Origin of the sequence: Afipia sp. 1NLS2, assembly GCF_000178995.1 — a bacterium.
Lineage (GTDB): Bacteria > Pseudomonadota > Alphaproteobacteria > Rhizobiales > Xanthobacteraceae > Afipia.
Genome location: NZ_ADVZ01000001.1, coordinates 699919 through 811835 on the forward strand (window position 1 = coordinate 699919; position 111917 = coordinate 811835).

Here is a 111917-nt window from a genome sequence, read left to right on the forward strand (position 1 = left end):
CTGCGCGCTGGTTTTCGAGGCAGAACCGGGGGCACCAAACAGCATGAACCAACCGCCGCGCGACACCAAAATCACGCTGTTCGGCCGCAGCGAGCTGCTCCTGAGTGCGGTTCAGGGCAGCGTAATTTTATTTGGGACCCTCGCGATCTACGTTTTAATGCTCCGCAGCGATTTCTCGCCTGCTGAAGCCCGCGCCGCAGCCTTTATCACCCTTATTTTCAGCAATTGTACGCTCGCTTTTGCGGAATCCGCAGAGGCAGGAACACAGTTCTTCGATCGCCGCCGAATGGTGTTCTGGGCAATTCTGGGACTAGTTTTACTCGCAATCCTCATCATCCTTATGGTGCCCAGTATAAGCCAAATAATGCAGACCTCGGCGCCGTCTCTTCCTATTTTGGCTTTAGTTAGCGCAAGTTCAATCATACTGGGCGGGTGGTTCGGAATGACCAAATATATTTTCTGGATAACCCGCAAACCGGTCCCAATCGACGACAAGCCATAGCTTCGACTTGAATACGAACGGTGGCCTCGTTACCCGAGCAGGCTGCTTAAAGCGCGCATGATGAGCCGCATCAAATAAGCCGCGATACAAACTCCGAAACTACGACATTATCGGATCGGCAATCACACGGTGAAAGAGGAAAACCGCTGTGCGCGCCGATGCTCGTGATGTTGATCTAGGTCAAACCGAACTCGCTGCGGACGAGCATCGTTGTTGCTTCATATCGAGGTCGGAGAAATTCCATGCAACGCTTAGCTATTTTCACGGCGCTTCTGTTCACTGCCTTGACTTATCCCGCGCATGCTCAATCGCCAGCCGATCACAATGGCCATCATGGGCGCCAGGACCAAGTGGAAGGCCCCGCGCAAACGACCTGTCCTGGCGATCAATCAGGAGAGCGAGATGGCATGATGGAAATGATGAAGCATAGCATGAAGGAGCGCACTAAAATGGGCGGCCACATGGCAGGCTCACCCATTATGTTTCGTATGATTTTTGCACTAATGGATGCCGATGGCGACGGAGCCATCTCATTATCAGAGTTTCAGGCCGCTCACGAACGACTCTTCAAGGCAATGGATAGCAACAAGGACAGCAAGCTTACTCCGGAAGAAATAGGAGCATTCATGCACTCGAGCATGGATGGGGGCTCGCTGCGATAGCTATCCAGAAATAAGAGCCACTACATGAATCGGAGGAACAAATGATGATGTATGGGTGGTCCGATACGATGGGATTTTCTGAACCGACCCACTTGCTCTTTTTCTTAGCGTTGATAGCGCTGGTGATTTATCCAATTGGCCGTATCCTTAACAGAATCGGGCTATCGCCGCTTTGGTCCGTGCTCGCGTTCATACCCATCCTCAATCTATTAGCACTTTGGATCGTGGCATTTAGCGATTGGTCAAATCAAAAAAATCACGCCTGAGCTGACCTGGCTTTTTTGGACCAAGCTTTATGGTGCGGAGATGACAGCTAATATCGTACGCAACTGGTTCGCAAAGCTGGGGGCAAAACGCTCTACATTGCGCCGGGCAGCCCATGGGAAAACGGCTATTGCGAGTCCTTCAACGGCAAGCTGCGTGACGAATGCCTAAACGGTGAAATCTTTTCTGCCTGCCGACTTGTCGTGCATGTTTGAAAAAGATCGATACTGAAACTGACGGCCCTGTTGCGCAGCGCAAAGACGGATCGCCTTGGCCAGACAGGCAGTCGTTCAGTAGGGATTGGCGCGAAACTGCACGCGCGGCGGGAATTCCCGACAACGTCAAAAACATGGACAGCCGCGCCTCGGGCGTAACCGAAGCGTCCGAAGCTGGCGTCTCCGACGATGACATCATCAAGCAGACTGGCCACGTGGACAAAGTGATGGTGCAGGAAGTTTATACGCGCGACGGTCCGGAGGTCTCACGAAGGTCACACGAACAGCGGCATCGCGAAGCCAAGCGGCAAATTCACACGCCTCAGCAAGTGATGTGGGCGATAAGCCTTATCGTAAGGCGTATTTCCACGCTATCGTAACACGGCGCTGAAAACTGACGTAAGTCTTTGATTTAATGGCGCGCCATTCGGAATAAAACTGCGAACTCCTACATCATTGAAATATCGATATAATTTAGCAGCCGACCAGAACGGCATAGCAAAACAATAGCTGCTCCCGATCCGGCCGCCTGCTTCAAGACGAAGGCAAGGTCAGTTGGGTGGCTGAAGAAGAGCCGGATGACCTGCTCGACTAGTAACCACGGCGTTACTCGCAAGGAGACACCGAGCGTCAGACCCACTCAGGATCCGCAGTTAAATCAACAGTGAGCCAAGCTTGTGGCCATGACACGCCTAGGCGGGCAGCCACTTCCCGTCGAATGGCGTCGACTGCGTGAACGGTCTCAACGCGAAAATCAGCACCCACGAGGATGTGAATCTCGATGAACCTTACACGTCCCACCTGAGCAACGTGGCTTGAATAACGCAAGAATCCTCGCTCAACCATCAGAGCGTCCAGAACCGATCGCACGCTCTGGTCGAGATCTTTTGGTGCCACCTCCAACACATCACGAATGGCGGAGACTAAGGTTTTAAGAGGGATCGGAAAAAGGACCAACGACATGCAAAGCAGTGCAATGGGGTCAACAAAAGGAATCAATCGGCTGTAAGCCGACCCATCCAGAACTACCGCAATTCCATAGGCGACGAGAAGCGCGAAGCTCAGCAGCGCACTTAGAAGCCAACCACGCGCGTCGACAGTAAGCAATATCGACCTTTGCAGCCGCGCCAACCGACCCATGTAGATGGCCATGGCCATTCCTGAAACAAACATCGTGGCGGCCCAGACGACGCCAATCTCATACGAGACGGTCTGTCCGCCGCTCGTCAATCCCTGGAGGCCATTGATGGCCGCGTAAACGCAGACAGTGACGAGAATTGCACTTTCGATCACTCCGACTAAAGGCTCCAGGTGCCAATAGCCAAACTGAAATCGCAGTGTTGGCTCCTGCATTAAGAGCTTCGATACGGTGAGAGCCCCAAACGTCAGCATCACATCAATGAAGCTATACATTCCATCGAACAAGATGGCTCGGGAGCCAATTGCCAGGCCGGCAGCGACACCCGTCAAGCCGGTCAACGCTGTCACCAGTATGGAGAGTTTCAGCGCCGCTTGTTCCGAAGTCGGCTTCAGCTTTTCATGCATCGTCGACCACCTAGGTATTCGACTTCCAAATCGAAGCACGATCCGTACCGGCGCGCCGCTCATTAGTAGAATGGCATAATAGGCATAAGTCGCTGCGACGGACACAGCGAAGAGGCTGCGCTTCCAATGGGTTACTGATCGTAGACCCCAGCCGGCGGCGTAGTGACCGCATCGATTTTGAGCGAAAATTTCCGAATACATTCCACGATATAAAGAGGCTGGCCGATCGGCGTCGACCGCGACAGGTGCGACGCCGAAACCGATTTGTTGAACGTGCTGGAAAATCAACGCCGAATGCAGATGAACAATCGGAAGGACGACGTGGGCGGCCTGGCCACGCTAATGACTATTGCGCGCGACGGCGTGGAGCAGAGCGTGGTGCATCATTAGTTCGAATATCTTCCCGGCGAATTATAATTAGGCCGCGAGCGACAGATTGGCAGGCGTGGCGGGCGGATGTGTGGCTACTCCACGAACCGCCAACCCTGCGTCACCTCAAGCTCCCTGGTTAGCACCAACAAGGAGCGAGGTCGATCCTCCGTTATATTGGCTCGCTTCCGTGCCCCAAATGGTTTGAGAACGGGATATGGGAAATGCCCGCGGAATCAGGCGGCTCCTAGTTTCACCAAATATGAGGAGACGATGATGGCGGGATTATTGGGCCCCCAGAAATTGGGGCCGCTGACGCCGCTGGTCGGCGAATGGGAAGGCGATGCGGGGATCGATTTATCGTACCACAACAAAGATGACGAAACATCCGAAACCACCTACTTCGAAAAGGCTTGGTTCAAGCCCATCCCGATCCAGGAGAATGGGCGTCAGGAATTGTGGGGCCTTCACTACGGCATGACCGCGTGGCGCCACGGCGAAGAGTCGATGGACCCGTTCCACGACGAGGTTGGTTTCCTATTGTGGGATAAGGCTCACGGCGAAGTCATGCGCACCGTCGTGTTCGGGCGCGGCATCGCGATCCTCGCTGGCAGCAGCGCTAAACCGCGTGACAGGATCCTGACGTTCAACGCTAGGCCCGGTGAGGCGCATTACGGCGTGCTGCAGAACAAGTATCTGCTGGAGCGCGCTGAAATCCGCGACTTCAAGAGCACCTTCACGATCAATGACGACGGCACCTTCAGCTACGCGTCCGATCTGCTCTTGAAACTCGCCGCCACCCGCGCGGAAATGCATCACACCGACAACAACACTCTACATCGCGTCAAGCATTATCACCCCCGCGCCGAATATGCCTGATTGATAAGCGCATCCATCTCGACGCCTTTATCGAGGCTTGTGCCTGCGATCTTGTGAGGGTCGGTGCCGAGTGCTTCGCCTCGGTGCGCTGCGGCTTGGACAGCGTTGGCCGCCGCTGACGCAAACGCAAATCCTGCGTTTGCGTCTACTTTACGTCCCATAACCGCGTTCGCCGCCTTTACGCTTATTGCTTTTGCCGGCACGCGATATGTGCGGCGGCAGGTGCTTGACAACTTCTGCGCCGAAGACGGAGAGAAGCCATACAAACTTCTCCTGCCGAAGCACATTCGTAAGCGCCGTGACGCGCGTGCGGATAGACCAGAGTCGGCAAACGCTTTTATAAAGGCGCTAAGGCAAGTTTTCAAATACGCTGTCGATAACGACTATGTCGTCTCTAATCTGGCGCAAGCCGTCCCATATCTGAAGGCAAAAGGTGACGGCCATCACACGTGGATGCTGGAAGAGGTGGAGCGTTTCGAACGCACGCATCCCATCGGCAGTACGGCCCGCCTCGCTCTTGCATTGATGATCTACACCGGCCAGCGGCGATCCGATGCCGTTTTGCTCGGGCCAAACCACTTCAAGGATGGCTGGCTGCATTTCACGCAGTTCAAAGGACGCGAACGCAAACCCATCACACTCGACGTTCCGATCCTCCCTGAGCTTCAGCGCATTATTGATGCCACCGCATGCGGGACGGACACTTCCCTGTTGAATGGCTGACCTGCCACTGAACTTTCATCCAGCGGCGATTAGAGTCTCGGCGGATTTTACGCCGTCGGGCGCGGGTAGAGCAACGTGCGATCGGCGGAGCTGGTCTGGGGTGCGCAGCCGATCGCATGTTGCGGTGAGATTGGCGGCATAGGCCGCCGGGGTGAGATAGCCCAGCGCCGAGTGCGGGCGCTGCTCGTTGTAATCATCGGCCCAATCCGCGATCTTTGTCCGGGCATGATCGAGGCCGAAGAACAGGCTCTCATTGAGCAGCTCGTCCCGCATCCGGCCGTTGAAGCTCTCGCAGAATCCGTTCTGCATGGGCTTGCCCGGTGCGATGAAGTGCCAGAGGATCTTGTTCTCCTGCGCCCAGGCGAGCATGGCGTTCGACGTAAACTCGGTGCCATGATCGGAGACGATCATTCCCGGCTTGCCACGCTTGTCGATCAACGCCGTCAGTTCGCGCGCCACACGTCGTCCCGAGATCGATGTGTCGGGGATTGCAGCCAGACATTCCCGGGTGACATCATCGACGATGTTCAGGATACGGAAGCGCCGGCCACAGGCGAATTGGTCGTGCACAAAATCAACCGACCAGCGAGCATTCGGCGTGGGCTCGACAAGGATCGGCGCTCGTGTTCCCACGGCGCGGCGGCGGGCGCGCCGCTTGCGCACGGTGAGGCCTTCCTCCCGATAGAGCCGGTAGATGCGGTTGATCCCGGACGGTTCGCCGTCCTGGCGCAGCAGGACGAACAGCCGGCGGTAGCCGAAACGCTTCCGCTCGTTGGCGGGCTCACGCAGCCGCAATCGCAACTCCGTGTCCGGTGGCCGACATGATCGGTAGCGGATCGTTTTGCGATCGGCATTGACGATGTTGCAGGCCCGACGTTCTGAGAGGCCCAGTGCGGCCTGCAGATGCGCGACAGCTTCGCGCTTGGCGGCGGGCCCTACCATTTTTTTACCAGAAGCTCGCGAAGTGCGGCTGCATCCAGCATTTGCTCCGCCAAAAGCTTCTTCAGCTTGGCATTCTCGTCCTCGAGCTGCCGCAGCCGCTTGGCCTCGCTGACATCCATGCCGCCGTATTTGGCCTTCCAATTATACAGTGTCGCTTCCGAGACGCCGTGCTTGCGCGCGAGATCCGCAGTCTTCGCGCCCGCCTCATGTTCTCGCAAAACCCCGATAATCTGCTCTTCCGTAAACCTGGCTCGCTTCATTGGTCCGTCCTTCACAAGGCCAGACTCTAACTCTCCGTGGAGGAAATCGGCAGTGGCAGGTCACGCCGGGTATTGAATGATTGTACTCGGGAATGACGAATAGCACGGCATCGACAGCCGCGATGGCATCCTTAAAAGCCTTGCTGGCCAACGGCCTGCTCGTTTGGTGCGCAGCGAATCAAGAGCCTCTCAAAGAGGTAAAGATGATGGGATGGCATCCAAGCTGCCCAAGTCTGGTTGAAGGCTCGGCGAGGATCAGCACATCAGCAGAATTCTCGAGATTTCCCCTGGAGGCACCGGCTTGCTGAAAAAATATCCCTGCGCTTCAGTACAACCTTCTTGCCTCAAATAATCGAGCTCTATTTGAGTTTCCACCCCTTCACCTGTGATTGTCATTCCCAAGCTGTTTCCCAGGGTGGTGACCGCTCTAATGATCGCCATCGAATCTTCATTGTGGGAGAGATCGCGTACAAACGATTGGTCGATTTTAATTTTATCAAATGGGAAGCTCCGCAGATAACTTAGCGAAGAATATCCAGTCCCAAAATCATCCATTGAAATTCGCACGCCTAGTTCTCGCAATTGGTGTAGGATCGAAAGTGTCCTCTCATTTTCCAAGAGTAGAGCTGACTCGGTTATTTCTAATTCGAGGCGCTTTGATTTTAAGTCCGATTGCGTCAGGGCCCCAAAAACGACTTGGTGAAGATCGGAAGTTTTGAACTGGACGGGAGATAGATTGACGGCAACGCGAATTTCATTCGGCCACTTCGCTGCCTCTATGCACGCTTTACGAAGAACCCATTCTCCGATTGGAATAATTAGCCCTGTTTCCTCAGCAATCGGAATAAATTCAGCAGGCGATATCACCCCGCGCTTAGGGTGCTTCCAGCGCAGAAGTGCCTCAAAGGCACAAATCTGTTCGGACCTGATACTAACGATCGGCTGATAATAAAGCTCGAATTCACCATTCGAAAGCGCCGAGCGTAGATCCATTTCTATGGATCGCCTCGAACGCATCATGTCGTCCATCTCTGCCTCGAAAAAGCGACATGTATTCCCACCGTCCTCTTTAGCTCGGTGGAGTGCAATGTTGGCCTTCTTTAGAAGTTCATCAGTCCCATCAGCATCGGTTGACGCCATGGCAATACCGACACTCGCGCCAACGATCGCCTGGTGGTCGCCGAGCTCGAATGGAGCGCTGATGCAGTCAACAAGTTTAGACGCTAGCTTCGACGGATTTGTTGGATTATCAGCTTCGCATTGAAGAACGACAAATTCGTCATCGCCCAAACGCGCAACAGTGTCGCCCTTCTGAAGGCGTCCTCGCAAGCGATCGCCCACCTGACGTAGCAATTCATCGCCGTATTCGTGCCCCAAGGTATCATTCACACTCCTAAACCGGTCAAGGTCGAGAAAAAGAATGGCAAATCGCTCGCCGTGTCGTAAATTCCGGAAGCAGCTTTCGATTTGCTCGCGAATAGCGGCTCGGTTGAACAAGCCCGTTAAGGCGTCGTGCATCGCCATATGAGAGAGCTTGGCTTCTGCCTTCCGTTGCTCAGTAATGTCGTCGTGCGTTATTACCCATCCGCCATCGCGCATTGGCTGGTTAGAAATCGAGATTTCTCGATCATCGGTTGTTTCAATGATCCGTATTGTATTCTTAGCGGTCGCCAGTCGTGACAATAAGTCCGCTCGATATTGTTTAAGCTCTTTTGGAGCCCCCCCCGGTAGCACCGCGATGCTCCAACAATTCGTTCAGCGTACATCCCGGCTGAACAACCTCTCGTGGAAGCCCATACATCTCGACATAGCGATCGTTACAAAGAACGAGTCGCTCGTTGGCGTCGAGCATGACTAATCCCTGAGGCATATTGTTTATAGCCGCATCCAACTGCAGCTTTTGTTTTTCTAATGCTCTAGATGATCGTCTATACACCTGTAATTGCTGCCGCCCGATGAGAAGCAGGGTAATTCCAATCACTAAGGCGCACAAACTTGCGCTACCTATCAAAACCTTTGTCTGTTTGATCCACTGAGCAAGCGCGCTGGATAACGTTGTAGTTGCAACAACGGCAAGGGGATAATCGGACACCGCGTGGGCGGCGATAATACGTTCGACGCCGTCAACGACCCCGATTTGACGACCAGCACCATGATCGGAATCTTCTAGCAATTTTCTGAATAGCGCGTCCTTAAAGGAACCACCGATGAGAGAATCTACACGAGGGTAGCGGGCAAGCAGAATTCCGTCGCGTCTAAAGAGAGAAATTTAACTCCCAGGGTCTAGGGCAATCCGGCTAAAGAACGCCTCGAAATACCTCAATTCCATGGCTCCGAGAATCATCCCGAGGAATTCACCGCTCGGAGCAACGATCTTTTGCGCGCGGTAAATGGTCCATGTTCCGGTACCACGGTTACGCACAGGCTCGCTGATGAAGGAATTCAGTTCGGGGCTCGATTTAAGAGCCTTGAAATAGTCTCGGTCGCTAACGTTGACAGCCGGAATCGGCCAGTAACGAGAGAAGTTGATTAGCCTTCCGGTCGGATCGATTATTGTGATGGCATCAATATTAGGCAGTCCGCTTATCTTATCCCTGAGCGCCAAGTAAATATCTCGGCCAGACATTCGATACGCGAGCTCATTTTTTGACGAGACGCCTAGCGCCTTGATTTGCTCAAGGACACTCATTTGCACAAGTTCGAGTGCGTCGAACGCTCGGCTTGTCTCCTCGGCTAAAATTAAAGCCGTGTTTTTAAGTTCGCGCTGACTGTTAGCGATTGCCTGTTTACGAAAATCGAGGATGGTTTTGCCTGTGGCGATCACGATCGCGGCAATTAGAGCGAGGCCACACATCGCGAGCAGTTGAATCAGACGCGAGCGTGGCGCGTCATTTATCTGCGACCGAGTAGGTGGGGTTGTTTCGAAGTGCGGTTTTACGTCGCTCAACATGATACGCTCGGAAGAATAATTTCGAGCATAGCAAAAGCATTGGTAATCGCTTCTTTCGACTTAGGAGGAGGCGTCGAATTAGCTGTCCCAGTAGTCAACACGCGGTAAAAAGTCGTGAAAATTGTCGCAATTACTGTAGCAATCACGATCGCGCTTATAGTGAAGCGACGTAGTTAATCATCTGTCTTCGCCATGTAGGAAGCAACTTTGGCGCGGCCATGTATCTGATGAGTTGACGCAGCCAGCGACAGTGGGCGCCTATTTCTCATTCGTGAAAAATCGTAACTGTTGAATTAAACTGTTCAGTAACCGTGATCACTATCACAACCCTCAAGGAGTATTTCGTACGGCATTTCATGGCGAGCGAGGAACAGAGATGGGTGGTGTTCGGCTATTGCTCCTGGGAGCGGTGCTTCTATCGGCCGGTTGTGATCGCGATAGCGTGTCCGCGAGTGGAGTAGTTGTGAAGCAGTGCTCAAGCGGGTTGAAGATCGTTCAATGGAGGAAGGAACTATACGTTAAAACACTCACATCCTATGTGAAGTTGCAGAACGCGAGCGTTAATGGCGCCTGCGAGGCAATCAAGAATGTCGCAGGAGGTGATCGTGGATGATGAGATCATCGAAAGGTCACGTCGTGTGCAGTTTGAACCCAGTTATCCTGCTCGGATAGTAAGTATCGACGGTACGCGTTGTCTCAATTGTGAGATCATTGACATATCTCAGACTGATGCGCAGCTATCGGTTCAAGGGGCTATGAACGAGCTCAAGGAATTCTTCCTTGTCTTATCTACAGTTGGGAAACCGGCTCATCGACGCTGTCGGTTGGCCTGGGTGCGAGGCGATCGAGTTGGCGTCTTATTTCTGTTCGGCTCTTCCAAGAAACGCGCGGGTAGAGATGACACTGAGAATTTGCAGTCCAGCTCGAGCGATCCCGGACCGCGCGAAACTTGGATTTCCTAGCTCAGCACAAGACAATCATCCTCTCTGTTTGGTTGGCGAGTATTCGTCATGTAGGCAGGGAGCGACGTTGAACCAGATTCTCTGTCATACAATTCTGACTCCGCTATCGCGATAACACGCGTGTGCCGGACGACCATTGACGATCGCCGTCCACTGGACTGGCACCGATTTCCCATCCTGCCCCACCCCAGGTGGCATCGACAGCGCTCAGAACACCAGCACTGTCACGCACATAAAAAACATTCGGAGCGTTGAGAAAGAGAATTCCCACTTCACCGCTCGCCTGCGCCTTCAGGAGACACCAGAGGTCGGCGAGCCGCGTCTCATGACTGTCTCCAAGCTCTTCTATGATTTTGCTATCGCGGGACGATCTGAACAATGTGTAAAATCGGATTGCGGTAGAATCGGCAACATCCTCGGTCTTGCTGGCATAGCGGCGCAAGAAGGTCGCGCCGATCCATTGGATCCTGACTTCGGCGCTCGATGTGATATTTTTCTTAAAGTGCTCGCGAGCGTGGAATTGCCTCATGCCGACAAACGCGGATGTTGTCGGAGGGTCTAGCGGCTCTGCAGAAGTCGGAGGCAAAGAACAGGTCATTCGCACTCCCCAAATCAAGTTGAGGTGGTTCGACTCGCTGCTCGCACTATCCGGCGTTTGAGTACGGATAGTCTCTGTGTCCGCCACAGGGGTGATGACGGTGCGAACCACTAGCAATGTCAGAATGGTCACGAGAGCGAGGGAATAAAGATGTAGGCGAGCCATTTGTTGTCCTTGATCTTCGGCAAGCGCGATCAAGGTAAACAGGAGCTCTTGTAAGTAAATCGACTGGTTAATTCTTAGTTAATGGTAATATATTAGGAAAAATTTATCGTATTAAAGCATGCTTATTGAAAATAATATTATTCGATATTTTGATGGATATTTGATTTATTTTATAGATCTTCAGCTAACCAATTAAATTGCTGCGCTTTTTCTTTGGGTTTTGAGTGCGTTTGTAGGAGTGTCGGCACGATAAATGGCTGAGATTAGAAGTAACGACCCGCCATTTTTTTTCACTTATTTCTGCCCTCCCAAGAATTCCCGTCGCGCCCTGGAGGGCGAGGGAGCAATGGTTCGGCAATTATCCCCACTATTAGTCGAACCAAATCTGCTTGAGCCTCCTGAAAGAGCTTCGATTATGCACGGCTCCAAAGAATCCATGCCACAGGAGTAGCATGGCGGAACACAGCCTCCCTGATGCCCAGCTTACGGAGACGTGCTGCGATCTGGGCAGTCAGCGTGGCGAGACGCTCGAAGAACCTGCGGGAACCAAGTATCTGGTCTTCCGGCTCATCACCGGTCGTCTGTCGCCCAAAAAAGCCAGTGGGCCCAATTCGCTTTTCCGGCGACGGCCAGAGATTGCATTTTGACTATCTCCTTTGGCGCTGGTCATACGAGGGCTTCGGGTGCTGGCGGTCGATACCCCAGTGATGAGTGTGGACGCATCGTATTGTAGTGGCCGCGCCAGTGTTCGATCACGATCTGCGTCTCCCTCCGTGTGTAGAAGATCTCGCCGTTAAGAGCTCATCGCGCAGCTTTTCGTTGAAGCTCTCGCAATAGCCATACCCCCATGGACAGAATTGCGCCCGAAGCGCTTAACCGAGGACATTTCTCAGCGTCGGGCAGAGATTGTAACCTGGGGGCTGAGATCGCTCGTAGGCTGCGCCAAGACGAACCACATCATATTCCCCTAGTGCCCGGCCCACGATCTGCAGGCCTACGGGCATGCCATCCGCCGCAATTCCCGCGCAAACCGATCCTGCCGCCTGACCTGTGAGATTGAACGGATAGGTATAGTAGACCCATGACACGAGGTTGCGGTCGGACAAGTGCGCGGGAATGTTCACGCCGACATCCAGCGACGTGACCGGCACCACCGGCGAGACGATCGCATCATAAGTCTCGAACAGCGTTCGCACTTCATCGCGGAAGGCGTAACGCTCGAACACCTTGGTGTAGTAACTGCGCATGTCCTGCGACAGGGCCCCCTCCAGAACATCAGCAACTGCGGGATCGAGCATGTCGCGCTTGTTCTCGACGAAATCGCGCAGCCGGATGCCAACACCGGCATAGAATTCGGCGGTCCACAGATCGATCGGATCCTTGGCGAACGGACGGTCAATCTGTTCGACTTCGCAACCCAGATCTTCCAGCGTCCGTACAGCCCGTTCGATCACTTCGAGAACTTTAGGCGTCGGCTTGGCGTAACCGAAGGTCGGGCTGTAAGCGATGCGCATTCCCTTCACGCTCGCCTGCGCGGCTCCGAGCACATCCGGCACCGGGCCTGCAACGCTGAACGGATCGCGCGCATCATAGCCTGCGATGGCGGAAAACAGCAGCGCCGCGTCCTGCATCGAGCGCGCGATCGGCCCGACATGCGCGAGCGTCGGTGTGGCCGAGACGGGCCAGATCGGCACGCGGCCGAAATGCCCCTTGATGCCGGCAAGGCCGGAAAAGCTGCATGGAATGCGTATCGAACCACCGCCATCGGTGCCGAGACCGAACGGCGTAATACCGGCCGCAATCGAGGCCGCCGCACCGGCGCTGGAGCCGCCCGGCGTCTTGCTCTCATTCCACGGATTGCGCGTGATACCAGTGAGCAGATTGTCGCCGACCGGCTTGCAGCCGAATTCGCTGGTTGTCGTCTTGCCGATGATGATCGCGCCGGCCTGTCGTAACCGCTCCACTGCCGGTGCGTCTGCCGCGGCAATGTTGTTGGCCATCGTTTTCGACCCGGAGGCATAAGTCACGCCGCCAACGGCTATGAGATCCTTGACGCTGACCGGAATACCGTGGAGGAGCCCGAGCGGCTGACCGCGCATCACCGCGTCCTCCGCTGCCATCGCTGCGGCAAGTGCAGCCTCCGGCATCAGCGTGCTAAATGCATTAAGCGTCGATTGCGTCTCCTGCGCGGCCTCTAACGCGCGCAGTGTAACTTCAACCGGCGAGATTTCCTTGGCCGCGATCAGGCGCTTCAGCTTAACGGCGGATAAGGCATCGAATTTGGCCGACATCAATCACCTCCGACAACAATCGTAAAAATTGGGGCGGCGATCTCCACCGCCCCAGGCTATGACATCATTGTTGGAGCGATGGCACCTTGCAGCACCATCGCTCCGTTTTGATTATCCGATGACAGCGAAGGCACGTACCGGCGACCCAGATCCGCCTTTGAACTTCAGCGGCACTCCAAAGAACTGTACTTCGCCCTTGCCTATCAGCTCTTCCAGATTGACCAGCCATTCCCAGTGGCTGATACCAAGGTCGCGGCAAAGCCGGTGTTGCGCAAAAATATTATCCGTCGGCTTGTCCGTAGATGGGCCTTCAACGCCGTGCATTTTCGATCCGCGTTCATGAAGCCACTTTGTTGCTTCGACCGTTAACAGCGGATTCTTCCAAACCGAGTCGAGAGTTGGGTAGTTGCGCTTGTGAAAACCAGTGCACAACAGAACGATATGACCATCGACTTTCACGCCGCTTTTCTTTTCAGCAGCCTCCATATCAGCCGCGGTGATGTCACCAAGGTCTGGAATATGCTGCAGGTCGAAGCAGACCGCTTTGCCCATGAACATCTCAAGCGGCATCTCATCTACCGCCTTGCCCTTCGGATTGACGTGGCGGAATGCATCGACATGCGTGCCAACATGGTCGAGCATTGCAATGAAGTTGGTTTGGAAGGTCATTGCATCGCCCGGCACGCCGAGATTGAAAGCCTTCGCCGATTCGTGAGACATATGGGTCGTGATCACCGGGCGTTGAAACATCTTATGTGCCGGCATGTTGTCTTCGATGAGCAGGCTAAGATCGACAATACGTTTACTCATTACTTTCTCCTTCGGCTTATTTGTCCGGTTGACGTTTCTTTCCGAGAAATGCTTCCATCACCGCCGGTGAGTCCGCCAGTTCGTCCGCATGCCCTTCAAGTTCTATTTTTCCGTGACCCACGACATAGGCGCGATGTGAGATCGCCAGCGCCTGCGCCGCTAGTTGTTCTACCAGTAGGATTGTCTGCCCCGCGGAATTCAGGTCACGCAGCACGCCCATCATCTGTTCGACGATCTTCGGCGCGAGGCCGAGCGACATCTCGTCGATCATTAAAAGGTCCGGTTTTGAAACAAGACCTCGGGCAACCGCCAGCATTTGCTGTTCGCCGCCGGACAGACTGCCGGCCCGTTGATGAAGACGCTCTTTCAGACGTGGAAACAAATCGAACATCGTGGCGAAATCGCGCAACGCCGCGTCGCGCTCGCAACTCCAGCGGCCATAAGCACCAAGGATCAAATTGTCTTCCACCGTCTGGTCCGCGAAGATCAAGCGTCCTTCGGGCACCATTGCAAGTCCGCGGCTGACCTTGCGATACGCTGGGAAATTTGCGGTCTCTTCGCCCTTGAACAGGACGCTGCCAGCGCGCGGCCGCACCAAGCCACTGATGCCACGCAGGATTGATGTTTTGCCTGCACCGTTGTTACCGATGACGGAAACGAATTCACCGCGACGTACGATAAGATCGACGCCTCGCACGGCAATTGCCGCGCCGTATTGGATTTCGAGGTTACGAACCTCAAGCAGCACATCGTTTGCGGTTGCGCCCATGGTCATGCCTCCGTCGCATGAGTCGCCGGAGCGACGCCGAAATACGCTTCAATCACGCGTGGATCGCTTTGAATGATGGCAGGCTTGTCACTGGCAATGACTACACCGTAGTCAAGCACGGTCACGCGATCCGCCACTGACATGATGAGATCGACATGGTGTTCAATCAGCAGCACTGAGATACCGAGCGACGCCATCCGACGGATCATCCGGTCAAGCTCGTCGATTTCCTGCGTGGTTAGACCGGCAGCGGGCTCGTCGAGTAGCAAGAGGCGCGGCGCGGAAGCGAGCGCACGAGCGATTTCTAGGCGACGCTGCAAGCCAAACGCCAAGAAGCGCGCTTTTTCATTGGTGAAGTTGGTCAAGCCGACAAATGCTAGTAGCGCTTCCGCCACATGACGGCATTCGGCCTCTTCCTTGTGGAACCGCCCGACACGCAACGCCGCTTCGAAAAGGCCATAGGAGAGCCGCTTCTGATAGCCGACCATCACATTCTCAATCACCGTAAGATCACCAAACAACTCGGTGTTCTGGAAAGTACGTGCGACCCCATTGCGGGCCACGAGATGCGGCGGTGAACCAGCAAGATTGATACCGTCCAGCGTGACGCGACCTTCATTTGGCCGGTAGAACCCGGTGACAATATTGACCATAGTCGATTTGCCAGCACCGTTCGGACCGATCAGGGCATGGATCTCTCCAGCCGCCACATGCATCGACGCCTTGTTAAGGGCGGTAAGACCGCCGAAGCGGATAGTGAGGCCTTCTGCCGAAAAGGATGCCGGCGCCTGCCCCGCTTTCGCATCCATCAGGACTTTCTCGATCCCACCCACTGGCATTGGGGGTCGCGTCGTGGCTCGCCCGAAGAAACGCGTAAAGAGGTTTGACAGCGTTCCGAAAATGCCGTGCGGCAGAACGAACATAACGAGCGCCAACAACAAGCCATAGGCGAACTGTTGCCAGTACTGCAGCTGCTGCAAGTATTCCGGCAGATAAGTCAGAACCAACGCACCAAGCAGCGCCCCGACGGTCGAGCCTGCGCCGCCCAGGACGACCATGAGCAGGAAGCGGATTGAATCGTTGAAGGTGAAGCTGTCTGGCGAAATATAGAGATTGAGAAATGCGTACAGTACACCGCCGAGACCCGCGGTCGCGGCGGCGATGACGAAAGCCAACGTGCGCACGCTGACAACATTGAGTCCTGTCCCGCGCGCTGCCGTCTCACTCTGCGACACCGCGAGCATGGCGCGGCCGTATCGGGATTGCTTGATATTGTGGGTCACTAACACGACAAGGAATAGCAATACAGCGAGTACGCTGTAATAGCGGAAACCACCAAGTGGCCACCCGAATAGTGTCGGCTTGGGGATGCTGCTGATGCCGGTGGTGCCGCCGGTGAGATGATGCCATTCGATAATGACGTTCTCAACGATCAGACCGAAGGCGATAGTGATAACGGCGAGATAGACGCCACGCACTCGTACGGTGGGATAGGCCAGCAGCGCGCCGAACGCCCCAGCGACCACAGTTCCGGCAACCGCTGCTAGAACGAAGTCTAACCCTAGACGAGTGGCGAGAATTGCGCCTGTGTAGGCGCCAAGCGCGAAGAGCCCAGCTTGACCAAGTGAGATCAGCCCTGCGAGCCCGACCAGTACGTTGAGACCGAGCGCCACGATCGCGTAGATCGTGAACAACATGAAAAGTCGCAGCGAGTACTCGTTCTCTGCCGTGAACGGCAACGCGACAAGGAAAATCGCCAGCGCAATGAAGGCGAGAGGTGTTAAAAGACGTTGGTTCATACCTTGAACACCTCGCGTTTGCCGAACAATCCTTGCGGGAAAACGAGGAGAACCAAGATGGTGAGGCCGAAGCCAACAATCTCTCGCGCTGCGGTGGAGATATAACCCTCGACGAATTTTTCCACGATGCCGAACCCAAGCCCCGCGATGACAACGCCGGGACCACTGGTGATGCCACCGATGATAGCAACGGCAAAACCCTTAAGGCCGAGCGTCAGCCCCATCGATGCAGATGCCTGGGTAATGGGCGCGATCAAAATGCCCGCCGCGCCACCGAGCGCGGCAGCGAGGCCAAACGAAAATGCGAACATCCAGTTGACGTTTATTCCCATAAGCGAAGCGGCGTGACGGTCGAACGAAACCGCATGCATCGCGCGACCGATCAACGTACGACGCTGCATCCAACTGAGACCAAGCATTGCCAGCACCGCAAACACCGGGATGACCAGCTCCTGCGGATAAACCCCAGCGCCTCCTATAGAGATCGCGCGCTCGACACCCGGCGAAGGCAACGCGCGCGAGAAGCCGCCAAATTGCATTGTCACTAAAGCTTCCAACATGATGCCGATTGCAATCGTCGTAAGCATCCAACCGATTGAACTGGCCGATTTAGCGAAAGGCCGCACGGCAAAACGCTCAAGCAGAACACCGAACAGGCACGACACTGCGATCGCAGCAAGAATAGCGAGAGGCAGCGGAATGCCCCGATCGATGGCCATGATCGTGAGCACCGCTCCAAGCATGAGCGTGTCGCCATGGGCAAAGTTTACCGCTTTTGCTGCTGACCACATGATGTGGAAACCTAGCGCTACCAGCGCATAGCAGCCGCCAATCGCGAGCCCCGATAGAACATATTGGATAATCGATTGCATCTGGCCCACCGCGCGCACGGCTATTCCACTGAGAGCCGCACTGACTCTCACGAAATGTCCGGTGTGGAGGCTGCCCGCCTAATGCGGACAGCCAAGTTTCAGATTAGTTGTTGGCTTTGCCGTAAACGGTCTGCTCAATCGGCAGCAACTTGCCGTCCGACCACACCGTCAGCTTGTAATACTGCGGCAGAATTGCATCCTGACGTTCAGGGTTCGACGCATCGAACGCCGGATCGTATTTCGCGACCAAACCGTCATACTTCACGGTGTAGAGTGCGTCGTGCACCTTCTTCCAATCGTAAGAGCCAGCCTTCTCGATCGCTTTGGCGAGAATGTAAACCGCATCATAAGAGTTTGCGGTCGCCGATCCCATCTTCAGTTCCGATGGATCCTTAAGACCGAACTTCTTCTTGATCTTTTCCCAAACCGCTTTGGTGCGCGGATTCATCTCGCCCATCCACGTGAAGGTCTGCATTACACGCACGCCATTCGCGAGCGGGCCAGCAAGATCGCCGAGATTGCCGGCGATACCCCACGCGCCGACAATGGTCGGCTTGTAACCGATCTTGTCGAAGCTGCGGACGATCTGATTGCCTTCGCGATCAAGCGCAAAGGTGACGACGGTATCGGCGCCGGAGTCGCGAATTCGGATGGCCTGGGCCGACATGTCCTGATCGTTCCAGTTAAACGTTTCGACTGCGGCAACTGTTTTGCCCTTGGCTTCCATTGCCGCCTTAAAGTCAGGCAGAGCGCCGTTTCCCCATCCCGTGTTCTCATACATGATGGCGACCTTGCCGGTCTTGGAAGCCTTGAGAGCCTCAGACGCGAGAAACTGGGAAACCCATTTATCCTTGGCGGAAACGCGGAACATATAGTTCGGCGAAGCGCCATTCTCGGTGATCTTGGTGCCGGCGCCGGTCGTACCGATCCACGGAATGCCGATTTCGTTCACGGGGCCAACCTGAGCGAGACCAACGGTCGAATGATAGCCACCGAAAATACCGATGCACTTATCCGACAATGCGATACGGCGGACGTTATCCACGCCACGCGGCGGAGCGCCGGCATCGTCATACTGAATCAACGATAGCTTCTGGCCGAGCACCCCACCCGCTTCGTTGATTTCATCGATCGCAACCTCCGCGCCGTATTTCACCGCGGCGCCACCGAAAGCAGCCGGACCGGTCAGCGGCCCGCTGTTGCCGATACAAGGCTTCTGATCAGCCATCGCGGGCGCAGCCATGACAGCCAAAGCACCCGCAGCGAGAAGTGATATCGACCATTGTGAACGATACATTTTGCCGTCTCCCCTTTGTCAGCTCGCTTGAGAACATCCGAGCCATTGCGCAAATTGAAGACTAGGCCGTCCGCATGCACAAAGATGAAATCATTATCTTAGGTATAGGCGCTTCCTATGGTATAGTGTATCTGCTTAGTGAATAATCAAAAAGTGCGCAATATCAATGCATCTGCTGGTATACGCAAAGGCTAGAGGTAGTTCTGAAGGGGCCAAGACGAAGCTCCACTGCGTAATATAGCCGCTACTCGCAACGCCCTCGCATATGTCGATGGGAACAACTCGCACCGTTCCCTTGGTGGTCGCAGCGCTTGGAGAATTCAGAGTCCATGGACCTTAGACAATTGCGATCATTGGTCTACATCGCCGATTCAGGCAGCTTATCGCGCGCTGCTGAAATCCTGCGCATTGCACAACCTTCGCTTAGCCAGCAGATCAAAGACCTCGAAGCCGAACTTGGCGTCGAGCTATTTCACCGTCACGCGCGCGGCGTCCTTCTCACCGAAGCTGGACATACACTCTATGCTCATGCTCGCTCGATACTGAAGGATGTAGCCTTCGCAAAAGAGACGGTTGCAACACAGTTGCGCAACCCGAGCGGCAAAGTGTCAGTCGGCTTCCCCACGTCAGTGTGCCGCGGCCTCTCGTCAGCTTTGATCAAGAAAGTGAATGAGAAGTATCCGAATATCTCGATCTACCTGATCGAAGCAATGACCGGCACGCTCGACGAGTGGATGCAGATCGCAAGGCTCGACATAGCAGTCCTTTACGATCCTCGCGTGTTCGCAAACATTTCACTGTACCCTGTCGCAATTGAAAATCTCATGTTGATCGCCGACAGCAAGAACCAAATTCTGCATCGCAATTCGATCGGATTTGCCGAATTGGAAAACATTCCGGTCGTGCTACCCGCAAAGCAGCACGTCCTGCGTAACTACATTGAGCATCTCGCTACACGAAATGGTATTACGCCGCGCGTCGTGATCGAGAGCGATTCATTTAACGCGATCCTCGAAATGGTGAAGGCCGGTTACATGACTATCATGCCGCATTTCGGCATGTTGCAGGAAATCAACGCCGGCCTTTTCGGTGCAATCCCCATTGTAGACCCGACACCAAGTTGGAATATCTCGGTTGTGGTCTCGCAAAGGACTATCAACATGCACTCCACCGACGCTGTAGCAAAGACCTTGATCGAGCTAATGCGGGACATGATCCAAAGCGGCACGTGGAGAGCGCAAATTCTTTCCGATTGAATGATCAGCGTTTAGGTTAACATCGGAGTCACAAACCCATTTTCTTTGCAAGAGATGCTCGAGCAGGCTCGCGATTTCCAGACGCTCGAGCACTGTCCAAGGCCCTGACCGCGCCTCTGCTGGCATGCTTCGCCACCACTGCAACGGTGACACGTCGTTCGGATAGCTCTCGGGCGGCTATATCGTCGCTCCGGAAGGTCAATGGGTGAGCGTTGTGGCGTTCCATGGCCGGGCCGGAAATGATCGTCACATAGCTTTCGATCTTCGCGAAATGGTTCGGAAAACCATCGGGACCGGGCTTGTTCGAGAACGAGCGTTCAATCACAACGTCCGGGTTGGCCAGCGTCATCTGGTGCGGCCTGTCGCCAAGATTGCTGATCGGCCTTCCATCAAGGCCATGCGGATGCGACCCAGCAAAGTAGACTTGGTGATTGTGCTGGACGAACCGCTGCTTCGTCGCGGGAACGAGTTTATTGACGATCGCGTCCCAGCAGAGTTAGCCCTTGTCGTCGAGGTAGGGAATATCCCTCACCACAAGATGGTTGCTATCGAGCGCGATCGCGTAGCCCTTGAGGGGGATCGGTTGCTGGCCGCCCGCGCCAGCATGCGCATTCCGACATCGCGCGCGCGATCCGGTCGAATCGTTGTCTTCCTGATCATTTTCGCAATCGCTGCCGCAACGATGGCATGGCATTTCTATGGTGACCAAGCAAAGCAGCCGTTTTCAAGCCTGGTGCCGCAATTTCTTGGAACTGCGCCAGCTCCAACGCCAAACACCAGCGCCGCTGAGCCGCAGAACGTAGCCTCCCGAACCGCGGCGCCTCAACCGGCTGTCGCTCCGGCACCTACGCAAGAGAGCAGCAACGCGGCATCCGGGACGCCACCGCTACCTGAGTCGGCTCCTGCTATGCCGACGGCGGAAGCTCATCCGACGCAAGTAGCGCTGCCGCCTGAAATTACGCAGTCTCTTGAAGCTATGGCGCAAGAAATTGCTTCGTTGAAGCAAGCAGTAGAACAGTTGCGGGCCGGTCAGCAGCAATTGAGCAACGATGTCGCAAAAACCAGCGAGCACGTGGCACGCCATAAGCTTGCCGAGCAAGCATCCAAGCCAGTGTCACGGCAACGACCACCGGCATGCGCCGACACCAGCAGTGGCTTCGCGTCCTCTCGCACCCTATTCGTCGCGACAAACACAGCCGAAACGACAAATCTATCCGCAAGGCATCGCACAACACGAAGGTTACACCCCACCCTCCGCGCCCGCGCAACTTCCGTCACAGCACCGCGCCTCGACCGCCAATGCCGCTACAATAATCGCTTATTGCCGGCGAGCCCGCCGCGGCCTTTACGGCCCAGCCTCCTCGGCCCCAACAATTTGATCTGCTTTGCGCAGAAAGTCCTCGAAACCGGATAAGAAGCGCGGTCAGGACAACTAGCCTGTTGTCCTGACCGCGCTTGTTGTCCCCGCCTCAGGCGACCGCTGACTTTATTTTCTGACGATTGCTCTCGAGCCGGCGGTCCACCAGCGCGACGATCTGATCGACCACGGGGTGGCTCATGCCCTTCTGCCGCGCCAGTAACTGCACCAGCTTGTCGGCCCGCTCGACGTTCGGAGCACCGTTGATCAGCGCCCGCGCCACCGACGCCGGACGCGCGAGGCTTTTGGCCGCCGCTGCGTATTTGTCGAACGGCACGAGATCCTCGCGCTTTGCGCCGAGCGCGATGCAAACATCCGATACGAACTCATACACCGCGCGCGACTGCTCAAGATCGGAATGCACCGCCTCCTGCGCCGTGCGCATGCCGTCCGCCGTGACGCAGCGGTAATTGCCGGCCATCAACATCGGCCATTTTGCCAGCGGCACGAACAACGAATCGTGGAAGCGCAGTTTCACCGGCACTTCGGTCTCGCCGTCCACCATGCGGATCGCATCGATGTCCCGCTCAAGCTGGAGCAGAATGGCATTGCTGCTTTCACTGTCGAAGCGCGCGACCTTGAAGTTGGTCGGCAGCGTGACGTGCAGGAAGTTGACCTTTTCCTCCGGCGGACGGATCGCCTGCGGATCGGGGCTGCACAGCGTCAGCGTGCCGGGATCGAACGCGCTCCAGACCGACGGATCGGTGTAGGCAGCCTTCACCGCGCTCGCGTCGACGCCCGGAAGACGCGCTATGTAAGGCAACGGCGGCATGTTCATGATCGACATGCAGGGGACACGCGACTTGGCGATGCGCTCGAGCAGCTCACGCACGCCCGGCGAACCATATTGCGGCTCCTGCATCGCAAGCCCGATCAGATCGTAGTTCGCCGGATTCGCATCCGCCGCACTCACAGCGGACACCTTGCCGGGCAGATCGCGCGAATCGATCAGGACCGGTTGCTCGCGACCGCGAATCGGCATCCGCACGCGGAAGCCTTCGCTGTTGATGAGATCGGCCTCGGCAGGAAGGCAGACCAGCGTGACGGAGTGACCGCCGAACAGGAGTTTGGAAGCAAGTAGCGATCCATAGGAGGCGCCGAGGATGAGAATTTTATAGTGCGACATTGTGGTTCTCTTTGCAGACGGAGATGCTGCGGCCGGCGTTACAGCTGAAGCCTGTCTCCGTATTTCCCAAGGTGTTTTGTTTGAGCGCTTGTTGCGCCTGGCGTGCGCGCACGATCATGATCGTGCGAACGTCTGTACGAATAGTCGGTAGAGCTGAGCCGGCCTCAATGAGGCCGACTCATTATACGCTGCATATCCTCGAAGGCGGTTTCTCGCGACACCAGCGTCGCAATCAGCGTGATAGCGCCGAGTGCAACGAGGTACCAGGAGATCGCATGGATGGTGCCGAAGTAAGCCAGAAGACCCGTCGCGATCATCGGAGCGAAGCCGCCGCTGATCGCTCGGCGCCACATATGCAGAAACTGCAACATCCGGTCGATGATTCCGAAGACTGAAGACGGCCATTCTCGGCACCCCATCATCAGGCAACGGGGCTTTCTGTGACCCCGCCGAGCTTTGGCTTGCACAGCGATCCCTTAGCGCAGTTGCATATGTTAAAAGCGAGCCCCCCCCTAGCATCACGACGGATCAAACAGCACACCTGGATTGAGGATGGCTTTCGGGTCGAAGATGTTCTTCGCCGCCTTCATAGCGGAGCAGAATAACTCAGGACGCTCCTTGTCGTACCATGGGCGATGATCTCGACCGAGCGCATGGTGATGGGTGGTCGTCCCCCCGGCATCAACCATCGCCGTTTCAGCGATCTTTTTAATCGCCATGTATTGTTCCGGAATACGAGCTTTGTCACCATAGGCGTACCAGGTGAAGTACGGTGCCGGACCGTCTGGATAGATATGGGTAAACCGGCAGGTGACAGAACCAGGCCGTCCCGTGACCTCCCGAATCGCACGAAGAGTTTCCGCTCTCACATGTTCACGCATCTGAGCGAAGCGACCCCAGGTGACGCACGTTTCCATCGTCTCACGCATAACGCCGCGCGCAATCGCATACTCACGCAAGTAAGGTCCGCGCAGGAATTTGTCACGCCAGCTCTTGGCGCTGGAATCCGCATTTGCATCACCCTTTAGAACCGAAACGTCCCAAGTCCCGCCATGATCGCCGCAGATTTCAAGCGCACGATTCATCCAGACATCGACCGGATGGTCCGCAGATTCAAAGCCGAGCACCAGAATGTCGTATGTACCGTCGCTCGAGCCGGTGTAGGCAGCCTCCTCGCGCTCAACCAGCCGAGCACTTGCTGGATAAAGGCCCGACTGCGAGATGACGCGCGTTGCCTCGACCGCTTTGTCGTAGTCGCCGAACCGGACGCTGACCATCTGCCGGAAGGTCGGCCGCTTGTGCAAACGCACCCATGCTTCGGTGATGATGCCCAAAGCCCCCTCAGACCCGAGGAACAGACGATCGGGATTCGGGCCGGAGCCGGATGCAGGAAAGCGGCGCGACTCGATATTTCCCGAAGGCGTAACAACCTTCAGGCTTTGAACGTGATCGTCGATCTGCGTGTAGACCGTCGCAAAATGACCTGCCGCGCGCGTCGCAATCCAGCCGCCAAGCGAGGAGAACTCCCAAGCCTGCAGGAAGAAGCGCATGGTGAGGCCGCTCGACTTGAGCTGCCGCTCAAGGCTCGGGCCAAGAACACCCGCCTGAATTCGTGCGGACTGAGATGCATGATCAATTTCAAGCACCTTGTCGAAATACTTCATGTCGATCGATACGACGCCACGATAGCGGTCATGCGTCGGAGGATTGACGCCACCGACGACGCTCGTTCCCCCACCGTAGGGAATAGCGGCAAGACTATCGTTCTCGCACCAGCGGTAGAGTTGAACGATATCATCCTCTGTGCGCGGATAGGCAACCGCGTCCGGCGGATTGCGGAACTCTCCACGCACGGCGTAAGCAACGTCAACAGTCCCCGCTCCATAGGTGTGATAGAGCCGGTCATATTTGTCGGTCGTGCAGATATCCTGCAGCACCGCAGGAACCTTCACGCGCGAATCTCTGATCGTGACCGACTCAAGGGTCGGGAACGGCACTGCACTGAAGTCTGTGACGCCGAGAAGCCCAGTCCAGGCCTTTTCAAATTCAACCACTTCCGCGGGCGAAACCTTGTCGCCTTCGTGACCCCACCCGTAAAATTTTCTTCGCTGCTCCTGTTTGCCACCGTGCATGTGACATTCCTCCCTTTTGACGCTTTAATGACAACGATTGCTATAATTGCTATTAATATATGACTTTTTGATTTATAATCAATGGCTTGATATTATTGCAAACGTTGTCATTCGCTATTTTGGTGAAAAATCGTAGCGAGTCAATGGCCCGGCAGACAATTTTGAGTCGAGCCAGCAACTATCGACGGATCTGCTCGTGAAGGAGATGCGATGAGATTTTGAAGTGCAATCCTGGGAAGGAGACATCCAGTGCTTGCAAATGCGAAGCGCCTCAGGTCAGAACTACTTTAAGTGATGGGATGAAAACGTCGTGGCCAAGACAACTGTCAGTTTGAAACAGGTCGCTGCTTTGGCGGGCGTTTCATCTTCCACGGCATCACGCGCTATTGCGAAACCCGAGAGTCTGCATCCAGATACTCTCAAACGAGTTCGCGAAGCTATTGAATCTCTGGATTATGTTCCCTTCGCGCCAGCTCGTGTTCTCCGCTCGGGTCGAACTCAAACTATCGGAATCGTTGCACCGACGATTTTGAATGAGCTTTACGCACTGGCCATCGACACACTTGAAAGCCGGTTGGATCAACTCGGCTATACCGTGCTGCTCACTTGCCCCCACGGCAATCACGAAGCAGATATCCGCAGCATGCGTGCGCTCGTCGAGCGTGGCGTCGATGGCGTTGCAGCTATCGGATCCAACCACCATCACGACGTCTTTTCGCTACTGCAGCGCCAGAAGGTCCCCTACGTGCTAATGTGGGCGACCGATCGTGATCGAGTCCACCCCACAGTTGGGTACGATCAGAAGCTAGCGATGACTAAAATCACTGAACACCTCGGAAACCTGGGCCATAAAGATTTTGCAATTCTTCCAGGTCCGCTCCACGGCCATAAACTCTCAGAGGAGAGACTTGCTGGCGCCCGCGAAGGATTGAACAATCTTGGACTTACCCTTCCCGCCCAGAAAATTCTAGCAACACCCTACGACCCCGATGAAGTTCGTAAAGCGATCCACGAAATCATAACTTGCAGACCGGGCGTGACCGCAATTATCGGTGGCAATGACATGATTGCCGCCGCAGCCATTGCCGAATGCAGACGCCTCGGCATCGACTGCCCAAGACAGCTATCGATTACCGGCTTTGGCGACTGGGGCCTAGCCCGTCTGATGTCGCCATCATTAACCACCATACATTCCGACGCTGCGCGCATCGGAAACTTGACTGCGGACAATCTGCTTTCGCAAATTCAAGGAAAGAACGTCGAACACTGGCAATTGGAGTATGAGCCTGAGCTGGTAGTTCGTGAAAGTACGGCTACAGTTTAGGTTCGATCAACTCGATTGAACTGCTCAGATATGTTAGGTGTACCAATATGGCGGGCGCAATAATATCCTGCTAGCCGATACTACTATATGATCATGAGTTGCGCCCGCCGCTCCTTTTGCAAAGCGGGATCGGGCACCGGGCTCGAATCCACCAACCGGCGCGTGTAGGGGTGAGAGGGGTTTGCGAACACAGTCTCCGAGTCGCCCTCCTCCAGCACCTCGCCGTTCTTCATCACCACCACGCGGTCGGCGAATTTCCGAACCAGCGTCAGGTCGTGGGCGATGAACAGATAGGAGAGCTTGAGCCTGGTGCGCAATTGCGCGAGCAGCGCGACCACCTGCGCCTGGATCGTCATGTCGAGCGCGGAGACCGCCTCGTCGCACACGATCAACTCAGGTTCGAGCGCGAGCGCCCGTGCAATCGCGATGCGTTGGCGCTGACCGCCGGAGAACTCGTTGGGGTATTTCACGAGATCGGTGCGCGCGAGTCCGACCATCTCGAGAAGCTCGCCCGCCCGCTCGGCCTGCTTCGCCTTCGGCACGACGCCGGGATGCAACTCCCACGGCTCGGACAAGATCGCGAGCACGGTCATGCGCGGATTGAGCGAACTATACGGGTCCTGAAACACCGCCTGTACCGAGCGGTTGTAATCCTTCAGTTCGCCCTTACCGAGTTTGCGGATATCCTTGCCGTAAAATTCGACGGAGCCGTTGGTGATGTCACGCAAGCCGAGCACCCCGCCTGCGAGCGAGGACTTGCCGGAGCCGGATTCGCCCACGACACCGACGATCTCGCCTTTGCCGACAATCAGATTGACGTTCCTGACGGCGCGGAACGGGCCGTAGCTGATGTCGAGATTGCTGACCTTGAGAAGCGGCGCTGGCGCAACCGGCTTTGCCGAGCGATATTCCTCGGAGCGGTCAGCCAGAAGCTGCCGCGTATAGGGATGCTGCGGGGCCGCAAAGACATCCGCCGTGGTGCCACGCTCGACGATTTCGCCCCTCTTCATCACCAGCACGCGGTCGGCGATGTCGGCCGCGACTCCAAGGTCATGGGTGATCATCATCAGCGACATTTCCGTCTCGGCTCGCAGATCACGCAGCAGTTCGAGAACCTGCGCCTGCACAGTAACGTCGAGTGCTGTGGTCGGCTCGTCAGCAATCAGAAGATCTGGCGCAAATGCCATCGCCATCGCGATCATGATGCGCTGGCGCTGGCCGCCAGAAAACTGGTGCGGATATTGAAATACCCGGCTCTGCGGGTCAGGAATATCGACGCGCTTGAGGAGTTCGAGCGTCCGCGCATCGGCATCGACCTTCGACATGCCATGAATGCGGCATACTTCGGAAATCTGCCAGCCGATCGGGTAGACCGGGTTGAGGTGGATTAGCGGGTCCTGAAACACCATTGCGAGGCGACGGCCGTAAAGCTTGCGCCGCTTCTCGATCGGCATCGTCAGCAGGTCTTCGCCGTTGAAGCGGATGTTGCCTTTAGTGATGCGGCCCGGCGGGCAATCGAGTAGCCCAAGAACGGCACTGGCGGTGACGCTCTTGCCTGAACCGCTTTCCCCAATCACTGCCACAGATTCATTGCGGCCGATCGAGAAGCTGATATCGCGCACGGCCTTGAACCAGCCATGCTCGGTTGCGAAATCGATGGTGAGATTCTCAACCTCGAGCAGTGGTTTCGATTCATCACGCATTGATAACCGCCTTCGTCTTGAGACTCGCGCGCAGCGCCGGATCGTTAGCGATGCGGAACCATCCTGCAAGAAGATTGGCGCACAGCGCGGTTATCATGATCGCAAGACCCGGCCAGAACGCGAGCCACCACGCCACATTGAGGTAGCTGCGACCTTCCGCAACCATTAGGCCCCAGGTAATCGCCGGCGGTTGCACGCCCATGCCAAGGAATGAGAGCGCAGACTCGGCGAGCATCAGATAGGCGAAGTCGAGAGCTCCAATCACGAGAAGCGTCGGCAGAACGAGCGGAGCGATGTGACGGATCGCAAGGTGCATGCGCCCTGCTCCCATCACCCGCGCGGCCAAGACGAACGCCCGCTGGCGAATCTCAAGCGCCTCCGCGCGCGCAGTACGCACATAGACCGGCAGGCGGGTGATCCCGAGCACGATCACGATATTGATGGGATCAGGACCGAGGACGTAGAGAACGATTAGCGCCATCAGGAGCGATGGAAAACTCATGACAATATCCATCGCGCGCATGATGACCTGCCCAAGCGCGCCTCGGCTCAAACCCGCCACAATCCCGACGCAGCCGCCGACCAGCATCGAGACAAGCAGCGATCCGGCTGCGATGCCAATCGTGTTGCGCGACGCAACGATGATGCGCGCAAGGATGCTGCGGCCGAGCGAATCCGAGCCAAGCACATAGAGCCAGCCGGATTCGATATGGAACGGATGAGCGTTACGCGCGCGCAGGTTGATGGAGACCGCGGCCTTGCCGAGCAGCTCGGGGCCGACAAGCGCGACCAGGCAGATGAACACCATGTAGATGGCGGCGGCCAAAGCGAGCTTGTCCTGAAGGAGAAGCTTGAACATGCCTCGTGCTTTCATGGCTAACCTCAGCTTGCCCGAACACGCGGATCGATCCGCGTGTAGGCAAAATCGATCAGGATATTCATCACAAAGATCGCGAAGGCGGTCAGCAGGATACAGGCCTGCACCACGGCGAAGTCGCGCTGCTTGATGGCGCTGATCATCAGATTGCCAATACCCGGCCAGCCGAATACTGTCTCGACCACGACCGCGCCGTTGATGAGGGCGGCGGCCTGGTCGCCTGCAACGGTGACGACTGTCAGCAGCGAGTTACGCAGCGCATGCAGGAAGATGATGCGGCGGTTGCCGGCACCCTTGGCGCGCGCCGTCTTGACGTAGGGGGAAGCGAGCGCACCGATCATCGAGGCACGCACCACCTGCGTCATCAGCCCGAGGGGCCGGATCAACAGAACGCCGGCCGGCAGGATCCAATGCCACACCGATCCCATGCCCGAGGTCGGCAGCAATCCCAGCGAGACCGAGAAGACAAGGATCGCAACGATTGCCACCCAGAAGTCGGGTGCGCTCGCGCTGGTGATCGTAATCATGCTGGCGATGCGGTCGAACACCCCGCTCGGCCGGAACGCCGATAGCGAGCCGATCAGGATGGAGAAGAACACCGCGAGGATCATGGTGACGAGAGCAAGCTTCAGCGTCACCGGAAATGCATTGAGGGCGGCATCCATCGCTGGCCGGCCCTGGAAAATCGATTGGCCGAAATCGAAGTGCAGCATGTCGTAGATGTAACGGCCAAACTGCACATACATGGGTGCGTTGAAGCCATGGCGTTCTGCGAAGGCGATGCGCTGATCCATCGGCGCATCCATCGGCAGGAACAGATTGGTCGGATCGCCCGTCATACGTGCCAGGAAGAACACAAGCACGAGCAGAAAGAGAAAGGCGAGCAGACTTTGTCCGCCACGGCGCAGAATATAACCCGTCATGAAAACCCCTTAACCTCCAGACGGGTGCGGCTTTGAAGGCCGCACCCGCTCCTTTAAACCCCGGACTTACTTGAACCCAACCGTGCTCAACTGAAGTTCGGAATTGGTGGCGATCGACGGACGAAAGTCCAATCTCTTGTTCACACGGGTGAACCCAACCATGTGGAACAGCGAGACGTCGGGAACGTCCACCTCGTGAATTCGCTTGAAAGCCTCCTGATAGAGCTTGGTGCGCTTTTCACCGGTCGACTTGCCGGCCTCGTCGATCAGCTTATCGAGCTCGGGATCGCTGATCGTCGATTGACCGCCCTGCGAGTGGTACTTCACATAGATGGTGAATACCGCGTCGCCGTTATTGTTGTCGTGCTGCTCCTGGAACAGCGTCGGCTGGCGGTTCTCCGCGAAAGGCTTGAACAGAAGCTTGTACCATTCGGCTGATTCCGTCATCCGCAGCTTCACCTTCAGACCCACCGCCTCATACATCGCCTGCAGCGCCTGCACCGATTCCTCGGAGTTGGGGTAAAGGTTGTAGCGGCCGACCAGCACGATCTCGCGATCGATCGGCGTGCCGGCAGCCTTTGCTTCCTTCAGGAGGGCCTTGGCCTTGGCCGGATCGTAAGGATACGGCTTGAGGTCCGGGTTATGCCCGTTGATGCCGGGCACAACGTGCTGGGCTGAGGCGATCACCTGCTTGCTGAAGATGGTGCCCTTCATGCCCTCGCGGTCGGTCGCGTAGTTGAGCGCAAGTCGGACCCGCAAATCGTTGAGCGGCGGGATCGCCGCATCGATGCGCAGACGCGAAGTCTCCGAGTTCAGGAAGCTGAAATCTATCGACGGATCGGTTGCATCCTGCACCGCAATATTCGGCGAGATATCGGCCTCGCCGGAGGCGACCATGGCCGCGCGCACGGCCGATTCCGAACGCCAGATATAGGTTGCCTTCGTCACCTTCGGCTTGTCGCCCCAATAATCGTTCGTGCGCTCAAGCACGATACGTTCGCCCGGCACCCACTGGGCGAGTTTGTAAGGGCCCGTGCCAATCGGCTCGCGGGTGATCTTCCCCATCGGTGTTGCGGTCGACATGGCGACGACCGTTCCCATCAGCGTCGGTAGGATCGGCTGCGGGGTATTGGTCTTGAACTCGATCTCGTCGTCGCTGATCGGCGTCGCCGTGATGGTCATGCCGCCGAAATACTTGACGCGAATCTCGCAATCGATCGACTTGTCGAGGGTCCGCTCCAGCGAATACTTCACGGCGACGGCGTTGAACGGCGTGCCGTCGTGGAACTTGACGCCATGACGCAGCTTGAAGCGCCACGTCAGGTCGTCCACCTGCTTCCATTCGGTCGCAAGGCGCGGCTTGATCTGACCGTTCTTGGGATTGATCTCGGTCAGGGTCTCGACGACGTTCTGCTTGATGACCTTGCCGACCTGAGACTTCGACGACTGGCAAGGATCGAGCTGATCGGGCTGGGTTTCGAGCACGACCGTGATGTCAGTCGGCGCGCTCCATGCGTAAGACGGCAGGATAGACGGCGCCGCAATGACGACCGCCCCCAAGCATAGCTTCAGAAGTTTTCTCATGCATTCCTCCAAGGACCTCTTATATTTTTATTCGACGGCGGTTGGTCAGTCCGGCGTCAGTGTTGCTCCTTTGTAGATTGGCTTTGCGAGCCGTTGGAAAACCGACAACCAGCCGCGATCAGTGGCAGGCGGCGGGCTCGCAAGCCTGTCCTGTCTTTCCGCAAGAATGGCTTCATCCACCAGCAGCGAGATGGAACGCGCGGCGACATCGATCTTGATCATGTCTCCATCCTCGACGAGCGCGAGCGGGCCGGCCTCGAAAGCCTCCGGCGCCACTTGGTTGACAGCAATGCCGCGATTCAGCCCGGAGAGCTGACCATCCGTCACCACGGCAACCGTCTCGCCAAACCCCGCGCCGTTTAACGCCGCGACGAACCACGAGGCCGATGCGAGGCCAGGGCCGCCGCGCGGCCCGAGATAGCGCAGCACGACGACATCGCCGGCTTTGATCGTCCCGCCGAGGCCATCGATTGCAGCTTCCTGCGAATTGAAGGTCCGGGCCGGACCACGAAAGCTGAGTTTGTGCCCTTCCGCGGTGCCGAGCTTGAGAAGCGAGCCATCGGGCGCGAGCGAACCGCGCAACGTCACGAGCGCCGGCGTACGCGATACCGGATCGTCGAGCGTCCGAATAATCCCGTTCGGAACCTCGTAGCCGGCAAGCTCCTCGCCCCAGCTTTTTCCCGTGACTGTCAGCGCGTCACGATGGATCAGGCTTTCGATCCGCTTCATCACGGCGCGACCGCCGCCGGAACGCTCAAGGTCCTCAACTCGTGCATTGCCGTTCGGCCGCACGGCGCAGAGAAGCGGCACTTTCGAACCGAGCGTATCGATGAGCGCGTAGAGATCGACATCAACCTGCGCCTCGTCCGCGATGGCTTGTAAATGCCGCACGCAGTTCGCCGAGCCGCTGACCGCGAGCACCAGCGCCACTGCATTCGCAAACGAGTCGGCCGTCATGATCTTGCGTGGCGTCAACCCCTCGCCCACCATCTCGACGATCCGCCGCGCGGCCTTGTCGATCTGTTGCAGCATCGCCGGGCTGTTGGCCCGCACCGGGGCGCTGCCCGGCAGCGCAAGACCAAGCGCCTCACACACGAGGTGCATCGAGTTCGCCGTGCCGAGACCCGCGCAGACACCGGGGCCGGAAATGGCATGATCCGCCATGCCGCTCAGATCGGAGAGCGGCAGTTCTCCCGTCACCACCTTACCGACATTCTCGAACACGTCCTCGATATCGATCTCGGCGCCGCCGTAGCTGCCGTGCCCCTGATAGCCGCCAAGGATGAAGATGGTCGGAATGTCGAGCCGCCCCGCCGCCATCAACTGGCCCGGCGTGGTCTTGTCGCATGAGGCTAGGCACACCATGCCGTCGAGCATCGGCCCTTCGACGGAAACTTCGATATCGCTCGCGATCAAATCGCGGCTCGGCAGAATATAGCGCGCGCCCTTGGCTGCGCCGTGAATGAAGTCGCTCGGCGCAGTGGTGCGGATTTCAAACGGAATGCCACCATTGTCGCGAATCGCGGCCTTAAGCCGATCGCTCACACCGTCGAGATGACTGAAACAGATCGATAGCTCGGATGACGTGTTGACGATCGCGATCTTCGGTTTTTCCATGTCGGCGTCGGACAACCCCAACGCCTTCCACTGCGCGCGCCGTACCGCCCACGCCGTGGTGCCCGGCTTGAAGTTGCTACGCAGATGAATGTTCTCCCGGGACATTACTATTATCTTTCTTCTTACGCGTGAGCTTTTTTTGGCATCGGCGTCAGGCTGACGCCGCTTGCCTTTAATACCGCTTGCAATGGTTTGATATCGACTGAAGCCATATCGCCGCTCCCGGCCATCACGGCCGCAAGGCCAGCGGCCTGCCCGGTCGAGAAACAGTTCGCGGTGACGCGAACGGCGGCCTGCGCCTCGTGCGTCGACGACAGGCACCGGCCAGCGACCAGGAGATTGCGCACACCTATCGGCAACAGCGCACGGTACGGAATGTGATTGTAACCACCAGGACTAAGCCAGACCCAGCGCGTCGAGCGTCCGCCGCCGTGATCCTCAATTGGCCAGCAATTCGCAGCGATCGCATCGTCGAACTTCCGCTCTTTCAGCACATCGTCGGAGGTGAGAACATGCGGGCCAACGATGCGGCGGGTCTCGCGGATGCCGAGCTCAGCGCCGGTGTCGAGAATATAGGCGTTGGCGTAGCCAGGAACGTAACGACGGAATATCTCGAGATAAAGTCGTGCCTGGCGGCGCCCCTCGCGCTCGGCCTCGCTCAGCTCAAACGGATCGAACGTATCGGGGGTATGACCTTCGACCTTCACCTTGGTGATGTTGAGGTGAACGATGCCGTCGCGTACTGAATAAATCCCACCCGCCGTACGCGGCAGGTCGTAGCCGTCCGCCACTGCCTGCTCTAGCAGCCGGTGCATTTCGTCGCGCGGAACCTTCATCGCAACAGTGGTATCGACGCCACCCATACGGAACATGGCGGTCGGAAACTGCAGCGATGCCTGGTCGTATTCGGTTGCAGCACCGGCCATGTCCGCGAGTTCGCCGTCGCCCGTGCAATCGATGAACGCATTGGCGCGTATGGCAAACAGCCCACCCCGTCCGCGCACGATCACATGGCGGATGCGGCCGCCTTCCACGCCCGCCTCGACGAGCCGCGCTTGATAAAGCACGGTGAGGCGCGGCGCCTCAGCGAGATCGTCAAGCACGGATTTCATGATGAAGAGGTCATAAGGCAGCGACGCCGTCTGCAGCCAAGGCAACGCGCCGCGGCTGCCGCCTGCGTGTTCGAGCCTGCCCCGCACCTCTTCGGCAAAGCCGTGCACCATCTGCACCGGCGCGCCGTCGATCAAAGAATAAAGCCCGCAGACGCCGCCTAGCGACGTTGACGTCATCGTGCCACCGAGAAAACCGTTGCGCTCAAGCAGCACTACGGACGCGCCTGCCCTTGCCGCGCACACCGCAGCCGCCACGCCGGCCGCGCCGCCGCCTGCCACCACGACGTCCACCTCGCAAAGCACTTCCACTTCGCGCGCGAGACGGCCAACGGTATGGCAGCGGGGCGACATCACACCACCCCCTTATCGTGCAGGGCGGCGATCTTAGCATCGGAATAACCAAGATCGTTGCCGAGCACTTCATTGGTGTGCTCGCCGAGCATCGGCGGGGCGCTGCGAATGCCGAGTTCGACGCCGGACATCCGGATCGGCGACCGCAGAAGGCGGATAGGATTTTTCCCCGTTGCGGAGTGTTTAACCTCCGCGAGTACACCACGTGCTTTCACCTGCGGGTCCTCAAACACCTCGGGGATCGTATGGATCGGGCCGCACGGCACCTGTTCTTGCCGGCACAGGCTGAGCCAGTGCGCCGAGGTGCGCTTCGCAAAGGCCGCACTGATCTCCGTGATGAGCTCCTTGCGGTGCTTGAGACGCAGCGTGTTGGTGGCAAAGCGTGGATCGAGCCGCAGGTCCGGCCGCTCGATCAGACTACAGAAGCGGAAGAACTGCGGATCGTTGCCGACGCCGAGATTAACGTGACCGTCCGCCGTGGCGAAGGTCTGATACGGCACGATGTTGGGATGCGCGTTGCCGAAGCGTTTTGGCTCCAAACCATCGACCAGGAAATTCGAGACCTGATTGTAAAGCCAAGCAACCTGGCAATCGAGCAGCGAGATATCGATCCGGCGGCCGATGCCTTCCTTCTCCCGCTCGCGTAGCGCGGCGAGAATCGAGACGGTCGCGTACATGCCCGACATGATATCGGCGATCGGCACTGCAACCTTCATCGGCTCACCATCCGGCTCGCCAGTGATGCTCATCAAACCGCCCATGCCCTGAATGATGAAATCATAACCGGGTTGTGGCGCGTAGGGACCGTCCTGCCCGTATCCGGTGATTGAGCAGTAAACGAGCGAAGGCGCCTTCGCGTGAACCTCCTCCCAGCCAAAGCCGCGTTTGTCGAGATCGCCGACTTTGAAGTTCTCAACTAGCACGTCACTCTTCTCGATCAGGTCATAGAGAATCGCCTTACCGTCGTCGGTGGTGATATCGACCGTTACCGAGCGCTTGTTGCGGTTGATGGAAAGGAAGTATGCACTCTCGCGAGTGGGCTCACCGTTCTCGTCCGTTAGGAACGGAGGCCCCCAGCTTCGCGTATCGTCGCCCACACCCGGTCGCTCGATCTTAATCACGTCAGCACCGAGATCGCCGAGAATCTGCGTGCAGCTCGGCCCCGCAAGGATGCGCGAAAGATCGAGAACCCTGATACCTTCGAGCGGCTGCTTCATGCATGTGCTCCAGATGACCGGTAAGGCGCTCTGGTATGCACGATACCAGAGCAACCCATCGCTCCGCGTGTAAGAACGAACGCACTCGCATTACAACCAGTTTGGTCTTGCGCGCGCATGTCAGTGATATGTGAAAGGAGCAATTGGCCGCAGTCGAAAACGTTGCGGCAGATCAAACGAGACGTAGTGCCCCACAACGCGACTGCCAAGCCTAAATAGAACGCCATATCGCGCCGCGCCACTTGAAGTTCCTCCGCGTGATAAGCCGATACACCGGACCGCTAACACGAGACGCTACTTAACTGACCCTATAAGGATACTTCCAAGGCGATGCTTGACTGACAAACGACTAATACTTATCGTTCGGTTGAGTTTTTGTTGCGTGAGGGCCTTACAAGTGGACTCGCGACTGCCACCTTTGAATGCGTTGCGTACATTCGTGACCGCCGCTCGCGTTGGCAGTTTCAACGACGCTGCGGCGGAGCTGTTTGTCACGCCCGCCGCCGTCAGCCGCAGCATCAAGTCACTCGAGGATCATCTCGGCTGCGCACTGTTTCATCGCTCGCATCGCCAAATCACGCTGACCAAAGACGGGCAGTATTATCTCGCGCATCTCGGCAATGTATTTGATCAGATCGCACTCGCGACACAGAACCTCGCGGCACAGCGCGCGCATCGTCCGCTCGTCGTCTGCGCCTATCCGACTTTCATCATCGACTGGTTGATTCCGCGCTGGTCGAAATTCGCGCGCGAGTCTACCGACCTCGAACTCAAGTTCGTGACCACACATACGCACGAGATTGATTTCGAGAAATCGGGCATCGATGCCGCGATCCTGAGTGATCGTCTCGAGTACGGCCCGCGCATGAGCGAAAAACTTTTCATGACAAATCTGGTCCCGGTGTGCAGCCCGAACTATCTGCCTGCTACCACACTAACATCCGACGATGACGAGTGGGGTCACAGTCTGCTCCACTCCGAAACACGCCCGAACGATTGGCAACGATGGGCGGAAGCAAACGGCAATACGCGGATCGATCCGTTCCGCGGCCAGCGCTTTGAAAGCTCGAAGCTGATGTATGAGGCGGCGATCGCGGGCGGCGGCATCGCGATCGGCCTGGAGGAGTTGTTGCAGCGCGAGTTCGGTGCGGGAAGCCTCACCATCGCTTTCCCTGACAGTAAGCCTGCGTCCTGCCCCTTCCACCTGATCCGGCCGGCCTCGACTGAAATGCATCCGTTCTTCCAGCCATTCCGTAAATGGCTGTTGAGCGAAGTGAACTCCAAACCCGAGCCGGAGAAGGCCGCAGCGTTGCTACCCTCAGGGATAAACGATCGTTCCAGTTTCGCGCAAAGCACGGCACTCGGCCTCAGTTAGCCAGCCTGACAAGGCATCCGCACCGCGCGCGGGCGCGGGCGGCGCGGGAGAATCCGGGACGCTCCGGCTGAAGCGCGGCGCGGGCGCAGCCTGACGATAGCCCGCGACATCGATATACGACCCACGCGCTGTCATGTGCGGATCGAAAAACGATTCCTGGAGTGACAGTACCGGCGTCACGCATGCATCGGTTCCGGCAAACAGCGCCGCCCATTCGTCACGCGGGCGAGCAAGAAATATCCTCCGCAGGCGCTCGCGTCCTTGCGACCATCGCGCCTGATCGTCCTGTGCTGACATCTCCGTCACACTAAGGCCGAGCTTTTCGAGAAACAGCGCGTGAAACCGCTTCTCGATAGGGCCAACCGCAACATAGCCCCCATCGGCGCATTGATAGGTGTCGTAAAAGTAAGCGCCGGAATCCAGAATATTTGTGCCACGCTCCTGCGAGGACACACCACAGGCCATGAGGCCGTTGATCGAGGTCAGCATCGCGGCGACGCCATCGACGATCGCGGCATCAACTACCTGCCCCTTACCCGATTGCCGCGCCTCTAAAATTCCAGCAAGCAGGCCGAGCGCGAGGAACAACGCGCCGCCGCCGAAATCGCCGATCAGGTTGAGCGGAACGGGCGGCGCTCCGCCCTTGCGACCCATGGCATGGAGCGCACCGGTAAGGGCGATATAATTGAGGTCGTGCCCCGCTGTCTTCGCAAGTGGCCCGCTCTGTCCCCAGCCGGTGATGCGGCCGTAGACCAATTGCGGATTAGCCGCAAGGCAGGGCTCGGGCCCGAGCCCCAGCCGTTCCATCACACCAGGCCGGAATCCTTCGATCAGGCCATCCGCCTCACGGAGGAGGCGAAGGACGAGCGTGACACCTTCAGGCTTCTTCAGATCAAGCTTGATGGTGGTGCGACCGCGCATAATGAAGTTGGTCTCGAGCGGCCGCTCAATGCCGATGTCGGCACGTTCCGGCCGCTCGATACGCAGCACGTCGGCGCCGAGATCGGCGAGCAACATGCCGCACATCGGCCCGGGGCCGATGGCCGGCATCTCGATAAACCTCACGCCAGCGAGCGGCCCTTTGCGCTCGCTCATGCCGCAGCCGACCGCGGCTTGGTCTTGCGGCCTGCCGCGCCGAGGAACGCGGGGATCTCGGTAAGCTCACGCCCGATGATGAGCTGATTAATCTGCGTAGTGCCATCGGGGATGGTGAGCATCCGCGCGTTGCGGAAGTGGCGCTCAACCGGAAATTCGCGCGTCACGCCACAGGCGCCGTGAACCTGAATTGCACGGGACGCTACCCGCACCGCTGCCTCGGACGCATAGACCTTCGCCATCGAGGTCGGCAGATCGCAGCGCCCGCCCGCATCGAGTGCCGCAAGCGCCTTGTAGGTGAGGAGCTGCATCGCCTCGGTCTCGCAGGCCATATCGGCCAGCAATTTCTGCACGAGCTGATGTGCTGCGATCGGCACACCGAACTGGTCACGCTCGGTCGCATAGCGGATCGCATCGTCGAGCGCCGCGCGCGCAATGCCAGAACTGATGACTGCCACCCAGGCGCGAGCGCGCTCGAAACCCGACATCGCTTCAGACAGCCCCGACGCGCCATCACCAAGACGGAATTCGTCGCCGATGTAGACATTGTCCAGCGTGATTGAGCCGAACGACCAGCCGTTCAGGCCGAGCTTCTCAAGCTCTCCAGATTCGAATTTGTGAACGGAGCGATCGAGAATGAAGATTCCGAACTCGTTCTCGCCGGTCCGGGCAAGCACGGTCGAAATATCGGCAACGGTTGCATTGGAGATGAACATCTTCTCGCCGCTAAGCCGCCAGCCATCGCCGTCGCGCACCGCTCTGGTCCGCAACTGACGGACGTTGGAGCCGGTGCCAGGTTCCGTCACCGCGCCGCAGCCGATGATGCGGCCCTCCGCCATGCCTGGCAGATAGCGCGCCTTCTGCTCGGCCGTGCCGCAACGATAGATCTTCATCGCAGCGCCCTCGCTGACATAGGCAAGACCCGCGACGTCCGGCACGAGCCGCGCCAATTCGCCGTAGAGCATTCCGCTTGTGAGATAACTCAGGCCCATGCCGCCGGCATCTTCGGGCAGCCAGCCTGCGCCGATACCATACGGATTGAGAATGCTCATGAGTTGATGCGCGAGTTCAGGCGAAAACGCCTTGTCGCACTTGTCCTTGATGAGCAGCAGCACTTCGGCTTCGACGCAGCGCTTGAGGCTTTCGACGACCATCTTGTCTTCTTCTGCTATTTCAAAATCCATGATTCTTGTCCATTGAAGTATCTGGTGAAGTCAAAGCCCGCCGTCGCGCGGGAGGCAGGCTATAGCGGCTTGCGTCAGGGTCTGGCCGCGTGCGCAGCCTTGCGGGGTTCGCTCTTGCCGAGCCAATCCTCGAGCACGCTTTCTGCGCCCTCGTTGAGGAGTGGCGGCGCGCGCCAGCCCTCCGCAACATCGAAGCCGGAATATTTCACCGCCGAGCCGATCGTCGGTACTGAACCGTATTGCGGGTGATCGAGCGACAGCAGCATCTTGCGATGCAACAGCTGCGGGTGGCTGAACACCTGCGCCACGTTGTTCACCGGCGCATTCGGCACGGTTCCCTTGTCGAGCAGCGCAATGATTTCGGCATTTGTATATTTCGCGATCTCCGCATCGAGAACGCGATACATCTCGTCGCGGTTCTCGACACGCACAGCAAGCGTGGCGAAGCGTGGGTCGGTGATGAGATCTTCCCGCCCGATAGCCCGGACGAATGGCTCGTACACCGTCTGGTAGCCAGCACCGATCACCACTTCGCCGTCGCGGGTTGAAAATACCTTGTAAGGCACGATCTGCGAGTGCTCGGAGCCCCACTTCTCGCGTACCTTGCCGGCAATCAGATACTCCATCGCCGCATCGACAAGGAAGCTCACCTGAGATTCCATCAGACTTGTCTCGACACGCTGGCCGCGCCCAGTTTCCTTGCGCTGCAATAGAGCCGTGACGATGCCGCTATAGGCGTAAAGACCGGTGACGAGGTCAAACACCGAGGTACCCTGCTTGATCGACTTGCCGTTCTTCTCGCCGCTGATGCTCATGAAGCCGAATTCGGCCTGAACGGTAATGTCGAACCCGCCGCGGTCCCCCTGCGGGCCATCAGGTCCTAGTGCAGAGAGCGATGCGTAGATCACGCCGGGGTTTGCGGCTGAGACCCGCTCGTAATCGATGCCGAGACGCTTCAGGACCGGCGGACGGAAGTTCTCTACGACAACGTCGGCGCGACACGCCAACTGATAAAGAAGATCACGGCCTTCTTCGGTTTTGGCATCGAGCACGAGCGAGCGTTTGTTGCGATTGCCGGCGAAGAAGGTCATGCCGTTCTCTGCTTTGAACGGAGGGCCCTGACGACGTGTCTGGTCGCCGCTGCCAGGCGATTCGACCTTCACGACATCGGCACCGTGATCACCAAGAAGCATCGTGCAGAACGGTCCGGCGAAGAACCGGGTTAAATCTAGAACCTTCAAACCTGCCAAAGGTTTCATTATCTTCCTCCAGCACCGCACCTCGACGGCCATGCTGAACCGGGGATCGGGCTGCAACAGATTTCCAGTCGCGAGCGAGAGCGGCAAACAACAAAAAATCCGTGTTGGTTGAGTTTTTGTAGTTCGTACACGGCGACATTCCACCCTTACCGTGAGCGCATCACGCTCTCTATCTTTAGCAATGCGGAACAAGCAGAATGTCCTCGCCCCTCGCCGTCGCCGATATCGGCTCCGTCACGCATCTCAAGCTCAACCGCCCGAAGGTTCTCAACGCGCTCGATGAGGCGACGTTTGATGCGTTTCTCGTCGAGATCGCGCGCGTGGAGCAAAGCGGCACACAAGGCGCGATGGTTATTTCCGGCGAAGGTGCAAAGGCCTTCTGCGCCGGCGCTGACCTCGACACCGTGAAGCGGCTCACCGGTGCGGAGAAGCGGCGTTTCGTCGAAAAAGCCTGGTCAACGCTCGATCGGCTTGCGCGATCGCCGATCCCCTCGGTCGTTGCCCTGCACGGCTACGTGTTGGGTGGTGGATTTGAACTCTCGCTTGCCTGCGATATTCGCATCGCCAGCACCGGAACGGTTTTCGGCTTGCCGGAAATCGCGCTCGGCGCTGTACCCGCCTTCGGCGCGATCCAACGTCTGCCGAAGTTGATCGGCCAAGGACGCGCAGCCGAACTGATGTTGACTGGCCGCCGCTTCGATGAAAACGAAGCACTCTCCATCGGAGCAATTACGAAAGTTATGGAGGCCGAGGCGTTGCTGTCCGAGGCGCTAGCGATCGCCAGACAGATCGCGGAGCGGCCTCGTGAGGCTCTCCGTTATCTCAAGCTAGCGCTCACCAACGATATCGACGGGCGTCTTGCGTCAAACTTGCACGCACTGATCTCGGACACCTGCCACAGGGAACCAACCTATCAAGCGCAGATCGGTCGGTTCGCGAAAGGGTAATCCTTCGCAGAATTCTGCGTGCGTTACCTCCTCGGTGAACGCAGCTATGGCGTTGATTCTAATCCGAACCACGACTTGCGGAAGCAGTCCATCTTCGCGGCATACTGAAGCGATTCGGTCCAAGCCCCGTTGCGACAGGGCTAATCGCTAGCGTTCTGGCCGGCGATGGTTATGTGCCCGCCGCGTCGCACTGAACAAGAAATAGAATCATTACCCCTCGAATATGAGCCTTCTCATATCCACAAAGACTTGGAGCTTACATCCAAACAGAATTTCCACGGCATGGCTTGCCGCCATTGTTCGCGGCAAGCCGATTAAGGATAGCTCGTGTGAATCAAGGCAGGCGGCATCGGTCCCCCAGTCGCCCAATCCAGCAGTTCTGCAGTATGCACCACCGGGACTTGCGTACCCGAACCAATTTGCATCATGCATCCGATATTGCCTGCACTGATCACGTCTGGGTCGATCATCTCAAGGTTTGTGACTTTTCGATCTTTAAGTTTGGTCGAGATCGCCGGCTGCATTAAATTGTAGACACCCGCCGAACCACAACAAATGTGGCTATCCTTCGGCTCGAGAACCACGAAGCCAGCCGCCTTGAGCAAGTCCTTCGGTGCCGAGCGGATTTGCTGACCATGCTGCAACGAGCAGGCCGCATGATAGGCAACGCGCAGCGGTTTCGCACGCGAGGGGTTTAGCAACCCGATCTCCGCCATGACTTCACTGACATCCTTCGCAAGCGCTGCAACGCGCGCAGAATCGGCCGCCAGCGCGTCATTGCGAAACATATGCCCATAATCTTTGACGGTGGTGCCACAACCCGACGTATTAATAACGACGGCATCGAGGCCGCCACCATCGAGCTCAGCGATGATTGCCCGAATATTGGCCGCGGCAAAAGCATGGCTTTCGTCCGCTTTACCCATGTGATGAACCAACGCACCACAGCACCCAATGCCTTTCGGGATAACAACCTCACAGCCATGACGCTGTAGCAAGCGGATCGTGGCTTCATTGATGTCGGGATTGAGTGCGCGCTGGGCACAGCCCGTGAGCAGAGCCACACGTCTACGTCGCGGAACTGCGGATGGAAAACTCTGCGGGCGATCGCTCCTGCTTCTACCGGGAGTACGAGACGGCGCCATTTCGAGCATGGCGCGCAATCGTTCATCTGGAAGCAGATTGCGAAGCGGCCGAACCAGTCGGGCAGCCGTTAACGCAAGACGAAATCGATTCGGGTACGGGAGTATTCTAGACAACAGCCAGCGCAAAACCCGTTCGTCCCAACGCCGCTTGTAGTTTTGCTCGATATACTCCCGCGCGTGATCGACAAGATGCATATAATGCACGCCGGAGGGACATGTCGTCATGCAAGAAAGACAGCTCAGGCAGCGATCAATGTGCAGCACTGTGGTTGCATCGGGAACCTTGTTGTTCTCGAGCATATCCTTGATCAGGTAGATGCGTCCGCGCGGACTATCGAGTTCGTCGCCCAGCACCTTATAGGTTGGACAGGTCGCCGTGCAGAAGCCGCAATGAACGCACGATCTTAAGATCTCGTTTGAACGCGCTGTCGCGGGGTCCCTCAATTGAGCGTCACTGAAGTTCGTCTGCATATCAGGTCCCCATCAGCCCCGGATTCAAGATACCTGCCGGATCGAAGGTTCGACGCAAGGCGGCCGATAGGGACGCAATGGGAGCAGATGCTGGCTGAAACATATCTGACGCAACAAGGCCGCCGCGACGTACGAGAGTCGCGTGCCCGGCCGGGAGTGCGGCACGGACACGGTCGCCCTCCGCATGGCCCGTATACCAAATCAAGCCACCGCCCCAATCGATGGAGGCGCTCCCTCCCAGGCTCTCCAGCGCTGCGACAGTCATCGGGGCATCAGACGGCTTGACGAGTATCCGCCAGAGCGGTGAATCGAGGCCGGAAAAATGTTCAGCGTCGCGCAGTCTGCGCCAAAGCGAACGGCTTTTGTCCTCGAGAAGGATCTCGGTCTTGCGCCCGCCAAACAAGGCCTGGACCCGATCACGTCGATAGCTGACTTGCCTCTCCAGACCCTCGAGTCTCAACCAGGCAGTATTTGCATGGAAAGCCGCACCGGAAACCTCGAACGGTGTCGCGAGAGCCTTGGCAAACAGCTCAACAGCCACTGTGGCGTTAACTTCGTGAAAAGCTATAGTCTCCTGACAAGGAGCAACCGGAAGCGTTTTGAGTGCAACTTCCGTTAAAATGCCGAGCGTTCCGTACGAGCCGCAAAGCAACTTGCCAAGATCGAGACCGGTGACATTCTTCATCACGCGACCACCGCTCTTTAAAATGCGGCCGGCGCCATCAACGAATCGTACGCCAAGGAGGTGATCACGGCAGGCGCCTGCAATAACACGGCGAGGGCCAGACGCGTTCGTAGCGACCACGCCGCCGATCGTTGAGGAACCGCTCGAGCCTAACAGGCTCCGGCTATCCATCGGCTCGAAGGTCAATTGCTGACCTTGGGTGGATAGCAGCGCTTCGATCTCCGTCATCGGCGTTCCAGCACGTGCGATGATCGTAAGTTCACCAGGTTCGTACTCGATGACACCGGTCAGAGCTGCGGTGCTCAACTGATGATGCGCACGAATGGTATTGGCCTCCAGGCGCGTGCGACCGCCCGCAATACAGAGACTTTCTGACTTTGAACGGCAATCGGCAACAAGGGCCGCGAGTTCGTTTTCCGTCGCTGGCGGAATACCACTCGCTCGCTGCGCCACTGTCTCGCGATCCCAACTCATCGAGATGCCGCCCTTCGATCGCAGTGACGACGGCTCATTTCAAGTGGGAATACTTTGGCGGGGTTGAGCAGCCACGTCGGGTCGAATGCGTCCTTGATTTCCATCTGAATGGCAAGGTCGTCTTCCGCGAACTGCTTCGTCATCAGATCACGTTTCTCGATGCCGATGCCGTGCTCCCCGGAAAGACATCCCCCGACATCGACACAGAGCCGCAGAATATCATTACCGAACGCCTCGGCGCGTTCGAGCTCGCCCGGCGCGTTGGCGTTGAAAAGGATGAGCGGGTGCATGTTGCCGTCGCCGGCATGAAAGACATTAGCGACTTCCAGACCACATTGCTGCGACAACTCACCAATGCGCTTCAGCGTGTATGGGAGTTTTGACACAGGCACGGTGCCATCGAGGCAAAGATAGTCACCAAGCCGCCCCATAGCGCCGAAGGCGGCCTTGCGTCCTTTCCAGATCGCCAAAGCCTCGCCGGCGTTGCGGCTGCTACGGAACTCGACCGGCTTGAGTTCAGCCGCAATCGAACGGATGCGTTCGATCTGATCCGTAATTTCCGCCTCGGCCCCCTCGACTTCCACGATCAGCACCGCGGCGCAATCGGGATACCCAGCCTTGGCGAAGGACTCCACGGCGCGCAGACAGACGTCGTCCATATATTCGATCGCCACCGGCAACAGACCGGAACGGATAATCCGCGCAACGCATTCGCCTGCAACTTCTGCACTGTCGAAGCCAATCAGCATCGGCCGTGCTCCTTCGGGCTTCGGCACGATACGAAGAGTGGCTTCAGTCACGATCGCAAGCTGTCCTTCCGAGCCGCAGATGAGGCCGAGAAGATCAAGGCCCGCCATACCAAACTCAGGCCCACCGACATCGACGATGTCACCAGTGACCAGGACCATCCGCACGCCCATCAGATTGTTGGTCGTCACACCATATTTGAGGCAATGCGCACCACCGGAGTTCATCGCGATATTGCCGGCGATGGTACAGGCGAGTTGCGACGAAGGATCGGGCGCATAGAAGAAGCCGTGCGGCTCGAGTTCGGCGCTGACAGAGAGGTTTGTCACGCCCGTTTGGACACGAATGAAACGATTGGCCGTATCGATCTCAAGGAAGTCGCGCAGCCGCATGGTGCCGATAACAATACTATCCGCCGTTGGTAGCGCACCGCCGGCAAGCGAAGTCCCTGCCCCTCTTGGAATGACAGGCACGCCATGCTGATGACAAATCCGCAAAGCGATGGCGACCTCGGCCGTTGTACGCGGCAACACCACCGCAAGCGGCGGGCAACGGTACGCGGTCAAAGCATCACATTCGTAGGCACAGGTTTCCGCCGGATCGGCAAGCACGGCATCGGCAGGCAACGCTGCGCGCAGTGCTGCAACGATGTCAGGTGCCCGAGCCAAAATGGCTTTATCGGGATCTGGCATCGATATTGTGGACATCCCGATTGCTCCTGGATGCAAAATTAAGAGAGCGACGATGAGCGGCAAGCAACAGTGGCCTGACTATTTGGTAATATTTTTTACCAAATTTGTCAATTGGAAATTATAATGACCGTCTTTCTGTTATGGTTGCAAAGAGATAACCGGTCCATAATGGCCGGTAAGCACCCACGAAAGAGATCATGAAGACAATCAAGGCCGAACGCGCGGCTGACCTCGTCGCCAAGCACATTGAAGGTCTTATCCTGGAAGGCTCGCTTCGACCGGGGGACGCGTTGTTGCCTGAGCGGGAACTGGCCGAAAGGTTGGATCTGTCCCGCCCCACACTTCGCGACGGGCTAAAGATTCTGGAAGACCGAGGTCTTCTGGCGGGAAAGGAAGGAAGAGGACTTAGGGTCGCACAGCTCGGTGCGACGGCGATTTCAGATCCGTTAATCGAGATGCTCTTAAAAAAAGTCGAAGTGGCCGATGACTATCTTGAGTTTCGCGACGTGGTGGAAAGTTCTGCAGCCGCAATGGCGGCGGAACGCGCCAACGAGATCGATCTAAATAATGTGCGGGAATGCCTTGACCGGATCAATCATTCCTATGAGAAAGGTAATCCAGCGGAAGAAGCCACTGCAGATGCCGAACTCCACATGGCCATCTATGAAGCCAGTCACAACGTGGTCATCTTGCAGATCATGCGGGCGCTGTCGGGCAAGTTAAGAGACGATGTCCTGCTCAATCGCCAGCGTCTATTTACGCTTCCGTATACACGCGACCTGCTCCGCGACCAACATCGTGCCATTGGAACTGCCATTCTCGAGCGAAACGCGGATGCAGCTCGCATCGCTGCCCATACACATCTCGCTTACCTTCGCAGCGCGACGCGAGAGATCCGCGAAGCAGAGGCCAAGCTCGGCATTTCCTTGCGCAGGCTCGAGGGCGGCGGACTAAGCAATCGAAAGACCGGCCATTAACGCAATGCTCGCCTGCATACTAGGGTCCGGATCTGTAATTTGCGGAGCTTGGCGGTGTTTCCCTTGAGGGTTTCAAGGATCTGTCCGCACTGATGGCTGCAAGCAGCGACCGGGCTGTATCGGGTTTCACAAAGCCGAACGTTGCATTGACTCGAAGTGGGCTCATTGGCCCATCCGGTAACCTTCGCAGATCGTTCGTCCCTGCGTTCCCTCTCGGGACACCGCCCTCGGATCAGCTTTCAGGCTTCACCGTTGGCAAACGGATGCTACCTCACCTCAGGCTTCAAACAAAGTGCCGTCACGCAGCATGGCGTGCATGATGACAGCGAGGCGGCGGGCAAGCGCCACGCGCGCCTTTCTCAGACCTCGCCGTTTGGCAATCTTCATGGCTCACCCCTTGAGGGCGAAGCTGCCACGACTGCGCGTAAGGATCGAGTTGGCGGCTTCGTAGAGCAGCTTGCGCACCATACCATCACCTGTTTGGTGATGCGGCCTGTCCAGTTGACTGGCCCCACGGAGTGGTCCGGTCAAGTCGCTTGAGGCCTTGCAGCGTTTCGCTTGGTTGATGCCACGCGAAGTGCTGGCGGATCACCAATTCGAGATAAGCCTGTCCCGCCTCGTTGGCGGGCACATCTCGTGATGCGCGTCACTCGATATGCCGCGTCCCTTCCTTCGCTGCTGTCAAGCTAGAGCAGGCGAATGCGCACGCGCCAGACGTCGGGAGCGATAAAAACGCCAGCCCCGGTGCTGCAGAATATATTAGCCTTCCGTAGCGCATCTTGGATTTCGCAATTTTGCGGACCAGCACCTCAAGAGCGGGGGAAGCCTTGCAGATGATAATTCGGATGTCAGGAGATCCTAGTCTTCGATGCGGCGAGCGCCGCCTTGACGGATGACGTTCGTCCGATCAGCGACCCTCGTTCCGCAGCACGTGCCCGGCTAGGCGTCTTCCTCCTCCTGGGGACTGCCGAGCCAGGCCAATAATACGGCGAGCACACAGCCTGCAACGATGCCGAAGGTGAGGTCCTCGAGGAGCGTCAGTGCGAACGTCGGAACGAGCACCAAGGCGCTACGCCAGTCCTTCGCCAACCGCACGAATTCCTCCTTCTCGGCCATGGACCAGCAGACGACGACCAGGACTCCGGCAAGCGCAGCCAGCGGGACGTAACGCGCCAACGGGGCAGCGATCACCATGAAGAGCAGCAAATAAGCGGCATGCATTATGCCGGAAACCGGGCTCCCGGCGCCGGCACGGATATTGGTGGCGGTTCGCGCGATGGTGCCGGTGACGCTGATGCCGCCGAAGGCGGCGGAGGCAACGTTCGCGATGCCTTGCGCCACCAGTTCCATGTTGGAGCGGTGCTTGCGGCCGGTCATGCCGTCCGCGACCTTGGCCGACAGCAGGCTTTCTACGCCGCCGAGCAACGTGAACGAAAGGGCCGCCGGAAGGATCTGGACCAAGAGGTCGAGCGAAACATGCGGCATGCGCGGCGCCGGCAGACCGCCGGGTATCTCGCCGAAGCGGCTACCGATGGTTTCGACGGGCAGACCGAATACCAGTGCGGCGACGGAAGCCAGCGCGATAGCGATCAGCATCGCGGGCCAGTTCGGCCGCCAGCGACGCAGCGCGAAGATCATCGCGGACGTACCGATCCCGATGCAGGCGGCTGCCCAGCTTAGGGTCGGCAGCGCGGCACCAAGCGCGACGAGCTTAGGTACCACGGGACCTGGCTCCGCGCCCGCCAAGGTGAGGCCGAAGAGGTCTCGGATCTGGCTCGCGAAGATCGTGCCGGCGATGCCGCAGGTGAAGCCGACAGTCACAGGATGCGGCATGTGGCGGATCAGCGATCCGAGTCCGGACGCGCCGATCAGGATCAGCAGCACGCCGGAGACGAGAACGGTCAAGAGCAGACCATTCAGGCCAAATTGTGCTGCGGTTGCGGCCACCAGCACGATGAAGGCGCCGGCCGGCCCACCGATTTGATACCGGCTGCCGCCCAAAGCGGAAACGAGGAAGCCGCCGATGATGGCGGTGAAGAGCCCGCGTTCGGGCGTTACCCCGGAAGCCACGGCAATCGCCATCGAGAGCGGTAGTGCTACGACGGCAACCGTCAGCCCGGCTATCGCATCTCGCCGAAGGTCGGCGAGCCCGTAGCCTTCGGTGATCATGGTGAAGAGCTTGGGATGAAAAAGATGTGCGGTGGAAGTTCCGTCGGGCATGTGTCTTTGAGTACTAGAGTGAGTGTACGGGCCCCAAACGCCACGTGCGTCCGGGGGTGCTGAATTTTTGCACGGTTGGCCTCGCGAGCTTCGAGTCGATAGGATTATGATATCCGATAATGCCGACGCGACCTTGTCATAGCGCAAATTGGCGCCAACTCTCAGTGAGCCGCTGCAAATCCTAGCGATGCGCTCACCTCTCGCGCGATAATCGAGGGCATCCACAGCAGACCGAATATTATTGTCACGTCGACGGAGCGCGCGCCCGGAACCTGCGAGTTGCCGCCCAAACCTAACCGTCTGCCACGTCAACTCCGTAGATAACGCCAAGATCGACGATGTTGTGTCCGAGCGCGGATCGATGACGACCCGAAGGGCTTCCTTATCCGAGCGACAATATCATCGGTCATGGCGCCCTCACGGTCACGTGACTAGGTGACGTCGATTCCGTCGTATTCGGCCCAACAATCGGGAGTTTCGTAAACCTTCACGGTGAAGAGCTGAGGAAGTTTCGGGCTCGCCCGATCCCAAATCCAAATCGCAATGTTCTCGGTGGTCGGGTTCTTCAAACCGCCTGCGTCGTTCGGTTGATGATGACCCAGCGTTTTCAGTAATGGACTAAAAGCCTGCTCGATGTCGAGAAAATCGACTACAAAACCGGTGCGGGTATCAACGCGCCTCTTCAAAGTTAACTCGATACGGTACGAGTGCCCTACCCCTATGGTATGATGCGTGGCCGCACGTTGGGAAGGAAATGGGCAGCTTCAAATCTGAACGTTTGAGAAATTTTCATCTAATACCGAGATGCTTATGAGGCTGGACGCTTAGGGAGATGAATCATTCTGATCATTGGCTTGAGATCAAAAGCAGTTAGGCTGCATGTCATTTTAAAATAGTATTTACATAAGAATTTCTAGATGAAATTATCCTGCCCATCTGTACTGATGAATTCCAAAGCGAATGTTTGCGTTTCTCAGGAATGCGGCTTTATCAACCATTGGCTCCTGTGACAGACATTAGCAACGAGGGGCCAATGGAAGAAAATGATCTTCGGATAGGCTCAATCAAATGCCTGGGCGATAGTTTCGTTGCGCAGATTAAACGTGTTTTCGACCATGAGCAGAATGTGGTTTGGCATATGCTGACAGAGCCACAGGCGCTCGTGCAGTGGTTGGCGCCGGGCTCTATCGATTTGCGCTTGGGAGGTGTCGTTCATATCGATTTTGCCGACAGCGGGACGGTGATCGACAGCACCGTTCTTGAGTTTGATCCGCCATCTCTGCTTGCGTATTCATGGAGCAACGACGATGAACCTGAACGTCGGCTGCGTTGGGAGCTCCGCGCCGTCGAGACGCAAACCCAGTTGCTACTCACCATATCGTTGCCGGTGACAGAGGATATTGCCAAAGCATGCGCTGGTTTCGATGCTCATCTCGAGATGCTTGCCGCGGCACTCGAGAACGTTCCGATACGCTTTCCTGTCAATTACTTTTTGGATCGTCGGCGCGCTTACGCGGCGTTACAACAAAAATGAAGGAAATGCTGGCAGTGACCCGGGGATGCCCAAAAGCAGCATAAAAAAAATTAGCTAGTTTATCCAAAAGGCGGCTAAAGATTCGATATGAGTCATAAGCCGGGAGCCTGCCCCTGACCCAACAAACTGGTCCATGTAGAGAGCAATTTTTTCGGGCATTGTGAACCCTGTGGAGGGTGGATGCCATGAAGCGGAAGCGGTTTTCGGAGGAGCAGATTGCCTTTGCGTTGAGGCAGGCTGAGAGCGGGACGACGATCGAGGAGATCTGTCGGAAGATGGGGATTTCGGAGCCGACCTTTTACCGATGGAAAAAGGTCTATGCCGGCATGGGGGTGACCGAGATCCGGCGTCTGAAACAGCTTGAGGACGAGAACGCAAAACTGAAGCGCGTGGTTGCGGATCTGACGCTGGACAAGGCGATGTTGCAGGATGTCCTGCGAAAAAAATGGTGAGGCCCGCTGTCCGACGCGAGATCGTACACCATCTGCAAAAGGTCTACGATATTGGCGAGCGGCGGGCCTGCAAAACGACCGGCTTTCATCGTTCCTCCCAGCGCTACAAGCCGCGGGGCGATCCGCAAACCGAGCTGCGCATTCGGTTGAGGGACCTGGCAGCCAGCCGGGTGCGCTACGGCTATCGGCGTCTCCACGTTCTGCTGCTGCGTGAAGGCTATCGCTTGAACCACAAACGTACCTATCGACTGTATCGTGAAGAAGGGCTGTCGATCAGGACTAAAACGCCGAAGCGCAAGCGGGCGTGGCGCTATCGTTCTGGCCGGCCGGAAATCGGCGCCGCGAACCATTGCTGGGCGATGGACTTCATGTCGGACGCTTTGTTCGATGGCCGACCGTTCCGGCTTTTGACTGTTGTCGACTGCCACACACGAGAATCGCTTGCGATCGTTCCGAGAGCAAACTTCAGGGCCTTCCAGGTCGTCGAGGTTCTTGAGCGGCTGACCAGGGAGCGTGGTAAGCCAAAAACCATTCGCTGTGACAACGGTCCGGAGTTCGCTGGCAAGATGCTCGACCAGTGGGCGTACCACAATGGCGTCGAGATCGACTTCTCGAGACCCGGAAAGCCCACGGACAATGCGTTTTGCGAGGCCTTCAACGGTCGCGTCCGGGCCGAGTGCCTGAATGCCTCATGGTTCCTGTCGATGGCCGACGCCATCGAGCGGATCGAGGAATGGAGGTGCCACTATAACAACGACAGACCCCATACCTCGCTCGGTAACTTGACCCCGAACGAGTTCGCACGACAAACTCCAACAGTCCGAGAAATTGCCTAGCGCCTGGACCACAAAACGGGGCAGCTCCAAGTAGATCAAAACCATACTTCAGGGAGGACCACTTCAAAGGGGGCAGATCACTGGCGCATGCCAGTAATGGCCAAGATTCGGCTGACGGCAGACTGGCAGTCTCCGTGGCTTACATTAGTTAGGAAGTGAAAACTTATGATGAGGGTGCTGTGCACAGCTCACGCGCACCGCCCTCCCGACGGTTTTAAAAACGCTGGAAATTCGGAGGATCAGCGAAGCGGGAAGCGCCAATAATCTCAAAAGAGTGCGCTTATTCGTGTGTCGCACCATCAATCTGTGTTGCGAGAACATCATCCGCATGTCGGCACTGAATCATCGAACGCCAAAAACGTCCACGGAACTTCTGGAACTAACCTATTTTTTGTCGAACGCTGATGAGGCGTTCTGAATAGCCGTCGTCATTCACGCCCATCACATGGCCGCCGAACACATACTCATTGTTGTACCGGATCGTATGCTTCATCAGGCCATCCAAGGCGAACCGATACACGAGTTGGTGCGCTTCGGTACCGAACGAGGCTTGCACCAATTCCGTAGACGGCAGCCAGTCATAAAGATATCGGCAAGTATCAAACGGGATGACATCAAGGAACATCTCCGTGCTCTTGCCCTCCGCCACATACGTGTACCGCCGGGTTTGCTCAACATTGTAGTGGTAAGGCATCGCGTACTGAGCGAGGACTGGAAAAAGGGCGAGTTCGGATGTTGGGACGTCGCAGAACATGTACATATTTTGCATGTAGTCGTACCCCGCCAGAAGTTCCTTCATTGCGGGTTTTAGCCACTGACCGTCACCGTCATTTCTGAGCAGCAGATAGGCGTGAATGACATCATCCACCGGGATATTGGGAAAGCCGCCTAGCTCTCTCCGCCATGTGTCGATCAATTTGAACGACGATGCGTCCGGCGCGAGATAGTCCTCGTCCTTATGCTTGTTCAGCGACGCCAGCGTCCACCCGAGGGGGTTCATGTCGGCGTCGACTATGTAATCACCACCACCGAACTCCAGGGTCTCATCGAACGAAATTTGCTCTGCGGCATGCAGAGCCAGTTCGACAGGAGACTTGGTAAAAAAATGCGGCCACAGTCCGGACGCCGACAGACGAGCCATGGGCACTATGAACGACGCCAGATCGAACAGTTGTCTCGTAATGTACTGACCGTAAAAATTCGAAAAATCGGCTTTGACCTTATGGAAGAGGGACTCGTCTTCAGGTTGTCCTTTCGGAATCATTCCGTGTGCAACAGCGCCATCGGTCATGTTCCATTCCGGCTTCCCGGATTCGAGCATTCCCTTTGGATACAGATAGGCGCTGACAATATCGGAATATGCGTGAAGTTGGGCGACGTCGCCAATGTCCGGCTTGGCGAAATTCGTGATCAAGACACCTAAGGGGTTCAGGCGCTGGTATCGAAATATGTTCGCAACGGTTCTAAGTGTCGCTTGAGATGTGCTGGGAAGCGGGCCACACGCATCGAAATAGATAACATCAAACATCATCGGAACGGCTTGCAAGTACCGATCCATGGGCATCTTTATAATCTTGATGAGTGGATAGTCGGAGGCTTTGGCACTCGCCAGAGCTTCGTTGAATGTCTTATTTTCTGACTCGAATGCATAGATGCTATGTGGGTGGACTCCAAGTCCAACGAGTTCGTCAAAATCATTCATTGGCTCGGGACCAGCCAGATAAGCCACGACAAGGTCTCCTGCTGTTCTGGTACCAACCTTGCCTAGCCAAAAATTCTGCCATGCCTGAATGGCATGGTCGTCGCATTTCCCCGCTGCGTATTTGTCGTGACCTGTCCGCTTTGCGAGGTCATCTCTAACCTGCCGAACATAGCCCTGACTTACTATTGCACTACTTTCTCGCTTCTCCGTGAGCACCTCAACGGCATGTCTCAGAGCAGCGGTCCGCGCAGTCTTCTTTTGTGGCTGATTATACATATGCCCCCCTGCAAAGAAATATTGCAGAGATCGTGGGTTCGCCCAAGAGCAGATTGAACTTCGCGAAAGTCATCGTACATGACGATTTTAGGCAGTGCACACAATGGGGCCATTTGCTGGCCGGCAGGTTTGGGCGTCCGAACACAATGAAGCTGTCGTTGGGCTGCAGGTCGGGTACGCACGCCCTCAATCTGCGCAATGCGCGCTTGCAGATTTTCTAGGACAGCGGGTTGGTATATGGCATCTAGCGAGCGGTTGATGTGTTCCCTATTTGTTTGGATGGTTGGTCGTCTGAGCCAGCGGATGCCAGCGGGCATTTCTGCTGCCAACGCCCCTTACCGAAATTTCCACGAGAGAACGGCGACATTTTTCGGCGGCCTGGGTGCCGAGCGAGTCCGTCCTTCACACAACGGAAATCTGTTCAGGCTGGAGTAGCTGTCTTTCGAGCAATTCGGCGCGAGCTGCTTCAGGGGTCGGCGTGAACAGCAACACACGGAGGTCATCTAGGGCTCGTGAGAAAGACACGTAAGCAAGCTTGCGTCCACGCTCCCGCTGTCCGTCGGTGGGCTCGCCCGCAGTCGCGGGGGTGAGGATTTTGGTGAAGCTGTAGTTGTTCCAGTTCGCCTCAACATCGTCATAAACGACCAGAACCTTGGTGTACTGTTCGCCCTTTACGCCATGTTGCGTGCTGAATGCCGTATTCCGCGAAATGAAGGAGGCATAGGGGGCTATCTGTCCCACGTCCATTTGGAAGAAAGCATCGGCAAGCCAGTCGCCTTTATCGAGCCCGTGAGCTTCCGCATCATATTCTTCGGCACGAGGCGCGCGACCGAGATGTTCTCGCAATTTTTCGGATACGCGGATGATCTGTCTGTCCTGACAAAACCGGAGGATATCGCCTAGCGGACCAGTGTTCCAGAGGTCAGCCAGCTGCCCAACCAGGGCATTGGACATGTCGATCATCATTTTCAGCGTGTTCGGCGCATTCGGCCCATCCGCCGCAAACGCCGGGCTATCCCGCCGCAGGATATCGATGATCTTGCGGCTATCTCCGCTCTCATGGGCGGCGATCAACGGCAAAATGGTTGTCGTCAGCGGCACGAGCAGAAAATGCTCGCCCGCTTCAAAATCATCTTCGGCGCGCGACGACGCGTATGGTCCGTTGAAAAGGCGATTGAGGTCAGCAAACCCCATCCGCCTGGCTATCATTTGTCGAACGAGGAAGAGCTTGATCACGTCATCGCGATCTTGCCAGCCCCATTCTGCAACTGCTGCATCCATCCGCACCAGAGCGCGCTCGATCTGCGCGTCGGAATATCGGTTTCTGGAAAGTTCAGGCGCTTCGGACTGGACGAGCCGAAACTCGACGCTGCCTTCGCGACCCTTATTGTCGCCCGCGGCGTATTGCTCGACGTCACCGCGATATGCGTTGAGGGGCCGGATCACGCTTTCGGAGCAGCGAAAATTCTCAGTCTTCGTGATTGTCTCGGCACCTTCGGGTGGGGCGAACGAACCAGCGCTTTCGTCATAGATTTGCTGCCACGGGTCTCCGAAATAGCCAACGATCGGTAGCCCCTCCCCTACGCTAACGAGGTTTAGTCCCGTGACGATGCCTTCGAACGTATCCTGCGCCTCGTCGACAAAAATGTAGGGAAATCTGAGGCCCGTAATGCGCCGGAAGGTTAAATTGTGGGCGAACAGGTAAGACGCGATCGCGATGATGTCGTCATGGCTCAGGCGGCCTTTGAGATAGTCGCTGAACCGGACATCCCCATATTGAAAATCCCCGACCTCTGCGAGCCCCATGAGTTCCTGCTCCAGCCGCTCGGCTTTGGCTCGCGCATCCCGCGCCGCACGGCTGTTGCCGCCATTGTCCTTGGCCCGCTCCTTTTCGATCAGGGCAGGCAGCCGGCCAAGTCGCAGCGCGTCTCGGATATCATCTGGGAACCGACCGATTTGTTCCCAGAGAAAACCGTGCAAAGTCGATACAAGATAGAGGTCGTCGAAACCCAACCTCGACTTGATCACCTCAACTGCACGCTTCGTGAATGTGATGCAGGCAATGCGCTGGCCATTCTGCCGTAGCCCGCGGCCCTCCCGATCGCGCACGCGACCCAGCGCCTCCACCAAGGAGCGAGTCTTGCCCGAACCGGCACCGGCAATCAGAGCGAAGCTACGATGGCCATCAAGGCAAGCGCGTACCTTTGCATCAGCCTCACTTTCGACCCATGTCGTCATCGTCAGGCTCCTGTTCCGGCATCGGGTGCCGCGCCACATAGACGCGTCTCAAGCCAGCTCAGCCCCTCGCTTATATAGAGCGGCACCTTCCAAGCCGTGGTGCCGGCCAGCAAGCTCATCGCGAAGTCGGTCTTTTTGAAATTGTCTGACCGTATCCGATCATAGATGGCTTGATACGCTTCGGGAAGCGAATCGGGAATCTCGACACCAATGGTAAGAGTGCCTGCCCGCAGAAGCGCGAAATTTTCATATGCGATAGCCTCCTCAAGCGTTCTGGGGCGCATCGATTGCTGCGCGGCGCCGTCAGCGACGACGACATCATTCTGGAAGGCAATGCAGCGATCTTTCGCTTCGTTGATCTTGTCAGCCGCAGGCATTCCCACGAGGCCGCCGATCGTTGTCTGGACACAGAGCTTCTTCAACGTCGCATTCGAGGTGCGGGCATCGGGCACATCGGCACGGCAAGCGCTTGGATATCCGGTCGGGGCAACGGAATCGAGGTCAGTCACGACCAAATATGGAATACGCAGGAATGCCAACAGGCCTTCAAAACGATGAGCGAAAGCCCCACCGACTTCCAGGACCGTGAGATAGGTCGCACGTAGTCGGGCTGCCGATGCCTCGATCATCGACGGCATGAGCAATTTCTCGACGGCGCCTTCTACCAAGATGGCGGCATCGGCGAAGAACAGGTCGCAATGCGTGAGGCGGAGATAACGCTTCAGGAACGTGAGCGATTCCGCCGGTGACACGAGGATATCGTCAATGACCTCCGCCTCGGGCTGGAATGCCCGCAGGCTACGGACATCGGAGGCATTGCGAATCCCGCCATTGGCGACTTCGCCGCTCAGATGGCAGCGCTGGAAATAGCGGACCTTCTCAAAATCGACCGCATCCAAAATGTGGGACGAATGCGTCGTCACCACCAGCTGCGGGACGAGACCCGGTTGCCCCGATGCTTTTGCCGACTGATCAATAACGCTCCACACGTTCGCGATGAAGGTCTGCTGGACTTGCGCATGGAGATGGACTTCGGGCTCCTCGATGAAAATGAGGTGGCAGAGCGGCCGATTTTCAGCCGTGAGAAGCCATTGCGAATGGAAGTGCCGTGCTTGAATGGCCATATAGATGAGGTTCTTGAACCCTAGGCCATTGTAGAGTTCGGGAAGCTCATGGGCTCGACCGGGATCGACGTAGAGCAACTCGGTGTTGCCGCGTAGGGCGGTTTCCGGACTGAGCGACGAGATGATGCGCAGTTCCCGATCATTGATCGACGGTACACCGAGGTGCTTAATCAGACTGATCAGCGGATCGAACTGTTTGGCGTAATGCTCGGTGAGCAGCTTGTTGTTCTCATCGATGACGCGATGAGCCTCGGCAGCATGATCTGTCTGTTCCAGGTTCTTCCGGTAGTATGACGCAAACGCCGAAGAGAGCCGGTTGCTCCGGCTGCTGTCGTCATCGTTGATATTACGTTGTGCATCGACAAAATCGACCCTGACGAGATGCTTAAGAAGCCGGCGGCCTTCATCGGGCTCAAGAGGATTGAGCAGCACATCGAAGCCGCCGCCTTCGACAGTCTTTTCCTCAAGCGAGGCGTATCGGATAGCCGAATGGCTGCTCAGATTGTTGTCGGTAGCGAGATACTGTGAAAGGGTCTTTGTTCGATTGCCTTTCTGATCGGCAGGATAGGCTGCGGAATACTGGTCGCGGAGCTTTTTCTGATCTTCAACCCCATACGATAGCCGAATGCCAACTCTAGTGAAGTCAGACAGCTTCGGGAGCAACGTGAAAACGCGCCCGAAGGCGATGGTGTTGGGATCGATCGTAAACCAGAGATCGAGAGAAATTTCCGGCAGCGCCATCGCCTCGTCGGACGCCCCGAAGGCGTCAAAATCGGCCATCCGGGCAACCGCGAAATCATGAATCTTAAAGTCGCGTTCGCCAAGGAATGTGCGAAAAATTGCCGTTGCCGATGTCTTTCCGCTGTTGTTCGGTCCGACGAAGATCGTTTCCTTGTCTTCGATATCGATCGTGACACTCTCAAGGCGTCGGAAATTACGTATCGAAATGCCGCTCAGCTTCATACCCCCCCCTGCAGTGCTCAGTTCAGACCGTGAAGCCGCCCTTTAGAACGGCAATGGGTCCCGTCACCCTAGCAAGGCGAAGGTCGCATGCCTGCCGTCGTCCGACAAGGATTGCGGACGTTAGTGCACCGCGACCAGTCTAATTGGCGGGGCTTAACGCCCGTTCTTGGGATCGCGCATTTCCGCATTGAATGACCGGGATTTGCGCTTGCGACGGGTGATGCCGCACTGTGCTCCGTCCGCACTGCTAGAAAAGCTTGGTCTTGTGCAGCACGTAAAGGTGTTCGAGCTTTTTGGTCGCCGCGACGACCACCAGGTAGCCTAGGGTCATCGACATCGGGGTCTTGTCGGCCCAGTTCTCACCAACGAATTTGCGGTCATGCTTGGCCGTGTAGACGATGGCACCCTCGGCCTTCAGAGCTTTGAGCATATCATCGAACTCGTTGGCGAATGTCAGGCTGGTGGCGGCGGAGAGATCATCGAGCTCGCCTACGTCGCACACATAGTCAGCGAACGTGGCGACGATCGCCTTAGTCGCGCGATTGAGGTCGGTACTGATGTCGAAACAAACCGCGTCGTTCCCCTGGGCGAACTGGATGGCTTCCTCCCCAGAGCAGACGAGCTGCGCCGGGAGGCGCATTTGGTCGGGATGCTGGTCGTCGACCTGCTTCTGCTGGAAGGCCTTCAGGTCATCGAAGAAGCCAAGCACTGTCGCGGCAAACTTCGGATCGTCGAAGGTGTCCTGGTCGCCGTATCTCAGCGCCTTGGCCAGACTGCGGCGCGAGCCGATCTGAACAGTCTCGCCGGCCTCGAAGCGTTGCACCGTCCGCATGGTGATGCCGGCGGCTTCGGCCAGCGCCTCTTGCGATAGATACTGGGATTCGCGAACACAGCGCGCCCAGAAACCCAGAAGTTTGGGGTCAATTAAAGTGGTTGTCATGAAGTCCTCCTGTACGAACAACATGGGCGCGCGCCGAGACGACGAACACGACAGAATGCCGACAGTTGGCCGACCACTCCACGTAACCAGATGACTAAATTGATTATTTTCAGGCCATGCCGCGACTGCGGTCGCGCACCTTCCACAGCCTGAGGATGCTCGTTCCCCTGCACTCCCTTTGCGGTGTATTCTAGCGCCGGCAATCGGAAATGGCTGAGGAAAGTAGTCTCGGGGCTACCACCATATATTATGAGCTTATTTAAGAAATGGACGCGGCCTATCCGGCTGCCGTCCGCGCCTGAACGGCGGCTGCGCGCCGGGAATAACTCCATCACTCAGACCGTTTTTCAGGAAGCGGTGGTTTCGGCCGACTTTTTCGAGTCGCAGCATTCCGGGCACGACCTCATCAGAACGAAGCTAAGCGCTCCCTTCGATGAGATGCTTGTGCGTTTTCCGAAGGCGCACCGCGTCACCACGCCCCTGCCCGTGCTGACCGCCGTAGACCCCGAAGACTACAAGCAGCCATCCTCTCCGCTCGAATTGTCGTGGGATCGGCTTGGCGCGCTGGAGACCTGGGCCGATAGCCCCGAAAAAGTGCTGGAGTCCTGGCGAAACCGCTTCACTTTCGCCGTCGAGGATCTCGACCAAGGCCATCCCGGTTTGCGTCTACCGCAGATCGGCGCCCTGCATGCGATCGCGGCGCACTTCTCAGTGGGCAGGGAATTCGAGCCCGCCACCGTCGTCCTGCCCACGGGAACGGGCAAGACCGAGACCATGCTTGCCGACCTCGTGTACCGACGCGAGCGCAAAATACTCGTCCTGGCGCCAAGTTTGATCCTGCGAAACCAGATCGGTGTCAAGTTCTCAACGCTGGGAGTGCTACCTGCTGCTGGAGCCATACCCGTTGAACTTGCTCGGCCGTTCGTGGCCAAGATTACGAAGGGCATCAGCACGGTGGGCCACGCCGAGGCCATCGTGAATGCATCAAACGTCATCATCGCCACTCCCGACATCCTCAAGGCATCGGCGCCCGACGCGCTACACCGACTACTGGAAGGTTGTTCGATCCTCGTCGTCGATGAAGCCCATCACATCACCGCCGCGACTTGGAGCGAGGTGCGGGACCGCTTCGCGGCGAAAAAGATCATCCAGTTCACCGCAACGCCATTTCGTCGCGATGAGAGGAAGGTCGACGGCAAGATCATTTTCAATTTCAAGCTCGGCGATGCGCAGGAGTCAGGCTACTATCGACGGATCAACCTCAGGAGCGTCGAAGAGTATGGCGACCAGTCAACGCGCGATCAGAAAATCGTCGCTGAAGCCGTTGCCGTCCTGAGACGCGACCGGAACGAGCTGAGCCTGGACCACCTGCTGATGGCACGGACCCGGACCAAGGAACGCGCCGAGGAAGTGTGGAGGCATTACCGCAAGCTCGCACCGGAAATGAAGCCCGTGCTGGTCTATTCGGGACCCGGCCGCAAGACGGGGAACGCGAAGTCGATGGCGCAGCTCTACGACCGGAGCGTCAACGGGTCCAGGATCGTCGTTTGTGTCGACATGCTGGGCGAAGGTGTCGACCTTCCGAACCTAAAGATTGCGGCTCTGCACGATACGCACAAGTCCTTGGCCGTTACGCTGCAGTTTATTGGCCGCATTACCCGCAAAGGCGACGATAAGACGATCGGTGAGGCTACCGTTGTCACCAACATCGCCGACCCCGAGGCCGAAAGAAAGCTAGGCGATCTTTACGCGGAAGGTGCCGATTGGGACAAAATCATCAAGCGGCTCAGCGAGGAGCGGATCGAGCAGGAACTGCGTCTCCAGGATGTAGTGGCTGGGCTCAAAAGCAAAGGTACCCTCCACAATCAGCTATCACTCTGGAACATGCGGCCCCGCTTCTCTACCCAGATTTACCGCACACGCTGCCTGACTTGGTCACCGACCCTTTACACGCAAGTGCTGAAATCAAAGGACGAGAGCTGGTACGCACTGGACGAAGCCCAAAACTTGCTAGTGGCGGTCGTACACCGTGAAGAGCCGGTGGACTGGGGCAATTATCAGACCCTTGAGGAGACCAACTACTACCTTCTGGTGATGTGGTGGAACCAGGCAAACCAGGGCCTGTTCATCTACGCGAGTGACTACGAAGCCTTGCGCACTGAGCAGCTGGCCTCCATCGTGACCAGCGACAACGCCCGCTTACTCTCCGGCACGCCGATATTCCAGATTCTCAACAACGTGGAGCTACCACTCGCCAAAAGTCTGGGGTCGTCGCGCGTCGGCGCGATCAGTTTCACGTCCTACTTCGGACCAAACGTCACGGAGGGCCTGGCCAGCATCGAGAAGGCGGAGTCCGAGCTGAACAACATCGCCTGTATTGGATATGAGAACGGCGATCGCGTGCTGTGGGGCGGTGCCAAGCGCAAAGGCAAGGTCTGGCAGCAGCGGGCCGGCACCCTCGCCGAATGGGTGGAATGGTGCGGCAGGACATGGCAGAAAGTCTCCGCAGAGAAGGCATCTGCGCCCAACATCACCGAAGACTTTCTGAGACCCTTGCGGCTAACATCACCGCACAACTCCTATCCGATCGCAATCGAGTGGGGAGAGCACGCCCAGAATGCCTTTTCGGATCAGTTCGTGTTTTTCGGCACAACGAGCATCCCGTTGTACCTGGTCGATCTGGAGGTTGCCGCGGTCCAGCAGGATGGGTCGATCGATATCCGGCTCTCGTCAGAGACGTTGAGCGCAACCTACCGGTTGAGCATTTCGAACGGCTTTCCGGCGGGCTACCAACATACGAAGGTCTCGGGGCCGGATGTCGGCTTCAAAAAGAAAAACAAGGAAGTCGTGCCGCTCGACGAGCATCTCGCGGTCGATCCATTTGTCGTGAGGTATGCTGACGGGACCTACTCCTACAATTGCTATCACATCCCGACCAGCCTGAACGCAGGCCGTTTCCCGGCAGCGCGGCTCGAATCCTGGCCCTGGAAGAATATCCCGCTGAACCAGGAATCCATGGGCAAGTCCCGCGACGCCAACACCATCCAGCACTACGCGTTCCAACGCCTCAAGGCCGATTTTGACCTCGTCTTCAACGACGACGGTTCGGGTGAAGCTGCCGATCTCGTCGGCCTGAAAGAGATTGACGAGAAAACCATCCGCCTCTGCCTCATTCATTGCAAAAACGCCTACAAGGGCGTCATTTCGCAGGACATCCAGAACTTTTATGTGCTTTGCGGACAGGCGCAGAAAAGTGTGACGATCAAGCATCACGGGATGTTGCGGCTCTACAATGATCTCAAGCGCCGCCACGAACTCTGGATGAAGGATGGTCACACGCGCTTCCTCAAGGGCGACATCAAGCAGTTGGCCTATTTCAGGGACAAGTCCCGCCGCGCAACGGTCGAGTTTGAGGTCATCATCGCGCAACCCGGTGCATCTGCAGCTGCTCTCAACGATGATGCGCTGCTGCTGCTCGGGACGACGGAGTTATACCTGAAGAAAACGGCGGCTGCCGGCTTGCGCGTCATCGTTTCGCCGTAGCACGTCCCCAGTCAGGCTATGTCCTGCCGACGCGGCATGGGCCGTTCTCCAAAAGCCCGGCTCCCAATCAATCCAAATCTGTTCATCTGTCCGGCACCCACTCCAATCAGTTCGCGCCCCAGGGTTGCACTCGCCGGTGCTGCACTTTCCGGATCTCCTGAACACGGCGTGCGCAGCGCAGAACATAATCGGCCGATCATCCGATCTCGCCACATAACACGACCGTGCCCATCACATAACTAAAGTCGGTACGGCGACCGTAACCTTTCCGAAGATCGATCGAACCGTCTTATTGATGCCGCCGTACCGACTTTGCTGGGTCGCTGCGGCGATCGAAGGCACCGAGGGGTCGTCGAGACAATGAGTTCCTCCCGCTACATCGCATTCACCGTCGCAGCGGCAAGCGCAGCCGCAATGTTCTACGTCGGCCTGTACCAGAGCCGTCTGGTCGGTCGCCTCATCTGCCCATTCCTCGGCGAGCAGTGCGAGGGCGTTGCCGACGCACCGTTCGCGCGGCCCTTCGGCATTCCGGACGGCTACATCGGCGCCGCCCTGTACATCGTCATTCTTGGCCTGCTGATCGCACCGCCTGCGCGATGGACCTGGATCGCGCTGCTCGTCCTCGCCGTGACCGCGACGGCGGCAAACGTGCTTGGGATCCGCGATATGATGAACTTCGGCGGTTACTGCTTCTACTGCCTCACGACCGCCGCGCTGTCGCCCGTCCTGCTATGGGCAATCTGGAAGTTCGGGTAAATGTCAAAGGAAACGGCATGGACATCAAGAGGCGCGCCGCAGTCGGCCGAGGTCCGGCTCTGGAGGGAGGCATGCCCGCTCGGCGCGTCGATTCGGACTACATCTTCCACGAACTCACCCGCAGCATCTGCCCGTTCTGCAAGACGGTGATCGATGCCAAGATTTTGCTGCGCGACAACAAGGTCTACATGAGCAAGCGTTGCCCGCACTGCGGTCCGTTCATGGCGCTCATCTACGAAGACGCGCAGGCATATGTGTCGTTCGCCCGCTTCAACAAGCCTGGCACGATCCCGCTGGCGTACGGCACGCAGCACGACAAGGGCTGCCCGCACGATTGCGGACTCTGTCCCGACCACGAACAGCACGCCTGCCTCGGAATCATCGAGGTAAACAGCGCGTGCGACATGAACTGTCCGCTCTGCTTCGCGGACGCGGCGCCGGGCTTCAGCCTCACGATGGAGGAAGTCGAGCAGATGCTCGACGACTATGTCCGCACAGAAGGTCAGCCTGAAGTCGTCCAGTTCTCCGGTGGCGAACCGACGGTGCACCCACGGATTATCGACTTCGTCCGCGCCGCCTATGCCCGCGATATCCGCTTCGTCATGCTAAACACCAACGGCAAGCGCATCGCCCGCGACGACAGGTTTCTCGCTGAACTCGAAACGGTCCGTCCCTCGTTCTACTTCCAATTCGACGGTTTCGAGCGGGAGACCTACCGCGCGATCCGAGGCGAGCCCGACATCCTCGAAGAGAAGCTGCGCGCTCTCGACCGCCTGGCGCAGATCGGTCTCGACGTGACCATCGTCCCCGCCATCGAGCGCGGCATCAACGAGCACGAGATCGGCCGCATCGTCGACTTCGCCATCGAACATCCGGCAATCCGCGGCATCACCTTCCAGCCCGCCTTCCACGCTGGCCGGCACGGCTCCCACGACCCGATGCAGCGCATGACGATCCCCGACATTGTCCGGATGATCGAGGCACAGACCGCCGGCAAGTTTATCGCCTCGGACTTTGTCCCGGTGCCGTGCTGCTTCCCAACCTGCAATTCGGTGACCTATGCGTTCGTCGAGGGCACCAAGGTCACGCCGCTGCCGCGCATCGTCGATGTCGGCGACTATCTCGACTACATCACGAACCGCATCGTGCCGGATTTCAGCCGGGAAGTCAGGACCGCGCTCGAGGGACTCTGGTCCTCGTCCTCCGTCGCCGGCTCCGACGCGTCGGAGCGACGACTCGAGATTACGTGTCAGACCTGCGAGCTTCCGGACGGTCTAGCCATCAACAGCATTGCAAAGAACATGATTATGATCATGCTCCAGGATTTCATGGATCCCTGGACCTTCAACCAGAAGAACGCGATGAAGTGCTGCAAGGAGTTCTTGCTGCCGGGTGGCAAACAGGTCCCGTTCTGCACATTCAACACCGTCGGCTACCGCGAGCAGGCACGCGCGCAACTGAACGCAATGGAGCCGGAGCGCCGCCAGGCGCGTAAGGAGGGCCGACCCTATAAGCCGAAGCCGATCGTCTTCGACTTCGGCGACAAGCGCGCTCGATGAGCATCCCCGAAGCCCCGTCAGAGACGATCAAGCGCTGCTGCGCCGCGGCCTACGACCACGACGCAGTCCGGATCTTGGTCGGCGATACGCTGCACCCCGGCGGCGCGCGGCTCACCGAACGGATGGGCCAGCTCTTGAGTCTGACGCCGGCTTCCCGCGTGCTGGACGTCGCGTCGGGGCGCGGCGACGGCACGCTAGTGCTCGCCGCGCGCTTTGGCTGCGAGGTCGTCGGTCTCGACTTCGGACGGCGGAACGTGGAAACAGCGACGAACGCAGCGAGAGAACGAGGGCTCGCCGACAAGGTCACGTTCTACTGCGGCGACGCCGAGAAGCTTCCGTTCGCCGACGGAGCGTTTGACGCCGTCTTGTGCGAGTGCGCACTGTGCACGTTCCCGGATAAGCCGATGGCCGTCGCCGAATTCGCCCGCGTGCTGAAGCCGGGCGGACGCGTCGGCATCAGCGACCTCACGCGCAGCGGCCCGCTGCCCCGGGAGCTCGAAGGCCTTGCCGCCTGGATCGCCTGTGTCGCGGACGCACGACCGCTCGACGAGTACCGCGCGCTGCTCGCCGGCGCCGGCCTGGCTGTCGGCGTGACGGAACTGCACGACGGCGCTCTGGTCGACTTCGTGGACGCGATCTGGATGCGGCTTTTCACGACCGAGATCATGGTCGGACTGAAGAAGATCGACCTGACCGGCCCCGACCTCGCCGCGGCCAAGGACATCGTTCGGCACGCGCTCGCCGCGGCCAAGTCTGGCGTCCTCGGCTACGCGATCGTGACGGCCGCGAAATAGTCGGCAGCCTCAAGGGACGACTTTCACGCCTTTCCAGAAAGCAACTTTGCAGGCGATGTTGGCAGCCGCCGGTCTCGGATTCGGGTAGTATCACGCGGCGTCGGCGTTCTCGCGATCCCCGACCTTCACGGTGTAGTATTTCGCCATGCCCTTCCACGGACACACGCTGGTGGTGGCGCTCTCTCTGAAATGCTCCGGCGACAGTGCTCCCGAAGGGAAATAGTGGTTGCCTTCGACGACCACGGTCTGGTCGGATTGTGCGATCACGACGTCGTTCCAGATTGCCTTGGGCATGGCATACTCCTAACCGAGCATGTCGATGAGCGGACGATAGCCGCGGTCAGCGAGCAGCTGCGCGGCGACCGGCTAGTCGCGGATCGAGGGCCGCGGCGCGATCCATTGGATCATGCGGCGTCCAAACAGACCCCCGAGACCGACGAACATCATCGCCGTCCCGATGTTGAACATGATGATCATGAGCGTCGCATCTCCCGAATGGAAGAACGACAGGGCCGTCGCGGTGATCGCGGCCACCGACAGACTCCCCATGACCGCCACCGCGGTAGGGCGCAGCGGCGCCGCATACCGCAGCATGATAACCATCGCGAGCGACAGCGGCAGGCCGGTAAGCACCAACGTGGCGAGACATCGGCTCGTCTCGCCGAGGCCGACCCCGTCCGGCCCCATCGATACCCATTGCGTGAGGCACTGGTAGCCGATATTCGCCAGCCAAAGAACAACTGCAGGTGCCGGCAGAAGGAGCCACAGGCGCGAGCGGTCCGGCAGGCTCACCAGGAAGGCGGCGACCGCGGCGAGCACGCCCGTCAGGATCGCCCCGATCATGCCGGCGGCGAACGAAAGATCGTGAATCCGCGTCGCGAGATCTGGACGGATCCCCTGGCTGACCGCCACGAGACCCACGACCACCGTCGCGAGCAGAAGCCAGCACGCGGCGCGCGTCACCGGAGGACGCAGCCGGCGTACCGGCTTCAAGTTCTTCGAGAGAGATTCGATGAGATCGGGTGTCGCAATCATGGTTCGCTCCGATCGCCGAGAATCTTCCGCAGGCGCTTCACCGCCCGGTGCACGTTCACCTTCAGTGCCGCGATCGACATACCGCTCGCGGTCGAGGCCTCCTTCAGCGACATCTCCTTGAGCTTGAGTAGTTGTACCGCTTTGCGCTGCATGGGGGGAAGCTCGTCGATCGCCTTTTCGAGTTCGTGTCTGTCGGGTGTCTCTTCAAGGTTCGCCTGAGGCTCGGCAAAGGTTTCATGCTCTGGTATCAGCGGCGTTTCCCGGTCGCGCCGGCGTCCCTGCCGCCGGAGCCGGTCGATGAACCGCCGGTTCGCGATCGTCACGAGCCACGGGCCGAATGGCCTGGTCGGATCGAATGTGTGCCGGATTGCGTGGACGGTTAGCAGGACGTCCTGCACCGCGTCCTCGACGTCGCTGGGGTCGCGATGCCGCCGCGCCGCCAGCGAACGCAGGTAGGGAGTGATTTCCCGAAGGAGGCGCCGATAGGCCGACCTGTCGCCGTCCTGGGCATGAGCCATCAGGATCGCCCAGTCGGTATCGTGGATCGTGGGTCCGGGGACGGCATGCGCGGCGTCGCCTTCGCAGCCGACGAGCCTGAGTTGCGGAGGCCGCTCGTTTCGCTCGGTCATGGACGGCCTCCGTCAGTGACTCGACGGCGTCGACACAGCGAGGCGGCGAGATGGTCGAGCGAAAGCTTGCCGGGACCGATCGCCATGAGGGCCACAGCGAGCGCCGCCCACGGCAGGTGGAAGTTCGCCCACCCCTCCGGCACGACCAGTTGGATCACTCCCGTCATGACCAGGAGTGCAAGCGCGCTGAAACGCGTCGCGAATCCCAGGATCAGCAAGACCGGCAGCACGATCTCCGCGATACCGTCGAAGTACGCGAACACGGCGGGAAAAGGAAAATCGTACGCGTGTCCGAGGATGTGCAGCTTGAACTCATCTTCGAAGAGGAACGACGCCGCCGGCGACAGAGACAGGAAGCCGTCCCACTTCGTCAATCCCGATTTGAAGAACGGCAGCGCCAGAGCGATGCGAAGCACCGGCGGCGCCACAACGAGGGCGACCCGCGCGAGGCGCTCCACGAGGTCCTGCACGACATCTTCGATGGTCGATATGGTCGAAAAAGCGCTCATGTCCGTAGCGGCTTCTGCGCAAACCCGAAACCAACCACCGCGCCCACCCGGATCAGATCTGACAAATTCGCCGAAAGATCGAAACTCGGGTCGGCGGCAATAGCTTGCTCGAAAGCGGCAAGCACCGGCCTTCCGGATGCGAGCGCATGGATGAACTCCGGACTGCCATTCGGAATCGATCGAATCTCCACGCCGGCCTCCGGCCGGACGAGAAGCGCGTTTTCGCCGCCGACCGCCAAATCGACCGGACCAGGAACGCCGCCTTCGACGTTCATCTGCCAGATCGTCAACGCGGGAAACGGTGAGCGTACGATCCGGACTGCCGGATGCAGTACCAAGGTGACGGCAGGAAGTCGGTCCGATGCGATGTCCGCGAACGCCGAAAGACTGATCGGCAAGGCTTCGGCCGCGTGATAAGCCTCCGTCCAGGCCCGCTCGATGCGCGCCACATCAGCCAGATATGGCAGCACGGATGCGGGTTTGAACCGGCCGATGAAGTCCGGGAGGCCCGCGCCGTAGTCGAACAGCATCGGCGACCGGGGCAAATCAACGACAACATAGGCGCGTGCCAAGGTGTTGAAGAATTCCGACCCGACGATGCGGTGCACGGCGGGATAGGCGTCCTTCAATGTCTGCGTCAGGCCGACGATCACGTTGTTGCGATAGACGGCAAAGCGCCGCGAACTCGGTCTTCCGTCGGGGCCGACTAGCCCGGCCGGCGTCGGGAGCGTGGGATCGAGCAACGCGGCCGCAAAAGCGCGTTGCCTCTCAGCGAGCGACTGCATGACGCGGCGTCTCCAGTCGGTTGGCAAACATGATCGTCTCGGCCCGTTCGGCTTCGTGCGCGAGCGTCGGCCAGGCCGGCACGTCAGCATCCCATTCGATCAGCGTGGGCACCGGGCCGATAAGCCGCGCCGTCAGTTCGTAGAGATGCCAGACAGCATCTTCGACCGGACGGTCGTGGCTGTCGATGAGCAGCGGCCTCGCCTCCTCGTCCTCCTGCCTGGTATTGCCGGCGAGATGAATCTCTTTGACGCGCGCGAGCGGATACCCCTCGATGTAGGCGACTGGATTCCACTGCTGATTGGTCGACGCGACGAAGACATTGTTGACGTCGAGCAGCAGGCCGCAGCCGGTGCGCCGGGCTACCTCGGCGATGAAGTCCGTCTCCGTGTAGGCGCTCTCGGCGAACGCGACGTAGGTCGACGGATTTTCAAGAAGCATCTCGCAGCCGAGCGCGGTCTGGATCTGATCGATATGCTCGACCACCCGCTTGAGCGTCTCGACGGTGTATGGCAGCGGCAGCAGATCGTTGAGGAAACCCACGTCGTGCGAGGACCACGCCAAATGCTCGGAGAACAGGCCAGGCGTGTAGCGCCGCCTCATATCTCTCAGCCGCGCGATGTGGTCTTCGTCGAGCGGCCGGTCCGCCCCGATCGAGAGTCCGACGCCGTGAAGAGACAACGGGTAGCGTTCCCGAATGGCCGACAGATACCGGTGCGGCGGACCTCCCGCGCCCATGTAGTTCTCCGCATGCACCTCGAAGAAGCCCACATCGGGCAACGTGTCGATGATCGTGCGATAGTGCTCGGCCTTGAGGCCGACGCCGGCGCGCGCCGGTATGCGATCTTCTAGCGATGACGAAGGATTGCGCATGGCGACCTCAAGGATAGAAGGCGGGCCGTCACGCCCGCCCGGGTTTCGTCAGGCCTTCGGGGTGAGGCTTCCGGCCCCCTTCGGCGTGTGCATCGTGGTGCAGGTGCCCTTGGGCTCGAGCTTGAACGCGTTGCCCTGATAGTCAACGGCGCTGGTGCCGGCGCAGGTCGTCCCAGCTCCGGCGTAGCAGTCATTCTGTCCCTTCAGGGCGACGCCAAAGCACTTCTCCATTTTCCCGCCCGCCATCGCCTTCATGGTCTGGGCCTGCTTCTCCTTCATCATCTTTTCCATGTCGGCCTTGCTTTGCGCGGTGGCGGACGTGGCGGCGAGCGTTCCGATGGCGACGGCGAACGCGCCGGCCACCATTGCGTTAAGCGTGCGATTGGACATTCGAGTTCCTCCAGGTTCTGGGCGACTTTGCGAAGTGCATGGCCGCAAGTCCGACGGGCTGTTACTCCCGTCTGTACCGATGTTCGCCGCAACGTCCGAAAGGTTACCTTCGCAAATGTGCGGTCTCCGCCGTCTCCCATCGGTTCGTGGGGAACACTCGCTCCGGCATTCCCGTCCGCGTTATCGAGATCGCAACGAGATGGGATATCGCAGCGCCATTTTCTCCTTCGGTTCAAAATCGGCGGCGTCACAGTCGCGTCGTCACATTCACCAGCCATTCTGGCATGGCTTTCGTCAGCGAGGTCTCGACGATCTTGTCGAGGCCGGTGAGCACGAAGAGTCCGATTCCGAAGAAGGCGGCCCCCATGAGCGGTTTGCCGATGCGCGAGGCGCGCGCCATCCAGTCCCGCCGGGCCATGATCGCCTGGCGCGAACCGTAGGCGAGCAGGAGAATCGGTGTCGCGGCTCCGAGCGCGAACGCCGACATCGTCGCGGCGGCCCGACCGAGATCGTCGCCCTGGGCTGCAAGACCGATGGCCGCGCCGAGCGTCGGCCCCGAACACGGCGACCAGATCACGCCAAGCACAGCGCCGAGCGCGAACTGGCCCCAGATGCCGGACGGCTGAAGTCGGTCGAGGAGGGCCTGGCCCTTGCCCGCAAGCGGCGACGCCATGGAGGCCACCTTGCCCTGCAGCGTCGGCACCAGAAGAACCACGCTAGCCGCGCCCATTACTGCCGCGACGGCGAGCCGCAGCGTCTCGGGATCGATCCCGACGCTGAAGCCGACCGACGCGAGCGCGATCCCTATTCCGGCGAACGAAGTCGCCAGTCCCGCGGCGAGCGCGACCGGTCCCCACAGATGCCGATCGAGTGCGCCGAACAGCACGATCGGCAGGATCGGAAGCACGCATGGCGAGAGCGTCGATAGCGCCCCCGCGGCGTAGCCGAGCGCGAGATTTGCGGACACCTCAGAACGCCTTCGCCACCAGCGCGCGCAGCGGTGCCGGAGCGGTCTCGCCGGTGGAGCGCGCGACTTCTTTCGATCCTTTGAACACGATCAACGTGCTCTGGTACTGGACGCGAAACTGCCGCAGCACTTCCTTGGCGGTATCGAAGTCGACGTCGTACACCACGAGACCCGGATGCTCCTTCTCGATCTCCTGCACAATCGGCTTCTGTTGCTTGCAGGTCGGACACCAGGGCGCGGTGACGTCGATGAGGATCGACTTGCCCGCGGCCTGCGCAGCTTGAAAGGCCTTGGCGTCGTAGGGTTCGGCCGCCCAGGCGAGCGAGGGCATCGCGACGACCGCGGCGATCAGAATGGCGTTGCGAAGGAAGTTCGAGGACATGCGGTTCTCCCTGGCTGCTGAGACGTCTCGACGCCAAGGTTCGCCGGGCACGGGGAAAAGTTACGTGGGTCTCGGAAAAATATCGGACATGCCCGCAGGCGCGGCGTGCTCTACACATCACCGCGAGGCTCCGCAGAAAGGACATGCACGATGACGGATCTCGTCCCTCTCTTTCCGAACCAAACCGTCCCGCCCCTGCGCGTTGATCTCGCCGGCGGCGGACGATTTGATCTCGCATCCGAACAGCCGTCCAACTTCACGCTCGTCGTCTTCTATCGTGGGCTTCATTGTCCCATCTGCAAGACGCAAATCAAGGAGCTTGAATCCAAGCTCGACGATTTCGAACAGCGCGGGGTCGCCGTCATGGCCGTATCGACCGACTCCAAGGAACGCGCAGAACAGACGCGGGAAACCTGGGGACTGTCGCGGCTGCGCATCGGCTACGGCCTCCCGCTCGCCGCCGCCCGGCGCTGGGGACTGTACGTGTCGGCCGGGCACGGCAAGACGTCGGCCGGCGTCGATGAGCCGGCGCTTTTTTCGGAGCCTGCCATCTACCTGGTGAGACCGGACGGCACCCTGTACTTCGGCAGCGTGCAGACGATGCCGTTCGCGCGTCCGCATTTCTCCGACATCCTGCCGGCAATCGATTTCGTCGTGAAGAACAAGTATCCCGCTCGCGGCGAAGTGGCGGACCTCCGGAAGTTGGCCTAGCGGGTCGCCGCCGCTACGTTCTGCTCAGATAAGCGATGAGGCCGTCCGCCGCAGCGGACGACCAGTCCGCATCTCCTGGCATGTAGCCGATGACCGTGCCCGAGCTCGAGATCGCGTAGGTGATCGGCATGCCGTAGAGCGCGAATGGCGCCTTGTTGACGTTGTCGGCATCCGAGTACGCGACGGATCCGTTGGGATCGAGAAAGATCGGCAGCGCCTTCAGATTGAGCGACTTGACGAACCGGATGACCGCGTCGCGCGGGCCCCGGTCTTCCGAAACCGCCGCGACGTGCACTCTGCCCCGCCAGGGACCACGGTACAGTTCGTCGAGCGCCGGCAACTCCATGCGGCAGGCAGCGCACCACGACGCCCAGAAATTCAGAAGGATCGGCTTGCCGCGCAGCGTAGACAAATCCGTCGTGCCGCCTTCGAGGCGGAACAGCCGCAGCGGCGGCAATTCCTGAGCGGGACGAAGGATGGTGAACTGGTAGCGTCCGGATTCGAACCTGGGAACGTCGGCTTCGATCGCGGCCGCTTCGCCCGACACGAGTCCGGCGGCCATGCCGGCCAACGCGCGCAGCAACACGTCGCGGCGCGACGGCATCCGCGGCGCGCCCGGACCTGTGCCGACGGCCTCCTGCTTCATGCGATCTCCTGTACCAACAACGCAAGCGACGATTGAGGCACGGCCGGCCGGAACGCCGTGAAAAAGAACAACGGATTGGGCAGCCAGTACAACCATCCGATCGACGGTTCGCTCGTCCCGTCCGGAAGACGCAGATCGAGCCATACGTACAAGAATTTGTAGATGCAGAGCCCAGGAATCCAGTTCGGCTTTAGCCGCGAGGTCTTCAGGTACTTCCGCGCGATGTAGTAGTTGCCTTCGAAAGGCGTGATTCCGAAGAGGCCGATCGGCCCTTCCGCGATGACCTCGCCGCTCGCTCGATGCGTGATCCGGACGTGGCGCGACATGCTTCGACTTTCCCTCCTATAGCTACGGATTGGTTCGCCGCATCCGGCGAAAGGTTACCTGTCGTTCGCGCAAAGTGTGACGTAACCATCCCGCCCCTCCCGTCGAACGGTTCAGTGACGGTCCGTCGCCGACGGACAGATGGAGGAGATGCGATGACTACAGGAAATTGGATGAAGGGACTGGGGGCGGGCTTCGTCGCCACTGTTGTCCTTTCCGCGCTCATGGTGATGAAGGCAATGATGGGCGTGATGCCCGAGCTCAATCCGATCAAGATGATTGCCGACATGCTCGGTGCACCGCCGGCGGTCGGCTGGGCGATGCACTTCATGATCGGAACGGTGCTCTGGGGCACGCTGGTCGCGTGGCTGAATCCCCACCTCCCCGGCGAGAGCCACTGGCTGAAGGGCATCGTGTTCGCCGTCGGTGCCTGGTTCGTCATGATGGCCGCGATGATGCCGATGGCCGGCGCCGGCCTCTTTGGATCCCATCTTGGGATGATGGCACCGATCATGACCCTGATGCTGCACGTCGTCTTCGGCTTCGTTCTCGGCGCCATCTATGCGCTCGAGCGGCCGGAAGATACCGGTGCCCTGCAGGGCGCTCGCACCTGAAACGCGGATCGAGTATAGCGGCGGACATGATCCTCGATTCCACCATTCGGTGCCCGAACTGCGGCAACGAGTCGACCGAGCGGATGCCGACGGACGCCTGCCAATTCTTCTACGACTGCAGGCACTGCGGCGTCCGCCTGAAGCCCAAGGAGGGCGACTGCTGCGTATTCTGCTCTTACGGAATGGTGCCGTGCCCGCCGCGCCAGGACTCCGAGGCTTGTTGCAGGCAATCCTAGCATTCCTGCTTCACGGCGGTCGAAGGCACCTGACCAAGCCCCTCAAGGAACGTTACGAAATGACATCGACGCTTCAATACGACGTGAGGGCTTGTGTCTTCGACGCCTACGGAAATCTGCACGTTGATGGGTATGCCCGTCTTAATTTGAACATGCAGCTTCATTTCATTGCGCCTGAGACATCGCAAAGAGAGAGGTGGATAAAATGAAAAAAATTTTCGTTGTCGCTGCCGCGTTGATTGCTGCTACGTCGGTGGCCTATGCCCGTGGAGGAGGATCTGGTGGTGGTGCCTCTGGGGTTTCGCCGGGTCACTCATTTCAGAGCAGCGGTCCCGTTGCTGGCACGCACGGCGCGTCTGGCTACTCTCCCGGGCATCAAATGAAGACCCAAGGATCAGTGTCCGGCCACCCGGGAGCATCGGGCTATGCACCTGGTAAGCTCAAGCACTAAAGCTGCGTGATCCATGAAGGGGCTGCCAATTAAGGTAGTCCCTTCACCGGCACGTCGCCGAAAGGAACCAAGCCGACTTCCTTCGCAAGGTGTCTTTCAGCCCCAGAACTAAACTGACACGCAATCCGCTGCATCTGCCATGAAAATGTTGCCCCTTCTCAGGCATCGCTACATAACAGTTGGATTTGCACGACTGAGGAGGGCAACTTTATGAAAATGAGAGCAACTTGGAAGACATACGTCGTTGCATCGACCGTTACGCTGCTAGTCGCGGGCACGTCCGCAACAGCCGCACCATTATCAGCGGATCATCTGTTGTCGCCTGACACTCTTGCGGTTCAGGTAAAAGGTGGACACGGACGCGTGTCATAGCGGTTGGCACGGGAATCGTGGAAAGCACCGCGGTTGGTATATCGGCCGCCATCGTGGCTGGTCGCACTCGCGGCATCGCCGCTTTTGGTAATTACATCGCTATTTTAACTTCGCCCCTGATAGAAACTCAGGGGCGATTTTGCATTAGGGGTAGCAATGTGTCCAAGCATCGGACCCTATGTAATCAATTACACTGGATTTAGGTCTCGGTTGTGAGGGGTTCCAAGATTAACCTGGAACGCCAACATCAAGATTAGCTTTAATGTAGCATTGGTACTTAAGATCCGGAAGGAGTTGCCTCTCGCGACAAGATGAGAGGCTTCTGTATCAGTTCGTAGAGAATACAACTGCGGGCTGAAGTTTCGCGACTGGGTGGAAAGAAATCAATGCGGCGACAAGACTTATCGTGAGAATCGCAATGGTGCCGACCAACGGAGTGAACCACATCATTCGGAAGGGATATGTTTGAGAGTCTGCCAATTGGCCCGCAAGCGCGCACAGGCCGAGGCCGAGACCGGTTCCAACAAGCGCACAAAATCCAACCTGAGCGCAAACGATCGATATCAATGTCTTTGATGTAGCACCCATCGCTTTCAGGACAGCGTATTGGCTGAGGCTGGCGTGAGTGAACATGTAGAGCATCACACCCACGACCCCCAAGCCGACAGTTATCGCTAGCACTAGCATTGAGACGACGTCACCGACATCCTCGGAATTGAGCAGGAACCACCAGACGATATCGGACCGGAAATCCTGTGCAGTTCTTGCGCGCAACCCCGTTGATGCCTCAATACGCATGGCAAGTTCATGAGGCAGGACATCTGATGCCGCCTTAACCAGCACAAAAGTTAGGATACGGCGCTCCGGGGGCAGAACGCGCGAGGCATTGGCAAACGTCATATAAAGAAGGGTCCGTGGCGGAAAGCGCGGCAAGGCCGATACGATTCCCTCGATCTTGACGCGATGTCCGTTCACCACGATTTCGTCGCCAGCTGCGAGCTGCCGGGTTGGGACATCAAGATGAGGACCGTCAGTCGGCCAGAGGTCGATCGGTCTCGTCGGGGTCTCCAGCTTACCCTCGGTACCCCCCGCTGCGGCAACGGCAGCATCAGGACGATGAAGCACTGACGGTGAAAGGCCCTTCTGAAGAGCGGGTGTTCCAGCCAGCGTCGCATCATCGACGCCAATAACCTGAAACACCTGGATCCGGCCGTTGCCGAACCGGACGGGCGAAGAGCCAAGCATCATCGGTGTTGCATACGACACCCCGTCAACACTACGGACCCTGTTTAGGGCAGCGTTAGGCAGGTTCACGGTTTGCTCGGGGGTAGCAACCGCCGGGTCCATGACCCAAACGTCTGCTGTCGGATTCTCCGCGATCAGCGCAAAACTGCGCGTCATGAACCCGCAGAAATAGGACGCGGCGAATGTGACCAGAAAGGCCGTGAAAGCAATGCCGAACACCAGCGCCAGATATCTGGGCCTGTCGGCGATCAGCATCCTCATGCCCAGACGCAACATTTTATCGAACCTCACCGGTAATGCGTTGGTTCGGTGATGCATCGATGAACACGTCCAATTGCTGACCTGCATAGACAGGCAGCGCGGTCGGATCAAAGCTGTAGATCACCTGCAGCACCCTTGTGTCGGTGCGCTCGATGCTCTCGCCGGTAAGGGATGCCTTGCGCACCACCAAGGGCTCCAACCGCTCGAACCTTAGCGAGGTTTTAAGGTCAGGATTTCCTCGGACGAAAGCGACTGCGGAAGCTCCTTGTTTCACCCGCCACGCTTGTTGCTCATCGACGTCCACGCGAACATGGTATCGTGCATCGCCGCCCAGGATCATCAACGGTGGGTCGAGCACACCAGTCGTTGCAAATTCGCCGTTGCGAATCTTGACCTGCATCACGAGTCCGTTCACTGGCGAGACAATAGTGTATCTTGATAGCAGTATATTGAGACGTTCGACGTCGGCCTTAGCGCGATCTAACGCAGCTTGATCAATCGCGACGATGAGACGCCGCTTCTGCAGTTCTTCGACGCTGATTGCGTCCCTATTGGCCTTCGACAGAGCCTCTCCGCGATCGAGAATATCCTTGTCCTTGGCCAGTATCGCCTCGGCTTCGCCGACATGAGCGGCTGCCGGGAGAAGTTGAGCCTTCAACTCCCGATCGTCGATCCTAAAGAGAGCATCACCCGCACGGACGTGGTTGCCTGGCTTCACAAGTACGCTGGCAACAACGCCTGACACCGGCGTTCCGATCGCGATGTTCTCTGTGCTGGCTTCGACAATGCCGGTGCCTGCCACATTCGAAGTGAAGGGTGCTTCAGCCGAGCGGGCAACCGGTGCTGAATAGACATATCGGTGTTCACCCGTGAACGTTTCGAAGGCGGCGGCAACCAAACCTACAACCGCCAATATTGGCAACACATGCTTGCCGATCATGACGTCATTTCCAGTTCGATCGCGTTATTGCGGCCGATGATGGCCCCATCTTCCATCTGCGTGACCCGGTCGGCGTAGGTCATGATGCGTGTATCGTGGGTCACGACGATCACCGCACGATCAGTCTGCCGGGCTTGGCTGCGCAATGTCTCCATCACCGTTTGTCCCATGGTTTGATCTAGCGCGCTCGTCGGTTCGTCACATACGATGAGCCTGGGGTTGTGGACGAGAGCACGGGCGATAGCGATGCGTTGCTGTTGACCTCCACTCAGCTCGTTGGGTGATGCCGAAGTGCGATCACGAAGGCCCAGTTCGTCCAAAATCTTGAAGGCCCTGCCTTCGGCCCCTTTACGTGAATGTCCGCTGATCAGAAGGGGGACGGTGACGTTGTCGAGGACCGAAACGCCCGGCAAAAGATTGAACCTCTGAAAAACGAATCCGACCGTCGTGCAGCGGAAGCTCGAGCGTTCTTGAGCGGTCATTCGGGTGAGGTCCCGCCCAAGGACTTCGCAAAGCCCGGAATCGGAATCGAGCAGAGTCGAAATCACGGAAAGCAGAGTGGTCTTCCCACATCCAGAGGGTCCCATAATCATTAGAACCTCGCCCGATTTGACGTCGAGATCGACTCCTCGCAGAGCCCGGACGGCAGCTGCACCGTCTCCAACCGTCTTCGTTAGGTGGCGACACCGCACAACTGAGGATAGAAAGCACATGGCACAGCCGTTCTACTTGTTTTGTAACAGTCGTATCATTATATTGTAGCAATGTCACAACCTAACTGGCTCCTATTGACCTACAAAGTTCCCGCAGAACCCGGTGCCAGACGCGTTGCGCTATGGCGTCGCCTGAAAGGGATGGGGGCGGTCTATCTTCAAAACGGAGTTTGCCTGCTGCCGAAAACCGATGCGCATGTCCGACAGTTGAAGATGATTGAGAACGAAGTCGCGGAGATGGGTGGCGAGGCGGTCATCCTAAAGACGGTGGCGCTCGACAAAGGGCAAGGGGAGAAAGTCGTCGACCGTTTCAACGCAGATCGGGACGACCAGTACCGTGAATTTCTTGGGCGATGCGTAGGCTTCGAAAAAGAGATTGCGAAGGAGTTTTCTATCAACAAGTTCACATATGCCGAGCTTGAAGAAGAAGATGCCGATCTCAAGAAACTCCAGGGCTGGTTCGAGAAAATCAGGAGACTCGATTTTTACGGTGCACCACTCGCTTCGGAAGCGGAGAAGAAGCTGAAAGATTGCGAAGTATTGCTTGAGAGTTATGCGCAGCGTGTCTTCGACGCTCAGGAAGAAAACCGCACCAAGGATTGAGCGTAGTGACAATCGGTCCTGCCAATTGATAAAGTTTGCGATGTAATTCGGAAGGAGAGAAGAAATAGCGCCAAGCGATCGTCCGACGGATTCTTCCTTGAGAGACGGTATTTACTAGCCACGTTCCGTCCGCAATTCATTCAATCGCCATTAATTTTGGGAAGCCTAGGTTTCCGCATCTACGATGGAGGTTTCTATGCGGAAGGTCATTCTCGCTTTCATGGGCTTTGCGGCTGTCGGCACATTCGTCATGGCTCCCGACGCCAATGCGATGCCGGCCGGGCCATCGGCGTCGGTCGCATCAACGATCGACCAGGTCCGATTGGTCTGCGACGAATGGGGGCGCTGCTGGCGACGGCCGGACTATTACCGGCCCTATGGCTACTATGGGTATGGATACGGCTATGATCGGCCATACCGTCGCTACTATCGTCCTCGCCATTACGGCGGCTATGGTTACGGTTATGGTGGCTGGCATCGCGGTTGGTACGGATACTGAGCGATAAGCCATCGCCCTTTCTTACGAAGACCACCCAATATTGATGACGTGAGGCGTGGTTTCCGACGCTTCACGCGAGAGGGAGCCTTTAGATGAAACTGCTCAGGATCTTCATCGCAGCAGCGGTCGTTACAACAGTGCTATCCGGTTGCGCGAATACCCCGCCAGAGCAGCGAACGGCGACCGGCGCTGTATTGGGCGGTGCAACCGGTGCGCTTCTCGGCAATGCTGTTGGTGGTGGTGTTGGTGGTACGCTTCTCGGTGCTGGCGCCGGCGCCCTGCTTGGAGCAGCGGTCGCCGACTCAACCAATCCTTACCGCAACGGTCCGCCGATGTGTCGCTATCGTGCACCGGACGGCAGCGTCTATATCGCGGAATGTGACGAGCGTTACTATCGAGGGCGATACTGAGCGCATATAGAGTTGAAAAAGGAATAGCGCGTCACCGCGTGATACGAATGCTGTCTATGGATCGTAAAAACCCGCCGCCGGGACAGTGGCGGCGGGTTAGTACGCGGAACACGACGGAGACAGCCATTCAGGCTGGATTAGGCTCCCATTAGATGGTGAACGGGAGGTTAAGGCGTCGCATTGTAGATGCGCTCGCGCACTGAGCCTCGCATCAAGTTCCATCACTTTTTCAGATTAGATTTTTATTGCGTCCATTGATTGCCTGATTTCCGTAATGGTGACGACAAAAACGTCTGCGATACATCCGCCTCGACAGAGGAGGCCACGATGTTTCAATTCTCGTCGGAAACAATCCAGCATCTGCGTGCGGTGCTTGACGACGCAAGTGCCGAGATCCAGGCAGATTCACCGACCAAGGCTTTGATGGCCGAACACATCTTGCGTACCGCAGCTACCGGTGTCCGTGGTTACGATAAACTCCGCGAAGCCGCGGTTGAAATTGCGCGGTGTGATGGAGTGTGATCGATTAGCTCTGCGAGGACCTTCGCGTTTAAGTTTTCTGCATCCGCCGAATTCTGCCGCTCAGTGCCACAGGAGGGCAACGTGGTGCGAATCACGCAAAGCAATAACTGGACCGAAATCGAGCTCCGGAAATTGCGTGCTTACGCTGACGGTGGATGCTCAGCTTACCACATTGCGGCAGCGCTAAATCGAAGCGTCGCGAATGTACGATCGATGGCCACTCGACGAGGAATTGCGATCCTCAATTTCAATGAGTCTGACAAGTGGCGCTCTAATGAAAAGGATGTTCGCACCTAATTATTTTTATCGAGCCTGCAGCGCATCACGATGAGTATCAAATGCCTTTCCTGGCCGATTATGTGCGCTTGAGATGTATTCTCTTTTTTCTTCCGGTGAACATCGCAACGACGAGGTTTTGGCGCTGCATAATGCTAACCACTGCGACACCCAGAATATGCACGCCTACCAAGGCAAGCAGGGCGTAAGATGACCAAGTGTGCAGCACCTGAACCCAGGCAACACCGAAAAACCTAACGGTAATCTGCATGCACCCGCTGACGCCCGAAATCAACGTCAGGCCAAGCGATGCCACAAGCATCACAGCTCCTGCGGGGTTGAGGCCGACGTAACCGCCAGTTCGCCCCCGCATGAGTCTGCGCAGAAACCGGATTGCATTGGGCAATAGAAATGTCAGCCGGCTGAGGCGCGCGGAATCGGACCCTACGAAACCCCAGATAATCCGGAATGCGACAAGACCGATTGCGACATATCCAGCCTGCCTATGCAACGAGTCGAAAACGATCGCGCTCAACCACGCCACGACAATAGACGCAGCTAACGACCAATGCACAATCCGAAGCGGCTGGTCCCAGACGTAAATATGGGACCGTGAATGATCGTCCTCTGTAGACATATCAGGGCTGTAAAATAGCTCGAACAGCTTTCCATCTTTTACGCCGTAAACTTCGTAACACGTACCTTCCACTTTGGAACGGCGCACCTCGTAGCCGGCGGCGCTGGCCTTTGCTTCCGCTTCGCTCGCAGGCTTCCACTTCGCCTTCTCGAGCTTTGTGCAATCTTTAAATCCATCGGCAAAACAAGCTCCCCCAAAGCCAGTGAAAAGCCGGCGGCCAAAGCCAAAGGCATTGCGATCTTCATAATTGCGTCTCCATGATTTAATTCGAGGAATTGTTTGCCACAGCGAGTTCTGCACGAGAGTCTGGATTTTGTTCTAGCGCGAAATCGGACTGGCGCTCTGCTGATCGGGCTGCGGCACGCGGTCCCAGTAACGACAAGCATGCTCAATAATCCCAGCAAATGACTGACTTGCGGCAATCACTTAGAATGATTTTAAATTTGAATGCCCATCGCCTTTTCACTCGATGAGCAGATGTATGCTTGACGCAGGATAACAATACTCGTCGTCTGCACAGCCCCGCTGTTTCGACTGCTGTCGCTGTCAAAGCGTACCTTGCGGGCGAGTCCGCCGCAGTTGATTAGCTAACAGCGGCGGACGGTTCATCGGATTACTTGCTCTTTTCAATTTTGGTGAGCGTAATCCCTTCGCTGCTGCGCTCCGCGGTGAAGCGAATTTTGTCCCCAGCCTTAACCTGCTTCAGCATAGACTGGTCCTTAACGCGGGAGACCGTCGTCATGCCTTCGTCCATATCGAGGCTTTTGATTGGGCCGTGCTTAAGTGTGATCTAACGTCTGGCGTCTGGTTTGCCGTGCAGCGCGCTTAACGGGCGCCGCACTGAGATCAAGTTAGAATCTGTCTAGTTTAGAGCGCTTCTCTTTGCCTGCGACACTTTGTCGTGCCACCCCATGCGCGTCTATTGGGGGATAAACATGGGAAAGAAAGGAACGCTAGTGCGCACTGCGCTGGCTGGAGGGGCGCTTCTATCCAGCATTTTGGCGCAGAGCAGCATCGCTCAAGCGGAGGATTATAGCGCTTGGCGCGATATCGAGACCAAGTACATCTTCGGCTTCACCACGGGCTCCGGCATTGGGCTGGAGGGTGAGAAGGAATTCACGGTCGATACCGTCGGCCGCTTCGGCAAACGCGAAGGTAGTTATCGGGCCAGCGAGACCAAGTACGAGTTAGAATTTACGCCGACGCAATTTATCCAGATCGAGTTCGGCATGCTGGGGGCGACCCATAACATCAACGGCGTCCCCGATCTGGACAACCTGCGGCAGGTGGCGGTCAGCGGCGGATTTGCCGAATTCCGCTATCTCGCGATCGAGCGCACGTCGAGCAATCCGCTCGCGGTGACGCTGGCGGTCGAGCCGACATTCCGCCGCATCGATGAAACCGGTGGCGAGCGGGTGCACAACTTCGAATTCGAGACCACCATCAATGCCGATCTCGAATTGGTCAAAAACAGGCTATTTGCGGGTTTCAATCTGCTCTACGAACCCGAGGTCACGCGTACCGTGCTTGGCGAGACCGCGCGTGAAGCCAAGTTCGGTGGTTCGACCGCTCTATCATGGCGAATTGCGCCGAACGTCGTGATCGGCGGCGAGGTCTGGTATCTGCGGCACTACGACAGCATTGGCCTACGGGACTTCACCGGCGACGCGGTGATGCTCGGACCTACACTCTACGTCCGCCTTGCGCCGAAGATGTTCATGACTGCGGCCTGGAACACTCAGGTCTGGGGCCGCGAGATTGGCAATCCGGTTTCACTCAATCTCGCCGAGTTTCAACGCAATCGCGCGCGACTCAAATTCGCTGTCGAATTCTGACATCCAACATCGGAGGTATCTTTCATGTCATTTGCACGCACTGTCCTTCTCGTCGCCGCTTCAGCGGCTTTCGGCATCGCCACATCTCTGCCGATTGCTCACGCCCAACAGGCCAAAAGCCTGACGGTAACTTACGCGAACGGCAAGTTTCAGCCGTCAGCCTTGCATGCGCCGGCCAACACGCCATTGGCGCTTACGGTCAAGAATCTCAATGCCAAGTCGATGGAGTTCGAGAGTGCTGCTCTGCGGGTGGAAAAAGTCATCGACGCGAAGAGCGAAGGCGTCATCAATCTGCGGCCGCTCAAACCGGGAAAGTATGACTTCTACGACGACTTTGGCGGCAAGGCGGATGGCACCCTGACCGTCGAATAACCGGCAGCGGATTACGCGAAGTAGATCCGTCACGAATCCGACTAGGCAAAGCATGGCTGCGCTGGAGTATGTAGGTTTGAGTTTACTTCCAACGATCTGTGTGCGCTGTATCTTGCGAGCGCTTTCTAACGTCTGACATCGAGAACGTCCAAGACGGGGCAATCTGGCGCCCTGCTTCCGGAACATTGTGCGATTGTTTTTGCAAGCAGTCTTTCGAGCTTTCTTAAGTCGGCGATCTTGGTGCGGATGTCATCAAGATGGTGCGCTGCGATCTTGCGCGCATCCGCGCATGACGCCTTTCCTGGCCCTCCCAAAGCGAGCAGAGCGCGGATGTCTTCGAGACCGAAACCAAGCTCGCGGCCGCGTCGGATAAAGGCGAGCATACGGGTCTCGGTTGGTCCATAGACACGGCGGCCACCTTCGGTACGAGCCGGCGGTTGTAGCATCTTGATCTTCTCGTAGTAGCGAATGGTCTCGATATTGACCCCAGTCAGTCGCGACAATTCGCCAATCGGTATTCCGTCCGATCCTCCCACTCGCGAAGCTGTGACCGAGGGCATGTTCAAAGCTCCTTGCTTCTGTAGTCACTACAGGATGCATAATATAGCCCATGAAAATTAATCAGACCGATCACATTGTCGCTAATGGGCGACGACAACGTCTAGTGGCGGCAGGCGGCCTGCTGGGCGCGCTGGTGTCGTCGTCATGTTGTATCTTGCCTCTTGCTATGTTTTGGCTCGGGGTGAGCGGAGCTTGGATTAGCAACTTCACGCAGCTTGCTCCCTACCAACCCTACTTTATAGCCGCGACGCTCGCGTTCTTGGCGTACGGCTATTGGTTGGTTTATGGAAGGCGCGCCTGCTCCGATGGAGATATCTGCGCGCGTCCTTTACCAAAGCGCATCGTCAAGGCCAGTCTCATCCTCGCAGCCCTCCTTGTGGTTGCCGCGCTCGGTCTCGATTTCATCGCTCCTCTCTTTCTCAATCCGTGATCGGAGAAATGCCCATGAATAAGGTTCTCGGTTATGCCGCCTTCGCCGTCACCATTGTCGCCGCTCCAACAGCGATGGCCGCGGAAAGGACGGTAACGTTAGCCGTAGAGAACATGTACTGCGCGGCGTGTCCCTCCATCGTCAAGGGAAGCTTGGAAGCGGTTTCCGGCGTTGCCAAGGTTGCAGTGTCCTACAGGGACAAGACGGCAACGGTTGTCTATGACGATGCCAAAGCTGATGTAAGCCAGCTGACTTCGGCGACCACCAAGGCCGGATACCCGTCGGCACCTAAGGGCGGATCGTAATGCTCCTTCAATCGACGATCACTTGTCCACACTGCTCGGTCACGAAAACGGAGACCATGCCGACCGATGCCTGTCAGTTCTTCTATGAATGCACCGGATGCGGCACGAGGCTAAAGCCAAAGTCGGGCGATTGCTGCGTGTTCTGTTCGTATGGCTCAGTGCCGTGCCCGCCCATTCAAGCTGAGCGCACCGGTGAGAGCGGCGGGGTATCCTGCTGCGCAAGTAGATAGCGGCACTGACACTGATATGCGCGACTAGCTGCGCCGCGCGACCACCACTCGCGACACATCCTCTATATTCCCAGGGTGGAGTCCACGTCCGGCAATCCGGGAAGAGAAAAGGCCAAATTATCTTGGTCGCAGTTGAGCCTGGGGTGATAGAGCTTCGATGATGCGGCAATCGGCAACTGTGCCGCAGCGGCATTGATCGATCATGCTGTCCAGCTCCCGACGCAACGCGCGCAAGTCAGCGATCTTTCGATCGACCTCGGCTCGATGCTCTTTGGCAATGGCATCGACGGCACCGCAAGACAGGTCGCGCTGGTCGGCCAAATCGAGCAATGCGCGAACTTGGTCGAGCGAAAATCCAAGGTCTCGCGAGCGTCGTATGAAGCTGAGGCGATTCAGGTGCTCTGCACCGTATGCTCGATAATTGCTGGCCGTCCGGCCTGGCGCGGCAAGCAGACCGATCCGCTCGTAATAGCGGATGGTCTCGACTTTGGTGTCAGTTCTGCGCCCCAGCTCGCCAATCGCCAGGAAGTCGTTTGTCATGGCCTTGACCCTATAGTTACTACAGGGTCCATATGAGTGGTCATGTCGAACTTGTCGAGGTGATCCCAATGGCAGCCGCCATTTCGTTGAAGCTGCGCGTCGAAGGCATGGACTGCGGCGCCTGTGCCGTGAAAATTGAGAACGCGATGAAGCGGCTACCAGGCGTCAGCGACATCGACGTCAACTATAGCTTGCAGTCCCTTTCCCTGGTGGTCGACGAAGACCGCACCTCTCGGCATGCGATCGAGGCCAAGATCAAGGCGCTCGGATATGCACCTGTCGATCCATCCGGATCAATCGCCTCTTCGCTCCACGACGATAATCGTGACGTGACGGAAAGCGCATGGTGGTCGTCGTCTAAAGGACGGTTAGTGATCGGCACCGGCGTCTTGCTAATGCTCGCTTTCGCGATCTCCGATGTCGAGCCCACTTGGTCAAATAGGGCCTATACGGCCGCGGCGCTGATTGGCCTGCTCCCGATTGGTCGGCGTGCGTTCGCCGGCGCGGCGTCAGGCACCCCATTCAGCATTGAGATGCTGATGTCGATCGCTGCGATCGGCGCCGTCGCGATCGGCGCAGCGGAAGAAGCTGCTGTTGTTGTGTTTCTGTTTGCGGTCGGCGAATTGCTGGAAGGTGTCGCAGCTGGCCGGGCGCGTGCTGGCATCAAGGCGTTGATAGACTTGGTCCCGCGCACGGCGCTTCGCCAAAGCGGCTCGAGCGTGGAGACGGTGCCGGTTGAAGATATTCTCGTCGGTGACACCGTGATCATCCGTCCCGGGGACCGTGCCCCCTCGGATGGAACCGTGATCGAGGGTATATCGGAGGTCAATGAGGCACCCGTCACCGGCGAATCTGTACCGGTCGGCAAGGAGCCAGGGTCAAAAATTTACGCTGGCAGCATCAATGCTAATGGCGAGTTACGCGTCGAGATCACTCGAACGGCGGCCGACAACACGATTGCCCGCATCATCCACATGGTCGAGGAAGCGCAAGGCTCAAAGGCACCGACAGCTCGTTTTATCGATCGCTTCAGTCGCTGGTACACGCCAATAGCAATGACCCTGTCGGCGCTCGTCGTCCTCGTCCCCCCACTGCTGATTGGCGCCGATTGGTTCACTTGGATCTATCGCGGGTTGGCGGTGCTTCTAATCGCGTGTCCCTGTGCATTGGTCATCTCAACCCCAGCCGCAATCGCGTCGGGGCTGGCAAGCGGCGCCCGACGCGGCCTCCTCGTCAAAGGTGGTGCGGCCTTGGAAACACTCGGCAAGATCAAAACCGTTGCCTTTGACAAAACCGGCACGCTGACCAGCGGACACCCGCTGGTCACAGACATTGTCGTGATCGCGGGCACCGAGGCCGAGATGCTGGCGAAAGCCGCCGCCGTCGAGCGCGGCTCTAGTCATCCGCTTGGAGCGGCCATCGTCGCCGAGACGGAAAGGCGAGGCCTCAATATTCCGCAGGCATTTGGCGGTGGGATCGCGACGCCCGGCAAGGCGGTCACCGCCCGCCTCAAGTCTGGTTTCGTCTCTGTGGGGTCGCCTCGCCACGCAGCCGAGCAGAGCGACATATCAGACGAGATCAAGAAGCGGATCGAAGCGCTGGAGAGCCAAGGCAAGACAGTCGTTGTGGTCAGCGAGGGCAAGCATCTCCTCGGACTGGTCGCATTGCGCGACGAGCCACGCCCTGACGCCTCTGATGGCCTTGCGAAGCTGCGCGCACTTGGTGTTCACGCGATTATGCTGACGGGTGACAATGCTCGCACCGCCGCTGCGATCGGCAGCGCACTCGGCCTTGAGGCCAGAGCAGAACTATTGCCGGACGCTAAGCTTGCCGCAATCGCGGCCTATAAGAGCGACGGCCCAATCGCCATGGTCGGCGACGGCATCAATGATGCACCTGCGCTTGCCGCATCCTCGGTCGGTATCGCCATGGGAGGAGGGACCGACGTTGCTTTGGAGACCTCGGACGCGGCTCTCCTGAAAAACCGTGTCGCCGGCGTTGCCGAGTTGATTGCGTTATCGCGCGCGACGCTCTCCAATATTTGGCAGAACATCGCACTTGCGCTCGGTCTGAAGAGTGTTTTTCTCGTCACCACGCTTTTCGGCGTAACGCCGCTCTGGATGGCTATATTGGCCGATACCGGTGCGACCGTATTGGTGACCGCAAACGCGCTACGGCTGTTGCGCTTCGAATTCAAATCGTAAGCAGGATAACGGCAACGTTTGACGTCATTGCTAAGTTTCGCGTGCGGATGCTTGTACGATCAAGCGATTTTCGGCTCGAATGTGCTCTCTAAAGATACCAAGGAAGCCATCTCTAGCATTTCCGCTGGATGAATTTTCCTATCTCATCAGGATCAGCAAAGATTACGGCCGCTCGGTCGCCAAGCATTCCTGGGGCATAATCGCCGAGGGTCCTTCTCCGGACCGTTATTGCTCGTGTCCGTCATGAAGCGAAGGTTGCCTTCGCGGGTCAGCACGGGACATGGTAATAGCAATTCCGTGATGAACAGAAGCGTTAGCAGGTCTGCTATGGTAAGCCGTGAGTATCCTTAAAACATAAACGCTGGTTTATGTTTTACGCTAATCCATATCTTACGTTAAATGTCCGATGGACCCCAGCTTGCATCCGCATCGGGCGCGGCATTCTCCGTAGACCACCGGGCCGCGTCACGCGCGCCATCTCATTGGCGACATCAAATGGCTTTGGCGCAAACATAGCTCCAAAGATGCTCACGACGAGATCAAAAGTTTGATCTTTCAGTTCGTGTAGATTGGATGCATCGCCTTCCTGAAACTTGCAATTCGTGAGGCCATGCTCCTGTGCACGCTTGTTACCAGCCTCAACAAGGTTCTTGGCGATATCGACTCCCAAAACGTCCGCTCCAAGTTTCGCTTCCGGTAATGCCATCGTTCCATCGCCGCATCCGAGATCCAAAACCTTGAGCCCTTTAGTGATTCCCAGGCTCTTGACGAGCGCCTCTCCGCTTTCTCTCATGCTCTCTGCAATGCGGGTGAAGTCGCCCTTTTCCCAAAGTGCCTTGTTCGGATTCATTGGAGTACTCCTTCCAGAGTTGTGTAGAGCAATTCGCGCTTCGAGGCAGAACGAACTTCAAGTCCCCACCAAAAACGGTGTTCAGGCCACGGCCTCGATTGGTAGACCGGCGGCCTTCCATTCGGGATAACCATCCTCCAGCCGACGCACGAGATAGCCTCGCGCGCGGAGCGACGCGACCGCCTCGAACGAGAGGACGCAGTAAGGACCGCGGCAATAGGCGATGACCTCGCGCTCTGCGGAGAGCTCACCCAAGCGGTCCTTCAGTTCGCTCAGCGGGATATTGATAGCGCCGGGCAGATGCCCCAATGCGAACTCGTCTTCGGGCCGCACGTCCAGAACCGTGACAAGGCCATCGCGCAGCCGGGAGATCAATTCCGTTCTCGAAACAGCCTCCAGTGCGTCGCGAGCATGGAAGTAGTCGGTCATGACACGGCTGACACCGGCCACGTTCCGCTCGCCCACACGTCCGAGCGCCCGCACCAGTTCAATGACTTCCGCATCGCCGGCAAGCCGATAGAACACGTTCTTTCCGCGACGCTCGGTATCGACCAGACGCGCGCGCCGAAGGATCTGCAGGTGGCGCGACGTGTTGGCAAAACTCAGGTTGGACCGCGCGGAAAGCTCCTCAACGCTGCGCATCCCTTGGGCGACGTGCTCCAGCAGCTCCAACCGGTTCGCGTGGCCGAGCGCCTGGGCCACTTCGGCCAGGCCGGCAAAAATCGCTTGTTTCGGTCCGGCGCTTGACACGGCTTGCCCTCAGTGAAACATTCAGCAGAATGATTGAATGTTTACCTCAACGAGTACGGGAGCGCAAGCCATGATCATCCGCCAATTCCTGCACCAAGAGCCCGTTGGCATCTCCTACCTGTTCGGCTGCGGTGGCCGCGCGGCCGGTGCCGTTGTTGATCCGGTTGGCAAGATCGCGCCCTACTTGCGGGTCGCCGAGGCCACCGGCATGCGCATCCATTTTGTCATCGACACCCACGTTCATGCTGACCATCTCTCTGCGGGCCGGCGGCTCAGCGGAAAGCCATCGTCCACCATCGGTTTCGAGAAGCGACACAACGAGGCGCTCGGAATCGGATACGAAGACGAGTTCATTCGCTTCATGCTTGCTGATATTCCGCCGGCGCCACCCGAGGCAGCCGCACTGCGGGCCGCGAATTCCGGTGCGACGGCCGCGGCCACCTGACCGTGAGCGAAGCACGGAGTCTACCGTCAACAGTGTCGGGTGTCAGGCTCGGGCTCAAGGAAAACTGGCGGCAGTTCGCGCTGCTCGTCCTGATCAATGCCTTTGTCGGCGGCATGGTTGGGATCGAGCGAACGGTCGTGCCGCTGATTGGGTCGGAAGAGTTCGGCATTGCCTCAACGACGATTGTCGTATCCTTCATCGTCAGCTTTGGCGTCATCAAAGCCCTTGCCAACCTCGTCTCGGGCCAACTTGCCGATGCCTGGGGTCGCAAGCGTGTCCTCATCCTCGGTTGGCTGGTCGGCCTGCCCGTCCCTTTCATGATCATATGGGCCCCAAGCTGGGGCTGGATCATTGCGGCCAATGCGCTGCTCGGCATCAATCAGGGACTCGCCTGGTCGATGACGGTGATTATGAAAGTCGATCTGGTCGGGCCGAGGTCGCGCGGCCTTGCGGTCGGGCTAAACGAGTTCGCCGGCTATCTCGCCGTAGGCGCCACGGCATTCCTCACCGGCTATCTCGCCTCCCTATACGGCCTTCGCCCCGTGCCTATCTATCTCGGTGTCGGCTATGCGATCCTGGGGGCGTTGCTGTCTATCGCGCTCGTCCGCGACACAAGAGATCACGTCCGTCTTGAAGCGGCTGGGTCTTCGAAGCAAGCAACCCCGATGAGCTTCCGGGAAATCTTCGTGCTTACCTCGTTCGGCGACCGTAATCTCTTCGCGGCGTCGCAAGCAGGTCTCGTCAACAACCTCAACGACGGCATGAGCTGGGGTATCTTCCCGTTGTTCTTCGTGTCGTTCGGCCTGGGCGTCGAGCGCATCGGCATTCTGAAGGCGGTCTATCCTGCAACATGGGGAATCCTGCAGGTCGCCACCGGCCCACTCAGCGACCGTTGGGGCCGCAAGGGCCTGATCGTCGCGGGCATGTGGATCCAGGCGGGGGGCCTGTTCCTCACGGCCGCGACACGTCAGTTCGAATGGTGGCTTGTGGGGAGTCTTCTTCTCGGCCTCGGCACGGCGATGGTCTACCCGAGCCTGATTGCAGCCGTCTCCGACGCCTCGCATCCCTCCTGGCGTGCGCGCTCGCTCAGTGTCTATCGGTTCTGGCGCGATCTCGGTTACGCGATCGGCGCGCTCTCCGCGGGCATTATAGCCGACATTTTTGGAATGGCTTGGGCGATCGGGTCGATTGCAGCGCTGACTTTTCTTTCGGGAGCAGTGGTCGCGCTGGTGATGGGCGAGAAACACCAGACACAAAACCCTGATGGAGTTCTGCCGTGAGCACCCTCTTCATTCTCAACGATCCGCCCTACGGTACCGAGCGTCTCTACAACGGCCTGCGGCTGGCGCACGCGCTCGCCAAAAAGGACCCGCAGGAGGGCGTGACCGTATTCCTCATGGCTGACGCGATCGCATCCGCCAGGGCGGGCCAGAAAACGCCTGATGGGTTCTACAATATCGAACGGATGCTGAAGCGCGTGCTCACCGGCAACGGCAAGGTGCTGTTGTGCGGTACTTGCATGGATGCGCGCGGCCTCGACGAAGCGGCCTTCATGCCGGGCGCGCGCCGGAGCACCATGGATGAACTTGCCGCAGAAACGGCGACGGCTGACAAGGTTCTGGTGTTTTGACGATGCAGCATATCTATCTCGACCACAACGCAAGTACGCCAATCGATCCGGCAGTCGCCGCCGCGATGATACCGTTTCTTGCGGATGGCTTCGGCAACCCGTCGAGCGGACATTGGGCGGCTGCGCCTGCGAAGGCCGCTCTTGAAAAGACGCGCGGTCAAATCGCGGCTCTACTCGGCTGCGCGATGGATGAAGTGGTCTTCACCAGCGGCGGAAGCGAGGCCAACAATCTTGCGCTCAAAGGCGTTTACTTTGCACGGCGCGACGTTGGCGATCACATCATCACCACCCGAGTCGAACACCCTGCGATTACCGCTCCCTGCCAATTTCTTGAACGCTTGGGTGCGCGGATAACCTACCTGCCTGTCGATGGATTCGGCCGCATCGATCCTGATGATCTGATTCAGGCCATCACGCCGCGCACTGTTCTTGTCAGCATCATGCACGCCAACAACGAGGTCGGCACCATTCAGCCGATCGAGGAATGGGCGCGTATCGCCCGCGAGCACGGCATCCTCTTTCATTCCAACGCTGCTCAATCGGTTGGCAAAATCGCACGCGACGTGAATGGGCTCGGCGTCGATCTGCTTTCGATTGCCGGACACAAGCTCTATGCGCCCAAGGGCGTCGGCGTTCTGTTCGTACGTCGCGGCGTCCGGCTTGAGCCGCTCCTTCACGGGGCCGGACACGAGAGCGGGCGGCGCGCTGGCACCGAGAGCGCATTGCTGGCGGCCGGTCTCGGCAAGGCCTGCGAATTGGCGCACGATCTCTCGTCGATGGATCGCGTGCGTGCCTTGCGCGACTACCTCTGGCACGAACTTCAGGAACGTTTCGGCAATCGCATCGCGCTCAACGGACATCCTGGGCATCGGCTACCGAATACGCTCAATGTTTCCTTCATTGGGCGCGTCGGTGCCGAGATACTGGAACGGTTGGACGGCGTCGCCGCCTCGACAGGTTCGGCGTGCCATTCGGGGCGAGTCGAACTATCACTGGTTCTCGAGGCAATGGGCGTCGCGCCCGAAGTGGGTATGGGAGCTATCCGCTTCAGTCTCGGTCGCGGGACGACACGCGAGGAAATTGCCTCGGTTGGGGAGCGCCTTAGTGCAATCCTCTGATCCGCATCCGTTCCGCAGTCGCTGGCGTCATCGGGTCACCTGTAAAGCCGCTGCTGCAACGCGTCAGGAATCGGACAAGAGTCTCCTGCGGTCCTCATACTCTGCCCGATCAATTTCGCCGCGTGCAAAGCGGTGCTTAAGGGTGTCGAGCGGAGTGTTGCGTTCTTTCGGGTCGGGTTGCCATCCAAGGCCAAACGCGCGCAATGCCCATGCGATAATCAGCACCGTCAGGACGACTAGGGCGATCATCATGATCGGGCCGAAAATCATGCCATACCAATGCGTCGGAGAACCGTCCCACCAACCATACATCATGGCTTTGCTCCGTATTGGGCGGACTGTTGAATGACATACATAGACCTTGATTTGGCTTAGCCCTTTGACTTGCATCAAGGTCGGTCAGATAGGCACCTGGGAGGCCATCCAATCACGCCGGCCACACTCGGCACCGCTCAAACAACCATGTAGCTCTGCAACCGAAATGCCGGGAGTACCCATTGCGTAAACCGCAATTTATAGCCGAACAAGGACGCAAACCGTCTGGCCTGCTGGGCCAGATCGTTGCACGTGTCATGGCAAAGGAAACCGCCGACGAAAACGGCTTCGCTCTGGAACTGTTGCAGCCTCGGCCCGAGGACGCAGTGTTGGAGATTGGGTGCGGACACGGGGAAACCCTCGCAAAGTGTGCCAAAATTATCTCTCGCGGGTCTCTTTGTGGAATAGACTTCTCACCGGTAATGCACCGTCATGCAAAGCGCCGACATCGGCGGTTGGTTGCAGAGAAACGAATTGAATTTCATTTCGGAAGTAACGATTGGCTGCCCTTCGATGACCAGTCGTTCGACAAGGTCTTCGCGGTCCATACAATCTATTTCTGGAAAACACCGCTCGATCATCTCGCCGAGGCCCACCGCGTGTTGAAACCGGAAGGTCGGTTCGTTCTAGGTTTTCGTCCAGCGGAAGATGCGGGGTTCCGGGCGACCTATCCCAGCGAGATCTACTATATCAGACCCGAAGCCGAGGTTGCTAAACTGACTAGAGACGCCGGCTTCGAAGCGGGTGACCTCAAAAGGCACGTACGCGGGAAATTGCAATTCAGTTTCGTCATCGGAACGCGCGCGCAAGACAAATCGGCCTGAGAGCATTCATGCCTTCCATCCTGGACAACAAGAACACTTCAGCGCCATCCGTTTTTCTCCCGGGCGCCTTGTTGCGCGAGGCCCGTCGACAAAGGGGACTGCCGACCGCCGATGTCCCTGCAATCTGCATTCTCGACCCCGACGGCGATATGGTTCGGCGGCTGCGGGAGAGCTGTGAGGCTCAACCTTTCAAACCGTGGGCCTGTTACCACACGCAGCTCGATACGTTCACCATCGGCGGCCAAACGGTCGGCCTTGTCGGATGCGCGGTCGGCGCACCGTTCGCCGTGCTTGTCGCCGAGCAGCTTTTCGCGAGCGGTTGCCGCTTGCTGATCAGCGTTACGTCGGCCGGACAAATTACAGCGAGCACGTCGCCCCCCTATTTCGTCATCATCGACCGTGCGCTGAGGGATGAGGGAACGAGCTATCATTATACGGCGCCCGCTGAATACGCTGAGGCCGAGCCGCGTCTGGTAAGAAGAGCAGTAGATGCGCTCGATCAAATAACGCAACACGTACTTGTCGGAGCGACGTGGACGACGGATGCGCCATTTCGGGAAACGGCCGACGCGATTGGCTTGGCCAAGTCGAAAGGTGTACTGGCCGTCGAAATGGAGGCCGCCGCGCTGTATGCCTTTGCTGCTTCGGCCAAGGCCGCGGTGCTCTGCCTTGCCCACGTCACCAATACGATGGGACAGGCTGGTGACGATTTTGAAAAGGGGGAAGCCGACGGCACGAAGGATGCGTTAGCCGTGCTTGGCAGTTTAGTTTCCGAACTCTCCCGTGACATGTAGACGCCGAGAACACCAAGAATGACCCTCCTCACTTCGACTATCACTTGTCCGCAATGCAGCCATAAGTCGACGGAAACGATGCGGACAGATGCGTGCCAGTTTTTCTATGACTGCAAAGGATGCGGTACGCGTCTCAGACCCAAATCCGGCGATTGCTGCGTCTTCTGCTCCTATGGCGACGTGCCATGTCCGCCCATTCAAGAAAATCCCGACAGTTGTTCTGCTTGCGCTTAGATTACAGGCCGGTCTTGGGCGCCACACCGGCTGGGCTTTGGCGAAAAAGCGCAATAGCCGATGAACTCATAACCTCCTTCAGATCGGGAGTCACGAACCCCTCAATCTCAGCATCGCGCGAAATAGCATCAAGATGCACAGGTGTGAGTTATGCAAATTTCTTCCTTCTTCTGCATTTCTATTCAAGATTGATGTATTATTTTGCATAGATTTGCAGAAGTCGAAGTGAGTCCCTATGTGAATTATGATGTAACAGGGGTCGTCCAGGTGCTGTCGAGCAAGCAAATCGAGGCTGGTGCCAAAGCGATTGCCGAGGACATGATGCTTCCCGGCGGCGGTCGAAAGAAGCTGGCGCGGGTTGTTAGAGACCATCTTGATTGGTTCGATGCCGTGGAAGCCCGCGGCCTGACGTGGGGCAACATGTCCCGGCTGCTGCTTGCCGCAGGCGCGCACGGCAGTGACGGCCGCGCAATCCCGGTCGGGACGCTCTCGTCAACCGTATGGCGCAAGCGGTCGGACGCCGCATCGCCAGTCTCCCCGGCGTCCAGCAAAATTCGAAGTACCGGTCGGCCCTCGCCTCGAATGGGCCAAGCGGAGCGTACCCACGTTATTCCGAGCAAGCCGACGAACCACGTCGGCGACCAGAACTCGGTAGCGCGAACCAAAAGCCAGCGCGCGTCAAAGGCAAAGCAGCGAACCGCGCAACCAGTAAAGCCGGCGTCTCGGACTGCGCCGAGCGATACGACGACGTCGAAAGCTCAGACGCTTGCCTTCATGAAGCGGGCGGCATCTATCAGACGCGGCGGATCCGATTGAAAGCGGACGCTCCGTCAGACTTCGCCATTAATTCCAGTAACCCAGCCGGTGCACGGCGGAGGCACGCATAGCCGGCAGTACCGCCAAGGCAGTGATCAGTTAGCGTGCCGTTCGATCAAAGAGGGCGGCTAGATCGATCCCAAGCGCAGATGCCAACCGGTCCAGCGATTCCAGCGTGGGATTTGCGGTTCCAACCTCGATCGCGCTAATGAGCGCCTGCCGAAGACCTGCCTCGGCCGCGAGGTCATCCTGCGACAGCGCCCGTTCGAGTCTCAGCCGCCGCAGATTGCGGGCCAGAACCCTTTTGGCCGATAGAATTTCCCGCTTCGCCATTCATCAGGATGAACCATCCTGACGACTATCCCGCCACACGCTATAACGTTTAATAAACGCTTTGGCGTATAGAGAAATAACTGCGCGGGTTCGAGTGGTATGCGATCGCCGGAAGCCATCAGGGCGCAGCGCGGAGACCTATGCGGTCAGAATCCTCGTCGATTCGTCGCAGACGATGGTCAGGTCGGGAATAAATTAGGCGCGTTGACGGAGCTCACCGGATACCGGTGAGCCAATCGACCGCCTTTTGGGCCAATGCAGCTGCAGTAAAGATCGCGCGCTTATCTGATTTGAGCACAGCCAGCCAGTTGCCAAGGTAAGCGGCGTGGTCGGGTCGCGGCTCGAGCGTGATGGAGAGATCGGCACAGAGGAACGCGGCACCGATTTCTGCAACCAGTTCCTCGCGCGCATAGGCGTGTCCGCCAAAGCGCTTGCCAAGATCGCGGTCGCAACGATGCGAGGGCGACGTCCAGTGAACCAGTTCGTGTAGTACTGTCGCGTAGTAGCCTTCGGCGGCGCTCGCCGTAGGTGTGTCGATGAATTGCCCATAAGGCGGCATTTCGATGCGATCGGCGGACGGAATATAGCAGGCGCGGTTGCCCCTATGCACGATGGTCGCCCCGGTCGCGGCGATGAAGGCGTCGGCGCGCTCGATCCGAGTCGACACGGACTCTGTGATCGCAGACGGCTGAGCCGGTGTCGGCGCCGGCAGGCCATCGATCTGATCGGTGTTGAAGACAGTGTAGGCACGCAGCATGGGAATGCGCGTCACCGTCTCGTCGCCGGTCACGGCATCATCTTCAGCCCGTTCGATGGTTTTGGCGTAGACCACGGTTGCGCCGCGCTCGCCTTTGCGAACCTGTGCGCCGAGGGCTTGGGCCTGGCGGTAGGTCATCCACGTCGAAGACATGTAGCCGTGCTCTATCACCTCGGACCAGAGAATAAGAACATTGATGCCGCGATAGGGTGTGCCGTCGTGGCGAAGCGGCCGGATTGAATCTAAGTCTTTGGACGTTGTGGTCCAGGGCTTGGTCCACGAGCGGGTGCCCTGCTCCAGATCACGGATGATGGTATCGGTGACGCGCTGATAAATGTCGGCGCGCGGGTTCGCACCGAGATGCTTGCTCATCGGTGACGCCTTCGATGTGAGGTGACGAGGACCGGCGCGGCCGGAAGCGACCGCGCCGGGTGCGGCTCAGTCGGCGCTGCGGCGCGACCAGATCAGCGAGTGCACGCCGTCTTCACCTTCGATCAGATTTGCGTAGATCGGGCTGGAGAAGCTTGGGTCATCCAGCTTCACGCTGTAGAAAATCTTGCCACCGTCTTTTTGAGCGGGTTTTTTCCAAGCGGCACCGAGCTCGACAGAGCCTGCGAGGATGCGATAGTCAGGGGCCTTGTCGCTTTCCTTCTCGGTCGGGATGAATTTTGCCTCGATGTTGAGGCTGAGCGTTCTGACTGCGCCCGCAAAGCCGTTGTCGCTCTTGGTGAATGTTCCGATGGTTGCCATGATCGTCTCTCCGTTTGCTCTCGGGCTCGCGTGATTGCGGCCTCGATGACGGTCCTTGCGCCGGGCGGCGATCGACCTGCACCGGAGGCCGGAGCGAAGCGGAGGACGGCGGATAGGACGGCTTTTTTGTCTTGCGCGAGGAGACACGCGTAGCGTGGCGGGGAAAAAAGCCGGACGCGCCGTTGCAGGGAAGCGATCGGGGCCAAAAGGCCCTTTACCGCTCGGCGACACCGTCCATCGTCAGAGGCCGAACACCTGCGCGACCACATCCTGCAAACGGACGACCGATCCCGACCCATCCGTTTCATGGCGACGGCTTCTTAGGCGCCGGGCATTCGACTGCGAAGACTGTCAAGCAAACTGATCAACCCGACAGGGATCAAGACCACGATGGACTTGGCTCGCCGGCGATGGCGGAGCGCCGCCTTGGTAAACCCATGCAAAATGGACGGCCGAAAATTGGAGCCGTGCGCCTAATGAGCTTAGCCGGAACATACAACCGCATCGTGGTGAAGCGCACCGCCTGAGCTAGTGATCCGCAGCATCTTGGCTGTCGCAGCGGCTCGCGGTCGTTCTCGCCGTGTGGCACCGTTGTTCACTTCGACATGCAGCGATCCCGGCGATCATGCGAGCGCGACGCGACATTCAGCCGTGGAAACTCTGGCACCTCGACTATCGCCAGATCACAGTTCTCCGGCGGCACCGATCACATCGACAAGACAGGCTTCAGATGCCGCGACAAGCTGACGACTATCGCGATGGATTAATCAGCAACGCCGTCGGTTAAAAATGTAGACATGACTCCAGCCGCAGCAATCAGCAGAGCACGGATCGGAGATCATACGTCGTTGGCACGTCCTTCCGCTGGCGTTTTGAGTGATCCAGCGGTTTCCGCACGTGGCATTGTTGCGGATCGGCTAATATTGCCTGACCGGTGGCCGCTTGGGTCATGCTGTCGCCCACGGGCGTGAAGGACGAGTGCAGATGCGTTTCGCTACGGCTCCGCAAGACATGGCGAAGTGGCTGCACCGTCCGACATTCTTTGCGCGATCTCGTTCGCTCGCGGCTGCCGCGCATCGACTGACGCGACGCGGCAGGCTCCGGACGGTGACACCTTGAGAACTACCAGCTCCTCGGCCTCGCGCTCGCGTCCAGCCGATGCTGTATCGATCCGCCAGATACGCAAGATCGCTGCATGTGGCAGGCCTGCCGCCATCCGCCATTCAACCTTTTCACCGAACACGCGGCCAGCACCGCGCCAACTCACACTCAACGGGGAGTGCTGTTGCCGTGTCGGATGCCAGAGCGCGATTCCGGCGATGTTGCCCTCATCGGCATACTCGGCCACATAACCGGCCGGACCCGGACAGCGCCATCGGCTAAACCCCTCGCGGGATCGATCTTTGCAAGACGGTCCATGGGTGGGAGTATAGATATACGATACCTCAGCCGCATGGACGGCTGATATGCCCACAGTCAGCAATCCGAAAATTAATCCGACGCACGCCGGCCTCATATGCGTACTGCCTGCTGTTGTTGTAAGCGCCGGACCTCGGCAGGGTTGGACCCGTAAAACATACGACGACGGTTTACCTTGCCCGAAATCACCGTCATCAGACTCGCAAGACCGGGCAGTAGCCAGAATGCGCCCAGACCGCCGATCGGCAGCATCAGCGTCCCCAGCACGATATGATGAACTATCACCATGTTACGCAGGTTATGACGGTCAAAGACTGCCACGTCCTCAGCTTTGATGCCCCATAGTTGGTAGTGATATCGCCGCCCGTAAACAAACATCTTGTCTAAAAAGAACTCCCCGCCGCATCCTAACTGAAGCAGTGCAGCAGTGTCGTTGCAAACTGCGACCTTATCGATCTGGATTCGGCGCCCCGAAGCTTCAGTGATTTCGAGATAGGCGTAAACCGTCAGATAATTGTCGAACTGGTGCTGGCCGTGCGCCGTCACCGTTCCCTTAATACTGAGCAAACTCATTGTCTCACCCTGCAAATCTTCCCGGAAACACACTACACGTTAAAGCGTGTCATATGCGTTAAGGCGTTTGGCGGCATTTTCGGCAATGCTTGTCCTCCGACCGGCAACTCGCTGGGTTCGGGACCGTGAGCGCAAGACGGCTTCCGGTCCCGAGTATCCCGCCGGTTTATTCCGCCGCGATCATGCCCTCGGCGTCAGCGCTATGCTCGGCATCGGGTCACCCCGTTGGCAGACGCGGGAACGATGGCCAGACCCGCAATGATCCAGGGAAGCCACCCCGTTCCGGCGACAAGCTGCTCGGCAGTTTCCGCCATCGGTGCCTTCTTCATGGCCGCGGTGCGCTCGGCTGCTTCCGGCCCGACCGCCTCACTGACGGCAGCGATGATCGCAAGCGTATCCGCCGTCGCCAACGCCGCGGCTTCTTGTCCCATGGCACTCTGACCGCGAACACGGTCAAAGCTGCGCAATGGGCGAATAGCGCCATGCGGCTGTCGCGATCGAGTTCAGCGACAAAGCGCCAGAGAGCGGACGGCGATTCTGGCAGTTGCACCGCCCATCGGTCATGACGATCCGCCAACGCTCTTGCGGCAGCGGGTATCGAGCCGTGTATCTTCAACGTTGTTGTGGACGTTTACGAAAAGGTCGACGCATTGGGGGTCTCCCCGACTTCCGAAGAGTTTGAGGCGTTCGAACAATCCTACCGACGGGAGGAGGAAGACGGGCTGAATCATCGAGTCACCGGCAACATTACGTGTCGTGCCGGCGACGTCAGTACTATCCTCCGCCATCTTTTTACGGGCACCGCGGCCTCATAAAGACGCGGGCTTACTCCGCCAAATAGTCCGCAATCAGATTCGTTTAATGGGTGCTCCGAGCTGCAGGAAATCGCGCTCGCGGCAGGTCAGGACTAAGACCTGCAGGGCTTGCGCCGCCTTGTGCAGCACTAAATGCATGCGCTCCAACCGCCCCTCATCTGTGTTGACGAGGGCATCATCAAGAATGACCGTGGATGGCAGGCCTGATGCGCGAAGGATGTCCGCAAGGGCGAGACGAGTAATCACAGCGACCTGTTCGCGAGCACCCACGCTCAATGAGTGAAACGGCTCCGTGACTCCCTTGCGCACAAAGTGCTCGATTTCGAGCGTATTTTCATTGAGAACGATGTCGCTGTCGGGTTGGATCAGCTTGAGGTAGGGCTTCACGCGCTCGCGGAGCGGACCGAGCCATCGATCCTTCATCTCCCGTTGCGCCTGTGTGAGCGTCTCATGCAGCAGCAGCGCCGCAGCTGCCTCGATATGTCGAGATGCGAGTCGTTTCTTGGCTTCGAGACCTTGGCCTTCCACCTCCGCCAATTGCTCACCGATGCCGTCGCGGCCAAGGGTCTTGAGCTCGACCTCCAGATCCCGCTTCTCACGCGTCAACGTTTCGATATCGGTCGCGATCGCACGCTCCGCATTCTCGGCGCGCTGCAACTCCAACGCTGCGACCTCTGGTTCAGCCGCCTCTAGAGTGGCCTTCGCTTCACGATGCCCCTCGTTTGCGATGTTCAACGCCGCTTCGGCTGCGGACAGATACTGCTGCAACTCGTCATCGGTCGTGTGACTGCGAGCTACCGTCAATTCTTGCGTACAGGCTTCATGCCGGCGCAAAGCAGCGGCCGCACGCTCGACGACAGTTGCGACCTGACGGCCCGTTTGCTCTCTTGCAGCGCGCGCCGCGGCTGCGCTGTTATCGGCATTCTGCTCGTTCTCGCGGGCTGTGTGCAGCGCTCGTTCCGCTTCGTCTAGCGCTGCTTCTGATGCGTCCATCAGTGCCGAGGCTGCTTCCGTCAGCGGCCTGGCGGCGACAATCTGTTGAGTGTCAACGGCCTGCCTCAGTGAATCGATGCCTTTCGGGGCGACCGCAGCAATTGTCTTTGCCAACGCGGCGGCTTCCTGGATTGCGGTCGTACGCTGCGCCAATGCCTCGCGAGCGGCCGCAAGATCGATAAAGTCGAGTTTGACCAGATGATCCGTGAGGCTACGCGCTGCTGTTTCCGATGCCAGCCGTAACGCTTCAACACCGCCACCGGGATGAACCTTCAGACGACCAAAGCCTTCAAGGTCGACGGCCGCGTCCCGGAACAGGCTGAGCGGTCGGGTGGCATCATGCGGCTTAAGGTCGATGGCGATATTACGGGGCCCGTCGGGCTCGAAGGTGATTTGCACGCTCGCCGCATCAAGCTGCAGTTGCGCGCGATCCTGGGCGGCCTGAAGTTTTTCGAGACCGGCAATATCCTCTTTGCGAACCGTAATGCCTTCCGCCACCGCGACATATTCACGGCGTTTGGCGTCGGCAGCGTTCACTGCCTTCAGCTCTTCTTTGAGTTTTGTCAGCAGTGCAGTCGCCTGGCGATGTGCCAGGGCCTGTTCCAGAGCTCTGACGGCATTCTCGGCCTGTTCACGGCGCGACCGCGACAGGCGGAGATTTTCTTCGGCGATGTCCGCCGACGCCTCATGTCTGGTCAGTAGCCCGCGACCTTCCTCCGCCTCGGATTCCGCAGTGGCCAACGCAGCCCTCGCCTGTCCGACATTGCCGATCACCAGTTCACGCGCATTCTTCCGTTCAGCAGCTGTATCTTTCTCTGACTGGCAATGGACCAACCGCTCAGCCGCCGCCTTCACCGCAGAATCCAGCCGTTCGGATTGCCGGATCGCTTCCCTTGCTCTCGTGACAGACTCTACGGCTTTGGTCAGCCGATCCTCTCGAACGTGGCGGGCAAGCGCCTCGTTTTTGGTCGACAGGAGTGAGACCTTCTCATCGTGTGCAGTGAGGGATGCTGTCAGATCGGCTTGACGAACCTCGAGCGCGGCGACTTCATCCACCAGTGCCTTGTAGGCGCCTTTGGGATTTCCGCGCTTGTCCCAGAAGCTGTTGCGCCGTTCCTCGGACGCAGCCAGCAACACACGGCCGCGCTCTCCGCCAACGACCTGTCCGACCTCCCGTTCGAGAGCCGAAGCAATTGAATCGCGTCCGGCTCCGACACCGAGGGAACGGTATGAACCTCCCTGTTCGACCCAGAGAAGGCCATAAATCCCCTGATGTTCTTCGGGCTTGGAGCGCCCTTTGTTAGGCGGCGTGAAACCGAAGATTTCGGCTAGACGTTCCTCAACGGCATCCCCGGTGACCCGCTCGCCAGGGCCGACGAGCTCGGCCTCTTGCCGCTGACAGAAGGCTTTGCGCAGTCGCCAGGCCTTCCCGTCAAGATCGAAATCGATCGAGATTTCGGGGCGCACCGATTGGCCGTATGGCTGCATGCCTGCAGCCACGTCTCCGCCGACACGATGCCGTTCGAACAGTGCCGCCCTTAAAGCAGCTAACAACGTCGACTTCCCCGCTTCGTTGTCACCCACGAGGACATTGAGGCCGTCTTGCAGGTCCTCAACAACGACGTGACTAAGCTTACGGAAATCGCGTATCTCGATGCGGCGGATCTGCATGATTTCAGGTCCCCAGCCCTACATGATCGAGATACATCATGCGCAGAGCCACGCGTGCCCTGTTGGCTTCAGGATGATTGGGGTCAGCTGCCTGCTCTCGCAAACGCTCGACAGCCAGCCGCACGAAGCCGACGGTGTCGATGGCATCGAGATCATCCTTGGTCGGTTCATCAATCAAACCGCTGTCATCAACGTCGAGATGATGGAGCCGCGCTTCCCAGGATTTCAGTGCACGTTCGAAGCGATGGCGCTCTGCCAGGCTGATGCTGCCGGTCAAATCAAGGGAGACGACACATCGGCGGTGTTCATCCGTGAGGGCGTCGAGAGCGTCCAATGCTGCAGTGCAAGTGCCGTCGACAAGCTCGACTTCGCGATGAACCCAGCAATAGTGCCCGATAGCGAGCTTTTCGACCTGTTCGGGTGCGCGCGGGGTCGCAATCTCGACAAGGTGCACAAATCCGGAATCGTTCGCCTTGTGCCGATCAGACTCCGGCGATCCAGAATACCAAGTCCGCGGCGCAATCTTCAGAGCCCCGTGCCAATCGCCCAAAGCGAGGTAATCGAGTCCGGCTCGTTCGGCACGCTCTCCCGGGATTTCGTTTCCTGCCTCCGCGACACCTGGAAGACGGCCGGCGACGCTGCCATGGGCGAGCCCGATCCGGCGACACCCGTCGGGCGTGACAGCAGCGTCAAACCATTCCGTCTGGTCAATGGATTCTCGCCGTCGGCGCAGCGGTGCCGGGAGAACGATGGCGGCGCCGTTCCAACGATCGATGGGAAGCGGCTGATCGGCAATAATGATGTTCTGCGGTAAATCCATCTCCTTCATGCGCGTCCATACGCTGTGAGCGATGGCGGCGTCATGATTACCCGGGAGGAATACCCAGGCTCCAGCAAACGGCTCCAGTGCTTCAATTGTCCTGACAATTGTGCGGTCCGAGACTTCATTGCTATCGAAGGCGTCCCCGGCCACGAGGACCGCATCGACGTTGCGTTCATTCGCAAGCTCTGCGATGCGGCGTGCTGTCCGGATACGTTGGAGACGCAGTTCGACGCCTGGATCCCCCACGACATTCCCGAAGGGCTTCCCGATCTGCCAGTCTGCGGTGTGGATGAAGCGGAACGCCATGGTGAAATCCAATATCGTCGACAGGAGACGTTCTACCTGCAAGAAGACGTAGCACGGTCGGCAGTAACCGTCGCTGACCTTATTCGACTTGAGACGCAGATCCGTGCAGTTTCAACACGACGACAGCTGCTCATTAGAGACTATGGGCGATCGATCGGCCCCGCATTGCATGCGTATTTGCTCAAGTATCGTTGGTCGCGTGGACCGCCAAGGATCACCGCGACACGCACGCCATGCCGGGAGTGTCATTCGGTGCTCGCATTGCATCCGAATGGCTTCCGCGTAGTTGGTATACATGAAATTGACGGAGTTTAGATCGCGCTCATCCTCTTCATTCTTGAACTCGTCAAAGGCATCGATGAAGAATGCCAGCTGTTGCGGATCATCAAACTTGTGCCATTCGCCACGGTGCCAATGCTCGGCAAGTGCCGCATGTAGCGAATATTCTGCCTTTCGAATGTTCCAGAACGGCTTCGCCAAGATCTGATCCAGGCCGTGCGGGCACCATGTATTAGCCTCTCCGAGCAATCGGCGTTTTGGGTCCGTGGTTTTTCCGACCTTAACGAGGTTTCCTGTCCGTACCGCGTAGATCCATCCTTCATCCAACCGCGGAACGCCGAAACACGCCGGGTCCACGCGAAAGCGCTTTTTCTCTGTCATTAGATGAGCTCCTAGCTGCACCGATGCGCCGGCGAATCACCCTGAGATTATATTCACGTTCGTCCCACTCGGAGGCACCGCAGATCCGCCGTCCACACGGCGTCTACGGCGCAACAGACGATCGGCTCTCTCCGGCTATGGTCTGCGCACGAGAAGCGCGCCGGGACAGTGGATGTTGAACACCATTTGCCCGCTTTGCGAGCGGCCAGCCTTACTCGGCAACAGGTGGTGAATGGCGAGAAGCAAGGAGAACGCGCGGCTCCCCTAATCGGGCTGAAGTAAATCCAATGCCGTTATAGTATATCGAAGAATGCACGGTATTCCGCCCGCAAGCCGCCCGGAGAGATATTGATGAAGTTAAGCTTGAGCGAAGTTCATCCGGGGTGCGTGGCAGTCACGTGCGAGGCCGATCGCGAAACTTACCGATCTTTGAACCCGGACTACTCGCCATCCGACCCGCTACCCGTCAAAGAAATTCTATGGTTCGACGCGACCAAGTCGACGATCATCATCCGCCCCATTAGCACCTACCCATCGAACCGATACTTCGAAGCCAAGTATGATCAGATCGAGGAGATCGTCCTGGAGGGCTTTGACGTGAACCTCCCGGAAGATGAAAACGGAGTACACGAAGCACTATTCTATTTGCCGACCGGCTTTATCAAAAGCATTGATGGCGGCCTAGGCTTTCCGAAAGAATACCATTCGATCATCGACAGCGCCGAGGAGATCGACGGCGTCACGAGCTTGGTCATCACGAAAAGGGGACCGACCCGCATCGATGAACCCTGCTTCTATCTCGCCTATCGGGAATTTGAGAAATTACGCCTTACGTTGGCGCGGATCACCCGCGGATATCAACGTGAAGGCAGGATTGATCGAGCAATTGAAGCCCACAACGCGCTGCTGACGACATTAGACGCGCATCGGTTTCCTGCAAGACAACGTCCGCTCAAAAAGGACGCCGTATTCAAACTGCTTACCGACCGCGATCCCGCCAAGTCTGACCTTTCTAAGGGAGATCGCGCAGGCATGATCTCTGCCCTTCGGTCTAGCGCCCCCGCACTCGCGGCTGAAAAGCCGCAGGTGCTCTATGAGCTTCAACGCGACGTCGAACTCGTTAGCCTCGATGTCCTCATCGTCCGCTTTCGGGAGATGTTAGAGAAGAAATTGCCTGAGAGCGCATGGCAAGAGCTGTTCGCTTCAAACCCGTTCATCTTGTCGATGCTATTTGGCTACCCGATTGTGGAGGTCCTCGGTCAGGCCCATGTCGGAGGCACAGCTTTGACAGGGCGTAGCGGCAAGATCGCTGACTTTCTAATCAAGAGCGAGGGCACCAACAACGCGGCCCTGGTCGAGATCAAGACTCCACGGACGCTGCTGCTGGGAAAAGAGTTCCGAGGTGGGGTTTACCCGGCGTCGAACGATCTCACCGGCTCAATCGTCCAGGTCCTCGACCAGCGCTACCAATTCCAAAAGAATATCGCTCAGATTAAAGATGCGACCGATATCTCCGATCTCGCATCCTATGCCGTTGATTGCGTCGTCGTCGCGGGAACGACGCCGGCAAGCAAGGCCGAGCAGAAATGTCTGGAACTATTCCGTCGCAGCATGAAGGACGTGCAGATCTACACGTTCGATGAGCTTCTCCAGAAAATGGTCCGCCTGAGGGACTTTCTGGCAAGCGACGAACCATCGGCGGAAGCTTCGGAACCGCTCGGTCCTTCCTGCCTTCCGCCGCCGCCCGAGCCGATCGAGGTCTGATTTAGATCGCCAGCAGCGGGCTCGGCGCATTGCGGGAGACGACAAGCAACAGGCGGTCTTTCGCGCGGCTGAGGGCGACGTAGAGAAGGCAACGCGCCTCGAACTTGTCCGGGAATGTCTTGGCATCGCAGGGCATGATGATGACGCTGCCGCACTCGAGACCTTTTGCCTTGTGCACGGTGCTAATCGCTCTTTCCGGAGGCTTCGGCCGCGCGTAGGTGCGTCGATGCGTGATCTCCATCAACCCGTCGTCGATGGTGTCGAAGGCGCCGAGCCGGATCGCGTCCCAGAACTCCTTGTGGCAATCCATTTCGATATCGGAGAAGTCGCTATTGGACTGCTTCAACTCCGAAAGGCGGCGAAGCATCTTGGCGACGCCCCTGTGATCGGGTTCGGCCAGCAAATACCGCGCGAGTTCCTGGATCAGGGCGGGCTTGCCTCTGCTCCTTGCAGAACAGCCTTCACGGACTTCCTTCTCGAACCGATCGCCAAAGGCCGACGGGCTGAATCCCTTGCCGATCTCATTCATGAATACCACGACCGCGGCGGCGAGAGCGGAGACATCGCCATTACCGACGCGTGCAGCGTCGACCAGCGCTTCCAGCGCGGACCGCGTGTGGCCTTCCCAAAGGAGGATCCGCCGATTGAAAAACCCGCGAAACGAGCGGGCGGTTTCATTATAATGCGTGAGGACGAGGAGTGACGATTGCGCCTTCTCGAAGGTGTCAATCGCCCTCCGATCCGCAGATGAAAGCTGATATTCGAGATTTTTCCGGGCCTGATTTTCAGCAAACACCACGCTGACGCTCGCCGGCAAACCGCTGCGCAGATCCACCTTACCGCCCGTCTTCAGCGCGTCGCGGGCGCGCAAGGTCCATTTGCCGAGTTCCGGGCAGCCGGACTTCCATCGGTGTGGTGTGTCGAGTTGCTCGAAGGCGTGCGCTTGCTGCGTGAGTGCTGTCCAGTCGCAAGCGGGGTTCGATCCGACGAGTGGCTTGTCCTTATAGATGCGCTGCATGGGATCGGCGAACACGCGAAGACGCGCGCCCTGCTCCAGTAATGACATCCCGATCGCATGCTGATCGCCGCTGCAATCCTGATGCTCGTCGCAGATCACAACTGGATAGCGCCTCGCCAGCGAAGCTGCGATCATCGGATATCGTTTGAGGAGCCCCGCGACCTTCAGGGCCATATGAGCGTAACCTTCCTTATTCTGCCTTGCCCAAGTCGATGCGTCGGCCGGAAGTCCGAGACCGCCGTGATAGGCCGTCGCGATGTGAGCGATGAGGCTGTCTATCGTGCGAATCTCGACGCGCGATCCTCCGCCCCTTGTCCGCTCGGCGAAGACGGAACAGGCAGCATGGGTGTGCGTCAGGATGAGGAGACGGCCATTGCGGGACGCCGCAATCTCGCGGGCGTAATCGGCGCCTTGGTGAGTCTTACCGCACCCGCCCGGCGCCTCGATGACGACGAGCGGAGCGTCAGATCGTAGCGACGCGTGGACCGTCTCATCACTCACGTCGGCAGATCCGGAATTTCCGGGAGGTCGACTGCCTTCCTGCTCGCATTACAGAATGGCAGGAGCTGCGGCTTCAGGCCTGGCCAGAGCCCGAGGCTGAAGACCTTGCCAGCAAGCTCACGTCCGCCATCCACGGATTTGAACCAGGTTCCGGCGTGAGACTTGTACTGATTTTTCTCAGCTTCCCTACCTGCCGGTACTGTACCTAAGGCCGCTTCAATAATAAGCGCCTTGAGGCCGCTGCCCGCCTTCATCTTGATGGATGCAAAGTCTTTTTCACCGATCGCAAGACGGTCCGCGAGCGTCCGAAGACGCATGCCGGTCTTTTCGCCGCGTGGATCGGTCAGCAGCGTTTCAAGCTTGTCGTCTGGCGTCGCGCCGACGATGTTTTCCTCTATGCAGAGCGATGGCCAACGGAAAAGCAATTGGCCAAGTTTGCCGCCGAGTTTTTTCCAGCGATCCGGATGCTTGCCCCCCTCGTCGTCGGCGAAGCCCCCGAAACGCAATCCGCCTTCAGCCAGCGCTTCGAGTACCCCGAGCGTAGTCTCGTGTCCCCCACCATCACTGACGTGGATGCCATGCTGTTCCAGTGGAGCGCCGAGCGCACGTTCGAGAAGTGTGACGGTGAAGCCGACCTCCGTCGCGCCTTCGGCGACAACGGCCAGGCGCGCGAGAAAGGTTTCGGGATCAGTCTTGCGATGTTTGGCGATCTTCGTGGCATCCAGCGGGCCAATTTGGCCCATGTGGTCGACGTACCAAAGACCAGCCTTCGATGCCGCGGAGATCGCGGCGGGGCTGTGCGTCGTCACGAATACCTGCGATTTGCCCGCCTGTAGTTTTTCCACAAGCGTTCGCTGGCGATAAGGTTCAAGCCCGCGTTCGACTTCATCGACGATCATGATGGGCGCCTCGCCCTGGTTCTGCTCTGCGATGGCGAGGGCCGATAACCGCCGCGTCCCAGCCCCCCAGCTCGCAAGCGGCAATTGGATGCCGTTGCGGTCTGCAGTCAGGCCGATCAGAGACGCGATCGAAGGGCCTTGTCCGCCGGTGATGGCAAGGTCCAGACCATCCGGCAAGCTCTTCTTGTTGAAGGCCGTGTCGAGATCTTCGAGCGCCTTCTTCGCCTCCGATGTCAGTTCGTCTTTGACGTCGCTCTTCGCCAACTCGCTCGCCATGCGCGAGCGCAGCCCCTTGTCTGAGAGCAGCCGATCGAGCGCGGACCCTTGTACAAGCCTAAGATCGCGATCGTTGCGGTCGTCGCCGCTGAGGCGCACGAGTCCGATGGAGCGGCGCAGTGCGACCGGAAAAAAATCGGTTGAGCCGTCGGGCTGCACGATCTCGTAGGCGAGCTCAAGGTCTTCCGTGCCGCGCACGCGAAGTCGGTACACCGGCTCACCGGCCGGCTTGCTGTCGTCGTCCGTATTCGGGACCGACAGGTCGGCGCCGCTCCATTCCCACGGCCAGGACGGCTTGAGCTGATCATTGATGCCGCTGCCCGGCGGTAAGGACATAACCGCCTCGATGACAAAGCCGGCGTCGATATTGCGGGCATGGTAGTCGGTGTCGGAGAGGTTCGTGGCGTTGACCGGGCTGAGGAGCAGGCCGATCGCATCAAGAATGGTCGTTTTGCCGACATCCCCGCCGCCTAGAATGACATTCACACCTCTCACGGGCGACCATGAGAGGGTCTTAACCCCGCGGAAGCGTTCGATGGAAAGTCGATAGATTGCCGGCACGGAGGGTGCGACAGCAGACGCGCTCATCTTGCCGCTCCCAACTGTTCTGCCACGCCTTGTAAGAGCCTCGATGCGTAGAATCTATGCGCAACTAAACCGCACATTCGCGCAATCATCAAGCGTATGAGGCTGATCGCGCCCTCCCGTCTCAAGGTGTTCGAGCCGAGGCCAGGTGGGCATCTTCGGAGAACGAGCGCTCCGTGCAAAGCGATCAGCATCCTCGCGCCAAGGCATTGGAGGAGGCGAAGAACTTCCACGGTCAAGTTTGCCGCTTAAACGAGCTACCTCTTGAGCCTCGTGTCGCATCCTCGTCAGGCTTGAACGGACCGAAGTCGTTTATATCCGTAACTGAAAAAGATCTGACTTCTGCGATCCGGCATCGGGGTGGCCGACGCGTCCGGTTCGAGAATCGTGGAACAGGAGCCGTTCGCGACGTCGATCAAAACCAGGCCAACATTGGCAAGTTTGAGATTGTTGCACGCGGAGATAAAATTTCCAGCGAGCGCGCTCGGCGGCATCAAACACCAAAAGTGGGTAAAGAACGTCGATTCGAATGCGACCTGCGGGATTTTTCTTCTCAAAGCGTCCGATTGACTGGCGCCCGAGATGAAATAGCAGTCGATCGCATCTAGCTGCGGTGCCGATGGGGTCGAGAGATCACGAATGATATAGTCTGGATTCGTGTAGCCGAGTCCGACGATGGGACGAAGAATGGTTCGCTGGCCGCGCGGATAGCGATTGCCCGCCGTGAGTTCTTTTGTCTCAAGTAAAATGCGGCGACATGCGTCAATAAATTGCTTGGCAGCATGCTTGCCGGCGGCAATGGGTGACGCGTGGCCCGTCCCTTTGGACCGCAAGTCTCGATACTTCCCCAGAAGGTCCAGATATGTGTATCTGACGGTGCCAGCGCTATCGATGAGCTCAAGCGATTTGGCTCGGTCGAGCTGCCATATCTTGCCTAGCACCTCGATGTGGGAGAATGGCAGCACACGTAATCCCTCCCCAACGCGAGGGGCCTTAGCTTCCACCTCGCGAAGAAACTCCAGAGCGCGGGTAAAGCGACGCAGCTGATTGTCGGTGAGCTTGCTGGTCTCAGCAGCATAGGCAATCCACGTTCTGCCGTCGGGTGCGCGGTTCGAGTTGGCTTCCAACTCGTGAAGGGCTTCGGCAACCTGCAGCCAAGGAACCTGGCGCGGGCCCGCCTCACGTAGGAAATCGAGATTGTGTGCGATGGTCATCCTACGTGGTGCTTTGTTTGACTTGAAGCGTTGATAATCCTTACGACCAGGATTTTCCAGTCGATTAACTATGTCCAGCAGGGTTGTACCGGGTTCTTGACATAATAGCATATTGTGCTATGTTCTTCTTAAGTTCATTAGAGGAGGTATTTCATGCGTGCAATTCTGATTGATCCAGCCCGCCGGATGGTCGAGCCCCACACTATCGACCACCGACTGGCGTCGCTGCAGGCGGCGGTCCAGGGCTGCATCGCCTGGGGCACAGAACTGAAGACGGGTGACGTGCTCTACGTCGACGACGAGGGCCTGTTGAAGCCCAACCCGGCGTTCTTCGCCCTAGGTAGGAACACGTTCGCGGGCCACGGACTCCTCGTCGGCCCCGAGAATCCCCTGATTACCGATGTCGTTTCCACGGTCGAACAGATCACCAGCATGGTCCGCTTCGACGTGGATGTCGATCTCGACCGGACCCTCGTCGTCAAGTCGACGACGTTCCACTCGGCGGATGAGTTCTTCGAGTACCTGAGCCGGCAGCGCAAAAGCCGACCGCTAGTAATCGTGCAGGAAGAGTGAGTAACGCGGTTGATGGACTTCAGCGAATCTACCCAGCACGACGGTGACAGCACATACGCCGACAACGGCCGGACGGATGCCCACAACGATGAGAATGTTGCGGGAAGCAACAAAATGATGCTGGCAATCGCGGAGGCCGACAACGCAATCCATCGCTGCAACGACCGCTTTCTCGGCGAGGTCGAAAAGTTCGGCGGCACGATGCCGACGGCCGGCGTGGTGGCCGGCATCTACACCGCGTATTGCGCGATCGAGGCAGCGGGCCGCCGCGAGCAATTTTTGGCTGAGCGTGGCATCAAGATTCACGGCAACACGCAGAACGAGTGCTACCCGATCTTCCGCGCCTTCACGAAGAAGGTTCATTCGTGGCTGCGCGATCGCGTCTGCAAGTACGCCACTGTCGCAGCTCTTGCTCGCTATAAGAGCGTGTCGCCCGACGACTTCCTCAACTGGTTGAAGGATCACCCAATCGAGGAGGCTTGCGAAGAGTACCGGCGCATCAAGGCTGAGCTCGAAGAGGCGAAGCGCCGCGCGTTCATGGTCGATGCCAGCAAGGATCCCGAAAAGGCACCGACGATCCAGGCGACGCCGATCACGCATGGGCATATCGGGCTGAAGCTCGGGGTGTTGGAGTTCGCCAAGGATGGCAGCGGCGAGTTTCGCCTGCTCGGGATCTTGCCCCACGAGCGCAATGCGGTGATGCGCATGGTCATGACGGCTGCGCGGAACGCAACGTAAATCGACAACAAGTAAAGGAGTACAGACATGTCGACTATCGATAACGATCAGGACATGAGCCCCGCCGCACTCTTCATGGAATCTGCAAGCGTTGAGTTAAAGAAGGCTAAGAACTTCATCTTGGAAAATCTCGAGCACTCCTTGAAGCTCGGCGGCGCGGTGGCCAAGGCCCCTTTCGAACACACGATCGATGTCGACGTTTGCAATCCCGACCACTCAGTCGCATTCAGACTACCGCTTCACATTGCCATTGATAAGGCGGCCCTGATGTCGGAAATTCTGAATGCTTCTCTACGCAGCAAGCTCCGCCTCAAGGGTTTTCACGTAGTAGATGGCGACTTCACTCAGCCACGGCTCGTCTTGCTTCTCGGCCGCCGCGTAGTCGGACAGCTGTACTGCTCGCATGACGGCGAGAGCCTGTGCCTCGAAATCAAGGCACGGCCGGATGCGCGGGACATGGGCAACGC

111 protein-coding genes and 6 pseudogenes (2 of these 117 only partly in view) are annotated in these 111917 nt (G+C 58.2%); 44 read left to right on the plus strand and 73 right to left on the minus strand.

All coding sequences use genetic code 11. From position 1 onward, the window contains the following. From AFIDRAFT_RS03355 to AFIDRAFT_RS03370, 4 genes and pseudogenes are all read left to right on the plus strand, one after another. A protein-coding gene (locus AFIDRAFT_RS03355; protein WP_156786832.1) for a cation-translocating P-type ATPase crosses the window boundary here: on the plus strand, nt 1-502 show its end. It extends 2099 nt beyond the left edge of the window; the window shows 502 of its 2601 coding nt (coding positions 2100-2601); its start codon lies off the left edge, out of view; it ends in the stop codon at nt 500-502. A 242-nt stretch (nt 503-744) separates the two neighbouring features. After that, complete coding sequence (locus AFIDRAFT_RS19950) at nt 745-1164, plus strand: EF-hand domain-containing protein (RefSeq protein WP_009337676.1); 420 nt, start codon at nt 745-747, stop codon at nt 1162-1164. 327 nt (nt 1165-1491) lie between these two features. Beyond that, a pseudogene (locus AFIDRAFT_RS19210) lies at nt 1492-1613 on the plus strand (integrase core domain-containing protein); the annotation flags it as partial. Between the two features lie 26 nt (nt 1614-1639). Then, nucleotides 1640-2023 carry a site-specific integrase gene (locus AFIDRAFT_RS03370; protein ID WP_040297775.1) on the plus strand — a complete coding sequence of 128 codons (384 nt, stop codon included), beginning with the start codon at nt 1640-1642 and terminating at the stop codon, nt 2021-2023. A 250-nt stretch (nt 2024-2273) separates the two neighbouring features. Here the strand turns inward: AFIDRAFT_RS03370 and AFIDRAFT_RS03380 are convergent, their stop codons facing one another. Further along, on the minus strand, nt 2274-3188 hold the full coding sequence (locus AFIDRAFT_RS03380; RefSeq protein WP_009337679.1) for a cation diffusion facilitator family transporter: 915 nt from the start codon (nt 3186-3188) through the stop codon (nt 2274-2276). 645 nt (nt 3189-3833) lie between these two features. Between AFIDRAFT_RS03380 and AFIDRAFT_RS03385 the strand changes: the two genes are divergently transcribed. Beyond that, on the plus strand, nt 3834-4436 hold the full coding sequence (locus AFIDRAFT_RS03385; RefSeq protein ID WP_009337680.1) for a heme-binding beta-barrel domain-containing protein: 603 nt from the start codon (nt 3834-3836) through the stop codon (nt 4434-4436). Nucleotides 4437-4541: 105 nt separating this feature from the next. Further along, nucleotides 4542-5159, plus strand: coding sequence for a site-specific integrase (locus tag AFIDRAFT_RS03390; protein ID WP_009337681.1), 618 nt, complete (start codon nt 4542-4544; stop codon nt 5157-5159). A 15-nt stretch (nt 5160-5174) separates the two neighbouring features. Here AFIDRAFT_RS03390 and AFIDRAFT_RS03395 read toward each other — a convergent pair. The 5 genes and pseudogenes from AFIDRAFT_RS03395 to AFIDRAFT_RS03410 all read right to left on the minus strand — a co-directional run bounded on the left by AFIDRAFT_RS03395 (nt 5175) and on the right by AFIDRAFT_RS03410 (nt 9311). Beyond that, nucleotides 5175-6361, minus strand: a protein-coding gene (locus tag AFIDRAFT_RS03395; protein ID WP_156786833.1) for an IS3 family transposase whose coding sequence is annotated in 2 segments (ribosomal slippage) — nt 5175-6109 and nt 6109-6361 — 1188 coding nt in all. Because the reading frame shifts where the segments join, the coding sequence is not laid out codon by codon here. A gap of 64 nt (nt 6362-6425) precedes the next feature. Continuing rightward, nucleotides 6426-6515: pseudogene (locus AFIDRAFT_RS20105) on the minus strand (NAD(P)H-dependent oxidoreductase); the annotation flags it as partial. Nucleotides 6516-6616: 101 nt separating this feature from the next. Next, nucleotides 6617-8044, minus strand: a complete 1428-nt coding sequence (locus AFIDRAFT_RS03405; protein WP_156786834.1) for a putative bifunctional diguanylate cyclase/phosphodiesterase — start codon at nt 8042-8044, stop codon at nt 6617-6619. Between the two features lie 19 nt (nt 8045-8063). Beyond that, the gene (locus AFIDRAFT_RS20320; protein WP_502685475.1) at nt 8064-8630 is read right to left on the minus strand and encodes a PAS-domain containing protein; all 567 of its coding nucleotides are present in this window, start codon (nt 8628-8630) and stop codon (nt 8064-8066) included. Further along, nucleotides 8631-9311: a PDC sensor domain-containing protein gene (locus AFIDRAFT_RS03410; protein ID WP_009337685.1), complete on the minus strand. Its 681-nt coding sequence runs from the start codon at nt 9309-9311 to the stop codon at nt 8631-8633. 587 nt (nt 9312-9898) lie between these two features. Between AFIDRAFT_RS03410 and AFIDRAFT_RS19225 the strand changes: the two genes are divergently transcribed. Continuing rightward, the gene (locus AFIDRAFT_RS19225) at nt 9899-10273 is read left to right on the plus strand and encodes a PilZ domain-containing protein (RefSeq protein WP_349509549.1); all 375 of its coding nucleotides are present in this window, start codon (nt 9899-9901) and stop codon (nt 10271-10273) included. 103 nt (nt 10274-10376) lie between these two features. On the opposite strand, the gene AFIDRAFT_RS03415 is transcribed toward AFIDRAFT_RS19225, so the two are convergent. Beyond that, nucleotides 10377-11069 carry a hypothetical protein gene (locus AFIDRAFT_RS03415; RefSeq protein WP_156786835.1) on the minus strand — a complete coding sequence of 231 codons (693 nt, stop codon included), beginning with the start codon at nt 11067-11069 and terminating at the stop codon, nt 10377-10379. Between the two features lie 419 nt (nt 11070-11488). On the opposite strand from AFIDRAFT_RS03415, the gene AFIDRAFT_RS19685 reads away from it, so the two are divergent. Continuing rightward, nucleotides 11489-11683, plus strand: a complete 195-nt coding sequence (locus AFIDRAFT_RS19685) for a hypothetical protein (RefSeq protein ID WP_009337688.1) — start codon at nt 11489-11491, stop codon at nt 11681-11683. Between the two features lie 19 nt (nt 11684-11702). Here AFIDRAFT_RS19685 and AFIDRAFT_RS19230 read toward each other — a convergent pair. The 7 genes and pseudogenes from AFIDRAFT_RS19230 to AFIDRAFT_RS03445 form a co-directional block, all read right to left on the minus strand. After that, nucleotides 11703-11887 (minus strand): annotated as a pseudogene (locus AFIDRAFT_RS19230) (integrase core domain-containing protein); the annotation flags it as partial. Between the two features lie 21 nt (nt 11888-11908). After that, nucleotides 11909-13327, minus strand: coding sequence for an amidase (locus AFIDRAFT_RS03420; RefSeq protein ID WP_009337689.1), 1419 nt, complete (start codon nt 13325-13327; stop codon nt 11909-11911). Nucleotides 13328-13438: 111 nt separating this feature from the next. Continuing rightward, nucleotides 13439-14137, minus strand: a complete 699-nt coding sequence (locus tag AFIDRAFT_RS03425; protein ID WP_009337690.1) for a cyclase family protein — start codon at nt 14135-14137, stop codon at nt 13439-13441. A 16-nt stretch (nt 14138-14153) separates the two neighbouring features. Then, complete coding sequence (locus AFIDRAFT_RS03430; protein ID WP_009337691.1) at nt 14154-14906, minus strand: ABC transporter ATP-binding protein; 753 nt, start codon at nt 14904-14906, stop codon at nt 14154-14156. Nucleotides 14907-14908: 2 nt separating this feature from the next. Next, nucleotides 14909-16705 (minus strand): branched-chain amino acid ABC transporter ATP-binding protein/permease, encoded by a 1797-nt coding sequence (locus AFIDRAFT_RS03435; protein ID WP_009337692.1) that lies wholly within the window; start codon nt 16703-16705, stop codon nt 14909-14911. Then, nucleotides 16702-17577: a branched-chain amino acid ABC transporter permease gene (locus AFIDRAFT_RS03440; RefSeq protein ID WP_040298021.1), complete on the minus strand. Its 876-nt coding sequence runs from the start codon at nt 17575-17577 to the stop codon at nt 16702-16704. The genes AFIDRAFT_RS03435 and AFIDRAFT_RS03440 overlap by 4 nt, the downstream gene beginning before the upstream one ends. A gap of 103 nt (nt 17578-17680) precedes the next feature. Beyond that, nucleotides 17681-18874: an ABC transporter substrate-binding protein gene (locus AFIDRAFT_RS03445; protein WP_009337694.1), complete on the minus strand. Its 1194-nt coding sequence runs from the start codon at nt 18872-18874 to the stop codon at nt 17681-17683. Nucleotides 18875-19203: 329 nt separating this feature from the next. Here AFIDRAFT_RS03445 and AFIDRAFT_RS03450 point away from each other — a divergent pair, with 329 nt between their 5' ends. Continuing rightward, nucleotides 19204-20130 (plus strand): LysR family transcriptional regulator, encoded by a 927-nt coding sequence (locus tag AFIDRAFT_RS03450; RefSeq protein WP_009337695.1) that lies wholly within the window; start codon nt 19204-19206, stop codon nt 20128-20130. Nucleotides 20131-20158: 28 nt separating this feature from the next. On the opposite strand, the gene AFIDRAFT_RS20470 is transcribed toward AFIDRAFT_RS03450, so the two are convergent. The 4 genes from AFIDRAFT_RS20470 to AFIDRAFT_RS03475 form a co-directional block, all read right to left on the minus strand. Next, a complete protein-coding gene (locus tag AFIDRAFT_RS20470) occupies nt 20159-20611 on the minus strand; it encodes a DUF6791 domain-containing protein (RefSeq protein WP_502685476.1) in 453 nt (150 codons plus the stop codon). A gap of 988 nt (nt 20612-21599) precedes the next feature. Then, on the minus strand, nt 21600-22673 hold the full coding sequence (locus tag AFIDRAFT_RS03465) for a Rossmann-fold NAD(P)-binding domain-containing protein (RefSeq protein WP_009337698.1): 1074 nt from the start codon (nt 22671-22673) through the stop codon (nt 21600-21602). A 164-nt stretch (nt 22674-22837) separates the two neighbouring features. Then, entirely contained in the window at nt 22838-23044 is a 207-nt protein-coding gene (locus AFIDRAFT_RS03470; RefSeq protein WP_009337699.1) for a hypothetical protein, read from the minus strand. A gap of 147 nt (nt 23045-23191) precedes the next feature. Then, nucleotides 23192-24805 (minus strand): FAD-binding oxidoreductase, encoded by a 1614-nt coding sequence (locus AFIDRAFT_RS03475; RefSeq protein WP_009337700.1) that lies wholly within the window; start codon nt 24803-24805, stop codon nt 23192-23194. Between the two features lie 310 nt (nt 24806-25115). Between AFIDRAFT_RS03475 and AFIDRAFT_RS03480 the strand changes: the two genes are divergently transcribed. After that, nucleotides 25116-26129 carry a LacI family DNA-binding transcriptional regulator gene (locus AFIDRAFT_RS03480; RefSeq protein ID WP_009337701.1) on the plus strand — a complete coding sequence of 338 codons (1014 nt, stop codon included), beginning with the start codon at nt 25116-25118 and terminating at the stop codon, nt 26127-26129. A gap of 83 nt (nt 26130-26212) precedes the next feature. Here AFIDRAFT_RS03480 and AFIDRAFT_RS03485 read toward each other — a convergent pair whose 3' ends face one another. The 7 genes from AFIDRAFT_RS03485 to AFIDRAFT_RS03515 form a co-directional block, all read right to left on the minus strand. Continuing rightward, the gene (locus tag AFIDRAFT_RS03485; RefSeq protein WP_009337702.1) at nt 26213-27832 is read right to left on the minus strand and encodes an ABC transporter ATP-binding protein; all 1620 of its coding nucleotides are present in this window, start codon (nt 27830-27832) and stop codon (nt 26213-26215) included. Next, a complete protein-coding gene (locus AFIDRAFT_RS03490; RefSeq protein ID WP_009337703.1) occupies nt 27825-28706 on the minus strand; it encodes an ABC transporter permease in 882 nt (293 codons plus the stop codon). Before AFIDRAFT_RS03490 ends, AFIDRAFT_RS03485 begins: the two co-directional genes overlap by 8 nt. Before the next feature lie 8 nt (nt 28707-28714). Continuing rightward, nucleotides 28715-29632, minus strand: a complete 918-nt coding sequence (locus tag AFIDRAFT_RS03495; RefSeq protein ID WP_009337704.1) for an ABC transporter permease — start codon at nt 29630-29632, stop codon at nt 28715-28717. A gap of 66 nt (nt 29633-29698) precedes the next feature. After that, nucleotides 29699-31216 carry an ABC transporter substrate-binding protein gene (locus AFIDRAFT_RS03500; RefSeq protein WP_009337705.1) on the minus strand — a complete coding sequence of 506 codons (1518 nt, stop codon included), beginning with the start codon at nt 31214-31216 and terminating at the stop codon, nt 29699-29701. Nucleotides 31217-31261: 45 nt separating this feature from the next. Beyond that, nucleotides 31262-32938 carry a dihydroxy-acid dehydratase gene (ilvD, locus tag AFIDRAFT_RS03505; RefSeq protein ID WP_009337706.1) on the minus strand — a complete coding sequence of 559 codons (1677 nt, stop codon included), beginning with the start codon at nt 32936-32938 and terminating at the stop codon, nt 31262-31264. Between the two features lie 17 nt (nt 32939-32955). Continuing rightward, the gene (locus AFIDRAFT_RS03510) at nt 32956-34296 is read right to left on the minus strand and encodes an FAD-dependent oxidoreductase (RefSeq protein ID WP_009337707.1); all 1341 of its coding nucleotides are present in this window, start codon (nt 34294-34296) and stop codon (nt 32956-32958) included. Next, on the minus strand, nt 34296-35513 hold the full coding sequence (locus AFIDRAFT_RS03515; protein ID WP_009337708.1) for a CaiB/BaiF CoA transferase family protein: 1218 nt from the start codon (nt 35511-35513) through the stop codon (nt 34296-34298). Before AFIDRAFT_RS03515 ends, AFIDRAFT_RS03510 begins: the two co-directional genes overlap by 1 nt. Nucleotides 35514-35910: 397 nt before the next feature. On the opposite strand from AFIDRAFT_RS03515, the gene AFIDRAFT_RS03520 reads away from it, so the two are divergent. Further along, on the plus strand, nt 35911-36888 hold the full coding sequence (locus tag AFIDRAFT_RS03520) for a LysR substrate-binding domain-containing protein (protein ID WP_009337709.1): 978 nt from the start codon (nt 35911-35913) through the stop codon (nt 36886-36888). Here AFIDRAFT_RS03520 and AFIDRAFT_RS03525 read toward each other — a convergent pair. The 3 genes from AFIDRAFT_RS03525 to AFIDRAFT_RS03535 all read right to left on the minus strand — a co-directional run bounded on the left by AFIDRAFT_RS03525 (nt 36832) and on the right by AFIDRAFT_RS03535 (nt 40618). Further along, complete coding sequence (locus AFIDRAFT_RS03525) at nt 36832-37983, minus strand: CaiB/BaiF CoA transferase family protein (protein ID WP_009337710.1); 1152 nt, start codon at nt 37981-37983, stop codon at nt 36832-36834. The genes AFIDRAFT_RS03520 and AFIDRAFT_RS03525 overlap by 57 nt on opposite strands. Beyond that, nucleotides 37980-39167: an acyl-CoA dehydrogenase family protein gene (locus tag AFIDRAFT_RS03530; protein WP_009337711.1), complete on the minus strand. Its 1188-nt coding sequence runs from the start codon at nt 39165-39167 to the stop codon at nt 37980-37982. The genes AFIDRAFT_RS03525 and AFIDRAFT_RS03530 overlap by 4 nt, the downstream gene beginning before the upstream one ends. A 74-nt stretch (nt 39168-39241) precedes the next feature. Next, nucleotides 39242-40618 (minus strand): CaiB/BaiF CoA transferase family protein, encoded by a 1377-nt coding sequence (locus AFIDRAFT_RS03535; RefSeq protein WP_245258103.1) that lies wholly within the window; start codon nt 40616-40618, stop codon nt 39242-39244. A 5-nt stretch (nt 40619-40623) separates the two neighbouring features. On the opposite strand from AFIDRAFT_RS03535, the gene AFIDRAFT_RS03540 reads away from it, so the two are divergent. Beyond that, nucleotides 40624-41373: an enoyl-CoA hydratase/isomerase family protein gene (locus AFIDRAFT_RS03540; RefSeq protein WP_009337713.1), complete on the plus strand. Its 750-nt coding sequence runs from the start codon at nt 40624-40626 to the stop codon at nt 41371-41373. A gap of 314 nt (nt 41374-41687) precedes the next feature. Here AFIDRAFT_RS03540 and glcF read toward each other — a convergent pair whose 3' ends face one another. Genes glcF through AFIDRAFT_RS03555 form a run of 3 tightly spaced genes read right to left on the minus strand, consistent with a single transcriptional unit; the run spans nt 41688 to nt 45602 of the window. Then, nucleotides 41688-42989 carry a glycolate oxidase subunit GlcF gene (gene glcF / locus AFIDRAFT_RS03545; RefSeq protein ID WP_009337715.1) on the minus strand — a complete coding sequence of 434 codons (1302 nt, stop codon included), beginning with the start codon at nt 42987-42989 and terminating at the stop codon, nt 41688-41690. 1 nt (nt 42990) lies between these two features. Continuing rightward, nucleotides 42991-44148, minus strand: a complete 1158-nt coding sequence (gene glcE, locus AFIDRAFT_RS03550; RefSeq protein ID WP_009337717.1) for a glycolate oxidase subunit GlcE — start codon at nt 44146-44148, stop codon at nt 42991-42993. Beyond that, entirely contained in the window at nt 44145-45602 is a 1458-nt protein-coding gene (locus AFIDRAFT_RS03555; RefSeq protein ID WP_009337719.1) for an FAD-linked oxidase C-terminal domain-containing protein, read from the minus strand. The genes glcE and AFIDRAFT_RS03555 overlap by 4 nt, the downstream gene beginning before the upstream one ends. Before the next feature lie 182 nt (nt 45603-45784). Between AFIDRAFT_RS03555 and AFIDRAFT_RS03560 the strand changes: the two genes are divergently transcribed. Further along, the gene (locus AFIDRAFT_RS03560) at nt 45785-46564 is read left to right on the plus strand and encodes an FCD domain-containing protein (protein WP_009337721.1); all 780 of its coding nucleotides are present in this window, start codon (nt 45785-45787) and stop codon (nt 46562-46564) included. Nucleotides 46565-46840: 276 nt separating this feature from the next. Here AFIDRAFT_RS03560 and AFIDRAFT_RS20475 read toward each other — a convergent pair. From AFIDRAFT_RS20475 to AFIDRAFT_RS03575, 3 genes and pseudogenes are all read right to left on the minus strand, one after another. Continuing rightward, nucleotides 46841-47076: pseudogene (locus AFIDRAFT_RS20475) on the minus strand (IS110 family transposase); the annotation flags it as partial. Between the two features lie 427 nt (nt 47077-47503). Beyond that, nucleotides 47504-48784: a SulP family inorganic anion transporter gene (locus AFIDRAFT_RS03570; RefSeq protein ID WP_009337725.1), complete on the minus strand. Its 1281-nt coding sequence runs from the start codon at nt 48782-48784 to the stop codon at nt 47504-47506. Nucleotides 48785-49215: 431 nt separating this feature from the next. Next, nucleotides 49216-49470 (minus strand): 6-pyruvoyl trahydropterin synthase family protein, encoded by a 255-nt coding sequence (locus AFIDRAFT_RS03575; RefSeq protein ID WP_009337726.1) that lies wholly within the window; start codon nt 49468-49470, stop codon nt 49216-49218. Nucleotides 49471-49817: 347 nt separating this feature from the next. Here AFIDRAFT_RS03575 and AFIDRAFT_RS03580 point away from each other — a divergent pair, with 347 nt between their 5' ends. Continuing rightward, a complete protein-coding gene (locus AFIDRAFT_RS03580) occupies nt 49818-50318 on the plus strand; it encodes an SRPBCC family protein (RefSeq protein WP_009337728.1) in 501 nt (166 codons plus the stop codon). A gap of 185 nt (nt 50319-50503) precedes the next feature. Further along, nucleotides 50504-51606 (plus strand): IS3 family transposase gene (locus tag AFIDRAFT_RS03590; RefSeq protein WP_156786837.1). Its coding sequence is split into 2 segments (ribosomal slippage): nt 50504-50765 and nt 50765-51606, totalling 1104 coding nucleotides; the frame shifts between segments, so codons are not numbered across the junction. Nucleotides 51607-51985: 379 nt separating this feature from the next. Here the strand turns inward: AFIDRAFT_RS03590 and AFIDRAFT_RS03595 are convergent. The 4 genes from AFIDRAFT_RS03595 to AFIDRAFT_RS19070 all read right to left on the minus strand — a co-directional run bounded on the left by AFIDRAFT_RS03595 (nt 51986) and on the right by AFIDRAFT_RS19070 (nt 58849). Then, a complete protein-coding gene (locus tag AFIDRAFT_RS03595) occupies nt 51986-53584 on the minus strand; it encodes an SEN1985 family protein (RefSeq protein ID WP_009337731.1) in 1599 nt (532 codons plus the stop codon). Between the two features lie 402 nt (nt 53585-53986). Beyond that, complete coding sequence (locus tag AFIDRAFT_RS03600; protein WP_009337732.1) at nt 53987-55822, minus strand: UvrD-helicase domain-containing protein; 1836 nt, start codon at nt 55820-55822, stop codon at nt 53987-53989. Between the two features lie 2 nt (nt 55823-55824). Further along, nucleotides 55825-57909, minus strand: a complete 2085-nt coding sequence (locus AFIDRAFT_RS03605) for an ATP-dependent nuclease (RefSeq protein WP_009337733.1) — start codon at nt 57907-57909, stop codon at nt 55825-55827. 247 nt (nt 57910-58156) lie between these two features. After that, the gene (locus tag AFIDRAFT_RS19070; protein WP_009337734.1) at nt 58157-58849 is read right to left on the minus strand and encodes a helix-turn-helix domain-containing protein; all 693 of its coding nucleotides are present in this window, start codon (nt 58847-58849) and stop codon (nt 58157-58159) included. A gap of 249 nt (nt 58850-59098) precedes the next feature. Here AFIDRAFT_RS19070 and AFIDRAFT_RS03615 point away from each other — a divergent pair, with 249 nt between their 5' ends. The 4 genes from AFIDRAFT_RS03615 (at nt 59099) to AFIDRAFT_RS03630 (ending at nt 65501) form a co-directional block, all read left to right on the plus strand. Beyond that, a complete protein-coding gene (locus AFIDRAFT_RS03615) occupies nt 59099-62392 on the plus strand; it encodes a DEAD/DEAH box helicase (RefSeq protein ID WP_009337735.1) in 3294 nt (1097 codons plus the stop codon). Nucleotides 62393-62752: 360 nt separating this feature from the next. Beyond that, nucleotides 62753-63148: a vitamin K epoxide reductase family protein gene (locus AFIDRAFT_RS03620; protein WP_009337736.1), complete on the plus strand. Its 396-nt coding sequence runs from the start codon at nt 62753-62755 to the stop codon at nt 63146-63148. After that, nucleotides 63124-64707 carry a radical SAM protein gene (locus AFIDRAFT_RS03625; RefSeq protein WP_198007795.1) on the plus strand — a complete coding sequence of 528 codons (1584 nt, stop codon included), beginning with the start codon at nt 63124-63126 and terminating at the stop codon, nt 64705-64707. The genes AFIDRAFT_RS03620 and AFIDRAFT_RS03625 overlap by 25 nt, the downstream gene beginning before the upstream one ends. Continuing rightward, the gene (locus tag AFIDRAFT_RS03630) at nt 64704-65501 is read left to right on the plus strand and encodes a class I SAM-dependent methyltransferase (RefSeq protein WP_009337738.1); all 798 of its coding nucleotides are present in this window, start codon (nt 64704-64706) and stop codon (nt 65499-65501) included. Before AFIDRAFT_RS03625 ends, AFIDRAFT_RS03630 begins: the two co-directional genes overlap by 4 nt. Before the next feature lie 90 nt (nt 65502-65591). Here AFIDRAFT_RS03630 and AFIDRAFT_RS03635 read toward each other — a convergent pair whose 3' ends face one another. The 10 genes from AFIDRAFT_RS03635 to AFIDRAFT_RS03675 form a co-directional block, all read right to left on the minus strand. After that, nucleotides 65592-65795: a DUF427 domain-containing protein gene (locus tag AFIDRAFT_RS03635; RefSeq protein ID WP_009337739.1), complete on the minus strand. Its 204-nt coding sequence runs from the start codon at nt 65793-65795 to the stop codon at nt 65592-65594. A 72-nt stretch (nt 65796-65867) separates the two neighbouring features. Continuing rightward, nucleotides 65868-66536 carry an NrsF family protein gene (locus AFIDRAFT_RS03640; protein ID WP_009337740.1) on the minus strand — a complete coding sequence of 223 codons (669 nt, stop codon included), beginning with the start codon at nt 66534-66536 and terminating at the stop codon, nt 65868-65870. Continuing rightward, the gene (locus tag AFIDRAFT_RS03645) at nt 66533-67165 is read right to left on the minus strand and encodes a sigma-70 family RNA polymerase sigma factor (protein WP_009337741.1); all 633 of its coding nucleotides are present in this window, start codon (nt 67163-67165) and stop codon (nt 66533-66535) included. The genes AFIDRAFT_RS03640 and AFIDRAFT_RS03645 overlap by 4 nt, the downstream gene beginning before the upstream one ends. After that, entirely contained in the window at nt 67162-67674 is a 513-nt protein-coding gene (locus tag AFIDRAFT_RS03650) for a DoxX family protein (RefSeq protein WP_009337742.1), read from the minus strand. The genes AFIDRAFT_RS03645 and AFIDRAFT_RS03650 overlap by 4 nt, the downstream gene beginning before the upstream one ends. After that, entirely contained in the window at nt 67671-68459 is a 789-nt protein-coding gene (locus AFIDRAFT_RS03655; RefSeq protein WP_009337743.1) for an HvfC/BufC N-terminal domain-containing protein, read from the minus strand. The genes AFIDRAFT_RS03650 and AFIDRAFT_RS03655 overlap by 4 nt, the downstream gene beginning before the upstream one ends. Then, entirely contained in the window at nt 68443-69330 is an 888-nt protein-coding gene (gene bufB / locus AFIDRAFT_RS03660; protein ID WP_009337744.1) for an MNIO family bufferin maturase, read from the minus strand. The genes AFIDRAFT_RS03655 and bufB overlap by 17 nt, the downstream gene beginning before the upstream one ends. 48 nt (nt 69331-69378) lie before the next feature. After that, complete coding sequence (locus tag AFIDRAFT_RS03665; protein WP_009337745.1) at nt 69379-69720, minus strand: BufA1 family periplasmic bufferin-type metallophore; 342 nt, start codon at nt 69718-69720, stop codon at nt 69379-69381. 103 nt (nt 69721-69823) lie between these two features. Continuing rightward, nucleotides 69824-69928, minus strand: coding sequence for a DUF6969 family protein (locus AFIDRAFT_RS20480; protein WP_502685477.1), 105 nt, complete (start codon nt 69926-69928; stop codon nt 69824-69826). Nucleotides 69929-69967: 39 nt separating this feature from the next. Then, the gene (locus AFIDRAFT_RS03670) at nt 69968-70687 is read right to left on the minus strand and encodes a cytochrome c biogenesis CcdA family protein (protein WP_009337746.1); all 720 of its coding nucleotides are present in this window, start codon (nt 70685-70687) and stop codon (nt 69968-69970) included. Nucleotide 70688: 1 nt separating this feature from the next. Continuing rightward, nucleotides 70689-71069, minus strand: coding sequence for a thioredoxin family protein (locus AFIDRAFT_RS03675; protein WP_009337747.1), 381 nt, complete (start codon nt 71067-71069; stop codon nt 70689-70691). Nucleotides 71070-71219: 150 nt separating this feature from the next. Between AFIDRAFT_RS03675 and AFIDRAFT_RS03680 the strand changes: the two genes are divergently transcribed. Continuing rightward, nucleotides 71220-71780 carry a peroxiredoxin-like family protein gene (locus tag AFIDRAFT_RS03680; RefSeq protein WP_009337748.1) on the plus strand — a complete coding sequence of 187 codons (561 nt, stop codon included), beginning with the start codon at nt 71220-71222 and terminating at the stop codon, nt 71778-71780. Nucleotides 71781-71793: 13 nt separating this feature from the next. Here the strand turns inward: AFIDRAFT_RS03680 and AFIDRAFT_RS03685 are convergent, their stop codons facing one another. Both AFIDRAFT_RS03685 and AFIDRAFT_RS03690 read right to left on the minus strand, forming a co-directional pair. Next, nucleotides 71794-72426, minus strand: coding sequence for a TlpA disulfide reductase family protein (locus AFIDRAFT_RS03685; protein ID WP_009337749.1), 633 nt, complete (start codon nt 72424-72426; stop codon nt 71794-71796). Beyond that, the gene (locus AFIDRAFT_RS03690) at nt 72423-72752 is read right to left on the minus strand and encodes a hypothetical protein (protein WP_009337750.1); all 330 of its coding nucleotides are present in this window, start codon (nt 72750-72752) and stop codon (nt 72423-72425) included. Before AFIDRAFT_RS03690 ends, AFIDRAFT_RS03685 begins: the two co-directional genes overlap by 4 nt. A 153-nt stretch (nt 72753-72905) precedes the next feature. Here AFIDRAFT_RS03690 and AFIDRAFT_RS03695 point away from each other — a divergent pair, with 153 nt between their 5' ends. Next, entirely contained in the window at nt 72906-73364 is a 459-nt protein-coding gene (locus AFIDRAFT_RS03695) for a DUF6789 family protein (RefSeq protein WP_009337751.1), read from the plus strand. A 26-nt stretch (nt 73365-73390) separates the two neighbouring features. Then, entirely contained in the window at nt 73391-73600 is a 210-nt protein-coding gene (locus AFIDRAFT_RS20115) for a GDCCVxC domain-containing (seleno)protein (RefSeq protein WP_083801613.1), read from the plus strand. Nucleotides 73601-74750: 1150 nt separating this feature from the next. On the opposite strand, the gene AFIDRAFT_RS03705 is transcribed toward AFIDRAFT_RS20115, so the two are convergent. The 3 genes from AFIDRAFT_RS03705 to AFIDRAFT_RS03715 are packed head-to-tail and all read right to left on the minus strand — an operon-like array spanning nt 74751 to nt 77582. Next, a complete protein-coding gene (locus tag AFIDRAFT_RS03705) occupies nt 74751-75944 on the minus strand; it encodes an FtsX-like permease family protein (protein ID WP_009337753.1) in 1194 nt (397 codons plus the stop codon). Nucleotide 75945: 1 nt separating this feature from the next. Then, nucleotides 75946-76869 (minus strand): efflux RND transporter periplasmic adaptor subunit, encoded by a 924-nt coding sequence (locus AFIDRAFT_RS03710; RefSeq protein WP_009337754.1) that lies wholly within the window; start codon nt 76867-76869, stop codon nt 75946-75948. Beyond that, nucleotides 76866-77582, minus strand: a complete 717-nt coding sequence (locus AFIDRAFT_RS03715; RefSeq protein ID WP_040297779.1) for an ABC transporter ATP-binding protein — start codon at nt 77580-77582, stop codon at nt 76866-76868. The genes AFIDRAFT_RS03710 and AFIDRAFT_RS03715 overlap by 4 nt, the downstream gene beginning before the upstream one ends. A gap of 51 nt (nt 77583-77633) precedes the next feature. On the opposite strand from AFIDRAFT_RS03715, the gene AFIDRAFT_RS03720 reads away from it, so the two are divergent. The 4 genes from AFIDRAFT_RS03720 to AFIDRAFT_RS03730 all read left to right on the plus strand — a co-directional run bounded on the left by AFIDRAFT_RS03720 (nt 77634) and on the right by AFIDRAFT_RS03730 (nt 79616). Beyond that, nucleotides 77634-78185: a Chromate resistance protein ChrB gene (locus tag AFIDRAFT_RS03720; protein ID WP_009337756.1), complete on the plus strand. Its 552-nt coding sequence runs from the start codon at nt 77634-77636 to the stop codon at nt 78183-78185. Nucleotides 78186-78381: 196 nt separating this feature from the next. After that, entirely contained in the window at nt 78382-78684 is a 303-nt protein-coding gene (locus tag AFIDRAFT_RS03725; protein WP_009337757.1) for a hypothetical protein, read from the plus strand. 92 nt (nt 78685-78776) lie between these two features. Then, a complete protein-coding gene (locus AFIDRAFT_RS19245) occupies nt 78777-79094 on the plus strand; it encodes a YMGG-like glycine zipper-containing protein (protein WP_009337758.1) in 318 nt (105 codons plus the stop codon). A 327-nt stretch (nt 79095-79421) separates the two neighbouring features. Beyond that, nucleotides 79422-79616 (plus strand): hypothetical protein, encoded by a 195-nt coding sequence (locus AFIDRAFT_RS03730; RefSeq protein ID WP_009337759.1) that lies wholly within the window; start codon nt 79422-79424, stop codon nt 79614-79616. Nucleotides 79617-79971: 355 nt separating this feature from the next. On the opposite strand, the gene AFIDRAFT_RS03735 is transcribed toward AFIDRAFT_RS03730, so the two are convergent. From AFIDRAFT_RS03735 to AFIDRAFT_RS03740, 3 genes and pseudogenes are all read right to left on the minus strand, one after another. Then, nucleotides 79972-80529 (minus strand): cytochrome b/b6 domain-containing protein, encoded by a 558-nt coding sequence (locus AFIDRAFT_RS03735; protein WP_040298034.1) that lies wholly within the window; start codon nt 80527-80529, stop codon nt 79972-79974. Beyond that, nucleotides 80530-80730 (minus strand): annotated as a pseudogene (locus tag AFIDRAFT_RS19955) (PepSY domain-containing protein); the annotation flags it as partial. A gap of 412 nt (nt 80731-81142) precedes the next feature. Continuing rightward, a pseudogene (locus AFIDRAFT_RS03740) lies at nt 81143-81319 on the minus strand (copper-binding protein); the annotation flags it as partial. A 145-nt stretch (nt 81320-81464) separates the two neighbouring features. Between AFIDRAFT_RS03740 and AFIDRAFT_RS03745 the strand changes: the two are divergent. Together AFIDRAFT_RS03745 and AFIDRAFT_RS03750 are read left to right on the plus strand one after the other, a co-directional pair. Continuing rightward, complete coding sequence (locus AFIDRAFT_RS03745) at nt 81465-82364, plus strand: DUF6662 family protein (protein WP_156786839.1); 900 nt, start codon at nt 81465-81467, stop codon at nt 82362-82364. Between the two features lie 24 nt (nt 82365-82388). After that, nucleotides 82389-82736 (plus strand): cupredoxin domain-containing protein, encoded by a 348-nt coding sequence (locus AFIDRAFT_RS03750; protein ID WP_009337763.1) that lies wholly within the window; start codon nt 82389-82391, stop codon nt 82734-82736. Nucleotides 82737-82861: 125 nt separating this feature from the next. Here the strand turns inward: AFIDRAFT_RS03750 and AFIDRAFT_RS03755 are convergent, their stop codons facing one another. After that, nucleotides 82862-83296, minus strand: coding sequence for a MerR family transcriptional regulator (locus AFIDRAFT_RS03755; RefSeq protein WP_009337764.1), 435 nt, complete (start codon nt 83294-83296; stop codon nt 82862-82864). Nucleotides 83297-83346: 50 nt separating this feature from the next. On the opposite strand from AFIDRAFT_RS03755, the gene AFIDRAFT_RS03760 reads away from it, so the two are divergent. From AFIDRAFT_RS03760 to AFIDRAFT_RS20120, 3 genes are read left to right on the plus strand one after another with little or no spacing between them, the layout of a single operon-like run. Then, entirely contained in the window at nt 83347-83727 is a 381-nt protein-coding gene (locus AFIDRAFT_RS03760) for a mercuric transporter MerT family protein (protein ID WP_009337765.1), read from the plus strand. A 14-nt stretch (nt 83728-83741) separates the two neighbouring features. Further along, nucleotides 83742-84032 carry a cation transporter gene (locus tag AFIDRAFT_RS03765; RefSeq protein WP_009337766.1) on the plus strand — a complete coding sequence of 97 codons (291 nt, stop codon included), beginning with the start codon at nt 83742-83744 and terminating at the stop codon, nt 84030-84032. Then, nucleotides 84032-84262, plus strand: coding sequence for a GDCCVxC domain-containing (seleno)protein (locus AFIDRAFT_RS20120; protein ID WP_083801616.1), 231 nt, complete (start codon nt 84032-84034; stop codon nt 84260-84262). Before AFIDRAFT_RS03765 ends, AFIDRAFT_RS20120 begins: the two co-directional genes overlap by 1 nt. Nucleotides 84263-84379: 117 nt before the next feature. On the opposite strand, the gene AFIDRAFT_RS19260 is transcribed toward AFIDRAFT_RS20120, so the two are convergent. Further along, on the minus strand, nt 84380-84802 hold the full coding sequence (locus AFIDRAFT_RS19260; RefSeq protein ID WP_009337767.1) for a MerR family transcriptional regulator: 423 nt from the start codon (nt 84800-84802) through the stop codon (nt 84380-84382). A gap of 68 nt (nt 84803-84870) precedes the next feature. Between AFIDRAFT_RS19260 and AFIDRAFT_RS03775 the strand changes: the two genes are divergently transcribed. Beyond that, entirely contained in the window at nt 84871-87006 is a 2136-nt protein-coding gene (locus AFIDRAFT_RS03775; RefSeq protein WP_009337768.1) for a heavy metal translocating P-type ATPase, read from the plus strand. A 373-nt stretch (nt 87007-87379) separates the two neighbouring features. Here the strand turns inward: AFIDRAFT_RS03775 and AFIDRAFT_RS03780 are convergent, their stop codons facing one another. Continuing rightward, nucleotides 87380-87856: a class I SAM-dependent methyltransferase gene (locus AFIDRAFT_RS03780; protein WP_009337769.1), complete on the minus strand. Its 477-nt coding sequence runs from the start codon at nt 87854-87856 to the stop codon at nt 87380-87382. An 81-nt stretch (nt 87857-87937) separates the two neighbouring features. Then, nucleotides 87938-88606 (minus strand): ArsR/SmtB family transcription factor, encoded by a 669-nt coding sequence (locus AFIDRAFT_RS03785; protein ID WP_009337770.1) that lies wholly within the window; start codon nt 88604-88606, stop codon nt 87938-87940. Nucleotides 88607-88676: 70 nt separating this feature from the next. Here AFIDRAFT_RS03785 and AFIDRAFT_RS03790 point away from each other — a divergent pair, with 70 nt between their 5' ends. The 4 genes from AFIDRAFT_RS03790 to AFIDRAFT_RS03805 are packed head-to-tail and all read left to right on the plus strand — an operon-like array spanning nt 88677 to nt 91799. Further along, on the plus strand, nt 88677-89051 hold the full coding sequence (locus AFIDRAFT_RS03790; protein WP_009337771.1) for an MBL fold metallo-hydrolase: 375 nt from the start codon (nt 88677-88679) through the stop codon (nt 89049-89051). Nucleotides 89052-89083: 32 nt separating this feature from the next. Then, a complete protein-coding gene (locus tag AFIDRAFT_RS03795) occupies nt 89084-90331 on the plus strand; it encodes an MFS transporter (protein WP_009337772.1) in 1248 nt (415 codons plus the stop codon). Next, a complete protein-coding gene (locus AFIDRAFT_RS03800; protein WP_009337773.1) occupies nt 90328-90681 on the plus strand; it encodes a DsrE/DsrF/TusD sulfur relay family protein in 354 nt (117 codons plus the stop codon). The genes AFIDRAFT_RS03795 and AFIDRAFT_RS03800 overlap by 4 nt, the downstream gene beginning before the upstream one ends. 2 nt (nt 90682-90683) lie before the next feature. Beyond that, nucleotides 90684-91799 (plus strand): cysteine desulfurase family protein, encoded by a 1116-nt coding sequence (locus AFIDRAFT_RS03805; protein ID WP_009337774.1) that lies wholly within the window; start codon nt 90684-90686, stop codon nt 91797-91799. Between the two features lie 63 nt (nt 91800-91862). On the opposite strand, the gene AFIDRAFT_RS03810 is transcribed toward AFIDRAFT_RS03805, so the two are convergent. Next, nucleotides 91863-92114: an SHOCT domain-containing protein gene (locus AFIDRAFT_RS03810; protein WP_009337775.1), complete on the minus strand. Its 252-nt coding sequence runs from the start codon at nt 92112-92114 to the stop codon at nt 91863-91865. A 182-nt stretch (nt 92115-92296) separates the two neighbouring features. Here AFIDRAFT_RS03810 and AFIDRAFT_RS03815 point away from each other — a divergent pair, with 182 nt between their 5' ends. From AFIDRAFT_RS03815 to AFIDRAFT_RS03825, 4 genes are all read left to right on the plus strand, one after another. Next, complete coding sequence (locus tag AFIDRAFT_RS03815; RefSeq protein ID WP_009337776.1) at nt 92297-92938, plus strand: class I SAM-dependent methyltransferase; 642 nt, start codon at nt 92297-92299, stop codon at nt 92936-92938. A gap of 8 nt (nt 92939-92946) precedes the next feature. Next, complete coding sequence (locus AFIDRAFT_RS03820) at nt 92947-93732, plus strand: nucleoside phosphorylase (protein WP_009337777.1); 786 nt, start codon at nt 92947-92949, stop codon at nt 93730-93732. Nucleotides 93733-93750: 18 nt separating this feature from the next. After that, complete coding sequence (locus tag AFIDRAFT_RS20125) at nt 93751-93966, plus strand: GDCCVxC domain-containing (seleno)protein (protein WP_083801618.1); 216 nt, start codon at nt 93751-93753, stop codon at nt 93964-93966. A 237-nt stretch (nt 93967-94203) separates the two neighbouring features. Beyond that, a complete protein-coding gene (locus AFIDRAFT_RS03825; RefSeq protein WP_040297783.1) occupies nt 94204-94782 on the plus strand; it encodes a hypothetical protein in 579 nt (192 codons plus the stop codon). A gap of 99 nt (nt 94783-94881) precedes the next feature. Here AFIDRAFT_RS03825 and AFIDRAFT_RS03830 read toward each other — a convergent pair whose 3' ends face one another. The 9 genes from AFIDRAFT_RS03830 to AFIDRAFT_RS03870 all read right to left on the minus strand — a co-directional run bounded on the left by AFIDRAFT_RS03830 (nt 94882) and on the right by AFIDRAFT_RS03870 (nt 103882). Next, nucleotides 94882-95115: a helix-turn-helix domain-containing protein gene (locus AFIDRAFT_RS03830; RefSeq protein ID WP_040297785.1), complete on the minus strand. Its 234-nt coding sequence runs from the start codon at nt 95113-95115 to the stop codon at nt 94882-94884. Nucleotides 95116-95329: 214 nt separating this feature from the next. Continuing rightward, nucleotides 95330-96244, minus strand: coding sequence for an ArdC family protein (locus AFIDRAFT_RS03835; RefSeq protein WP_009337778.1), 915 nt, complete (start codon nt 96242-96244; stop codon nt 95330-95332). A 66-nt stretch (nt 96245-96310) separates the two neighbouring features. Further along, a complete protein-coding gene (locus AFIDRAFT_RS03840) occupies nt 96311-96622 on the minus strand; it encodes a DUF736 domain-containing protein (RefSeq protein ID WP_009337779.1) in 312 nt (103 codons plus the stop codon). Nucleotides 96623-97616: 994 nt separating this feature from the next. After that, a complete protein-coding gene (locus AFIDRAFT_RS03845) occupies nt 97617-97970 on the minus strand; it encodes a hypothetical protein (RefSeq protein ID WP_050789564.1) in 354 nt (117 codons plus the stop codon). 164 nt (nt 97971-98134) lie between these two features. Then, on the minus strand, nt 98135-98614 hold the full coding sequence (locus tag AFIDRAFT_RS03850; protein WP_009337780.1) for a hypothetical protein: 480 nt from the start codon (nt 98612-98614) through the stop codon (nt 98135-98137). 200 nt (nt 98615-98814) lie between these two features. Continuing rightward, on the minus strand, nt 98815-99045 hold the full coding sequence (locus tag AFIDRAFT_RS20485) for a hypothetical protein (RefSeq protein WP_009337781.1): 231 nt from the start codon (nt 99043-99045) through the stop codon (nt 98815-98817). 417 nt (nt 99046-99462) lie between these two features. Continuing rightward, nucleotides 99463-102093 (minus strand): AAA family ATPase, encoded by a 2631-nt coding sequence (locus AFIDRAFT_RS19270; protein WP_009337782.1) that lies wholly within the window; start codon nt 102091-102093, stop codon nt 99463-99465. 4 nt (nt 102094-102097) lie between these two features. Then, nucleotides 102098-103222, minus strand: coding sequence for a metallophosphoesterase family protein (locus AFIDRAFT_RS03865; protein WP_009337783.1), 1125 nt, complete (start codon nt 103220-103222; stop codon nt 102098-102100). Nucleotides 103223-103333: 111 nt separating this feature from the next. Continuing rightward, on the minus strand, nt 103334-103882 hold the full coding sequence (locus AFIDRAFT_RS03870; RefSeq protein ID WP_009337784.1) for a GIY-YIG nuclease family protein: 549 nt from the start codon (nt 103880-103882) through the stop codon (nt 103334-103336). A gap of 351 nt (nt 103883-104233) precedes the next feature. Here AFIDRAFT_RS03870 and AFIDRAFT_RS03875 point away from each other — a divergent pair, with 351 nt between their 5' ends. Continuing rightward, on the plus strand, nt 104234-105646 hold the full coding sequence (locus AFIDRAFT_RS03875; RefSeq protein ID WP_009337785.1) for a Shedu immune nuclease family protein: 1413 nt from the start codon (nt 104234-104236) through the stop codon (nt 105644-105646). 1 nt (nt 105647) lies between these two features. On the opposite strand, the gene AFIDRAFT_RS03880 is transcribed toward AFIDRAFT_RS03875, so the two are convergent. From AFIDRAFT_RS03880 to AFIDRAFT_RS03890, 3 genes are all read right to left on the minus strand, one after another. Further along, on the minus strand, nt 105648-107165 hold the full coding sequence (locus tag AFIDRAFT_RS03880; RefSeq protein ID WP_009337786.1) for a 3'-5' exonuclease: 1518 nt from the start codon (nt 107163-107165) through the stop codon (nt 105648-105650). Then, nucleotides 107162-108928 (minus strand): ATP-dependent nuclease, encoded by a 1767-nt coding sequence (locus tag AFIDRAFT_RS03885; protein ID WP_009337787.1) that lies wholly within the window; start codon nt 108926-108928, stop codon nt 107162-107164. The genes AFIDRAFT_RS03880 and AFIDRAFT_RS03885 overlap by 4 nt, the downstream gene beginning before the upstream one ends. A 284-nt stretch (nt 108929-109212) precedes the next feature. Continuing rightward, nucleotides 109213-110139 (minus strand): hypothetical protein, encoded by a 927-nt coding sequence (locus AFIDRAFT_RS03890; RefSeq protein ID WP_009337788.1) that lies wholly within the window; start codon nt 110137-110139, stop codon nt 109213-109215. 153 nt (nt 110140-110292) lie between these two features. On the opposite strand from AFIDRAFT_RS03890, the gene AFIDRAFT_RS03895 reads away from it, so the two are divergent. From AFIDRAFT_RS03895 to AFIDRAFT_RS03905, 3 genes are all read left to right on the plus strand, one after another. Next, nucleotides 110293-110712, plus strand: coding sequence for a DUF3846 domain-containing protein (locus AFIDRAFT_RS03895; RefSeq protein WP_009337789.1), 420 nt, complete (start codon nt 110293-110295; stop codon nt 110710-110712). 114 nt (nt 110713-110826) lie between these two features. Beyond that, nucleotides 110827-111450 (plus strand): hypothetical protein, encoded by a 624-nt coding sequence (locus AFIDRAFT_RS03900; RefSeq protein ID WP_156786841.1) that lies wholly within the window; start codon nt 110827-110829, stop codon nt 111448-111450. Nucleotides 111451-111477: 27 nt separating this feature from the next. Beyond that, on the plus strand, nt 111478-111917 hold the 5' portion of the coding sequence (locus AFIDRAFT_RS03905; protein WP_009337791.1) for a hypothetical protein. 76 nt of this gene lie beyond the right edge of the window; the window shows 440 of its 516 coding nt (coding positions 1-440); the start codon lies at nt 111478-111480; the stop codon falls past the right edge of the window.

Excerpts from the sequence above, each read along its gene's own strand:
- AFIDRAFT_RS19950 (WP_009337676.1), top strand. The coding sequence starts at position 745 with ATGCAACGCTTAGCTATTTTCACGGCGCTTCTGTTCACTGCCTTGACT.
- AFIDRAFT_RS03380 (WP_009337679.1), bottom strand. The coding sequence starts at position 3,188 with ATGCATGAAAAGCTGAAGCCGACTTCGGAACAAGCGGCGCTGAAACTC.
- AFIDRAFT_RS03385 (WP_009337680.1), top strand. The coding sequence starts at position 3,834 with ATGGCGGGATTATTGGGCCCCCAGAAATTGGGGCCGCTGACGCCGCTG.
- AFIDRAFT_RS03410 (WP_009337685.1), bottom strand. The coding sequence starts at position 9,311 with ATGTTGAGCGACGTAAAACCGCACTTCGAAACAACCCCACCTACTCGG.
- AFIDRAFT_RS19225 (WP_349509549.1), top strand. The coding sequence starts at position 9,899 with ATGTCGCAGGAGGTGATCGTGGATGATGAGATCATCGAAAGGTCACGT.
- AFIDRAFT_RS19685 (WP_009337688.1), top strand. The coding sequence starts at position 11,489 with ATGGCGGAACACAGCCTCCCTGATGCCCAGCTTACGGAGACGTGCTGC.
- AFIDRAFT_RS03420 (WP_009337689.1), bottom strand. The coding sequence starts at position 13,327 with ATGTCGGCCAAATTCGATGCCTTATCCGCCGTTAAGCTGAAGCGCCTG.
- AFIDRAFT_RS03425 (WP_009337690.1), bottom strand. The coding sequence starts at position 14,137 with ATGAGTAAACGTATTGTCGATCTTAGCCTGCTCATCGAAGACAACATG.
- AFIDRAFT_RS03430 (WP_009337691.1), bottom strand. The coding sequence starts at position 14,906 with ATGGGCGCAACCGCAAACGATGTGCTGCTTGAGGTTCGTAACCTCGAA.
- AFIDRAFT_RS03435 (WP_009337692.1), bottom strand. The coding sequence starts at position 16,705 with ATGAACCAACGTCTTTTAACACCTCTCGCCTTCATTGCGCTGGCGATT.
- AFIDRAFT_RS03440 (WP_040298021.1), bottom strand. The coding sequence starts at position 17,577 with ATGCAATCGATTATCCAATATGTTCTATCGGGGCTCGCGATTGGCGGC.
- AFIDRAFT_RS03445 (WP_009337694.1), bottom strand. The coding sequence starts at position 18,874 with ATGTATCGTTCACAATGGTCGATATCACTTCTCGCTGCGGGTGCTTTG.
- AFIDRAFT_RS03450 (WP_009337695.1), top strand. The coding sequence starts at position 19,204 with ATGGACCTTAGACAATTGCGATCATTGGTCTACATCGCCGATTCAGGC.
- AFIDRAFT_RS03465 (WP_009337698.1), bottom strand. The coding sequence starts at position 22,673 with ATGTCGCACTATAAAATTCTCATCCTCGGCGCCTCCTATGGATCGCTA.
- AFIDRAFT_RS03470 (WP_009337699.1), bottom strand. The coding sequence starts at position 23,044 with ATGTTGCAGTTTCTGCATATGTGGCGCCGAGCGATCAGCGGCGGCTTC.
- AFIDRAFT_RS03475 (WP_009337700.1), bottom strand. The coding sequence starts at position 24,805 with ATGCACGGTGGCAAACAGGAGCAGCGAAGAAAATTTTACGGGTGGGGT.
- AFIDRAFT_RS03485 (WP_009337702.1), bottom strand. The coding sequence starts at position 27,832 with ATGCGTGATGAATCGAAACCACTGCTCGAGGTTGAGAATCTCACCATC.
- AFIDRAFT_RS03490 (WP_009337703.1), bottom strand. The coding sequence starts at position 28,706 with ATGAAAGCACGAGGCATGTTCAAGCTTCTCCTTCAGGACAAGCTCGCT.
- AFIDRAFT_RS03495 (WP_009337704.1), bottom strand. The coding sequence starts at position 29,632 with ATGACGGGTTATATTCTGCGCCGTGGCGGACAAAGTCTGCTCGCCTTT.
- AFIDRAFT_RS03500 (WP_009337705.1), bottom strand. The coding sequence starts at position 31,216 with ATGAGAAAACTTCTGAAGCTATGCTTGGGGGCGGTCGTCATTGCGGCG.
- ilvD (WP_009337706.1), bottom strand. The coding sequence starts at position 32,938 with ATGTCCCGGGAGAACATTCATCTGCGTAGCAACTTCAAGCCGGGCACC.
- AFIDRAFT_RS03510 (WP_009337707.1), bottom strand. The coding sequence starts at position 34,296 with ATGTCGCCCCGCTGCCATACCGTTGGCCGTCTCGCGCGCGAAGTGGAA.
- AFIDRAFT_RS03515 (WP_009337708.1), bottom strand. The coding sequence starts at position 35,513 with ATGAAGCAGCCGCTCGAAGGTATCAGGGTTCTCGATCTTTCGCGCATC.
- AFIDRAFT_RS03525 (WP_009337710.1), bottom strand. The coding sequence starts at position 37,983 with ATGAGCGAGCGCAAAGGGCCGCTCGCTGGCGTGAGGTTTATCGAGATG.
- AFIDRAFT_RS03530 (WP_009337711.1), bottom strand. The coding sequence starts at position 39,167 with ATGGATTTTGAAATAGCAGAAGAAGACAAGATGGTCGTCGAAAGCCTC.
- AFIDRAFT_RS03540 (WP_009337713.1), top strand. The coding sequence starts at position 40,624 with ATGTCCTCGCCCCTCGCCGTCGCCGATATCGGCTCCGTCACGCATCTC.
- glcF (WP_009337715.1), bottom strand. The coding sequence starts at position 42,989 with ATGCAGACGAACTTCAGTGACGCTCAATTGAGGGACCCCGCGACAGCG.
- glcE (WP_009337717.1), bottom strand. The coding sequence starts at position 44,148 with ATGAGTTGGGATCGCGAGACAGTGGCGCAGCGAGCGAGTGGTATTCCG.
- AFIDRAFT_RS03555 (WP_009337719.1), bottom strand. The coding sequence starts at position 45,602 with ATGTCCACAATATCGATGCCAGATCCCGATAAAGCCATTTTGGCTCGG.
- AFIDRAFT_RS03560 (WP_009337721.1), top strand. The coding sequence starts at position 45,785 with ATGAAGACAATCAAGGCCGAACGCGCGGCTGACCTCGTCGCCAAGCAC.
- AFIDRAFT_RS03570 (WP_009337725.1), bottom strand. The coding sequence starts at position 48,784 with ATGCCCGACGGAACTTCCACCGCACATCTTTTTCATCCCAAGCTCTTC.
- AFIDRAFT_RS03580 (WP_009337728.1), top strand. The coding sequence starts at position 49,818 with ATGGAAGAAAATGATCTTCGGATAGGCTCAATCAAATGCCTGGGCGAT.
- AFIDRAFT_RS03595 (WP_009337731.1), bottom strand. The coding sequence starts at position 53,584 with ATGTATAATCAGCCACAAAAGAAGACTGCGCGGACCGCTGCTCTGAGA.
- AFIDRAFT_RS03600 (WP_009337732.1), bottom strand. The coding sequence starts at position 55,822 with ATGACGACATGGGTCGAAAGTGAGGCTGATGCAAAGGTACGCGCTTGC.
- AFIDRAFT_RS03605 (WP_009337733.1), bottom strand. The coding sequence starts at position 57,909 with ATGAAGCTGAGCGGCATTTCGATACGTAATTTCCGACGCCTTGAGAGT.
- AFIDRAFT_RS19070 (WP_009337734.1), bottom strand. The coding sequence starts at position 58,849 with ATGACAACCACTTTAATTGACCCCAAACTTCTGGGTTTCTGGGCGCGC.
- AFIDRAFT_RS03615 (WP_009337735.1), top strand. The coding sequence starts at position 59,099 with ATGAGCTTATTTAAGAAATGGACGCGGCCTATCCGGCTGCCGTCCGCG.
- AFIDRAFT_RS03620 (WP_009337736.1), top strand. The coding sequence starts at position 62,753 with ATGAGTTCCTCCCGCTACATCGCATTCACCGTCGCAGCGGCAAGCGCA.
- AFIDRAFT_RS03625 (WP_198007795.1), top strand. The coding sequence starts at position 63,124 with ATGGGCAATCTGGAAGTTCGGGTAAATGTCAAAGGAAACGGCATGGAC.
- AFIDRAFT_RS03630 (WP_009337738.1), top strand. The coding sequence starts at position 64,704 with ATGAGCATCCCCGAAGCCCCGTCAGAGACGATCAAGCGCTGCTGCGCC.
- AFIDRAFT_RS03635 (WP_009337739.1), bottom strand. The coding sequence starts at position 65,795 with ATGCCCAAGGCAATCTGGAACGACGTCGTGATCGCACAATCCGACCAG.
- AFIDRAFT_RS03640 (WP_009337740.1), bottom strand. The coding sequence starts at position 66,536 with ATGATTGCGACACCCGATCTCATCGAATCTCTCTCGAAGAACTTGAAG.
- AFIDRAFT_RS03645 (WP_009337741.1), bottom strand. The coding sequence starts at position 67,165 with ATGACCGAGCGAAACGAGCGGCCTCCGCAACTCAGGCTCGTCGGCTGC.
- AFIDRAFT_RS03650 (WP_009337742.1), bottom strand. The coding sequence starts at position 67,674 with ATGAGCGCTTTTTCGACCATATCGACCATCGAAGATGTCGTGCAGGAC.
- AFIDRAFT_RS03655 (WP_009337743.1), bottom strand. The coding sequence starts at position 68,459 with ATGCAGTCGCTCGCTGAGAGGCAACGCGCTTTTGCGGCCGCGTTGCTC.
- bufB (WP_009337744.1), bottom strand. The coding sequence starts at position 69,330 with ATGCGCAATCCTTCGTCATCGCTAGAAGATCGCATACCGGCGCGCGCC.
- AFIDRAFT_RS03665 (WP_009337745.1), bottom strand. The coding sequence starts at position 69,720 with ATGTCCAATCGCACGCTTAACGCAATGGTGGCCGGCGCGTTCGCCGTC.
- AFIDRAFT_RS03675 (WP_009337747.1), bottom strand. The coding sequence starts at position 71,069 with ATGTCCTCGAACTTCCTTCGCAACGCCATTCTGATCGCCGCGGTCGTC.
- AFIDRAFT_RS03680 (WP_009337748.1), top strand. The coding sequence starts at position 71,220 with ATGACGGATCTCGTCCCTCTCTTTCCGAACCAAACCGTCCCGCCCCTG.
- AFIDRAFT_RS03685 (WP_009337749.1), bottom strand. The coding sequence starts at position 72,426 with ATGAAGCAGGAGGCCGTCGGCACAGGTCCGGGCGCGCCGCGGATGCCG.
- AFIDRAFT_RS03690 (WP_009337750.1), bottom strand. The coding sequence starts at position 72,752 with ATGTCGCGCCACGTCCGGATCACGCATCGAGCGAGCGGCGAGGTCATC.
- AFIDRAFT_RS03695 (WP_009337751.1), top strand. The coding sequence starts at position 72,906 with ATGACTACAGGAAATTGGATGAAGGGACTGGGGGCGGGCTTCGTCGCC.
- AFIDRAFT_RS20115 (WP_083801613.1), top strand. The coding sequence starts at position 73,391 with ATGATCCTCGATTCCACCATTCGGTGCCCGAACTGCGGCAACGAGTCG.
- AFIDRAFT_RS03705 (WP_009337753.1), bottom strand. The coding sequence starts at position 75,944 with ATGTTGCGTCTGGGCATGAGGATGCTGATCGCCGACAGGCCCAGATAT.
- AFIDRAFT_RS03710 (WP_009337754.1), bottom strand. The coding sequence starts at position 76,869 with ATGATCGGCAAGCATGTGTTGCCAATATTGGCGGTTGTAGGTTTGGTT.
- AFIDRAFT_RS03715 (WP_040297779.1), bottom strand. The coding sequence starts at position 77,582 with ATGTGCTTTCTATCCTCAGTTGTGCGGTGTCGCCACCTAACGAAGACG.
- AFIDRAFT_RS03720 (WP_009337756.1), top strand. The coding sequence starts at position 77,634 with ATGTCACAACCTAACTGGCTCCTATTGACCTACAAAGTTCCCGCAGAA.
- AFIDRAFT_RS03725 (WP_009337757.1), top strand. The coding sequence starts at position 78,382 with ATGCGGAAGGTCATTCTCGCTTTCATGGGCTTTGCGGCTGTCGGCACA.
- AFIDRAFT_RS19245 (WP_009337758.1), top strand. The coding sequence starts at position 78,777 with ATGAAACTGCTCAGGATCTTCATCGCAGCAGCGGTCGTTACAACAGTG.
- AFIDRAFT_RS03730 (WP_009337759.1), top strand. The coding sequence starts at position 79,422 with ATGTTTCAATTCTCGTCGGAAACAATCCAGCATCTGCGTGCGGTGCTT.
- AFIDRAFT_RS03735 (WP_040298034.1), bottom strand. The coding sequence starts at position 80,529 with ATGTCTACAGAGGACGATCATTCACGGTCCCATATTTACGTCTGGGAC.
- AFIDRAFT_RS03745 (WP_156786839.1), top strand. The coding sequence starts at position 81,465 with ATGGGAAAGAAAGGAACGCTAGTGCGCACTGCGCTGGCTGGAGGGGCG.
- AFIDRAFT_RS03750 (WP_009337763.1), top strand. The coding sequence starts at position 82,389 with ATGTCATTTGCACGCACTGTCCTTCTCGTCGCCGCTTCAGCGGCTTTC.
- AFIDRAFT_RS03755 (WP_009337764.1), bottom strand. The coding sequence starts at position 83,296 with ATGCCCTCGGTCACAGCTTCGCGAGTGGGAGGATCGGACGGAATACCG.
- AFIDRAFT_RS03760 (WP_009337765.1), top strand. The coding sequence starts at position 83,347 with ATGAAAATTAATCAGACCGATCACATTGTCGCTAATGGGCGACGACAA.
- AFIDRAFT_RS03765 (WP_009337766.1), top strand. The coding sequence starts at position 83,742 with ATGAATAAGGTTCTCGGTTATGCCGCCTTCGCCGTCACCATTGTCGCC.
- AFIDRAFT_RS20120 (WP_083801616.1), top strand. The coding sequence starts at position 84,032 with ATGCTCCTTCAATCGACGATCACTTGTCCACACTGCTCGGTCACGAAA.
- AFIDRAFT_RS19260 (WP_009337767.1), bottom strand. The coding sequence starts at position 84,802 with ATGACAAACGACTTCCTGGCGATTGGCGAGCTGGGGCGCAGAACTGAC.
- AFIDRAFT_RS03775 (WP_009337768.1), top strand. The coding sequence starts at position 84,871 with ATGGCAGCCGCCATTTCGTTGAAGCTGCGCGTCGAAGGCATGGACTGC.
- AFIDRAFT_RS03780 (WP_009337769.1), bottom strand. The coding sequence starts at position 87,856 with ATGAATCCGAACAAGGCACTTTGGGAAAAGGGCGACTTCACCCGCATT.
- AFIDRAFT_RS03790 (WP_009337771.1), top strand. The coding sequence starts at position 88,677 with ATGATCATCCGCCAATTCCTGCACCAAGAGCCCGTTGGCATCTCCTAC.
- AFIDRAFT_RS03805 (WP_009337774.1), top strand. The coding sequence starts at position 90,684 with ATGCAGCATATCTATCTCGACCACAACGCAAGTACGCCAATCGATCCG.
- AFIDRAFT_RS03810 (WP_009337775.1), bottom strand. The coding sequence starts at position 92,114 with ATGATGTATGGTTGGTGGGACGGTTCTCCGACGCATTGGTATGGCATG.
- AFIDRAFT_RS03820 (WP_009337777.1), top strand. The coding sequence starts at position 92,947 with ATGCCTTCCATCCTGGACAACAAGAACACTTCAGCGCCATCCGTTTTT.
- AFIDRAFT_RS20125 (WP_083801618.1), top strand. The coding sequence starts at position 93,751 with ATGACCCTCCTCACTTCGACTATCACTTGTCCGCAATGCAGCCATAAG.
- AFIDRAFT_RS03830 (WP_040297785.1), bottom strand. The coding sequence starts at position 95,115 with ATGGCGAAGCGGGAAATTCTATCGGCCAAAAGGGTTCTGGCCCGCAAT.
- AFIDRAFT_RS03835 (WP_009337778.1), bottom strand. The coding sequence starts at position 96,244 with ATGAGCAAGCATCTCGGTGCGAACCCGCGCGCCGACATTTATCAGCGC.
- AFIDRAFT_RS03840 (WP_009337779.1), bottom strand. The coding sequence starts at position 96,622 with ATGGCAACCATCGGAACATTCACCAAGAGCGACAACGGCTTTGCGGGC.
- AFIDRAFT_RS03850 (WP_009337780.1), bottom strand. The coding sequence starts at position 98,614 with ATGAGTTTGCTCAGTATTAAGGGAACGGTGACGGCGCACGGCCAGCAC.
- AFIDRAFT_RS20485 (WP_009337781.1), bottom strand. The coding sequence starts at position 99,045 with ATGGGACAAGAAGCCGCGGCGTTGGCGACGGCGGATACGCTTGCGATC.
- AFIDRAFT_RS19270 (WP_009337782.1), bottom strand. The coding sequence starts at position 102,093 with ATGCAGATCCGCCGCATCGAGATACGCGATTTCCGTAAGCTTAGTCAC.
- AFIDRAFT_RS03865 (WP_009337783.1), bottom strand. The coding sequence starts at position 103,222 with ATGGCGTTCCGCTTCATCCACACCGCAGACTGGCAGATCGGGAAGCCC.
- AFIDRAFT_RS03870 (WP_009337784.1), bottom strand. The coding sequence starts at position 103,882 with ATGACAGAGAAAAAGCGCTTTCGCGTGGACCCGGCGTGTTTCGGCGTT.
- AFIDRAFT_RS03875 (WP_009337785.1), top strand. The coding sequence starts at position 104,234 with ATGAAGTTAAGCTTGAGCGAAGTTCATCCGGGGTGCGTGGCAGTCACG.
- AFIDRAFT_RS03885 (WP_009337787.1), bottom strand. The coding sequence starts at position 108,928 with ATGAGCGCGTCTGCTGTCGCACCCTCCGTGCCGGCAATCTATCGACTT.
- AFIDRAFT_RS03890 (WP_009337788.1), bottom strand. The coding sequence starts at position 110,139 with ATGACCATCGCACACAATCTCGATTTCCTACGTGAGGCGGGCCCGCGC.
- AFIDRAFT_RS03895 (WP_009337789.1), top strand. The coding sequence starts at position 110,293 with ATGCGTGCAATTCTGATTGATCCAGCCCGCCGGATGGTCGAGCCCCAC.
- AFIDRAFT_RS03900 (WP_156786841.1), top strand. The coding sequence starts at position 110,827 with ATGATGCTGGCAATCGCGGAGGCCGACAACGCAATCCATCGCTGCAAC.